The sequence below is a fragment of the Curtobacterium sp. AC272 genome (assembly GCF_979258155.1).
This window is the reverse complement of the sequence record NZ_OZ409838.1, coordinates 2,721,554-2,831,854: the sequence shown is the minus strand read 5'-3', so window position 1 is coordinate 2,831,854 and position 110,301 is coordinate 2,721,554. Positions and strand designations below refer to the sequence as shown.

Annotated in this window: 107 protein-coding genes and 22 pseudogenes (2 of these 129 only partly in view); 53 read left to right on the top strand and 76 right to left on the bottom strand. The window is 71.6% G+C overall.

All coding sequences use genetic code 11. The features are described from left to right. The 3 genes from purB to ACZZ0J_RS14600 all read left to right on the top strand — a co-directional run. Positions 1-277, top strand: partial view of an adenylosuccinate lyase gene (gene purB / locus ACZZ0J_RS14610; RefSeq protein WP_463438193.1) — the 3' portion only. It extends 1,085 nt beyond the left edge of the window; 277 of the gene's 1,362 nt are visible here — the last part of the coding sequence; its start codon lies beyond the left edge, outside the window; its stop codon occupies positions 275-277. 147 nt (positions 278-424) lie between these two features. Next, positions 425-1,543 (top strand): hypothetical protein, encoded by a 1,119-nt coding sequence (locus tag ACZZ0J_RS14605; RefSeq protein WP_463437507.1) that lies wholly within the window; start codon positions 425-427, stop codon positions 1,541-1,543. A gap of 101 nt (positions 1,544-1,644) precedes the next feature. Next, entirely contained in the window at positions 1,645-2,472 is an 828-nt protein-coding gene (locus ACZZ0J_RS14600; protein WP_463437506.1) for a L,D-transpeptidase family protein, read from the top strand. A gap of 140 nt (positions 2,473-2,612) precedes the next feature. On the opposite strand, the gene ACZZ0J_RS14595 is transcribed toward ACZZ0J_RS14600, so the two are convergent. Together ACZZ0J_RS14595 and ACZZ0J_RS14590 are read right to left on the bottom strand one after the other, a co-directional pair. Then, positions 2,613-3,068: a LysR family transcriptional regulator substrate-binding protein gene (locus tag ACZZ0J_RS14595; RefSeq protein ID WP_463437505.1), complete on the bottom strand. Its 456-nt coding sequence runs from the start codon at positions 3,066-3,068 to the stop codon at positions 2,613-2,615. Positions 3,069-3,390: 322 nt separating this feature from the next. After that, a pseudogene (locus ACZZ0J_RS14590) lies at positions 3,391-3,525 on the bottom strand (LysR family transcriptional regulator); the annotation flags it as partial. A 70-nt stretch (positions 3,526-3,595) separates the two neighbouring features. On the opposite strand from ACZZ0J_RS14590, the gene ACZZ0J_RS14585 reads away from it, so the two are divergent. Beyond that, positions 3,596-4,567 carry an EamA family transporter gene (locus ACZZ0J_RS14585; protein WP_463437504.1) on the top strand — a complete coding sequence of 324 codons (972 nt, stop codon included), beginning with the start codon at positions 3,596-3,598 and terminating at the stop codon, positions 4,565-4,567. On the opposite strand, the gene ACZZ0J_RS14580 is transcribed toward ACZZ0J_RS14585, so the two are convergent. Genes ACZZ0J_RS14580 through ACZZ0J_RS14570 form a run of 3 tightly spaced genes read right to left on the bottom strand, consistent with a single transcriptional unit; the run spans position 4,536 to position 6,071 of the window. Next, positions 4,536-5,513, bottom strand: coding sequence for an epimerase (locus tag ACZZ0J_RS14580; RefSeq protein ID WP_463437503.1), 978 nt, complete (start codon positions 5,511-5,513; stop codon positions 4,536-4,538). The genes ACZZ0J_RS14585 and ACZZ0J_RS14580 overlap by 32 nt on opposite strands. Before the next feature lies 1 nt (position 5,514). Next, complete coding sequence (locus ACZZ0J_RS14575) at positions 5,515-5,652, bottom strand: hypothetical protein (RefSeq protein WP_463437502.1); 138 nt, start codon at positions 5,650-5,652, stop codon at positions 5,515-5,517. Positions 5,653-5,687: 35 nt separating this feature from the next. Then, complete coding sequence (locus tag ACZZ0J_RS14570) at positions 5,688-6,071, bottom strand: DUF4166 domain-containing protein (protein ID WP_463437501.1); 384 nt, start codon at positions 6,069-6,071, stop codon at positions 5,688-5,690. 47 nt (positions 6,072-6,118) lie between these two features. Here ACZZ0J_RS14570 and ACZZ0J_RS14565 point away from each other — a divergent pair, with 47 nt between their 5' ends. Then, entirely contained in the window at positions 6,119-7,039 is a 921-nt protein-coding gene (locus tag ACZZ0J_RS14565) for a cation diffusion facilitator family transporter (RefSeq protein ID WP_123339948.1), read from the top strand. 206 nt (positions 7,040-7,245) lie between these two features. Here ACZZ0J_RS14565 and ACZZ0J_RS14560 read toward each other — a convergent pair whose 3' ends face one another. Next, a complete protein-coding gene (locus ACZZ0J_RS14560; protein ID WP_463437500.1) occupies positions 7,246-7,851 on the bottom strand; it encodes a hypothetical protein in 606 nt (201 codons plus the stop codon). Positions 7,852-7,933: 82 nt separating this feature from the next. Next, a complete protein-coding gene (locus tag ACZZ0J_RS14555) occupies positions 7,934-9,061 on the bottom strand; it encodes an MFS transporter (RefSeq protein ID WP_463437499.1) in 1,128 nt (375 codons plus the stop codon). Between the two features lie 203 nt (positions 9,062-9,264). On the opposite strand from ACZZ0J_RS14555, the gene ACZZ0J_RS14550 reads away from it, so the two are divergent. Further along, positions 9,265-10,176: a LysR family transcriptional regulator gene (locus tag ACZZ0J_RS14550; protein WP_463437498.1), complete on the top strand. Its 912-nt coding sequence runs from the start codon at positions 9,265-9,267 to the stop codon at positions 10,174-10,176. Positions 10,177-10,248: 72 nt separating this feature from the next. On the opposite strand, the gene ACZZ0J_RS14545 is transcribed toward ACZZ0J_RS14550, so the two are convergent. The 6 genes and pseudogenes from ACZZ0J_RS14545 to ACZZ0J_RS14520 form a co-directional block, all read right to left on the bottom strand. Further along, on the bottom strand, positions 10,249-10,992 hold the full coding sequence (locus ACZZ0J_RS14545) for a hypothetical protein (RefSeq protein WP_463437497.1): 744 nt from the start codon (positions 10,990-10,992) through the stop codon (positions 10,249-10,251). Next, positions 10,982-11,515: an RNA polymerase sigma factor gene (locus ACZZ0J_RS14540; protein ID WP_463437496.1), complete on the bottom strand. Its 534-nt coding sequence runs from the start codon at positions 11,513-11,515 to the stop codon at positions 10,982-10,984. Before ACZZ0J_RS14540 ends, ACZZ0J_RS14545 begins: the two co-directional genes overlap by 11 nt. A gap of 122 nt (positions 11,516-11,637) precedes the next feature. After that, on the bottom strand, positions 11,638-11,901 hold the full coding sequence (locus ACZZ0J_RS14535) for a hypothetical protein (RefSeq protein ID WP_111086912.1): 264 nt from the start codon (positions 11,899-11,901) through the stop codon (positions 11,638-11,640). Beyond that, the gene (locus ACZZ0J_RS14530) at positions 11,898-12,557 is read right to left on the bottom strand and encodes a DUF308 domain-containing protein (protein WP_463437495.1); all 660 of its coding nucleotides are present in this window, start codon (positions 12,555-12,557) and stop codon (positions 11,898-11,900) included. Before ACZZ0J_RS14530 ends, ACZZ0J_RS14535 begins: the two co-directional genes overlap by 4 nt. A 144-nt stretch (positions 12,558-12,701) precedes the next feature. Next, positions 12,702-13,931, bottom strand: coding sequence for a hypothetical protein (locus tag ACZZ0J_RS14525; RefSeq protein WP_463437494.1), 1,230 nt, complete (start codon positions 13,929-13,931; stop codon positions 12,702-12,704). Between the two features lie 854 nt (positions 13,932-14,785). Continuing rightward, positions 14,786-16,428, bottom strand: a pseudogene (locus tag ACZZ0J_RS14520) (glycoside hydrolase family 13 protein). A 106-nt stretch (positions 16,429-16,534) separates the two neighbouring features. Between ACZZ0J_RS14520 and ACZZ0J_RS14515 the strand changes: the two are divergent. From ACZZ0J_RS14515 to ACZZ0J_RS14495, 5 genes are all read left to right on the top strand, one after another. Continuing rightward, complete coding sequence (locus tag ACZZ0J_RS14515; protein ID WP_463437493.1) at positions 16,535-17,092, top strand: NADPH-dependent FMN reductase; 558 nt, start codon at positions 16,535-16,537, stop codon at positions 17,090-17,092. A gap of 152 nt (positions 17,093-17,244) precedes the next feature. Then, positions 17,245-17,757, top strand: a complete 513-nt coding sequence (locus tag ACZZ0J_RS14510) for a MarR family winged helix-turn-helix transcriptional regulator (RefSeq protein ID WP_123339939.1) — start codon at positions 17,245-17,247, stop codon at positions 17,755-17,757. Between the two features lie 119 nt (positions 17,758-17,876). Then, complete coding sequence (locus tag ACZZ0J_RS14505) at positions 17,877-18,383, top strand: Dps family protein (RefSeq protein WP_123339938.1); 507 nt, start codon at positions 17,877-17,879, stop codon at positions 18,381-18,383. 8 nt (positions 18,384-18,391) lie between these two features. Continuing rightward, positions 18,392-19,192, top strand: coding sequence for an SDR family NAD(P)-dependent oxidoreductase (locus tag ACZZ0J_RS14500; RefSeq protein ID WP_463437492.1), 801 nt, complete (start codon positions 18,392-18,394; stop codon positions 19,190-19,192). A 14-nt stretch (positions 19,193-19,206) separates the two neighbouring features. Continuing rightward, positions 19,207-20,400: an NAD(P)/FAD-dependent oxidoreductase gene (locus tag ACZZ0J_RS14495; RefSeq protein ID WP_463437491.1), complete on the top strand. Its 1,194-nt coding sequence runs from the start codon at positions 19,207-19,209 to the stop codon at positions 20,398-20,400. Between the two features lie 99 nt (positions 20,401-20,499). Here ACZZ0J_RS14495 and ACZZ0J_RS14490 read toward each other — a convergent pair whose 3' ends face one another. From ACZZ0J_RS14490 to ACZZ0J_RS14470, 5 genes are all read right to left on the bottom strand, one after another. Further along, the gene (locus ACZZ0J_RS14490) at positions 20,500-21,579 is read right to left on the bottom strand and encodes an alpha/beta fold hydrolase (RefSeq protein ID WP_173169969.1); all 1,080 of its coding nucleotides are present in this window, start codon (positions 21,577-21,579) and stop codon (positions 20,500-20,502) included. A 71-nt stretch (positions 21,580-21,650) separates the two neighbouring features. After that, on the bottom strand, positions 21,651-22,526 hold the full coding sequence (locus tag ACZZ0J_RS14485) for an SMP-30/gluconolactonase/LRE family protein (RefSeq protein ID WP_463437490.1): 876 nt from the start codon (positions 22,524-22,526) through the stop codon (positions 21,651-21,653). Between the two features lie 60 nt (positions 22,527-22,586). Continuing rightward, on the bottom strand, positions 22,587-23,420 hold the full coding sequence (locus tag ACZZ0J_RS14480; RefSeq protein WP_463437489.1) for a DUF1206 domain-containing protein: 834 nt from the start codon (positions 23,418-23,420) through the stop codon (positions 22,587-22,589). Continuing rightward, entirely contained in the window at positions 23,417-24,157 is a 741-nt protein-coding gene (locus ACZZ0J_RS14475; protein ID WP_463437488.1) for a DUF6226 family protein, read from the bottom strand. The genes ACZZ0J_RS14480 and ACZZ0J_RS14475 overlap by 4 nt, the downstream gene beginning before the upstream one ends. Position 24,158: 1 nt before the next feature. After that, positions 24,159-25,325: an RtcB family protein gene (locus ACZZ0J_RS14470; RefSeq protein WP_463437487.1), complete on the bottom strand. Its 1,167-nt coding sequence runs from the start codon at positions 25,323-25,325 to the stop codon at positions 24,159-24,161. Positions 25,326-25,845: 520 nt separating this feature from the next. On the opposite strand from ACZZ0J_RS14470, the gene ACZZ0J_RS14465 reads away from it, so the two are divergent. Both ACZZ0J_RS14465 and ACZZ0J_RS14460 read left to right on the top strand, forming a co-directional pair. Next, positions 25,846-27,675, top strand: coding sequence for a glycoside hydrolase family 15 protein (locus tag ACZZ0J_RS14465; RefSeq protein ID WP_463437486.1), 1,830 nt, complete (start codon positions 25,846-25,848; stop codon positions 27,673-27,675). A 13-nt stretch (positions 27,676-27,688) separates the two neighbouring features. Beyond that, positions 27,689-28,291 (top strand): DnaJ family domain-containing protein, encoded by a 603-nt coding sequence (locus tag ACZZ0J_RS14460; RefSeq protein ID WP_463437485.1) that lies wholly within the window; start codon positions 27,689-27,691, stop codon positions 28,289-28,291. A 75-nt stretch (positions 28,292-28,366) separates the two neighbouring features. Here ACZZ0J_RS14460 and ACZZ0J_RS14455 read toward each other — a convergent pair whose 3' ends face one another. Further along, positions 28,367-29,047 carry a hypothetical protein gene (locus ACZZ0J_RS14455; RefSeq protein ID WP_123353869.1) on the bottom strand — a complete coding sequence of 227 codons (681 nt, stop codon included), beginning with the start codon at positions 29,045-29,047 and terminating at the stop codon, positions 28,367-28,369. A 197-nt stretch (positions 29,048-29,244) separates the two neighbouring features. On the opposite strand from ACZZ0J_RS14455, the gene ACZZ0J_RS14450 reads away from it, so the two are divergent. The 5 genes from ACZZ0J_RS14450 to ACZZ0J_RS14430 all read left to right on the top strand — a co-directional run bounded on the left by ACZZ0J_RS14450 (position 29,245) and on the right by ACZZ0J_RS14430 (position 34,334). Continuing rightward, positions 29,245-31,641 carry a phosphoketolase family protein gene (locus ACZZ0J_RS14450; RefSeq protein WP_463437484.1) on the top strand — a complete coding sequence of 799 codons (2,397 nt, stop codon included), beginning with the start codon at positions 29,245-29,247 and terminating at the stop codon, positions 31,639-31,641. Between the two features lie 93 nt (positions 31,642-31,734). After that, a complete protein-coding gene (locus ACZZ0J_RS14445; RefSeq protein ID WP_194648903.1) occupies positions 31,735-32,085 on the top strand; it encodes a hypothetical protein in 351 nt (116 codons plus the stop codon). Further along, the gene (locus tag ACZZ0J_RS14440; RefSeq protein WP_123339076.1) at positions 32,066-32,281 is read left to right on the top strand and encodes a hypothetical protein; all 216 of its coding nucleotides are present in this window, start codon (positions 32,066-32,068) and stop codon (positions 32,279-32,281) included. Before ACZZ0J_RS14445 ends, ACZZ0J_RS14440 begins: the two co-directional genes overlap by 20 nt. Before the next feature lie 33 nt (positions 32,282-32,314). Then, on the top strand, positions 32,315-32,998 hold the full coding sequence (locus tag ACZZ0J_RS14435; protein WP_194648904.1) for a fumarylacetoacetate hydrolase family protein: 684 nt from the start codon (positions 32,315-32,317) through the stop codon (positions 32,996-32,998). A gap of 157 nt (positions 32,999-33,155) precedes the next feature. After that, the gene (locus tag ACZZ0J_RS14430; protein ID WP_463438192.1) at positions 33,156-34,334 is read left to right on the top strand and encodes a sugar phosphate isomerase/epimerase family protein; all 1,179 of its coding nucleotides are present in this window, start codon (positions 33,156-33,158) and stop codon (positions 34,332-34,334) included. A gap of 125 nt (positions 34,335-34,459) precedes the next feature. On the opposite strand, the gene ACZZ0J_RS14425 is transcribed toward ACZZ0J_RS14430, so the two are convergent. The 5 genes and pseudogenes from ACZZ0J_RS14425 to ACZZ0J_RS14405 all read right to left on the bottom strand — a co-directional run bounded on the left by ACZZ0J_RS14425 (position 34,460) and on the right by ACZZ0J_RS14405 (position 39,773). After that, complete coding sequence (locus ACZZ0J_RS14425; protein WP_463437483.1) at positions 34,460-35,275, bottom strand: hypothetical protein; 816 nt, start codon at positions 35,273-35,275, stop codon at positions 34,460-34,462. Then, entirely contained in the window at positions 35,272-35,802 is a 531-nt protein-coding gene (locus tag ACZZ0J_RS14420; RefSeq protein WP_228510641.1) for an RNA polymerase sigma factor, read from the bottom strand. The genes ACZZ0J_RS14425 and ACZZ0J_RS14420 overlap by 4 nt, the downstream gene beginning before the upstream one ends. Positions 35,803-36,038: 236 nt before the next feature. After that, positions 36,039-36,194 carry a hypothetical protein gene (locus ACZZ0J_RS14415; RefSeq protein ID WP_194648908.1) on the bottom strand — a complete coding sequence of 52 codons (156 nt, stop codon included), beginning with the start codon at positions 36,192-36,194 and terminating at the stop codon, positions 36,039-36,041. Positions 36,195-36,371: 177 nt separating this feature from the next. Further along, a pseudogene (locus ACZZ0J_RS14410) lies at positions 36,372-38,886 on the bottom strand (ATP-dependent DNA ligase). Further along, positions 38,883-39,773 (bottom strand): SDR family oxidoreductase, encoded by an 891-nt coding sequence (locus ACZZ0J_RS14405; protein WP_463437482.1) that lies wholly within the window; start codon positions 39,771-39,773, stop codon positions 38,883-38,885. The pseudogene ACZZ0J_RS14410 and the gene ACZZ0J_RS14405 overlap by 4 nt, the downstream one beginning before the upstream one ends. A gap of 106 nt (positions 39,774-39,879) precedes the next feature. Here ACZZ0J_RS14405 and ku point away from each other — a divergent pair, with 106 nt between their 5' ends. After that, positions 39,880-40,887 carry a non-homologous end joining protein Ku gene (ku, locus tag ACZZ0J_RS14400; protein WP_463437481.1) on the top strand — a complete coding sequence of 336 codons (1,008 nt, stop codon included), beginning with the start codon at positions 39,880-39,882 and terminating at the stop codon, positions 40,885-40,887. A 46-nt stretch (positions 40,888-40,933) separates the two neighbouring features. Beyond that, positions 40,934-41,542 (top strand): antibiotic biosynthesis monooxygenase, encoded by a 609-nt coding sequence (locus ACZZ0J_RS14395; RefSeq protein ID WP_463437480.1) that lies wholly within the window; start codon positions 40,934-40,936, stop codon positions 41,540-41,542. A gap of 3 nt (positions 41,543-41,545) precedes the next feature. Here the strand turns inward: ACZZ0J_RS14395 and ACZZ0J_RS14390 are convergent, their stop codons facing one another. The 4 genes and pseudogenes from ACZZ0J_RS14390 to uriH form a co-directional block, all read right to left on the bottom strand. Beyond that, positions 41,546-42,487: a Ppx/GppA family phosphatase gene (locus ACZZ0J_RS14390; protein WP_194648912.1), complete on the bottom strand. Its 942-nt coding sequence runs from the start codon at positions 42,485-42,487 to the stop codon at positions 41,546-41,548. A gap of 40 nt (positions 42,488-42,527) precedes the next feature. After that, positions 42,528-43,342 (bottom strand): annotated as a pseudogene (locus tag ACZZ0J_RS14385) (ribokinase). A gap of 41 nt (positions 43,343-43,383) precedes the next feature. Continuing rightward, positions 43,384-44,784, bottom strand: a pseudogene (gene uriT / locus ACZZ0J_RS14380) (uridine transporter UriT); the annotation flags it as partial. Between the two features lie 84 nt (positions 44,785-44,868). Then, positions 44,869-45,819, bottom strand: a pseudogene (gene uriH / locus ACZZ0J_RS14375) (uridine-preferring nucleoside hydrolase UriH); the annotation flags it as partial. A gap of 163 nt (positions 45,820-45,982) precedes the next feature. Here uriH and ACZZ0J_RS14370 point away from each other — a divergent pair. After that, on the top strand, positions 45,983-46,981 hold the full coding sequence (locus ACZZ0J_RS14370; protein ID WP_243692351.1) for a LacI family DNA-binding transcriptional regulator: 999 nt from the start codon (positions 45,983-45,985) through the stop codon (positions 46,979-46,981). Between the two features lie 261 nt (positions 46,982-47,242). Here ACZZ0J_RS14370 and ACZZ0J_RS14365 read toward each other — a convergent pair whose 3' ends face one another. The 6 genes and pseudogenes from ACZZ0J_RS14365 to ACZZ0J_RS14340 all read right to left on the bottom strand — a co-directional run. Beyond that, positions 47,243-48,946, bottom strand: a complete 1,704-nt coding sequence (locus ACZZ0J_RS14365; RefSeq protein WP_463437479.1) for an MDR family MFS transporter — start codon at positions 48,944-48,946, stop codon at positions 47,243-47,245. Then, entirely contained in the window at positions 48,943-49,563 is a 621-nt protein-coding gene (locus tag ACZZ0J_RS14360) for a TetR/AcrR family transcriptional regulator (RefSeq protein ID WP_463437478.1), read from the bottom strand. The genes ACZZ0J_RS14365 and ACZZ0J_RS14360 overlap by 4 nt, the downstream gene beginning before the upstream one ends. A gap of 50 nt (positions 49,564-49,613) precedes the next feature. Then, a complete protein-coding gene (locus ACZZ0J_RS14355) occupies positions 49,614-50,096 on the bottom strand; it encodes a GNAT family N-acetyltransferase (protein ID WP_307860909.1) in 483 nt (160 codons plus the stop codon). 40 nt (positions 50,097-50,136) lie between these two features. After that, positions 50,137-50,826 carry an HAD family hydrolase gene (locus ACZZ0J_RS14350; protein ID WP_463437477.1) on the bottom strand — a complete coding sequence of 230 codons (690 nt, stop codon included), beginning with the start codon at positions 50,824-50,826 and terminating at the stop codon, positions 50,137-50,139. 227 nt (positions 50,827-51,053) lie between these two features. After that, positions 51,054-51,221: pseudogene (locus tag ACZZ0J_RS14345) on the bottom strand (MBL fold metallo-hydrolase); the annotation flags it as partial. A gap of 179 nt (positions 51,222-51,400) precedes the next feature. Next, positions 51,401-51,520, bottom strand: a pseudogene (locus ACZZ0J_RS14340) (MBL fold metallo-hydrolase); the annotation flags it as partial. A 533-nt stretch (positions 51,521-52,053) separates the two neighbouring features. On the opposite strand from ACZZ0J_RS14340, the gene ACZZ0J_RS14335 reads away from it, so the two are divergent. After that, entirely contained in the window at positions 52,054-52,809 is a 756-nt protein-coding gene (locus ACZZ0J_RS14335) for a glycosyltransferase family 2 protein (protein WP_463437476.1), read from the top strand. A 47-nt stretch (positions 52,810-52,856) separates the two neighbouring features. Here ACZZ0J_RS14335 and ACZZ0J_RS14330 read toward each other — a convergent pair whose 3' ends face one another. After that, positions 52,857-53,081, bottom strand: coding sequence for a hypothetical protein (locus tag ACZZ0J_RS14330; RefSeq protein ID WP_463437475.1), 225 nt, complete (start codon positions 53,079-53,081; stop codon positions 52,857-52,859). Between the two features lie 10 nt (positions 53,082-53,091). Between ACZZ0J_RS14330 and ACZZ0J_RS14325 the strand changes: the two genes are divergently transcribed. Then, positions 53,092-53,559 carry a hypothetical protein gene (locus ACZZ0J_RS14325; RefSeq protein ID WP_463437474.1) on the top strand — a complete coding sequence of 156 codons (468 nt, stop codon included), beginning with the start codon at positions 53,092-53,094 and terminating at the stop codon, positions 53,557-53,559. A 10-nt stretch (positions 53,560-53,569) separates the two neighbouring features. On the opposite strand, the pseudogene ACZZ0J_RS14320 reads toward ACZZ0J_RS14325, so the two are convergent. Next, positions 53,570-54,185: pseudogene (locus ACZZ0J_RS14320) on the bottom strand (helix-turn-helix domain-containing protein). 58 nt (positions 54,186-54,243) lie between these two features. On the opposite strand from ACZZ0J_RS14320, the gene ACZZ0J_RS14315 reads away from it, so the two are divergent. Next, a complete protein-coding gene (locus ACZZ0J_RS14315; protein WP_463437473.1) occupies positions 54,244-55,233 on the top strand; it encodes an NAD(P)/FAD-dependent oxidoreductase in 990 nt (329 codons plus the stop codon). A gap of 588 nt (positions 55,234-55,821) precedes the next feature. Here the strand turns inward: ACZZ0J_RS14315 and ACZZ0J_RS14310 are convergent. The 17 genes and pseudogenes from ACZZ0J_RS14310 to ACZZ0J_RS14230 form a co-directional block, all read right to left on the bottom strand. After that, the gene (locus ACZZ0J_RS14310) at positions 55,822-55,959 is read right to left on the bottom strand and encodes a hypothetical protein (RefSeq protein WP_463437472.1); all 138 of its coding nucleotides are present in this window, start codon (positions 55,957-55,959) and stop codon (positions 55,822-55,824) included. 4 nt (positions 55,960-55,963) lie between these two features. After that, positions 55,964-56,383: a DUF6314 family protein gene (locus ACZZ0J_RS14305; RefSeq protein WP_463437471.1), complete on the bottom strand. Its 420-nt coding sequence runs from the start codon at positions 56,381-56,383 to the stop codon at positions 55,964-55,966. A 151-nt stretch (positions 56,384-56,534) separates the two neighbouring features. Beyond that, positions 56,535-57,589, bottom strand: a pseudogene (locus ACZZ0J_RS14300) (NAD-dependent epimerase/dehydratase family protein). Then, positions 57,589-58,782 carry a zinc-dependent alcohol dehydrogenase gene (locus ACZZ0J_RS14295; protein ID WP_463437470.1) on the bottom strand — a complete coding sequence of 398 codons (1,194 nt, stop codon included), beginning with the start codon at positions 58,780-58,782 and terminating at the stop codon, positions 57,589-57,591. Before ACZZ0J_RS14295 ends, ACZZ0J_RS14300 begins: the two are co-directional and overlap by 1 nt. A 123-nt stretch (positions 58,783-58,905) precedes the next feature. Further along, positions 58,906-59,334, bottom strand: a complete 429-nt coding sequence (locus ACZZ0J_RS14290) for a phosphotransferase (RefSeq protein WP_463438191.1) — start codon at positions 59,332-59,334, stop codon at positions 58,906-58,908. Between the two features lie 88 nt (positions 59,335-59,422). Beyond that, positions 59,423-59,929, bottom strand: a pseudogene (locus tag ACZZ0J_RS14285) (phosphotransferase); the annotation flags it as partial. Next, positions 59,895-60,452, bottom strand: a complete 558-nt coding sequence (locus ACZZ0J_RS14280) for a TetR/AcrR family transcriptional regulator (protein WP_333924667.1) — start codon at positions 60,450-60,452, stop codon at positions 59,895-59,897. The pseudogene ACZZ0J_RS14285 and the gene ACZZ0J_RS14280, both read right to left, overlap by 35 nt. An 8-nt stretch (positions 60,453-60,460) precedes the next feature. Further along, positions 60,461-61,531: an MFS transporter gene (locus ACZZ0J_RS14275; protein ID WP_463437469.1), complete on the bottom strand. Its 1,071-nt coding sequence runs from the start codon at positions 61,529-61,531 to the stop codon at positions 60,461-60,463. A gap of 7 nt (positions 61,532-61,538) precedes the next feature. Then, positions 61,539-61,877 (bottom strand): annotated as a pseudogene (locus tag ACZZ0J_RS14270) (MFS transporter); the annotation flags it as partial. 254 nt (positions 61,878-62,131) lie between these two features. After that, positions 62,132-62,713: a DNA alkylation repair protein gene (locus ACZZ0J_RS14265; RefSeq protein WP_463437468.1), complete on the bottom strand. Its 582-nt coding sequence runs from the start codon at positions 62,711-62,713 to the stop codon at positions 62,132-62,134. Positions 62,714-62,796: 83 nt separating this feature from the next. Then, on the bottom strand, positions 62,797-62,994 hold the full coding sequence (locus ACZZ0J_RS14260) for a hypothetical protein (RefSeq protein WP_463437467.1): 198 nt from the start codon (positions 62,992-62,994) through the stop codon (positions 62,797-62,799). Then, on the bottom strand, positions 62,991-63,506 hold the full coding sequence (locus ACZZ0J_RS14255; protein WP_463437466.1) for an NYN domain-containing protein: 516 nt from the start codon (positions 63,504-63,506) through the stop codon (positions 62,991-62,993). Before ACZZ0J_RS14255 ends, ACZZ0J_RS14260 begins: the two co-directional genes overlap by 4 nt. 459 nt (positions 63,507-63,965) lie before the next feature. Beyond that, positions 63,966-64,196, bottom strand: coding sequence for a M23 family metallopeptidase (locus tag ACZZ0J_RS14250; protein WP_463437465.1), 231 nt, complete (start codon positions 64,194-64,196; stop codon positions 63,966-63,968). Further along, positions 64,157-65,158, bottom strand: a complete 1,002-nt coding sequence (locus tag ACZZ0J_RS14245; protein ID WP_463437464.1) for a hypothetical protein — start codon at positions 65,156-65,158, stop codon at positions 64,157-64,159. Before ACZZ0J_RS14245 ends, ACZZ0J_RS14250 begins: the two co-directional genes overlap by 40 nt. Positions 65,159-65,280: 122 nt before the next feature. Then, the gene (locus ACZZ0J_RS14240; RefSeq protein ID WP_131844827.1) at positions 65,281-65,757 is read right to left on the bottom strand and encodes an SRPBCC family protein; all 477 of its coding nucleotides are present in this window, start codon (positions 65,755-65,757) and stop codon (positions 65,281-65,283) included. Continuing rightward, a complete protein-coding gene (locus ACZZ0J_RS14235) occupies positions 65,754-66,161 on the bottom strand; it encodes an ArsR/SmtB family transcription factor (protein WP_463437463.1) in 408 nt (135 codons plus the stop codon). The genes ACZZ0J_RS14240 and ACZZ0J_RS14235 overlap by 4 nt, the downstream gene beginning before the upstream one ends. 78 nt (positions 66,162-66,239) lie before the next feature. Next, entirely contained in the window at positions 66,240-66,995 is a 756-nt protein-coding gene (locus tag ACZZ0J_RS14230) for an AraC family transcriptional regulator (protein ID WP_463437462.1), read from the bottom strand. Between the two features lie 77 nt (positions 66,996-67,072). Here ACZZ0J_RS14230 and ACZZ0J_RS14225 point away from each other — a divergent pair, with 77 nt between their 5' ends. From ACZZ0J_RS14225 to ACZZ0J_RS14210, 4 genes and pseudogenes are all read left to right on the top strand, one after another. After that, complete coding sequence (locus ACZZ0J_RS14225) at positions 67,073-67,615, top strand: hypothetical protein (RefSeq protein WP_463437461.1); 543 nt, start codon at positions 67,073-67,075, stop codon at positions 67,613-67,615. A gap of 97 nt (positions 67,616-67,712) precedes the next feature. Further along, on the top strand, positions 67,713-67,919 hold the full coding sequence (locus ACZZ0J_RS14220) for a hypothetical protein (RefSeq protein ID WP_463437460.1): 207 nt from the start codon (positions 67,713-67,715) through the stop codon (positions 67,917-67,919). A gap of 28 nt (positions 67,920-67,947) precedes the next feature. After that, a pseudogene (locus ACZZ0J_RS14215) lies at positions 67,948-68,118 on the top strand (hypothetical protein); the annotation flags it as partial. 55 nt (positions 68,119-68,173) lie between these two features. Then, positions 68,174-69,835, top strand: coding sequence for a gamma-glutamyltransferase family protein (locus ACZZ0J_RS14210; protein ID WP_463437459.1), 1,662 nt, complete (start codon positions 68,174-68,176; stop codon positions 69,833-69,835). A gap of 107 nt (positions 69,836-69,942) precedes the next feature. Here ACZZ0J_RS14210 and ACZZ0J_RS14205 read toward each other — a convergent pair. Then, positions 69,943-70,984, bottom strand: a pseudogene (locus ACZZ0J_RS14205) (NAD(P)-dependent alcohol dehydrogenase). Between the two features lie 22 nt (positions 70,985-71,006). Further along, positions 71,007-71,621, bottom strand: coding sequence for a DUF805 domain-containing protein (locus ACZZ0J_RS14200; RefSeq protein ID WP_463437458.1), 615 nt, complete (start codon positions 71,619-71,621; stop codon positions 71,007-71,009). A 123-nt stretch (positions 71,622-71,744) separates the two neighbouring features. Here ACZZ0J_RS14200 and ACZZ0J_RS14195 point away from each other — a divergent pair, with 123 nt between their 5' ends. Together ACZZ0J_RS14195 and ACZZ0J_RS14190 are read left to right on the top strand one after the other, a co-directional pair. Beyond that, positions 71,745-72,185, top strand: a complete 441-nt coding sequence (locus ACZZ0J_RS14195) for an OsmC family protein (RefSeq protein WP_263091134.1) — start codon at positions 71,745-71,747, stop codon at positions 72,183-72,185. Positions 72,186-72,298: 113 nt separating this feature from the next. Next, positions 72,299-73,150: pseudogene (locus ACZZ0J_RS14190) on the top strand (threonine/serine exporter family protein); the annotation flags it as partial. A gap of 5 nt (positions 73,151-73,155) precedes the next feature. Here the strand turns inward: ACZZ0J_RS14190 and ACZZ0J_RS14185 are convergent. Continuing rightward, positions 73,156-73,467: a hypothetical protein gene (locus ACZZ0J_RS14185; RefSeq protein ID WP_463437457.1), complete on the bottom strand. Its 312-nt coding sequence runs from the start codon at positions 73,465-73,467 to the stop codon at positions 73,156-73,158. Positions 73,468-73,864: 397 nt separating this feature from the next. Next, positions 73,865-74,548: a TetR/AcrR family transcriptional regulator gene (locus ACZZ0J_RS14180; RefSeq protein WP_463437456.1), complete on the bottom strand. Its 684-nt coding sequence runs from the start codon at positions 74,546-74,548 to the stop codon at positions 73,865-73,867. Between the two features lie 178 nt (positions 74,549-74,726). Between ACZZ0J_RS14180 and ACZZ0J_RS14175 the strand changes: the two genes are divergently transcribed. Continuing rightward, on the top strand, positions 74,727-75,044 hold the full coding sequence (locus tag ACZZ0J_RS14175) for a hypothetical protein (RefSeq protein WP_194648941.1): 318 nt from the start codon (positions 74,727-74,729) through the stop codon (positions 75,042-75,044). A gap of 90 nt (positions 75,045-75,134) precedes the next feature. On the opposite strand, the pseudogene ACZZ0J_RS14170 reads toward ACZZ0J_RS14175, so the two are convergent. Then, positions 75,135-76,060, bottom strand: a pseudogene (locus ACZZ0J_RS14170) (SDR family oxidoreductase). A 197-nt stretch (positions 76,061-76,257) separates the two neighbouring features. On the opposite strand from ACZZ0J_RS14170, the gene ACZZ0J_RS14165 reads away from it, so the two are divergent. Continuing rightward, positions 76,258-76,989, top strand: coding sequence for a hypothetical protein (locus ACZZ0J_RS14165; RefSeq protein WP_463437455.1), 732 nt, complete (start codon positions 76,258-76,260; stop codon positions 76,987-76,989). A gap of 1 nt (position 76,990) precedes the next feature. Here the strand turns inward: ACZZ0J_RS14165 and ACZZ0J_RS14160 are convergent. The 5 genes and pseudogenes from ACZZ0J_RS14160 to ACZZ0J_RS14140 form a co-directional block, all read right to left on the bottom strand. After that, positions 76,991-77,742, bottom strand: a pseudogene (locus tag ACZZ0J_RS14160) (endonuclease/exonuclease/phosphatase family protein). A 64-nt stretch (positions 77,743-77,806) separates the two neighbouring features. Further along, a complete protein-coding gene (locus ACZZ0J_RS14155) occupies positions 77,807-78,145 on the bottom strand; it encodes a LytR C-terminal domain-containing protein (RefSeq protein ID WP_463438190.1) in 339 nt (112 codons plus the stop codon). Next, positions 78,142-79,299: an LCP family protein gene (locus ACZZ0J_RS14150; protein ID WP_463437454.1), complete on the bottom strand. Its 1,158-nt coding sequence runs from the start codon at positions 79,297-79,299 to the stop codon at positions 78,142-78,144. Before ACZZ0J_RS14150 ends, ACZZ0J_RS14155 begins: the two co-directional genes overlap by 4 nt. 89 nt (positions 79,300-79,388) lie before the next feature. After that, complete coding sequence (locus tag ACZZ0J_RS14145) at positions 79,389-79,916, bottom strand: MFS transporter (RefSeq protein ID WP_463438189.1); 528 nt, start codon at positions 79,914-79,916, stop codon at positions 79,389-79,391. After that, positions 79,819-80,739, bottom strand: coding sequence for an MFS transporter (locus ACZZ0J_RS14140; protein WP_463437453.1), 921 nt, complete (start codon positions 80,737-80,739; stop codon positions 79,819-79,821). The genes ACZZ0J_RS14145 and ACZZ0J_RS14140 overlap by 98 nt, the downstream gene beginning before the upstream one ends. A 108-nt stretch (positions 80,740-80,847) precedes the next feature. Between ACZZ0J_RS14140 and ACZZ0J_RS14135 the strand changes: the two genes are divergently transcribed. Together ACZZ0J_RS14135 and ACZZ0J_RS14130 are read left to right on the top strand one after the other, a co-directional pair. Then, complete coding sequence (locus tag ACZZ0J_RS14135) at positions 80,848-83,094, top strand: FAD-dependent oxidoreductase (RefSeq protein ID WP_463437452.1); 2,247 nt, start codon at positions 80,848-80,850, stop codon at positions 83,092-83,094. A 28-nt stretch (positions 83,095-83,122) separates the two neighbouring features. Beyond that, positions 83,123-83,899, top strand: coding sequence for an IclR family transcriptional regulator (locus ACZZ0J_RS14130; RefSeq protein WP_159570672.1), 777 nt, complete (start codon positions 83,123-83,125; stop codon positions 83,897-83,899). 105 nt (positions 83,900-84,004) lie between these two features. Here ACZZ0J_RS14130 and ACZZ0J_RS14125 read toward each other — a convergent pair whose 3' ends face one another. Together ACZZ0J_RS14125 and ACZZ0J_RS14120 are read right to left on the bottom strand one after the other, a co-directional pair. Next, a complete protein-coding gene (locus tag ACZZ0J_RS14125; protein ID WP_123339124.1) occupies positions 84,005-84,655 on the bottom strand; it encodes a GntR family transcriptional regulator in 651 nt (216 codons plus the stop codon). 12 nt (positions 84,656-84,667) lie between these two features. Then, positions 84,668-86,790 (bottom strand): annotated as a pseudogene (locus ACZZ0J_RS14120) (MMPL family transporter). An 88-nt stretch (positions 86,791-86,878) separates the two neighbouring features. Here ACZZ0J_RS14120 and ACZZ0J_RS14115 point away from each other — a divergent pair. Both ACZZ0J_RS14115 and ACZZ0J_RS14110 read left to right on the top strand, forming a co-directional pair. Further along, a complete protein-coding gene (locus ACZZ0J_RS14115; RefSeq protein ID WP_194648946.1) occupies positions 86,879-87,292 on the top strand; it encodes a MarR family winged helix-turn-helix transcriptional regulator in 414 nt (137 codons plus the stop codon). 78 nt (positions 87,293-87,370) lie between these two features. After that, positions 87,371-88,420, top strand: a complete 1,050-nt coding sequence (locus ACZZ0J_RS14110) for an LCP family protein (RefSeq protein ID WP_463437451.1) — start codon at positions 87,371-87,373, stop codon at positions 88,418-88,420. Between the two features lie 86 nt (positions 88,421-88,506). Here the strand turns inward: ACZZ0J_RS14110 and ACZZ0J_RS14105 are convergent, their stop codons facing one another. From ACZZ0J_RS14105 to ACZZ0J_RS14075, 7 genes and pseudogenes are all read right to left on the bottom strand, one after another. Further along, positions 88,507-89,199, bottom strand: a complete 693-nt coding sequence (locus ACZZ0J_RS14105) for a LysM peptidoglycan-binding domain-containing protein (protein WP_131844842.1) — start codon at positions 89,197-89,199, stop codon at positions 88,507-88,509. A gap of 302 nt (positions 89,200-89,501) precedes the next feature. Then, positions 89,502-90,653: a 23S rRNA (uracil(747)-C(5))-methyltransferase RlmC gene (gene rlmC / locus ACZZ0J_RS14100; RefSeq protein ID WP_463437450.1), complete on the bottom strand. Its 1,152-nt coding sequence runs from the start codon at positions 90,651-90,653 to the stop codon at positions 89,502-89,504. Positions 90,654-90,660: 7 nt separating this feature from the next. Continuing rightward, a complete protein-coding gene (locus tag ACZZ0J_RS14095) occupies positions 90,661-90,915 on the bottom strand; it encodes an SMP-30/gluconolactonase/LRE family protein (RefSeq protein WP_463437449.1) in 255 nt (84 codons plus the stop codon). A 128-nt stretch (positions 90,916-91,043) separates the two neighbouring features. After that, positions 91,044-91,520: pseudogene (locus ACZZ0J_RS14090) on the bottom strand (SMP-30/gluconolactonase/LRE family protein); the annotation flags it as partial. Positions 91,521-91,575: 55 nt separating this feature from the next. Then, positions 91,576-92,196 carry a DedA family protein gene (locus ACZZ0J_RS14085; RefSeq protein ID WP_463437448.1) on the bottom strand — a complete coding sequence of 207 codons (621 nt, stop codon included), beginning with the start codon at positions 92,194-92,196 and terminating at the stop codon, positions 91,576-91,578. Positions 92,197-92,262: 66 nt separating this feature from the next. Next, positions 92,263-92,922, bottom strand: a complete 660-nt coding sequence (locus tag ACZZ0J_RS14080) for a FadR/GntR family transcriptional regulator (protein WP_214547397.1) — start codon at positions 92,920-92,922, stop codon at positions 92,263-92,265. After that, on the bottom strand, positions 92,919-93,641 hold the full coding sequence (locus tag ACZZ0J_RS14075; RefSeq protein ID WP_463437447.1) for an SDR family oxidoreductase: 723 nt from the start codon (positions 93,639-93,641) through the stop codon (positions 92,919-92,921). The genes ACZZ0J_RS14080 and ACZZ0J_RS14075 overlap by 4 nt, the downstream gene beginning before the upstream one ends. 30 nt (positions 93,642-93,671) lie before the next feature. Here ACZZ0J_RS14075 and ACZZ0J_RS14070 point away from each other — a divergent pair, with 30 nt between their 5' ends. Beyond that, the gene (locus tag ACZZ0J_RS14070; protein ID WP_463437446.1) at positions 93,672-94,448 is read left to right on the top strand and encodes an SDR family NAD(P)-dependent oxidoreductase; all 777 of its coding nucleotides are present in this window, start codon (positions 93,672-93,674) and stop codon (positions 94,446-94,448) included. Positions 94,449-94,452: 4 nt separating this feature from the next. Here ACZZ0J_RS14070 and ACZZ0J_RS14065 read toward each other — a convergent pair whose 3' ends face one another. Then, positions 94,453-94,860 carry a MarR family winged helix-turn-helix transcriptional regulator gene (locus ACZZ0J_RS14065; RefSeq protein ID WP_194648990.1) on the bottom strand — a complete coding sequence of 136 codons (408 nt, stop codon included), beginning with the start codon at positions 94,858-94,860 and terminating at the stop codon, positions 94,453-94,455. Positions 94,861-94,941: 81 nt separating this feature from the next. Here ACZZ0J_RS14065 and ACZZ0J_RS14060 point away from each other — a divergent pair, with 81 nt between their 5' ends. The 9 genes and pseudogenes from ACZZ0J_RS14060 (at position 94,942) to ACZZ0J_RS14020 (ending at position 103,619) form a co-directional block, all read left to right on the top strand. Continuing rightward, entirely contained in the window at positions 94,942-95,886 is a 945-nt protein-coding gene (locus tag ACZZ0J_RS14060) for a zinc-binding dehydrogenase (RefSeq protein ID WP_463437445.1), read from the top strand. Positions 95,887-95,995: 109 nt separating this feature from the next. Continuing rightward, the gene (locus ACZZ0J_RS14055) at positions 95,996-98,164 is read left to right on the top strand and encodes a proton-conducting transporter transmembrane domain-containing protein (RefSeq protein WP_463437444.1); all 2,169 of its coding nucleotides are present in this window, start codon (positions 95,996-95,998) and stop codon (positions 98,162-98,164) included. Then, positions 98,053-98,712 (top strand): annotated as a pseudogene (mbhE, locus tag ACZZ0J_RS14050) (hydrogen gas-evolving membrane-bound hydrogenase subunit E); the annotation flags it as partial. The gene ACZZ0J_RS14055 and the pseudogene mbhE, both read left to right, overlap by 112 nt. Positions 98,713-98,902: 190 nt before the next feature. Further along, on the top strand, positions 98,903-99,355 hold the full coding sequence (locus ACZZ0J_RS14045; RefSeq protein WP_111085885.1) for a Na(+)/H(+) antiporter subunit C: 453 nt from the start codon (positions 98,903-98,905) through the stop codon (positions 99,353-99,355). Beyond that, on the top strand, positions 99,352-101,043 hold the full coding sequence (locus tag ACZZ0J_RS14040; protein WP_111085886.1) for a Na+/H+ antiporter subunit D: 1,692 nt from the start codon (positions 99,352-99,354) through the stop codon (positions 101,041-101,043). The genes ACZZ0J_RS14045 and ACZZ0J_RS14040 overlap by 4 nt, the downstream gene beginning before the upstream one ends. Beyond that, complete coding sequence (locus ACZZ0J_RS14035) at positions 101,040-101,624, top strand: Na+/H+ antiporter subunit E (protein WP_123294606.1); 585 nt, start codon at positions 101,040-101,042, stop codon at positions 101,622-101,624. Before ACZZ0J_RS14040 ends, ACZZ0J_RS14035 begins: the two co-directional genes overlap by 4 nt. Next, positions 101,621-101,965 (top strand): monovalent cation/H+ antiporter complex subunit F, encoded by a 345-nt coding sequence (locus ACZZ0J_RS14030; protein WP_463437443.1) that lies wholly within the window; start codon positions 101,621-101,623, stop codon positions 101,963-101,965. The genes ACZZ0J_RS14035 and ACZZ0J_RS14030 overlap by 4 nt, the downstream gene beginning before the upstream one ends. 5 nt (positions 101,966-101,970) lie before the next feature. Next, positions 101,971-102,318, top strand: a complete 348-nt coding sequence (gene mnhG, locus ACZZ0J_RS14025) for a monovalent cation/H(+) antiporter subunit G (protein ID WP_463438188.1) — start codon at positions 101,971-101,973, stop codon at positions 102,316-102,318. Positions 102,319-102,386: 68 nt separating this feature from the next. Then, the gene (locus ACZZ0J_RS14020) at positions 102,387-103,619 is read left to right on the top strand and encodes an ATP-binding protein (RefSeq protein WP_463437442.1); all 1,233 of its coding nucleotides are present in this window, start codon (positions 102,387-102,389) and stop codon (positions 103,617-103,619) included. Between the two features lie 55 nt (positions 103,620-103,674). On the opposite strand, the gene ACZZ0J_RS14015 is transcribed toward ACZZ0J_RS14020, so the two are convergent. Further along, the gene (locus tag ACZZ0J_RS14015; RefSeq protein ID WP_250900153.1) at positions 103,675-104,940 is read right to left on the bottom strand and encodes an MFS transporter; all 1,266 of its coding nucleotides are present in this window, start codon (positions 104,938-104,940) and stop codon (positions 103,675-103,677) included. A gap of 251 nt (positions 104,941-105,191) precedes the next feature. Here ACZZ0J_RS14015 and ACZZ0J_RS14010 point away from each other — a divergent pair. Further along, positions 105,192-105,584 (top strand): annotated as a pseudogene (locus ACZZ0J_RS14010) (aldo/keto reductase); the annotation flags it as partial. Positions 105,585-105,616: 32 nt separating this feature from the next. Continuing rightward, positions 105,617-106,192 (top strand): annotated as a pseudogene (locus ACZZ0J_RS14005) (aldo/keto reductase); the annotation flags it as partial. Between the two features lie 8 nt (positions 106,193-106,200). Here the strand turns inward: ACZZ0J_RS14005 and mgrA are convergent. Beyond that, complete coding sequence (gene mgrA / locus ACZZ0J_RS14000) at positions 106,201-107,244, bottom strand: L-glyceraldehyde 3-phosphate reductase (RefSeq protein ID WP_463437441.1); 1,044 nt, start codon at positions 107,242-107,244, stop codon at positions 106,201-106,203. A gap of 129 nt (positions 107,245-107,373) precedes the next feature. On the opposite strand from mgrA, the gene ACZZ0J_RS13995 reads away from it, so the two are divergent. The 4 genes from ACZZ0J_RS13995 (at position 107,374) to ACZZ0J_RS13980 (ending at position 109,487) form a co-directional block, all read left to right on the top strand. Then, positions 107,374-107,829 carry an iron chaperone gene (locus ACZZ0J_RS13995; RefSeq protein WP_463437440.1) on the top strand — a complete coding sequence of 152 codons (456 nt, stop codon included), beginning with the start codon at positions 107,374-107,376 and terminating at the stop codon, positions 107,827-107,829. A 50-nt stretch (positions 107,830-107,879) separates the two neighbouring features. After that, positions 107,880-108,926 carry a YdcF family protein gene (locus tag ACZZ0J_RS13990; RefSeq protein ID WP_463437439.1) on the top strand — a complete coding sequence of 349 codons (1,047 nt, stop codon included), beginning with the start codon at positions 107,880-107,882 and terminating at the stop codon, positions 108,924-108,926. 79 nt (positions 108,927-109,005) lie between these two features. Further along, the gene (locus tag ACZZ0J_RS13985) at positions 109,006-109,356 is read left to right on the top strand and encodes a MerR family DNA-binding transcriptional regulator (protein WP_463437438.1); all 351 of its coding nucleotides are present in this window, start codon (positions 109,006-109,008) and stop codon (positions 109,354-109,356) included. Beyond that, entirely contained in the window at positions 109,353-109,487 is a 135-nt protein-coding gene (locus tag ACZZ0J_RS13980; RefSeq protein WP_463437437.1) for a hypothetical protein, read from the top strand. The genes ACZZ0J_RS13985 and ACZZ0J_RS13980 overlap by 4 nt, the downstream gene beginning before the upstream one ends. Here ACZZ0J_RS13980 and ACZZ0J_RS13975 read toward each other — a convergent pair. After that, on the bottom strand, positions 109,484-109,924 hold the full coding sequence (locus ACZZ0J_RS13975; RefSeq protein WP_463437436.1) for a MarR family winged helix-turn-helix transcriptional regulator: 441 nt from the start codon (positions 109,922-109,924) through the stop codon (positions 109,484-109,486). The two genes, ACZZ0J_RS13980 and ACZZ0J_RS13975, sit on opposite strands and share 4 nt — an antisense overlap. A gap of 46 nt (positions 109,925-109,970) precedes the next feature. Between ACZZ0J_RS13975 and ACZZ0J_RS13970 the strand changes: the two genes are divergently transcribed. Further along, positions 109,971-110,301, top strand: the start of a protein-coding gene (locus tag ACZZ0J_RS13970; RefSeq protein WP_463437435.1) for an MFS transporter. 401 nt of this gene lie beyond the right edge of the window; the window shows 331 of its 732 coding nt (coding positions 1-331); the start codon lies at positions 109,971-109,973; its stop codon lies beyond the right edge, outside the window.

Genomic DNA, 110,301 nt, shown 5'->3' with positions numbered 1-110,301 from the left:
CAAGCTCGCCGACGACCTCGACCACAACTGGGAGGTCCTCGCCGAGGCGATCCAGACGGTCATCCGCGCCGAGGTCACCGCCGGGCAGTCGAACATCGAGGACCCCTACGCGATGCTCAAGGACCTCACCCGCGGCAAGCGGGTGACCCAGCAGGACCTCATCGTGTTCGTGAACGGCCTGGACATCTCGGACGGCGCGAAGGCCCGGCTGACGAACCTGACGCCGGCGACGTACACGGGCCTGGCGGACGAGCTGGTCGACCACCTCGACGTCTGACGTCCGACGTTCCCGGACATCCGCGTGACGCGCGACGGTTCCTCACGTAAGCTCGCGACGGACGCTGGGGGGACCGCGACGTCGCGGAGCACGGAACCGGGTCCGCGCTGCACCCCGCTCGGGTGTTCGAACCGGAAGAACCCATCCATGCGCCGTACCACCATCGCCACCGCCGCCGCGGTGACCGCGCTCGCAGCCGCGCTCGTCGCCCTCCCGGGCGTCGCCACGGCCGAGAACGCGCCGAGCCCGACCCCCACAGCGTCCCAGCAGTCCATCACGGGCACCGCGGGCGAGGGCACCGCTGCGAAGACCTCGCCCGAGAGCCGTGCCGCGACGCCGGCCGGCACCGAGTGGGTCGCCGCGGACGACCTCACGACCTGGACGAGCGGCGCCTTCCCGGCGACCTGGTTCACCACGGGCGGCACGCCGACGTTCGGCGCGAGCGGCGCGACGCTGCCGACCGGCACGCTCCTCGCGCACGCCACGACCGGCAGCGCCGCGACCGACCTCACCGATGTCCGTAGCACGGTGAAGGCATCGCGGGAGGGCCTCGGCCTCGGCACCGCCGACCTCATCGCGTCGGGTGACGCCCGCTACGCACTGGTGGTCGACACCGCTGGTTCGACCGACAACGCCCCGGGCGACGGCGTCGTCCTGACCACCTCGGCCACCGGACCCACCGCCGTCGACGGCACCTGGACGGCCACGCTGCCGGTCGGCACCATCGCCGCGGGCACCGCGGCGACCCTCGCGGCCTTCCAGGCCCAGTTCGCGGCGACCACCCCGGACGCCACCATCAACGCGTACGGCGCGGTGACGCTCACCGGGACCGGCACGGTCACGGGGATCTCCCGGAACCAGGACAACACCTACTTCACCCCCGAGCCGACCGGCACGATCCGGGTGCAGACGCCGACCACGCAGTCGTCGCTCCGCGACCCGGGTGTGCAGGTCACCGCGACCGGCTTCCTGCCGGGTGAGAAGGTGCTGCCCGCGATCCTGCTGCCGGACCTCGAGTACGTCGGTGCGGACCAGGTCTTCACCGCCGACGCGGACGGCAACGTCTCCGGGACCGCCACGTTCAGCGCCGACATCCCGGCCGGCGACGTCGCCCTCATCCTGAGCGGGGACGACAGCGGCATCCTGGTCAGCTTCGCAGTGACGATCGTGGCCGACCCGACGACGCCGGGCACCGACCCCACCCCGGTCGACGACCCGGCTCCCGTCGCGGTCCCGGTCCCGGGCAACGCGGCCTTCACCGGCTGATCCGCAGCACCGACCGAACCGACGTCCTCAGCGGCGTCCGACGGCGTCCGGCGAGTTCCACGCCGGGCGCCGTCGCCACGTCCGAACCGAGGAGCCGTACCGTGCCCCGACCGTCGTCGTCCCGCTTCCGCCCCGGGGTGCTCGCCGCTGCCGTGGCGATCGCCGTCGCTGCGGTGATCGTCGTCCTGGCGATGCGCCCGTGGTCCGCTCCGGCCGCCGCGCCCACCTCGGCGCCATCGCCGGTCGCATCGAGCACGCCGACAGCGAGCGCGACCCGGGGACCGACTCAGACGCCGACGCCGACCGCGAGCCGCGGCCCGGTGGACGCGGTGCACGCCCCGGCGACGTCGACGGTCGCTGCGGTCCGCGGCGCGTCGATCGCGGTGCACACCGCCCCGGGCGGCGCGGTCACGACCACCCTGCCGAACCCCCAGACCTCCGGCGCCCCGCTCGTGTTCCTCGTGGTGGCGCAGCAGGACAGGTGGGTGCAGGTGCAGCTCGCGCAGCGTCCGAACGGCAGCACCGGCTGGGTGGAGAAGACGTCCGTCGACCTGTCCGCCGACCCGTACGCGATCGTGGTGACGACGTCGACCAACACCCTCGAGCTCTACAAGGCCGGCAAGGTCGTCGACAGCTACCCCGTCGCGACGGGTACCGGTGGGACGCCGACGCCGACGGGCCGCTTCGCGCTGACCGAGCTGCTGGCGCCGACGAACGCCGGGTACGGCCCGTTCGCCTACGGCACGACGGCGTTCTCGGACGTGCTGAACTCGTTCGGTGGCGGCCCGGGGCAGATCGGGCTGCACGGCACCGACGACACCTCGAGCATCGGCACCGCCGCCTCGCACGGCTGCATCCGCATGCACAACGCCGACATCACCGCACTCGCGGGGCTCCTGCCGCTCGGCACCCCGATCCAGGTGCGCTGACGCCCCTGGCGCTCACCGAGTGAGCAGAAGAGGTCGAGTCGCGGCGCAGGACCCGACCGCTTCTGCTCACGAAGCGGGTCTGCCGCAGCGCCCACGCGGCCGGGAGGCACGGCGTGCGCCCGGCAGTGGGCGCGACCGTCTCAGGTGGTGACGTCCAGGGCCTCGGCGACCAGCGCCTCCAGGACGGTGCGCACCACGGGGCGGACCGCACGGTCGGGGCGGACCAGCGCCTCGATCCGGCGCCCTGCGCGCACGTCGGCCAGCTCGGCCAGGTGGAACCGGCCGGACGCCCGGGTGCCCGACGTGTAGCGCGGCACCAGTGCGACGCCGTGCCCCGCGGCGACCAGGTTCTCGATGACGGGCAGGTGGATCGTCCGGAAGGCGACGCTCGGCGGTGCGTCCGACGCCGCCGCCATCGCCTGCAGGACCCGGTCGATCGGGTAGCCCTCCGGCACGCCGATCCAGGTCTCGCCGACGACCTCGTCGATCCCGACCCGTTCGCGCCCGGCGAGCCGGTGCCCCGGCGGCAGGGCGACGTCGAGCGGTTCGCGCAGGAGCGGCACGGTCTCGACCGCCCCCTGGTCCGCCGGTCGCACCCCGTCCGACCGGTGCCCGATGGCGATGTCGTGGTCGGCGGCGAGCGGCGCGAACTCCCTCGCTGACGTCCACGTCGACGAGGGTCAGCTCGATGCCGGGGTGCGCGCGCATCCGGGTGAGGACTCCGGGCAGCAGCAGTTCGGCCGCCGACGGGAAGATCGCGAGGTCGACGCGGCCCGTCGCGCCGCCCAGGTGCTCCTGCCACGCGGCGTCGACCCGGGCGATCGCCGTGGCGACGCCGGCGGACAGGCCGGCCAGCACCTCGCCGTGGGCGGTGAGCCGGACGCCGCGTCCGACGCGCTCGACGAGCGGGACGCCCACCTGCCGCTGCAGCGTCTGCAGTTGCTGCGACACCGCGCTGGGCGTGCGGTGCGTGGCCTCGGCGACGGCGGTGACACTGCCGCGCTCGGCGAGCTCGCGGAGGACGGCGAGCAGGTGCACGTCGAAGTTGACCATGCAGGAGGCTACAACGTCGGTTGCGAACAATTCGCTGGTCCTACACCTTCGCAGCCACCACGATCGGAGCATGACCACCCGTGACCGCCTCCTCGCCCTGGTCGTCGCCGTCGTCTGGGGCCTGAACTTCCCCGCGACCGCGCTCGCCCTCGAGCACTTCCCGCCGTTCCTGCTCGCGGCCCTGCGGTTCACGATCCTGGCGATCCCGACGCTGCTGTTCGTGCCGCGGCCGAAGATCCCGTTCGGGCGGCTGCTGCTCGTCGGGTTCGGGCTCGGGGTGCTGCAGTTCTCGTTCCTGTACCTGAGCATGGCGTCGGGGATGCCGTCCGGGCTCGCCTCGCTCGTGCTGCAGGCCTCGGCACCGTTCACGGTGGTGCTCGCCGGCGTGTTCCTGCGCGAACGGCTCACCGGACGACAGGTCATCGGCGTGACGATCGCGGTCGCTGCCCTCGGCCTGATCGCCCTGCACCGGTCGCAGACGGCGGCCCTGCTGCCGGTGGTGCTGGCGCTGTGCGGTGCCCTCGGGTGGGCGATCGGCAACGTCGCGACACGACGAGCCGGAGCCGCGAACCCGCTGCACCTGACGCTCTGGTGGTCGGTCGTGCCGCCGATCCCGATGGCCGTGCTGTCGTTCGTGGTCGAGGGGCCGAACCGCATCGGTGCCGCACTCGGCACGGCCTTCACCGCGGGCGCCCTGCCGGCGGACCTCGGCCTGCTCTACATCGTGCTGGTCGCAACCCTGGTCGGCTACGGGATCTGGTCGCGGCTGATGGCGACCTACCCGTCGAGCACGGTCGCCCCGTTCTCGATGCTCGTGCCGGTCGTCGGTGTGCTCGCGTCGTGGGCGGCCTTCGGCGAGGTGCCCGACCTGGTCGAGGTGCTCGCCGGCGCCGTCGTGGTCGGGGCGGTGCTGTGGTCGTCGCGACCGGCACGCGCGTCGGGTCCGTCGCACTCGTCGCCTTCCGGGGTCCCGGTGCCGACGCCGGTCGACGGGATCCCGGTGCCGGTGCTCAGCCCCGGTGCTGGCGACGCTCCGCGATGATCCCGGCGAGCGCACCGCGCAGGTGCGGGTACCGGAACTCGTAACCCGCCTGGGTCAACCGCGTCGGCACCACCCACCGGCTCTTGAGCACCAGTTCGGTCTCGGTGCGGATGGCGAAGGAACCGACCTCGAGCATCCACCGCGGCGTCGGCAGTCCGAACCGCCGACCCACGGCGTCACGGATCGTCGCCATCACGGTCCGGTTGTCGGACGGGTTCGGGCTCGACACGTTCACCGGCCCCTCGAGCTCCGGGTGGTCGCGGACGAACCGGATCGTGCCGAGCACGTCGGCGATGTGCACCCAGCTGAACCGCTGGCGACCCCGGGTCGGCCGATGGTGGTGGTACGTCCCCGCCCGCAGCCGGGAACGCGTCGGCACCCAGGCCCCGTCGTACTGCGGCCCGCCGAGGCCCGCCTGCGCCAGTCGGATGAGCGGCACGAGGGCGCTGCCGTCGCCGAACACGATCGCCATCCGGAGCGCCACCCGACGGGTCGACGGCAGGTCGGCGCCGAAGAAGGCGTCCTCCCACGCGCGCGCCACGGAGACCGAGAAGCCCTCGCCGAGCTCGCCGGTCAGTTCGTCCTGGGGTCGGTCGTCGGCGTGCCGGTAGATCGTCGCGGTCGAGGCGTTCAGCCACAGCGGCGGCGGGTGCTCGGCGGTGCGGATGGCCTCGGCGAGCTCGAGCGTGGTGTCCACTCGTGAGCGCATGATCTCGGCGCGGTTGCGTCGGCCGTACCGGCAGTTCACGCTCTTGCCCGCCATGTTCACGACGAGGGCTGCACCGTCGACGAGCTCGCGGATGCGCAGGGTGTTGCCCCACACCGCGTCGCCCGTCCGGCCGACCGTGACGACCTGGTAGCCCTCTTCGGCGAAGGCGTCCCGCAGGTACTGCCCCACGAAGCCGCTCGCTCCCGCGATCACGACGCGGCCCTTCTGCTCGCTCATCTCATCCCCGTTCTGTGTCCGGCGCGATCTCGTACCGGAACGCCCCCTCGTACCGGTACAGCGTGCCGAGCACCGGCGCCGTGAGCACCAGGGACACGCGCTGCAGGTCCGCTTCGTCATCGAATCGTTCTGTGAGCATGACCCGCGGTGCGATGCGGGCCGGGCGCGGCCCGCTCAACGGCAACGCGCCAGCGTTGCGCGGGCCGCGCCGGGCGAGCCTGCGAGCCCGGACCACTCGCGTCCCAGCGCACGGAACGTCACGCGGGCGCGGACCGCGACCCGGGCCTCCCGGACCGCCTGCCCGCGACGGACGCGAGCCGGGCGGTTCTCGACCGTGAAGGGGACGTCCCGCTCCCAGACCGGGAACATGACGGAATCGCGGGCGAACACCGCGAGCAGCGGCCAGAACCACCGGCGGGGCGTGCCGACGACGTCGAAGACACCCTCACCGCGCCCGACGTGGCCGGGCGGGATCGCGCCGAAGTACGTCGACAGTCGTGGGTGCAAGCGGGCCAGCACGTCGGGCGGTGTGGACAGCTCGTAGGGCGACCGGGTCACGTCCCGATCCTGGCATGTCGTCGGTGCGGATCCCTACGATGTGGCACATGGGTCACGACCACGGCGCAGGGCACTCGCACGGGCACGCATCCGAGCGCGCGCTGCTCATCGCGTTCTGCATCTCGGCGACGATCCTGTTGGCCGAGGTCGTCGGCGCGGTCGTCACCGGCTCCCTCGCGCTGCTGGTCGACGCGGGGCACATGGTCGTCGACACCGGTGGGCTCGGCATCGGACTCGTCGCGACCCGGCTCGCCCGCCGCAGCCCGACGACGCAGCGCACGTGGGGCTTCCAACGTGCCGAGGTGCTCGGGGCCACGGCGCAGGCGGCGATCCTGCTCGCGGTCGGCGTCTTCGTGATCATCTCGGCGATCCAGCGGCTGTTCGTGCCCGCCGAGATCCACTCCGGGCCGCTGCTCGTGTTCGGGATCATCGGCCTCGTCGGCAACCTGGTGGCCTACGGCGTGCTGCTGCGGGCCTCGGGCGAGGGGTTCACCTCGCGCGCCGCACGGCTCGAGGTCCTCAACGACACCCTCGGTTCGGTCGCCGTCATCGCCGCCGCGATCGTGCTCATGCTGACCGGGTGGGAGCGCGCGGACTCGGTCGCCGCGATCCTGATCGGCCTGCTCATCCTGCCGCGGGCGATCCGGCTGCTGCGCGAGACCGCGAACGTCCTGCTCGAGTCGACGCCTCCGGGGCTCGACCTCGACGACGTGCGGGGACACATCCTCGAGCTCGAGCACGTCATCGCGGTGCACGACCTGCACGCGACCCTGGTGGCGACCGGGGTCCCGAACCTGACCGCGCACGTGGTGGTCGACGACGAGTGCTTCTCGACGGCGCACGCTCCGCGGATCCTCGACGAGCTGCAGCAGTGCGTGGCGGAGCACTTCGACGTGCCCGTGGAGCACTCGACCTTCCAGCTGGAGCCCGCGTCGCACCGGCGGCACGAGCACGAGGTGCACGCGTAGGGGTGCCGTGTGGGTGGCTGGCTCGTCGCACCCGCCGCATCTGTCGACGCGGAACGACTTCGTCGACGTCGTACGACATCGGCTTCGTCGTTCGTTGCACGCGCGCACTGTTGCCGGTGCCCCGAGACGACATCCTCGACGTCGTACGACATCGAGAGTGTCGTTCGGGGTCGGCGGACGCACTCACCCGCGCACGCCCGCCCGCGTCAGCAGTCGTCGGTGCGCGTCGGGTACGCCGTGATGACGCGGTCGGTGGTGGCGGAGACGATGACCTTCACGAACGGGTCCGCATCCGGACGCGACCCGTCGTCGAACCGCACCGGTGCCGCGTAGCAGACCTTGCCGTCGCCGGCGTCGACGGGGAACCCTGCGCGCGGTGACACCAGCGCCGTCTGCACGGCCGTGAGCATCGCGTCGTCCCAGTCGCGGGAACCGTGGCCCGCGACGACCTCCTGCCAGTCGGCAGTGTGCCGCTGCCGGATGTGCTCGTAGCCCTGTGCCGACGTGCCGCACTGCAGGGTGACCCGCCCGAGCGCCGCGGTGTCGTACTGGGCGACGGCCGCCTGGGTCGTGGAGTCGCACCGCGCCAGGGTGGTGTCGCCGGGCAGGTCCGGCCCGGTGCGGGTGATCGTGACGGTGCCGTCGCTGGAGGCGGTCGGCGCGTCGCTCGGCGTCCCGGAAGTCGATCCGGCACCGATGGTCGGGTCGTCCGCGCCCTGCCGCGCCGTCAGGAACAACCCGCCGGCGAGGAGACCGGCGGCCACCACGGCCGCGATCCCCGTGATCACGGGACGGTTGCGGTTCTGGGGCACGCGCCCAGTATGCCGGGCGTGCGCCCCGGACGACGGAACCAGGTTCCGGGATGCGACGGGCGGGCGGGAGGCCCGCCCCGCGTCAGGCGCGCGCGGCCAGTCGGGTGCCGGCGATGACGGCCAGGACGGCGACGAGCACCACGTACCCGATCAGGACGGGCAGGGTCGGGATCACCAGGAGCGCCGCCCCGACGGCCACGACCGGCACCGTCAACCCGGCGTAGGCGATGAGGAACGTGGCCGCGAGCACCCCGCCCCGACGCTCGGGACCGACCAGGGCTCCGGCGCTCGCGATGCTGGCCCGGAAGAGCAGCCCGACCCCGGCGCCCGCCACGACGCCACCGCCGATGAAGCCGGCGACCTGCAGCAGGACCGCGGCGACGGCGAGCACCGCCAGGCCGCCGACCAGGAGCACCATGCCGAGCCGGATCTGCGTGCGCTGCGTGAGTCGGGCGAACACGATCTGCGAGACGGCGCTCGCGGCGAACACCCCGAAGGTCGTCCCACCGGCCGCCAGCCGGTCGGTGACGTGGAACGTGGTGCCGAGGAACGTCGGGGCGACAGAGGTGAAGAGCCCCTGGACCGCGAGGGCCGCGAACGCCGCGGCACCGGCTGCCCAGAACGCGGCGGCCTTGCCCTCCGGTGCCTGCATGCGCTGCGGGCGGTAGGCCACGCGGGTCTCGGGCCGTGCGACGGTCTCCGGCACGACGAGGACGAGCACGAAGGCCACGGCCAGTGCGACGACGAACACGACGTACGGCACCATGAGCGGCGCTCCGACGAACTCGGCGAGCGCACCCCCGACGAGGGCGCCGAGCGACAGCCCGCCGAGGTTCACGGCACCGGCGGCGACGCTCGCACCCTTCGCCGAGTCGGACGAACCGGTCGCACGGACCCGCAGCTCACCGAGGTGGGCGGTCGCCGTGGCGGTGAGCGTCCCGACGCCGAGGCCGGTCACGAGTCGCGCGACGATGAGGCCGGTGACGTCGTTCCAGACCAGGAACAGCACGGCGGCGACGAGCTCGAGCGCGATCGACACGAGGATGAGCGGCTTCCGCCCGTGCACGTCGCTGAGGTGTCCGGCCAGGTACAGGGACCCGACGACCCCGACGCCGTACGCGGCGAAGATGATCGTGGTGGTGAACGTGGGGAAGCCGTCCCGTGCCTGGTAGATGACGTACAGCGGTGCGGGGACCGTCGCGAACGCCATCACCGACAGGAACGCGAAGGCGACGGCCCAGAAGCCGAAGCCGTGACGCCGACGGGTGTGCGCACGACGGCCACGGGGGCCGGGACACGCTCGCTCGCGGGAGCGGATGCTGTGGCGGGGAGAGCGCCCGTCGGGGTGTCGGTCACGGTTGACATGCTCTGATGATCGCGCGCCCCGAGCATCGAGTCCAACGGATGCTCTTGATGCCGTCCATCGATCGGATCGATGATGGGGCGATGGAGACCCGCCTGCTCGAACAGTTCGTGACCGTCGCCGCCGAGGGCAGCGTGACCCGCGCGGCCGAACGGCTCTGGGCGGCGCAGTCGACAGTGTCGGCCGGGATCGCCTCGCTCGAGCGGACCTTCGGCGTGCGGCTGTTCGACCGCACCGGACGGCACCTCGTGCTCACGACCGCCGGGGAGGACCTGCTCCCGCACGCCCGCGCGGTGCTGGAGTCGCTCGACCGGATGCGCGACCTGGCGACCGTGGACGACGCCGACCTGCGCGGACGGGTGCGGCTCGGCATCTTCACGAGCATGGACATCGTCGACCTGACCGGCGTGCTGCAGCGGTTCCGGCGGCGGCACCCACTCGTCACCGTGGAGCTCATGACCTCACCGTCGGGCACGACCGGGCTCGTGCAGGACCTCGTCGCCGGGCGGCTCGACCTCGCGTGCACGGGGCTGCCGACGGTGCCGGCCGGAGTCGTGGTCGAACCGCTGCGCGAGATGCCGTTCCGCGTCTTCACGGCGTCGGACCACCCGTTGGCCGGGCGCCGCTCGGTGTCGCTCGCCGACCTCGCGGACGAACCCTTCGTCGACACCGCGCACGGGTTCGGCAACCGGATCATCCTGGACGGCGCACTCGAACGGCTCGGGATCCGACGGCGGATCGTCGCCGAGATGAACGACATGCCCGCGGTCATCCGGTTCGCTTCGGCGGGGCTGGGGGTCGGGGTCGTGCCGGACTCCGGAGTGCGGCACGACGGCGCGGTCCTCGAGCTCGAGGACGCGGTCGAACCACTCCGCATCGGCCTGGCGATCCGCACGAGTCCGGAGCCGAACCGTGCGGTCCGGACGCTGGCGCGCGACATCGTGGCCGCGCGCGTCGTCTGACGCGGCGCCGGTGGGTGGACCCCACCGACGGACAGGAGGCACGGGGCGGGTCCGCCACGAGCCTCCTGGCCGTCAGTCCCCACACCTCCCCGACGACCGCACCCAGCAGGTTGTCGGTCGGGAAGCCGATCTGGTCGACGACGACGGAGCTGTCGCCGCGGACGTACAGGGTGTACGCCTTGGCGACGCCGCCGTCGAGGGTCGCTCGGAGCTGGCACAGTGTGCCGTCCGGACGCTCGGTGCAGGTGCCACCGGCCTCGTCACCGAACGTGTCGACCTGGTTCCGGGCCTGCTCTGCGGTCGTGGTGGAGACCGTGACGTACAGCACCCACCGTCCGCACCCGGCGCCCGCCATTCACAGCTGAGTCCGGTGGCGGCGGTGCCGTCGCCACCGTCACTCGAGCCGTCGACGTCCTGCTCGGTCGCGGTGATGTCCCCGAAGAACCGGGAGTACTCCGACGCCGGCACGACCGCGCGGCAGTCCGTCGGGATCGTGGCGGTGGTGTTCAGGGGCGTCGACGTCGCGGTGGGGCGTGGCGTGCCGGTGATCGGTGCGGAACTCGGGGTGGTGGCCGTCGGCGAGGGCTCGGGCGCCTGCGTCTGGGTGGGCGCGGCGACCGGGGTGTCCTGCTGCGAGAGCGTCAGCGCGACGGCTCCGGTAGCGGTACCGACGGCGAGCAGCGCGACGACGCCGATGACCACACCGGACCGACCACGACGGCGCTTCGGGCGCGGGGTGGCACGTTCGAGGACGTGCTGCTTCATCGAGACGAGCATGCGCTGCAGGTCGTCTCCCTCGGGAGGCTCAGTGTTCATCGTGCATCACCACCTTCTTGAGTCGGCGTCGATTGCGCGAGACGCGCTGGGTGACCGCCCCGACGCTGAGGCCCAGCAGCTCGGCGGCCTCGGCGTAGGAGTGCCCCTCGAGCAGGCAGAGCTCGCAGATGCGGCGGTCGACGTCGGGGAGCGCGGCGATCTCGGCCCGGACCCAGCGCAGGGTCTCGCGGGCCTCGTCGTGCTCGGCCGGCGACGAGAGGTGCTCGGGGAGGTCGTCCGCGCGGCGGCGGGCCTGCTTGCGCCCGGTGTTGAAGGCGTGGTTCCGGCAGACGACGAGCAGCCACGGCAGCACGGTGTCCGCCGGGAGCTCCAGCGCCACCGCTCGCTGCCACAGGGTCAGGAACGTGTCCTGCACGATCTCCTCGACGTCCGACCGGTCGTCGACGAGTGCCCAGGCGTACCGGGTGAGCGTGGCGGCGTAGCGGTCGAACACCCGTGCGAGCGCACCGGTGTCCCCCTGCGCGATCGCGCGGACGAGCGCCTCGTCCGTGTCGGTCGTCACGTCCACATCCCACCTCCTTCACCCAGAGGTGTCGGCAGGACCCGCGATCCTGACAGGACCGTGGCGGAAACGTGATCTCGGGCGTGTCCGACCGCGGTGCGATCAGCGGCGACCGCCGTGGATCAGTGGAAGTCGTCGCCCTCGCCGTCGCCGGGCGTCTTGTGCCCGCCGAGCATGTCGTTGTCGTCCTGGTCGCTCGTCGACGCGAGCTGGAGCATCGCCAACACCACGACGACGACGATGAACGCGACGCCGAGGAAGATCACGGCCAGCTGCAGTTCCCGCGTCGAGAACAGCACGACGAGTCCGGTGAACACCGCGATGATCGCGGAGATCCCGAGGAGCTCGACCGGGCGCAGACGGTCACGACGGCTGGGGGTGGTCATGCGTGTGGTGCTCCGTCCGGGGCGACGGCCGGCGTGGCCGTGCCCCACTTGTGCGAGAGGCCGGCGATCACGTGGAAGACCGCCGTGATGGCGAGGTAGGCGCCGAGCAGGCCGACCAGGACGATCGAGGCGTCGAGCGTGCCGGTGACCTGCTCCACACCACCGAGCTGCTGCGAGTAGTCCGGCGGGGTGATGAGGAACGCGATCGCGAGCAGCAGGGTGAGCGCGCCGATCGTGGTCCAGTCCCGCGCGAAGGGGGAACGACGACGAGCCCGCAGACCCTGTGCCAGCTCGAGCGCACCGGTGAGCACCGCGAAGGCGACGATGACCGAGATGAACGCCGGCAGCCCGAGGCCGTTGCCGGCGAACCCGGCGACGGCGGCGAGCAGGGTGATGACGGCCTGCAGCAGCGTGGTGCGGCGGGACCGACCGTCGAGCGGGAGCCGCGCGACACCGGCCCACAGGAGCACGAGCCCCTCGACCAGCGCGAAGCCCGCGAACAACAGCAGGCCGTAGCCGGCGGCGTGGTTCGTCGAGAAGGTGATGACGAGCGCGACGACCGCGGCGGGCACAGCCCGGAGGATCAGGATCGGCCAGTACCGCGCGCGTTGGGTCGCCTCGTTCACGGTGGTGGCGTCGTCCACGGTGTCGGACACGGGACCTCTTTCAGGCATGCGGATCGTGAGATCGATCCTACCGCCGCGGTGGCAGCCGACCGACCGCCGGGGGTCCGCAGCACTGAGGATGCTCGAATGCCGGCCGGGGTGGCGTCGCCCGGACGACGCCACCCCACCGCTGGATCAGGACCGTGGCTGGTCGTCCGTCACCACCGAACGCCGTCCACGCCGACGCGCGAGCCACCAGCAGGTCGAACCGGCCGCGACGACCACCGCGGCGAGCGCGGCGACCAGCCCGAGGTCCTCGACGCCGGTGTAGGCGAGGGCGCCCCGTGCGGCCTGCGGCGCCGCGTCGGTGACGGGGCCACGGGGACCCCGGTCGCCGTCGCCGTCGTCACCGCGGGGAGCATCCGGCACCGATGCCGCGTCGTCGGGGTCGGGCGCCGGGGTCGGGGACGGGCTCGGCGCGGGACCCTCGTCGTCCTGGTCGACGACGATCGCGACCTCGGTCGACGGGTCGCCGCCGTCCGGGTCCGTCGGGGAGGTCGCCGTGGCCACGTTCACCACGTCGGAGCCGTCCCCCTGGTACTCCGGATCGAGCACGGCCCGGAGCCGGAAGTCGTGGGTCTCCCCCACGGCGAGCGCGACGTCGGAACGGCAGGTCACCCGCTGCCCCTCGGCCGTGCAGCCGTCGTCGGACCCGACGAACCGCATCGCGTCGGGCAGGTCGTCCGTCGCGCCGACCTGCTGGGCGACCGATGGCCCACGGTTCCGTGCGGTCACGGTGTACACGACCTCGTCGCCGGGCTCGACGGTCGTGGGTGAGACGGACTTGTCCGTCTCGACGTGCGCCGCGGCCACGGCCGTGACGACCGTGGTGCTCGCCCGCGAGGCGTTGTCGGCTTCGTTCGTGTCGGACATCGACGACGGCGGGGCGATGGTCGCGACGCTCTCGAGCGGCCCCTCGGCGCCGTCGGCGATGCGCCCCTCGACGGTGACGACGGCCGATCCGCCGCGGGGCAGGGCGAGGTCCGTCTCGACGTCGCCCGCTCCTGACGCGACGGCGCAGCCCGAACCCGCTGCCGGCGCGCAGGTCCAGGTGGCGTCCTCGATGCCCTCGGGGACGTCCACCCGCAGTGGGCTCGGCTCGGCGTCGTTCGGACCGGGGTTCCGTGCGGTCACGGTGTACCGGACGGTGCTGCCGGCGACCGAGGTCGCGGGCAGGTCGTGCTCCACGGACAGGTCCGCCGGCTTCCGGACCCGGAGGGCGTCGATCTCGTGGGTGTTCACGTGGCTGCCGGTGGCGCCGGCGAACCCGAGCCGCAGCGTGCTCGGCATCGGCACCTGTCCGTCGCCGTGCAGCGGGACCCCGTCGAGCACGGTGCGCATCACCTGACCGACCTGCAGCCGCACCAGTCAGCGTGAGCTCGCCGTCCTCGCCCGGCAGCAGCGTGACGCGGACCGTGCGCGGCGTCGAGCCGGTCGTCACGGTGCCCCCGGGTGCCGGAGCCCCCGCGACGTAGCGGTAGCCGTCGTTCCCGTTGCCGGACCCGCGGACGACGACGTGGTCGGCCTGCGCCCTCGGCCCCGAGCCGTTGATCCGCGACGAGAAGTTGCCGTAGTGGTCGATCGCGATCGCGGCGAACCCACCAGGGACCCCGGGCAGGTCACACGCCTGTCCGCCGCCCTCGGTCTGCGTGCTCCGGCAGGCGTACCCGAGGCCGGCGCCGAACGCCCCGACCCCCTGCACGGCGGCGCCGTCGGCGAGGAAGAGCAGCAGGCCGTCAGCGCCGGGGTCGTCCTTGTCGGTGTGCATCGCGTAGTCGAACGCGATCTCGAGCCCGGTGCCCGACGGGAACGTGTCGTTCGTCGACCACGCCCCGGCCTGGTTCCGGACGTCGTCGGTCAGGCGGAGACGGCCGTCGACGATCGCGGCGTCACCGCTCAGGGTGCCACCGGCCGCGCTGGTGAACGAGTTGTCGTAGGGGAAGTCGAGTGTCGCCGCACTCGAGCCGGTGGGCAGGATCGCAGGAGCCGCGAGGACGGCGAGGGCGGTCAGCGCGGTGCACACCGTCGCGAAGCGACGGGCAGCCCGCGACCGGAGCGGGTCCGGGACGGATGTCGGAGCAGTGGGTTCTGTCATGTCCCGATCGTCGCGATCGAGCGGTCACCGCAGGTCGGGCCGAAGCCGATCTGTGGATCGCAGCCACGGGCCTCCTGGCTGTGGAGGAAGAGCTGTGGAGGAAGAACGGCCAGAGCTGGTCCGCTCAGGCCAACCAGACCGTCGTCTCGCCCGGCAGCACGCCGGCCGCGTCACCGAGCGGGCCGGACGCGACCACGACGTCACCCGACGGCAGCGGCACGGGCGTCGTGCCGAGGTTCGTGACCGACCGCCACCCGTCGTGCCGGGCGAAGGCGACCACGTCGTCGGGGGCGTCCAGCCAGGTGAGCTCCTCCCCCTGCTGCAACCGGCGACGAGCGTCGAGCGCTGCCCGGTACAGGGACAGCGTCGATGCCGGATCCCCGTCCTCCGCCTGCACCGACGACGCCCCGAAGTCCGCGGGCTGCGGCAGCAGCGGCGCGACGTCCCCGAAGCCGAACGACGGTCCGGAGGTCGTCCACGGGATCGGCACACGGCACCCGTCCCGGCCCTTGACGGTGTGTCCTGAGCGCAGCCACTTCAGGTCCTGCAGCTCGTCACGCGGGATCGCGGCGGCTTCGTGCAGGCCGAGTTCCTCGCCCTGGTAGACGTACGACGACCCGGGCAGCGCGAGCATCAGCAGGGTCGCGGCGCGGGCACGGCGGAGGCCCCGCTCGCGGTCGAGCTCGGGGGTGGTGCCGTCGGTCAGCAGCCACGCGTCGGTGTCGGTGTCGTCCGGCAGACCGTAGCGGCTGGCGTGCCGCACGACGTCGTGGTTCGACAGCACCCAGGTGCTCGACGCACCGGACTGCTCGGACGCCGCCAGGTTCCGCTCGATGATGCTCCGGAAGGCGGCAGCCTCGAACGGCGCCTCGAGCAGGTCGAAGTTGAACGCCTGCCCGAGTTCGGTGGGCCGGGCGTACAGGACGCGTCGCGGTGCCGGTGCCCAGGCCTCGGCGACGGCGGCCCGGGGCGGGTCGTACTCGTCGAGCACGGTGCGCCAGGACGCGAAGACCTCGTGCACCTCGTCGCGGTCGTACAGCGGGTCGGAGCCGTCGAGCGGCAGCGCGTGCTCGTTCGATGCGCGGTACGGCGTCGACAGGTCCTTCGCCAGGCCGTGTGCGACGTCGACCCGGAAGCCGTCGACCCCGCGGTCCGACCAGAAGCGCAGGGTGTCCTCGAAATCCGCGCGGACGGACGGGTTCGACCAGTCCAGGTCGGGCTGCTCGGGTGCGAAGAGGTGCAGGTACCACTGACCGTCCGCGACCCTCGTCCAGGCGCTCCCGCCGAAGTTCGACACCCAGTCGCTCGGCGGCAGTTCCCCGGCGGGACCGCTTCCGTCGCGGAACACGTACCGCGCCCGTTCCGGCGAGCCCGGTGCGGATGCGAGCGCCGCGCGGAACCACTCGTGCTCGTCCGAGGTGTGGTTCGGCACGATGTCCACGATCACCCGCAGGTCGTGCTCGTGCGCGGCCCGGAGCAGGGCGTCCAGGTCCTCGAGCGAACCGAGTCGCGGATCGACCGCCCGGTAGTCGGCCACGTCGTACCCGCCGTCAGCGAGGGCGACGGGAAGAACGGTGAGAGCCACAACGCGTCGACGCCGAGCGCCGCCAGGTACGGCACGCGGCTGGTGATGCCCGCGACGTCGCCCAGGCCGTCGGCGTTCGAGTCCGCGAAGCTGCGTGGGTAGACCTGGTAGACGACGGCATCGCGCCACCAGTCCGGGTTCGTCGTGCGGGGTGTGCTGGCCGGCGTCCGAAGCGTGCTCACGTCGCCACCGTACCCAGCGGTCTGGGAATAGCACGCCGTACGCTCGGATTGGTTGTCGCAGACACTTTTCCGTCCCAGAACAACGTCTCGAACCAGAAGGATCACCATGACGAACGTCCTCGCACTCGTCGGCAGCCTCCGTGCCGACTCCATCAACCGCAAGCTCGCCGAGGCCGCGGCGCACCACGCGCCGGAGGGCATCGAGGTCACCACGTTCGACGGCATCGTCGACCTGCCGTTCTACAACGAGGACATCGACGGCGACACCCCGCCGGCCGCCGCCGTCGCCTTCCGCGACGCGATCGCCGCCGCGGACGCCGTCCTGCTCGTCACCCCCGAGTACAACGGCACGATCCCGGCCGTGCTGAAGAACGCCCTCGACTGGGCATCGCGTCCGTTCGGCGCCTCGCCGCTGTCCGGCAAGCCGCTCGCCGCCATCGGTTCCGCGTTCGGGCAGTACGGCGGAGTGTGGGCTCACGACGACGCCCGCAAGGTCGCCGGCATCGCCGGTGCGAAGGTCCTGGAGGACGTCAAGGTCGCGATCCCGCAGTCGGTCGTCCGCTTCGCGGAGACCCACCCGCGCGAGGACGCCGAGGTCACCTCGCTCGTCCAGGGCGCGCTGCACGCACTCGCCGACGCCTCGACGGAGCAGGCCGCCGCGTAGAGCGACCGGGTGCGGTCGACCGCACCACAGGACGGACGGGAGGCCCGTGGCGACCCCGCCACGGGCCTCCCGTCCTGCATGCGGGAACGAAGCAGGCACACCCACAGGAAGTCGCTAGACGGCCTCCATACGAGACGGACTAGCCTGTGCCAATGGCAACGCAGGAGATCACCGAGGCGTCCGGGTACTGGTTCCCCGACGACGACGCGACCCAGCGCGGGGTGGCCGTGCTCAACGCCCTGCGACGCTACCGGGCCGCCGAGACCGCGATGCGCCGTCGCACCCGCGACTCGATGGGCATGGGCGAGACCGACCTGCTCGCCGTGCGCTTCCTGCTGCAGTCGCAGCGCTCGGGCCGCAGCATCAGCCCGAAGGACCTCGCCGCCTACCTCAAGATCTCGTCGGCCTCGACCACGATCCTGATCGACCGCCTGGTGAAGTCGAACCACGTGCGTCGCGACCCGCACCCCACCGACCGTCGAGCGCTCGTGATCACCCCGACGACCGAGACCGACGACGAGGTCCGCGCGACCCTCGGCATCATGCACCGCCGGATGATGTCGATCGCCGAGGGACTGCCAGCGGACGAGGCCCGCATCGTGGCGTCGTTCCTCGAGCAGATGCGCGGCGCCGTCGACCAGGTCGACCCGGCACCGGCCCACTGACCGGCGCGAACACACCCGGTCGAACGCTCGGGGGACAGTGCGGTTCCGTGCGCACTGAGAGTGGTCTCGGCCGCACCGCGTAGACCGGACGGGTCACCGACGCGAAAGGAGCCACCACCATGCACGCTTCGGACAAGATGGCCAAGAACCTCCAGGCGGTCCTCGTGGACCTCATCGACCTGCACCTCCAGGGCAAGCAGGCCCACTGGAACATCCTCGGCACGAACTTCCGCGACCTGCACCTGCAGCTCGACGAGATCGTCGATGCCGCACGCGAGTTCGCCGACGACACGGCGGAGCGCATGCGCGCCCTGTACGCCGTGCCGGACGGACGCTCGAGCACGGTCGCCGCGTCGAGCCACCTCGACCAGTTCCCAGAGGGCGAGATCACGACGCACGACGCCATCGACCAGGTGACGCTCCGCCTCTACCAGGCGACCGGCACCATGCGCGACGTGCACGACGAGGTCGACGAAGAGGACCCGACGACCGCGGACCTGCTCCACGGCTTCATCGAGCGCCTCGAGCAGCTCGCGTGGATGGTCTCGGCCGAGAACCGCGCACCGAGCACGCCGCTGGCCTCCGCCACGACGCCCGCCGTCGCCGACGCCTCGGCGCACGCCTAGCGGGCCCCGTGGACCTCGGCATCCAGGGCAAGACCGCTCTCGTCTTCGGTGCCGACTCCGGCATCGGTTGGAACACGGCTCGCATCCTCCTGGCGGAGGGTGCGACCGTCGTCGTGAGCGACCTCGACCAGGCGCAGCTCGACAACAGCGCCGACCAACTCGAGGCGCCGCTCGGCAAGCTGCACGCGTTCGCCGCCGACGTCACGAGCGCGGCGAGCCTGGCGGACCTGCACGGCAAGGTGCGGGACGCCGTCGGCGCGATCGACATCCTGGTGCAGTCCTCGGGCGTCACCGGCGCCCAGGGACTGTTCCACGAGATCGACGAGCAGGGCTGGGCCGACACCATCGACGTCGACCTGATGGGTCCTGTCCGCATCACGCGCGAGTTCATCGGCGACCTGCGGCAGGGCGGTTGGGGCCGGATCGTGTACCTCGTGTCCGAGGACGCCTCGCAGCCCTACGACGACGAACTGCCCTACTGCGCCGCGAAGGCGGAGGTCCTGTCGTTCGCGAAGGGCCTGTCGCGCACCTACGCGCAGGAGGGCGTGCTCGTGAACACCGTCAGCCCCGCGTTCATCCACACGCCCATGACGGACGCGATGATGAACAAGCGGGCGAAGGAGACGAACCAGAGCTTCGAGGACGCGATCACGAGCTTCCTCGACGAGGAACGTCCCTACATGGAGCTGAAGCGCCGCGGTGAGCCGGAGGAGGTCGCGAACGTCATCGCGTTCCTCTGCTCCGATCTCGCGAGCTTCGTCAACGGCTCCAACTACCGGGTCGACTCCGGCTCGGTCGCCACGATCTGACGCCGGGAGGCACCGTGACCGACTACCGATACCTCATCATCGGCGGCGGGATGGTCGCCGACGCCGCAGCCCGCGGTGTCCGCGAGCTCGACGCCGACGGCACGATCGGCATCCTCAGTGAGGACGTCGACCGGCCCTACGCCCGCCCCGCCCTGTCGAAGAAGCTGTGGACCGACCCGGACTTCAGCTGGGACGAGAAGGTCGACCTGCACACCGAGGAGACCGGGGCGTCGTTCGTCCTCGGCACCGCGGTGACGGGGATCGACCGGGCCGCGAAGACCGTGACCACGGCCGACGGCCAGACCCACGGCTACGAGCGGCTGCTCATCGCGACCGGCGGCAAGCCCCGCGGGTTGCCGGGCCTGGAGCCCTCGGACCGCGTGCTCGACTACCGCAGCGCCGACGACTACCGGAAGCTCCGCGAGCTCGCCGACGCCGGGGCGCACGTGGTCGTCGTCGGTGGCGGCTACATCGGTCAGGAGATCACCGCGGGGGTCGTGCAGAACGGCGCCCGCGTCACCCTGGTCGACCCCGACGACATCGTGGGCGGCCGGATGTTCCCGGACGACCTCGCGCGGGCGTTCCAGCAGCGCTTCGCCGACGCCGGCGTGGACCTCCGACTCGGACGCCGGGTCGAGTCCGGCACGCAGACGGCCGACGGGGTCACGCTCACGCTCGACGACGGCTCCGTGCTCGAAGCGGACGCCGTGGTCGCCGGACTCGGCATCGAGCCCGCCACCCAGCTCGCCGCCGACGCCGGTCTGACCGTGCGCGACGGCATCGTGGTCTCGTCGACGCTGCTCACCGACGACGACTCGGTCTTCGCGGCCGGCGACGTCGCCGAGTACCCGGACCGGATCCTCGGGACCCGCCGGGTCGAGCACGTCGACAACGCGCAGCAGCAGGGTCGGCAGGCGGGCCGGAACCTCGCCGACGCCGACGAGACCTACGACCACACGCCGATGTTCTACTCCGACGTCTTCGACATGGGGTACGAAGCGGTGGGGCAGGTCTCCACGAAGCTCCGCACGGTCGAGGACTGGCAGGACCCCACCGTCACCGGTGTCGTCTACTACCTGGACGACGACGACCTGGTTCGCGGCGTGCTGCTCTGGAACGTGTGGGACAAGACCGACGAGGCCCGCAAGGTCCTCGCCGAGGCGCACGCGCTGACGCCCGACATGCTGCCGGGCCGCATCACGGCCTGACCGGCGCACGGGTCGCCCTGGACGCGACCGACGGGAGGCCCGGTGCCGGTTCTCGGCACCGGCCCCGGGCCTCCTGTCCGCTGTGTGCAGTGCCCGGTGTCAGCGGTTCGGGTCAGCCTCGGGTGCGACGGCGTCGACGACCGCCTTGCGGTCGGCGGGGTCGACCGGCAGGTCGTCCCCGTCGGCCATCGCGACCGCGTGGGCGGACTTCGCCGCCTCGAGCGTCTCGTCGTCGTTCTTGGCCATGCCGACCAGTTCGACGAAGCGCGACTTCACGAGCATCCACGCCTCGCTCGGGCTCAGGCGCGACAGGTCGGACGCCGTCGAGTCGTCGCGCACCCGCTGCAGCGAACCGACCCCGCGGTCCGGCAGCCGGTGGTCGACGTGTGCGACCGCCAGCTGCGCGACCGCGTCCGCCTGGGCGTGCATGACGGAGTGGGCACCGTCGACGACCTCGCGCAGCACCGCGTAGGGGAACACCCGTGCGAGCCGCCGGATCCAGTCCCGCGGGACCATCGCGTCGTGCTCGCCGCGGACGATGAGGGTACGCGCCTGCACGTGGGCGGCGCGCTCCTCGATCGGGAACGCGATCATCCGGGGCAGCACCTTCGAGAACCAGTGCCATCCGCACAGCGCGTACGCCGTGATGCCGTGCCACCGGACCGCCGAGGGCTCGTGCAGGGTCGACCGCAGGAACCGGAACGCGGACTGGCGGACCGTGCGCGCGTGCGAGTCGACGACCGGGCTGATGAGCACGAGGTCCGAGATCTCCGGGTGCCGCGCCGCGACCTCGGTCACGACCTGGGTGCCCATCGAGTGGCCGACCAGGACCGGGTCGACCAGGCCGAGGTCGTCGATGACCTTCTCGACGGCGTCGGCGTACCGCTCGATCGAGACCTTCCCGCGGAACCGGGGAACGCCCGCGAAGCCGGGCAGGTCGAGGGCGTGCACCGGGCCGTTCTCGTTGAGGTGCGGGGCGAGCCGCTCGTAGTAGGTGGCCGCGATGCCGAGGCCGGCGACGAGCAGGAACGCGCGCTCCCCCGGCTCGCCGATCGAACTCACGCGGACGTACGTGCCGTCGACCGCGACCCGGTCCACCTCGACGGTGACGTCGGCGTTCTCGGCCTCCGCGAGTTCGCTGGCCGGGTCCGGGGTGGCTGCCGTGCGCTCGTCGTTCACGTGGGTCTCCTCGGGTCGGGCGAGCGCCCACGATACCCGCGGACACCGCCGCAGCGTGCGCTCCCGCCCGGTCAGCCGCTGAAGGTGTTCGCGGGGAACCCGTGCACCCGCGTCGGCACCGCCAGGATCGCCCCCGAGGACGGGTGCTCCTCCAGCTGCTCCTCGGTGAGGTTCTCCCGGGCCGAGGCGACGAACAGCGTCGACATGTCGGGGCCGCCGAAGGCCACCGACGTCACGTTCGGGGTGGGCAGCTCCACGGTCTCGAGGTGCGACCCGTCGGGGCCGTACCGCTCCACCCGGCCGCCGCCGTAGACCGCACTCCACGAGCAGCCCTCGTCGTCGCGGACCAGACCGTCGTGGGCGTGGCCGACCACGAACGGTTCGAGCTCGCCGAGTTCGCCGTCCGGACCGTACGACCCACGGTAGATCGTCGATGCGCTCGTGTCGGTGACGTACATCACGGTGCCGTCGTCCGACCACTCGAAGCCGTTCGTCACGCCGAAGCCGCCGCGGAGCACGCGCGTCGCACCGTCCGCCTCGACCGAGTACAGCGCGCCGTCCGGCTCGCCCGTCGTCAGGTTCATGCTGCCGACCAGGAACCGGCCGAACGGGTCGCACTTGCCCTCGTTGAACCGGAGCCCGGCCGTGGCGTGCTCGACGCGGGTGAGTTCGCGCTCGACCACGCCGTGCTCGTCCGTCACGACGACGGTGTCCCCGAGCGCCGCGACGAACCCGCCGGAGGCCCGCGGCTGGAAGCTCGCCAGCGGCGGCGGGAGCGGGACGGTCGACACGACGGTGCCGTCGGACTGCGCGGTGACGAGGGTGCCGAGGGTGATGTCGGTCCAGCGGAGGAGCTGCTCCGACGGATCCCACACGATGCTCTCGGCGAGGACCGCCCGGGCGTCGGAGAAGACGGTCACGGGTCCGGTCGTCGCGCTGGTGCTCATCGGACCGGTCTACCGGCGCCGGCTCCGTGCTCCTCAGCCGGACCGAGCTCGCCCGGCACGTCAGAGGCGGGCGTACCGCGCGCGGAAGAAGCTGTAGACGCCGAAGGCGAGGAACCCGATGCCGATCGCGACCAGGACGAACACGCCGCCGGGCATCGAGCGCACCGCGTCGAACGCCGCGTCGAGGCCCGTCGCCTGGTCCGGGTCGCTCCGCAGTCCGGCCACACCGATGAGGACACCGACGATGACCACGGCGATGCCCTTGCCGACGTACCCGACGACCCCGAGCACCGTGACCACCCGGTCGAGCGTCCCGGACGGCCGGGTGATCTGCTTCCGGAACGTCCGCCGACACCCGATCACCACGAGACCGATGCCGACGGCGACCGCGATCGCGCCGGCGAGGAGCAGCACGAACACCCCGCCGGGCGTCGCGAGGGTCTTCGCCGCGGCGCTCTGCGACGAGCTGCTGGAACTCGACCCGGCACCGAGGGCGTACGACGCCGACGAGTACGCGATGATGCCGTAGACAACGGCCTTCGCGACGTCCTTCGCCCGGGCGAGCCACCCGCGCGTGCTGTCCGACCGGCCGCCGACGATGGCCTCGACGATCAGCCGCACGGTGAGTGCGGCCGTGCCGATCGCGATCAGCCAGAGCAGGAAGACCCCGCCCGGAACGGCCGCGATCTGCTGCAGTGCTCCGGACTGGTCGGTCTCACCGCCGGAGGACGCGTTGCCGATGCCGAGCAGGATCGCGAGGTACCCGATCAGCAGGTGGACGATGCCGCTGCCGACGAAGCCGGCGCGAGCGGTCAGCTCGAACCAGCGGCTGTCCGCCGCTCGTCGGACCTGTCGTCCGGTCTCCCGTGCTGCGTGCTCTGCTGTGTCGCTCATCCGGTCAAGCGTGCCCGACGCGGGCCGGTCTGTCCGGGCCGCGCCGGGCTGTGGACGCTGCCCGGCACCAGACGGGAGGCGCGGGGCGGGTCCGATCCGCGCCTCCCGTCTGCACCGTCGTCAGCGCACCCACCAGGCCGCGCCGACCAGGGTGCGCCGCCCCGACGGCGCTCGCCGCGCCGCGCTGCGGCGACCGCCGCAGCGACGTCCCCGGTGTTGCCCGTGGCACTCCAGCCGTCCGCCGTCGCGACGATCGACGAGTGCTTCGAGTCGATGAGGACGAAGCCGCCGCCGAGGATCCCGACGAACATCTCGTCGACCGCCTCGAGCAGGGTCTCGGAGCCGTCGTCGCACGCATCGCACCCGCAGTTCGGCAGTGATCCGACCACGGCAGCCGGGTCGCCGACGGAGAGGTCGACGGCGGTGCCCGGGAGACCGTCCATCGACCTGACGTCGACGTCGAGGGGCAGCGCGCCGTCGACGGCAGGGACGAGCCGGAGGACGCCGTCGGGCCGCGTGGTCCGCTCGGCCAGGCCGAGGTCGACGAGCACCTCGACCCAGACGTCCACGCGCGCACCGATCACGAGGTACCGCTCGGGGTCGGTGACGCGGGAGTACTCCTCGTCCAGCGGATCGCGGTCCGGATGAGGGGCCGGCCACGAGACGTCACGCTCGGGCCGCGCCACCCACGCGGACTCGACGGCGCGCAGGACGTCGGGCAGGGTCGCGACCGTCACGTCAGTCCCCCTTCACGTTGACGACCTGCCGCAGCGTGTGCCGGATCGACACGAGGTCCGACGCATCCGCCATGACCTGGTCGATCGGCTTGTACGCGCCCGGGATCTCGTCGAGGAACGCGTCGGTGTCGCGGTACTCGATGCCGACCATCGCCTCGCGCAGCTGGTCGTGCGTGAAGGTCCGGCGTGCAGCGCTCCGCGAGAACAGCCGGCCGGCACCGTGCGGCGACGACTCGAGCGACGGCTTGTTGCCGAGGCCCTCGACGACGTACGACGCCGTGCCCATCGACCCGGGGATCAGCCCGGCCTGTCCGGCCGTCGCCTGGATCGCTCCCTTGCGGGACACCCACACGGACTTCCCCCAGTGCGTCTCTCGCTGCGTGAAGTTGTGGTGGCAGTTGATCCGCTCCTGCTCGTCGACGGGGGTACCGACGACCTCGGACAGCTGCCGCACGACGCGGTCCATCATCTCCTCGCGGTTGAGCAGGGCGAAGTGCTGTGCCCACCGCAGCTCGGCGATGTACCGGTCGAACTCGGGCGTTCCCTCGACCAGGTAGGCCAGGTCGGGGTCCGCCAGCTGGATCCACCAGCGCTCCATCAGCCGCTTGGCGACCGTGATGTGCCGCTGTGCGATCTTGTTGCCGACACCCCGCGATCCAGAGTGCAGGAACAGCCAGACGCGGTCCTGCTCGTCGAGGGAGACCTCGATGAAGTGGTTCCCGGAGCCGAGCGTGCCGAGCTGGTTGCGCCAGCCGCCGTGCGCCTGCGCGGGGTCGAACCCGGCGGCGTCGGCCATCGCCTCGAGCTCGGCGATCCGCGGCTCGGCGGTCGCGACGATCTTGCGGTTCGACGCGCCCGCCGACAGCGGGATCGCGCGCTCGATCTGCTCGCGCAGCTCCTGCAGGTCCGCGGGCAGGTCGGCCTCGGTGAACTGGGTCCGGACCGCGATCATGCCGCAGCCGATGTCGACGCCGACGGCAGCCGGCATGACCGCGCCGAGGGTCGGGATGACGGAACCGACGGTGGCGCCGAGGCCGAGGTGGGCGTCCGGCATCAGGGCCAGGTGCGGGAACACGAACGGCATGCGTGCGGTCGTGCGGGCCTGCTGCTCGGTGTTGTCCTCGAGCATCGAGGCCCAACTCAGCAGCCGGTCGTTGATCTTCTTCATTGCTTCGTCTCGCTTTCAGGACGGTCGTCTGGACGGTCGTCTGGACGGTCGTCTGGACGGTCTTCGATGACGGTCCGGGACGGTGTCCGGCCTGCGCTCCGGGCGACGTCGAGCACGACGTGGCGAGGATGAGCAGGACGACGAACGCCCCGGGCCGGGTGGGCACGGGGCGTCGTGGGACGTACCGTGCCTACGCGGGATAGCGGAGGGACCGCTGCTGCTGCGGTTCGGGCAGCACGGCGGTCGCGTCGAGCTGGAGCTCGACGCGTTCCTCGTTGTGCTGCACGGCGCGCATGCGCGGTCCTTCCGGTGTGCCCGGGGCGGGCGTTTCTGCCGGCGGCGTTGCTGCCGCTGGCGTCCTGCCGATGGGCAGGAGAGCGACAGTAGTGCGACACGCCCGGGATGCGCAACTCACTCGGGCGTGTCGCGGGTCGTGCACAGCTGTGGGCCCGTTCCGTGCCTTCCACAGCGGGGTACGTCCGCCTGATGGTCGTGCCCCGGGCGCGGGCAGTCTGGGTGCATGACGGAGCGCACCGAAGACACCCTCGACGCGGTCGACACCCACGCACGCACCGACGGGTACGCCCCGCTCCGCACCTACGGAGCGATCGGCGACGGCCGGACCGTGGCGCTCATCGCCCGCGACGGGCAGATCGACTGGCTGCCGATCCCCTCGATGGACTCGCCGCCCGTGTTCGCGGAGATCCTCGACGCCGAACACGGCGGCCACGTGGCGCTCCGCCCGGTGGACCGGTCGGCCGAGGTGACCCGCGAGTACCTGCCCGGCACCAACGTGCTCGTCACGACGTGGACGACACCGTCCGGGCGGGCGACCGTGACGGACGCGATGGTCACCGGTGTCGCCGGCCGCCTGCCGTGGGCCGAGGTCGCGCGCTGCGTCCAGGGGGTCAGCGGCTCCGTGGAGTTCGAGTGGGCCGTCGTGCCCGGAACCCTGCTGGGCACTGCTGAACCGAAGCGCCTCGACACCGCGAACGGTGCCGTCATCGGCATCGACGGCATCACGATCGCGATCGTCGAGCAGGGGTTCGACCCGGTGGACGACGACCGCCCGCGCTTCTCCGGCCGGTTCACCACCGACGACGGATCGAAGCACATCCTGACCATCGTGGGCACGCACGACGAGCCGATCTTCATGCCGCGGCCGGAGAGTGCACTCGCCGCGATGGACCGGACGATCGACAACTGGGCGACCTGGTCGGAGGAGTTCTCCTACGACGGCCCCTGGGCCGAGGCGGTGCAGCGCAGCGCCCTCGCCCTGAAGCTGCTCATCTTCTCGCCGACCGGTGCGATCGCGGCGGCGCCGACCACGAGCCTGCCCGAGGACCGGACCGGCGGCAAGAACTGGGACTACCGGTTCGCCTGGGTGCGCGACCTGTCGTACACCGTGCACGCCCTGACCCGGTTCGGCCTGCGCGAGGAGACGCACGCGGCGGTGTCGTGGGTGATGCGCACCATCGCCGAGCACGACGAGGACATGCCGATCTTCTACGAGCTCGACGGCACGAAGAGCGACGACGTCGAGGAGCGCGACGTCCCCGGGTGGAACGGCATCGGCCCGGTGACGGTGGGCAACCGCGCCGGCGACCAGCTGCAGCTCGGGGTCTGGGGTGACGTCTTCGAGATCCTGCGTCAGTACGTGAACGCCGGCAACGTCCTGGACCGGAAGACCGCGGCCGTCCTGCAGCAACTCGCCGACGACGCCTGCCACCGGTGGGAGGAGGCGGACTCGGGCATGTGGGAGCTCGAGGACACCCAGCACTACGTCACGAGCAAGATCGGCTGCTGGCAGGCCCTCGACGCCGCGGTGGACCTCCACGACGCCGGGATGATCGACGGGCCGCGCGAGAAGTGGGTCGAGAACCGCGAGCTCATCGAGCAGTGGGTCGCCGAGCACGGCTGGGACGAGGAACGCGGGCACTACGTGATGTACCCGGGTTCGGATGCGCTCGACACGTCGATCCTGCTGCACGCGATGAGCTCCTTCGACCGCGGCCCACGCATGGCGTCGACCATCCGGGCGATCGAGGAGCAGCTGCAGCGCGGACCGCTGGTGTACCGCTACTCGGGCATCGAGGACGAGGAGTCGCCCTTCGTCGCGTGCTCGTTCTGGCTCGCTGCCGCGATGGCCTGCACGGGCCGGATCGACGACGCTCGGACCCTGATGGACGAGATGGTCGGCCAGGCGAACGACGTCGGGCTGTTCAGCGAGATGATCAGCGAGGACGGCTCCTTCATGGGCAACCTCCCGCAGGGGTTGTCGCACCTGGCGCTCATCCAGGCAGCGCTGACCATCGAGGAACTGACTGGCGAGGACGACCGCTCGGAGTGATCATGGAGGGGCCATGAACGACGTCGATGCACGGATGGACCGGCTCCGCAGGGCCGCTCGCTACCGCTACCAGCAGCTGGTCGACAGTGAGATCGAGCGGGGGTCGCTCGATCCGGACGAGGTGCGTGAGGAACGTCGGCTGCTCAAGGCGGCCGACGTCGCCGCGCATGCTCGGGCGCAGATCGAGGAGGCCGAGCGCCGCGGCGTCTTCGAGGGCAATCCGTACCACGGCAAGCCCCTGCCCGGGAACGACGGGCAGCACGACCCGGACTGGTGGATCCGCTCCAAGATCGAACGTGAGGACATCCGCGGCATCGCCCCGCCCGCCCTCGCACTCCGCACCGAGGACGCGGAACTCGACGACGCCCTCGACGCGCTGTCGACAGCGGCCGACGTGCGCGATGTCCTGGTGGACTTCAACGCACGGGTGAAGGAGGCCCGACGCCAGCTGCTCGGTGGGCCGCCGGTCGTGACGCCGCTGCGGGACGTCGACGACGAGGTGACCGCGTGGCGAGAGCGCCGAGATGCCCGTCTCGCCGAGGCCGCAGCGGCTGCGGCCGCACTGGCGGCCGGGTCTGACGAGCGACCTCGTCGGTGGTGGCACCGGCGTCGCTGAACGTGGTGAAGGGCCGTCCCGGTTGCCCGGGGCGGCCCTTCACGTGTGGTGCGGTGGTGCGTGTGGTGCGGGGTGTTACTTGATCTGTGCGGTGATGGTGGCGGTGCCGACGAGGAGGCCGCGCTTGACGGCGTCGGTGCCGAAGGTCTTGTTCAGCAGGCCGGCGGCGTCCTCGGAGACGTGGACGGTGGTGCCGGTCAGGATGGCGTTGTCGCCCTCGAGCTGGAGGGGCTTGAGGGAACCGCCCCAGAGCTCGAACAGGTACGCGTTGGACGCGGCGACCTTGCCGTTGACCAGGACGTCACCGTAGAGCTTGGAGGAGCCCGGGTTCACGACGAAGTTCTCGAGCGTGACGGTGGTGTCGCCGGCCTTGAGGGTCAGGCCGGAGTCGTCGTGGTTGAGCAGGCCCTGCACGTAGGGCTTGTAGTTGCCGTCCGGCGACCAGTAGGTGACCGACCCGGCGGTGATCGGGAACGACACCGACCCGTCGGCCAGGGTCGCGTCCCCGGAGACGCCGGGGGTGAGCTTGAGGGCGGTGAGGGCGTCGGTGAAGCCGGAGTCGAGCTTCACGGCGGTGGAACCACCGAGGACCTCGGGGACCGAGGCGACCGGTGCGGGGATCTTCGACGACGACGACGAGACCGTGTGGATCGCGGGGGTGGAGGCCTGTGCGGAGGAGATGCCGAACGCGGCACCGCCGAGCACGAGGGCGCCGGTCGTGGCGAGGGTGATGGAGGTCTTCAGGCTCTTGCGCATGGTGATGTGTCCTTTGCTGTGTGGGCACCCCGGCCGACGGCCGACGTATGCTCCTGTGCGTACGCTGAACAACGGCCATGTCTGACCGGAGAGCGCCCTGGGCTTTTGCCCTGTGCAACTCATTCGGCGCACCCCCGCGATCGGTTTGGAACGGGTTTCCTGAGGTTCACGGGGCCGACGTTTCGTAGCGTGGGGACATGGCTCCTGCACAGCTCTCCACCACCGACCGACTCCGGGCGGTCGACGCCTGGTGGCGTGCCGCCAACTACCTGACGGTCGGGCAGATCTACCTGCTTGACAACCCGCTGTTGGGACGGCCGATCGAGCCTGACGACATCAAGCCACGGCTGCTCGGACACTGGGGCACCTCGCCCGCCCTCAACCTCGTGTACGCGCACTGCAACGCGCTGATCGCCGAGACCGGACGCGAGTTCCTCTACGTCTGCGGCCCGGGCCACGGCGGCCCCGCGATGAACGCGAACGCCTGGCTCGACGGCACGTGGGGCGAGCTGTACGCGGACGACGACCTGCAGCGCTTCTTCCGGCAGTTCTCGTTCCCCGGCGGGATCCCGTCGCACGCGGCTCCGGAGACGCCCGGGTCCATCAACGAGGGCGGCGAACTCGGCTACTCCCTCGCCCACGCGTACGGAGCGGCCCTGGACAACCCCGACCTGGTGGTGGCGTGCGTCGTCGGCGACGGCGAGGCGGAGACCGGCCCGCTCGCGGGTTCGTGGCAGGCGCACACCTTCCTCGACCCGGTGTCCGACGGCGCCGTGCTGCCGATCCTCAACCTCAACGGGTGGAAGATCGCGAACCCCACCGTCCTCGCCCGCATCCCCGGTGAGGACCTGACCGCCTACTTCCGTGGCCTCGGCTACGAGCCGATCGTGGTGGACTCGAAGCGGGTCGACGACGACCCGTACGCCGTGCACGCCCTGTTCGACGGCGCCCTGCGTCGAGCGCTCGCATCGATCGACGACATCCAGGCGGCAGCGCGGGCGCAGGCCGAACGTGCGGCTGCCGGGCAACCTGCCGGCGCCGCCGACCTGCGCCCGCGCTGGCCGATGATCATCCTCCGCAGTCCGAAGGGGTGGACCGGGCCGAAGGAGGTCGACGGCCAGCAGATCGAGGGGACGTTCCGTGCCCACCAGGTGCCGCTGTCCGAGGTCCGCGAGAACTCCGCGCACCGCGCCCAGCTCGAGGAGTGGATGCGGTCCTACCGACCCGAGGACCTCTTCGACGCGGACGGGAACCCCGTCGGGATCATGACGACGATCCGTCCCACCGGCGACGACCGGATGAGCGCCACTCCCCACGCGAACGGCGGGCGCATCCGGACCGCCCTCGACCGACCAGCGCTCGACGCGTACGGGGTCCCGGCCGGCTCGACGGCCTCGGCCACCGGCACGCTCGGCCCGTGGCTCGCAGCGCTGATCACGAAGAACCCGTCGACCTTCCGGCTCTTCGGCCCGGACGAGACGATCTCGAACAAGCTCGACGCCGTCTTCGACGTCACCTCGCGCGTGTGGCGTGCACAACGGGCGGTCGGCGACGAGCACCTCGCTGCCCGTGGGCGCGTGACCGAGGTGCTGTCCGAGCACCTGCTGGAGGGCATGCTCGAGGGCTACGTCCTCTCCGGCCGGCACGGGCTCCTGAACACCTACGAGGCGTTCGCCCACATCATCGACTCGATGGTCGGGCAGTACGCCAAGTGGCTCGAGTCCTCGACCGACATCGACTGGCGTGCCCCCGTGTCGAACCTGTCGATCCTGCTGTCGTCGCACGTCTGGCGGCAGGACCACAACGGGTTCTCCCACCAGGACCCCGGGTTCCTCGACGTCGTCGCGTCCAAGCAGCAGGACCTGGTCCGGATCAAGCTCCCCGCCGACGCCAACACGCTGCTCGCCGTCGCGGCACACGCCTTCGAGACCACCGACCGCATCGAGGTGATCGTCGCCGGGAAGCACCCCGAGCCCGTCTTCCTGTCCCTCGAGGACGCCGTCGCCCACGCGGACGCCGGTCTCGGGGTCTGGGACTGGGCCGGCACCGAGCAGACCGTCGGTCGCGTCGACGTCGTCCTCGCCTGCGCCGGGGACGTCCCCACGGTCGAGGCGGTCGCCGCCGCGGACATCATCCGGCAGCACGCTCCCGGGGTCGGCGTCCGGGTCGTCAACGTCGTCGACCTGCTCGCCCTCGGCGACCCCCGGAAGCACGAGCACCCGATCCCCGACGAGCGGTACGACGAGCTCTTCCTGCCCGGGACCCCGACGGTGTTCGCGTTCCACGGGTACCCGTCGCTCGTGCACCAGCTGACCTACCGCCGCAACGGCCACGACGACCTGCACGTGCACGGGTTCCTGGAGCGGGGCACGACGACGTCGCCGTTCGACATGCTCATGCGGAACGAGATGGACCGCTTCGCGCTGGCGCACGACGCCCTGACGCGGGTCGACGCAGGCGCGCACGCCGAGTTGCTCGACCGGCTGTCCGCCGCACGGGACGCGGCCCGCGAGTACGCCTACTCGCGGGGCGAGGACCACCCGTCCGTCGACGGGTGGGAGTTCTCGGGGTGGCCGCAGGATCCGTCTGCCTGATCCCTCCTGCACAGGCCGGGAGGCCCGGATCACCGTCCACAGGACCGGTCACGCCCGCCGCGTGGCCGGTCCTGTTGCGTCAGGGTGGTCCACATGGATGTCGCGTCGACGAGTGCGGTCGTGTCGGTGGTCGGAGCCCTCGTGGCCGTCGGCGCGTTGGTCGTGTCGGTCGTCGACGGGCGGGCCGGACGGCGAAATACCGAGTTCTTGGGGCACCGGGATCTCTGGTGGCAGCGTTGGTCATGGGTCGCCGACCGCGCGACCTCGGATGACGAGGACAGGCGCGCGGCAGCTGCCGTGATGTCCGCGGCACTGGTGACCCGGAGCTGGACGACTGATGACGACACATGGACGTCCACGGCGCTCGCTGACTTCGAGGCAGCACGAGCGGAAGCCCGGAGACAACAGGAAGGAGTGCTCGCAGATGATCTCGACGCTGACTGATGAAGAGTTCAAACGATGGCTCGACAACCGCGAGATGACGACACCACGGCTCCTCGCGAGCCCTCACTACGGTCCGCTCATGCGCGCCAAGGGCGCCGAAGAAGAGCTCGCGCAGATGCGGATCGAGTGGCGCGAACGGCAGGAGCGCGCCCGCGCGCGGAAGCTCAAGTACGAGGCGTCCTTCGGTGAGAGCTGAACCGACGCCCTGCGAGCCTGCCACGCTGAGACCGTGACCGACCTCGTCATCCCGGCCCCGAGCCTCCCGACCGTCCCCACGACCACGGGCGCACGCTTCCCCGTCCGACGCGTCTTCTGCGTCGGTCGGAACTACGCGGCGCACGCACGCGAGATGGGTCACGACCCGGATCGCGAGCCGCCGTTCTTCTTCACCAAGCCGGCAGACGCCGTCGTCGTCGACGACGCGGACACCCCGTACCCGCCGCAGACGGCGCAGCTCGAGCACGAGGTCGAACTGGTCGTCGCGATCGGCACCGGCGGCGCGGACATCGTCGTCGACGACGCGCTCACCCACGTCTGGGGCTACGCGGTGGGCATCGACCTCACCCGACGCGATCTCCAGACCGAGGCCAAGCGCCTCGGTCGGCCCTGGGACACGGCGAAGGGGTTCGACGCCTCGGCACCCATCGGCGCGATCGTCCCGGCGCAGGGCATCGACCCGACGGCTGGTGTGATCGAGTTGGTCGTCGACGGCGAACGACGGCAGGTCGGTGACCTGGCGGCGCAGATCTGGTCGGTGGCAGAGACGATCGCGGCGCTGTCGCGGTCGGTGACGCTCGCCCCCGGGGACCTGCTCATGACGGGGACGCCCGAGGGGGTCGGTGCCCTGGAGCGCGGACAACTCGTCGTCGGGACGATCGCCGGCATCGGCACGGTCCGCACCCGCATCGTCTGACCGGGGTTTCCGCAGTGTGACGCGCCGCTGGGAGCGCTCGCAGACACGCCGGGTATCCCTGGTGCGACGCCAGGTGGGGATCGCGGCGTCGCACACGGGGCAGGACCATCGCGACGGGCGTCTGCAGCTGCTCCGGGATGACGGAGGTACGGCCGTGATGGAACACGATCTGCTGGCGACGTCGTGGACGTGGGCGGGCGACGAACCCATCCGCGAACGCGTCCACGCGGTCGGTGCCGCCGGGTTCGCCGGACTCTCGTTGTCACTCGACGACCTGCACGAGGTGCGTGCGACGACGGGCTTCGCCGAACTCCGCCGCATGCTCGACGGTGCGGGGATCGTCTGGGTGCAGCTGGGGCCGCTCGACCGCTGGTGGACGTGCACGAGCCGGACCGACGACGACGCCGCCGACCGCGGGGTGGTCCTCGAGGCCGCCGCGGCGCTCCGCGCCTGGCAGGTGATCGCTCGTGCCGACACGACGTTGCCCGGCGCTTCACCGCTCACGATGGCCGACGACTGGACCGTGCTGGCCGACCAGGCCGCGGCCGTCGGCGCGCAGCTCGTCCTCGAACCCGAGCCGTGGTCGAACCTGCCGACGATCGAACGGGCCTCGCGGTTCGTCGCGGCGGCGGGTCACCCGAACGGCGGGCTGCTGCTCGACGCGATGCACACCCTGCGGGGCGGGTCCACGTTGGCGTCGATCCGCCAAGCGGTCGCGCCCGCGACGCTCGCGGCGGTCGAACTGAGCGACGGGCTCCTGCACACCCCGGCCGGCATGACCCTGTCCGAAGAGGCGCGCGAGGCACGGTACCTGCCCGGAGCGGGCGCGTGGGACCTGCCGGGGCTCGTGCGCACCGTCCGTGAGCTCGGCTTCGACGAGCCGTGGGGCGTCGAGGTCCGGACCCCCGGCCACCGGGCGATGCCGATCGGCGACGCCCTGCGGACGGCCGCTGCGGCGACGCGCGCCGTGCTCGATGCGGCAGACGCGTACGGCGCACCGGCCGCGCCGGCGATGCCCTCGTCGCCAGCTCCGACCTCAGCGGTCGACTTCGAACCGCCCCACCCCGGACCGATCGGCGGGGCGGGCTGCCCTCGGGATCGCACCGCCCGGCCGGACGCCGGGACGCCGACACAGGCACGCCCGCGTAGCCTCCTGGAGCATGAGCGACCAGACAGCCACGACGACGACCTCCTCCGCCGCTCGCAGGAGTCCATCGACGAGGCCAAGGCCGCTGCGGCCGAGGTGTCCGAGCCCGGCGAGGACGAGCTCGTCGACGAGGACCTCCCCGTCGCGGACGACGCCGAGCCGTCGGACGGACCGGCACCGGCCGCCTGACGCTCAACGCGCCGGCCGAGCTGTCGGCATCCGGTCGGTCGCGGCGTCAGTCGATCTCGACGACGCGGACCGTGACGTCGGAGGGTGCTGCCCCGAGGGAGTGGCGCGCTGCGGTCACGACGGCGTCACGCACGGCCCGGATGACCGTGATCGTCGGCACGGCCCGGTCGGTCGTGACGACCACGCGGATCCGCGCTCCGTCCGGACGGTCCTGCACGAGCACGGCCCCACCGTCGCGCGGGATCTCGAGCACGGAGCGGACGTCGCGGACGAGCGTGGCGAGTCCGGGTCCGGGCGGCAGGACCGACCGGACGCCCGGCACCGCGAGGACGACCGCGGTGAGTTCGCGGGAGAGCACCCGGACGTCCGCGGTCACGGTGTGCCCCGACCACGACGTCGGCGACGCGGACGACGACGCTGCGGATCCGGAACGGTGCGTGCGCGCCGAGCACCGACGTGATGTGTGCCCGGAGCGCCTCGGCACGGTCCGACATCGATGCCTCGAGCGTGGCCACGATGGTGACGTCGACGTCCACGGCACCGCCGGGGACCCCGACGTCGCCGCTGAACCGGGTCCTTCGGACGACGACACCGGGTACGTCGTCACCGAGGGTGCGGACGAGTCCGCGCAGGGCCCCCTCGGTGACGACCAGGTGCGAGGCCGGATCGTCGTCGGGGACGGGGATGTCCCGTCCGGCGTGGGCGGTCGTCCGGATCGACGCGAGCACCGAGCTGATCCAGCGCTCGTCGCCGTCCACCGATGCCGCGGTGTCGAGCAGGTCCCGTGATGCCACCCGCAGGGCCTGCAGCCGCTCCAGTGCGGCGACGGCTTCGGGATCGCCCTCGATGTCCGCCCGGACCGGCGTCCGGTCGGCGTCGAGGTAGTCGGAGAGCTCGTCCAGCGTGAAGGCACCGTGACGGTCGTCGACGTCGTCGGTCATCGCCACCCCTCCATCTGTTCGAGCACGCGTCGCCGCGCACGTGCGAGCAGCCCGCGGACGGTCGGCGCGGGCAGCCCGGTCGCCTCGGCGATCTCGGCGTAGGGAGCCCCACCCACCTCGCGCATCACCCAGACGGCGCGCTGTGCATCCGGGAGTGCCTGCACGATACGCGCGAGTTCCCGCACCTGCATCCGGGTGGCGACCACCTCGTCGACGGGTCGTTCGTCCGGGGCGTCGACCATCGCTTCGAGGTCGGCGTGCGGGTGCCGCCTGCGGAGCCGGTCGAGGGCCTTGTTGGCCGCGATCCGGAAGAGCCAGTTGCGCACCCGCTCCGGGTCCTCGACCCGGTCGATGCGCTGCCAGGCCTGCAGTGCGGCTTCCTGGACGGCGTCGTCGGCCTCGCCGTCGCCGTACCCGAGGATCCGTGCTGCGTAGGCCCGCATGTGCGGTCCGTACCGACGGATCAGCACCCCGAATGCGGCCGTGTCGCCGTCGGCGCTGCGCTCGACGAGCGACGCGTCGGACAACGCCGCGAGGGCTTCGTCGCTGGACAGGGGCAGCTCCTCTTCGCGGATCTCGGATTCTCGTGTGACGAATCGGGCGTTCGTCGCGTCTTGAGTACGTGCCTACCAGGTACGCCTCCGTGCGCCTGGTTCGAGCGCGCCGTGGCCGGCCATCCCTGAAGGGTCGGTCACGGTGCTTCGACGGCGGCCCGTGCGCTCCCTGATCCGGTGCACGGGCCGTCTTCTCCCCGATTCGGTCGCTACTCGTCAGTCTCGTCGGCGAGGAAGTCCGCGTAGGTCGCTTCGGTGTCGATCACCACAGCCCCCGGATCGACCGGGATCCGCGCGGCACGATCCCCGTTGATCGCGACGCGTTCCTCGGCCGTGTACGGCGGCAGGTACTTGCTCGAGCTCATCCCCAGGCCCTTTCGTCCCGGCGAACGTAACAGTCGGCGGCGGACCGGCGGCCGGACGGGTGGAAACGTCCCCGCCCGGGCGCCGGACGGGGGACGGAATTTCGCCACGGGCGGACCCCATGCGCACGCATCAGCGCGTTCGCGAGCTGGCACCGGGCGGCCGGTCCGGCGAGCAGGTCAGTGCTCGCGCACCACGTCCTCGGGGTCCTTGTCCGGACGCCAGCCCCGCCAGGACGGCTGCCGCAGGCGCCCGTCACCGGTCCACTCGGCGAACTCGACCTCTCCCACCCGCTTCGGCGTCACCCAGTGCGCGTCCCGCGCGTCGATCCGCGGCACGTCGACGAACGGCGAGGTCTTCCGGTCGAGCGGTCGCAGCGCTGCGGCGATCTCGTCGAGGTCGCGGTCACGGAAACCGGTGCCGACCTTGCCGACGTAGTCGAGACCGTCCGGACCGGGCACGCCGAGCAACAACGAGCCGATCCCGCCCGCTCGACGACCACTGCCCGGTTTCCACCCACCGACCACGACTTCCTGCGTGGCGTGGTGCTTCAGCTTCAGCCAGGCCTCGGACCGCCGGCCCTCGGCGTACTTCGAACTGCGCTTCTTCGCGACGACCCCTTCGAGGCCCTGCTCCTGCGACGACGCCATCACGCCGCCGAGGTCACCCTGCGAAGCCGGCGGCACGTCGATCGCCCCGCCGGGCTCGACGACCGTCTCGAGCGCTTGCCGCCGGGCGTCGTACGCCAGGCGGGTGAGTTCGTGCCCGTCGGCCTCGAGCACGTCGAAGACCAGGAACCGCACGGGGGTCGTCTGCTGCGCCGCCCGCACCTCACGCGCCTTCGTCAGGCCCATCCGGTTCTGCAGGAGCTGGAAGCTCGGGCGCCCCGGTCGTCGAACGCGACGATCTCGCCGTCGAAGACGCCGTCGACCCCGGCACGGTCGCTGAGTTCCTGGAGTTCCGGGTACTGCTCCGTCAGGTCGTTGTCGTTCCGGCTCCGCAGCGTGACCGAGCCGTCCCGGACGGTGGCGAGCGCACGGACGCCGTCCCACTTCATCTCGAACGCCCAGTCGGCCGGGTCCAGCCGGGGTGCGTCCTTCGCCAGGGTGGCCTGCATGGTCCGTCGGTCCCCCGGAGCGGTGTCCGCGGGGCTGGCGCCGCTGATGCGCCGCTGTCCGTCTCGGTGCGCAGCAGAAGGACGGGAAGCCCGCCCCGCGTCCGTCGCGCCGCCGGCGTCCGCCAGCCGGTCGGGTTGCTCCTTCGTGCGGTGGATGAGCCAGTTCTTCTCGTCGCCCGCTCCGCCCCGGCCGCGGGTGTGCAGGAGCGCCAGTCGGCGAGCGCCGCCGGTCCGACCGTGCAGGGTGACGATGACCTCTTCGCCCTCGCGCCACTTCTCGAGCTCGTAGGTGCCGTCGTCCCAGAGCGTGACCGTGCCGCCGCCGTACTCGTCCTTCGGGATCGTGCCCTCGAACGCGCCGTACTCGAGCGGGTGGTCCTCGGTCTGCACGGCCAGGTGGTTCTTGCCCGGGTCGTTCGGTTCGCCCTTCGGCAGGGCCCAGCTCACGAGCACGCCGTCGTGCTCGAGCCGGAAGTCGTAGTGGTCGCGGGTGGCGTGGTGCTCCTGGATCACGAACGTCGGGGTGCCGTCCTTCCGGACCGTGGGGCTCCTTCGGGCACCGGTTCCGGCGTCTTCGAGGCATCGCGCTTCGCGCGGTAGGCGGTGAGCCGGTCGCGAGCCGGCTGCTCGGCCTCGTTCGCACGCTCGGTCCGGTCGCTGTCCCAGTGACCGTGGTCGTCGCGTCCGACGGCCAGCGAGGCGGAGGCGACCGGGTGCAGGTGGTCCCCGTGCGCCTGCAGGCGTTCGAGGACCTCGTCCAACGTGAGCTGCGCGAGCCCGCGTTCCTCGAGCTCCTTCCAGGTGCGGGGTGCTGCAACCGTCGGCCGCTCGCGGCCGCGCAGCGAGTACGGGGCGATGGTCGTCTTGTTGCCGTTGTTCTGCGACCAGTCGACGAACACCTTGCCCGTCCGCTCGGCCCGGCTCATCGACGACAGCACCAGGTCGGGCAGGTCGTGCTCGAGCGCCTTCGCGAGTTCGTGCGCGACGTCGGAGACGTTGGCCGTGGTCGAGCGGCCGTCGAGGGCAGCGTAGAGGTGGATCCCCTTCGAGCCGGAGGTCACCGGGTACGGGTCGAGCCCCATGCCGTGCAGGATCTCGCGTGCCGCGACCGCCACCTCGACGCACTCGGGCAGGCCGACGCCCTCGCCGGGGTCCAGGTCGAGCACGAGCCGGTCCAGGTTCTGCTGCCCACCGCGCGGGCCGAACCGCCACTGCGGCACGTGCAGCTCCAGTGCGGCCTGCTGCGCCATCCACACGAGGGTCGGCAGGTCGTCGACGATCGGGTACTCGTTGTCGTGCTCGGAGTGGTGGATGGTGTGGTGGCGGACCCAGTCCGGGGCGGAGTCCGGCAGGTTCTTCTCGAAGAAGACCTTGCCGTCGACGCCGTTCGCCCAACGCTTCCGGGTCACCGGGCGGTCCTTGACGTGCGGGATCATCCACGGCGCCACGCGCTCGTAGTACTCGATCACCCGCCCCTTGGTCGTGCCGGTCTCGGGGTAGAGCACCTTGTCCGTGTTCGTCAGCGCCAGTCGCCGATCGCCGACCAGGACGACGGTCTTGCGGGCCGCCGGACTCACAGCGCCACCCCGGTCGCTCCCGCCACCGTCAGGGTCGTGCCCGAGGTGTACGACGACTCCGGCCCCGCCAGGTACACGTAGGCGCTGCCGAGCTCGACGGGCTGCGCCGGCCGGCCGAAGGGGGTGTCCTGGCCGTACCGTGCGATCTCGTCGCCCGGGTAGCTGATCGGCTGCAGTGGCGTCCACACCGGCCCGGGCACCACGGTGTTCGCCCGGATGCCCTTCGCCGCGAGCTGCCGGGCGAGGCCGTTGGTGTACGTGATGATCGCAGCCTTCGTCGCCGCGTAGTCGATCATGCGGTCCTGCGGCTGGTACGCGGACACCGAGCTCGTCGTCACGATCGCGCTGCCCGGCGCCATGTGCGGCACGGCTGCCCGGACCAGCCAGAACAGCGAGTAGAGGTTGACCTTCATCGTGCGGTCGAAGTCCTCGGTCGACTGCTCGGTCACGTCCTCGTGCACCAGCTGGTGTCCGGCGACCAGGACGAGGGCGTCCAGCCCGCCGAGGTCGCGCACCGCCGTCCGGACGAGTTCGTCGCAGAAGCCCTCGTCCGTCAGGTCACCGGGCAGCATCACGGCGTTGCGACCGAGGTCGGCGATGACGTCACGGACCTCGGTCAGGTCGTCGATCTCCTCGGGCAGGGAGTTCAGTGCGACGTCGGCCCCTTCCTTCGCCATCGCGATCGCCGCGGCCCGGCCGATGCCGGAGTCCGCGCCCGTGACCAGCACGCGGTACCCCCGCATGCGCCCCGTGCCGAGGTAGGAGACCTCACCGTGGTCGGGCGGCGGGTCCATCGCACTCGCCAGCCCGGACCCCTGTTGCGTCTGCGCGGGGAACGGCGGCCTGGGGAACTGCGAGCGCGGGTCCTGCTTGTCGAGCTGGCTCATGCGCCCATCGTGCTCGCGTCGACCGGTCGACGGTCCAGCGAACCCGGATCTGTGGAGAACCCGTCGGCTGCGGGCACTCCCGTGCGGACACGGGCATCATGTGCGCATGAGGTCGATCTGGAAGGGCTCCATCGCGTTCGGGCTCGTCAACGTGCCCATCAAGGTGTACGCGGCCACCGAGACCCACGACGTGTCCCTGCACCAGGTCCACGACGAGGACAAGGGCCGCATCCGCTACAAGCGCGTCTGCGAGTTCGGCCACGAGGTCGAGTACGCCGACATCCAACGTGCCTACGACGACGGCGACAAGACCGTGGTGCTGACCGCGGACGACTTCAAGCAGCTCCCCGAGGAGCAGTCGCACGAGGTCGAGGTGCTCGAGTTCGTGCCCGTCGAGCAGGTCGACCCGATGATGTTCGAGAAGACGTACTACCTCGAGCCGGACTCGCGCTCGCCGAAGGCCTACGTGTTGCTGCGCGAGACCCTGGCGAAGACCGACCGGCTCGCGATCGTGCAGTTCACGCTGCGCCAGAAGACCCGGCTCGGGGTGCTCCGCGTCCACGACGACGTCATCCTGCTGCAGGGGCTGCTCTGGGGCGACGAGGTCCGAGCCGCCGACTTCACGGCGCTGGACTCGTCGGTGAAGGTCAGCGCGAACGAGCTGAAGATGTCGTCGTCGCTCGTCGAGAGCATGTCGACGGACTTCGATCCCGACCGCTACACCGACTCCTATCAAGAGGAACTGCAGCAGCTCATCGACGCCAAGCTCGACGCCGGTGACGACATCGACACCGAGAAGACGTTCGGCGCGAAGGACGACGAGGACGACGAGGGCGAGGGCGGTGACGTCCTCGACCTGATGGCCGCCCTGCGTGCGTCCGTGGACAAGAAGCGGACAGGAGGCTCGGGGTCGCGTTCGTCGTCCAGCTCGCGTTCGTCGTCGGGTGCCGACTCGAGCACGCCCGGCTCGACGAAGAAGGCGCCGGCCCGGAAGGCCCCGGCGAAGCAGGCGACCACCGAGAAGGCACCCGCGAAGAAGGCTCCGGCGAAGAAGGCGCCCGCGAAGAAGCCAACGGCCAAGAAGGCACCCGCCGAGAAGAAGCAGGCGAGCTAGGACCGTCCGACACGAGCCGGTAACACGCGTCCGCGAGACTGGACCCATGACTCCACAAGAGCCTGGGAGCCTGCAGTCGTCACCCGCGACCGATGGCCCGCCCGTCACCGTGTCCATCACCCGCCTGGTCGAACCCGACCGCATCCCCGAGGTCACCCACTGGGTGCAGTCCGGCGTGAACCTCGCCAACCGGTACCCGGGGTTCCTCGGCTCAGGTTGGGTGCGCTCCCGGGCGCAGTCCCGCGAGTGGCACATGCTCTACCGCTTCGCCGACCACGACTCGCTCGCCACGTGGGAGAACTCCGACGACCGCCTGCGCTGGCTCGACCTCGGCCGCGACCTGGTCGTGGAGTCCCGCGTCGAGAAGCGCACCGGGATCGAGGGCTGGTTCGACGTCCCGCAGGACGCCCCGGCCTCGAGCGCTCCCCCGCGGTGGAAGCAGGCGGTGAGCATCTGGCTCGGCTTCTTCCCGGTGAACCTGGCGTTCACGATCGTCGTCGGGCTGCTCGTGCCGTCGTTCGCGGGACTCGCAGCGCTGCCGCGGGTGCTCATCACGACGCTCGTGCTCACACCGATCATGACGTTCTGGGTACTGCCCTTCGTGACGAAGCTGATCCGTCCGTGGCTGCTCGCTCCGCCGAGGCAGCACCCGTAGACGCTACGGCGTCCCCAGCACCGACAGCTGGTCGAGCCGCTCGAGGATCACGCCCTCGCGAAGCGCCCACGGGCAGATCTCCAGCGCGGGCAGGTCGAAGATGTCGAGGCAGGCCTCGGCGACGAGCGCACCCGGAACCACCTGGTGCGCGCGGCTCGCCGACACCCCGGGCAGCGTCGCGAGTTCGTCGACCGACATCGTCAGCAGCGCGGGCAGCTTCGACCGGAGCACGTCGCCGTCGAGCGCCCGCGGCACGAGCGGACCTGCACCCGAGGGCGCCGCCCCGCAGATCCGCGCGATCGACCGGAAGGTCTTCGAGGTCGCCACGGCACGGTCCGGACGCCCGGCGCGGAGCAGCTTGCCGGCGTCGCGGGCGATCTCGACCCGGATCTCGTGCCGGATGCGGCGGACGTCGTCCTCCGTCGGGGTGCCGGCGGCGAAGTACGAGCGGGCGAGCCGTGCGGCACCGATCGGCATCGACCACGCGACGTCCGGCGCCTCGTCGGCTCCCCCGGCGATCTCGAGTGACCCACCGCCGATGTCGAACACCGCGAGGCGTCCGGCGGACCACCCGAACCACCGCCGGACGGCCAGGAACGTCAGTCGCGCTTCGTCGCCGCCGGACAGGACGGCCAGCTCGACGCCGGTCGAGGCCTCGACGTGGGCGAGCACCTCGTCGGAGTTCACCGCGTCGCGCACGGCCGAGGTCGCGAAGGCGAGCATGTCCTCGCAGCCGCGTTCCTCGGCGACGCGGACGGCGTCCGCGACGAACCGCGTCAGCGCGTCGACGCCATCGGGCGTCACCGCGCCGGCGTCGTCGAGGTGCTCGGCCAGTCGGAGCGGCTGCTTGAACGAGGACGCCGGCAGCGGCGCGGCGCCGCCGTGGGCGTCCACGACGAGCAGGTGGCCGGTGTTGGACCCGATGTCGAGGACTCCCACGCGCATGCCACAACGCTAGCGGCCGGGGAGCGTCTGGAGGCCCGACTCACGCCCGCAGGAACGCCTCGAGTTCCGCCGTGGTCGGGTACGAGGCCTGCGCGCCCGCCTTGGTCGCGGCGTACGCCCCGACCCCCACCGCGAAGCGTGCGGCGTCGACGAGGGAGTCCCCCGCCGCCAGCCGCAGTGCCACCGAACCCATGAAGGCGTCGCCGCAGCCCGTGGTGTCCACCGGCTCGACCCGGACGGCGTCGATCGACACCGGGTCCGCGTCGCCGTCGTGCACGACGCAACCCGAGCCGCCGCGGGTGACGATCGAGCGCGTGACACCGTGCTCGCCGAGCGATGCGGCCTCGTGCTCGTTGACGAGCAACACGTCGGTCAGCTCGAGCAGCTCGGCGGGGACGGCCCCGAAGGGCGACAGGTTCGTCAGCACCGTGACGCCGGCGGCGTGCGCTGCCCGGGCTGCGGCGAGGACGACGTCGATCGAGACCTCGAGGCAGAGGCCGAGCACGCCGGCGTCGTCGAAGGCGTCGGCGGGCACGTCGTCCGGCGTCAGCGTGCCGTTGGCGCCTGCGGAGATCACGATGGTGTTCTCCCCGCGGCGTCCACGGTGATGACGGCGGTGCCGGTGGCCACGCCCTCCCGGACGGCGACGTGCGTGGTGTCCGCACCCGCAGCCGCGACGGAGTCGCGGAGCAACGCACCGTTCCCGTCGTCGCCGACCGCACCGATCATGCGGACCGTGCCCCCGAGCCTCCCGGCAGCCACCGCCTGGTTGGCGGACTTGCCACCCGGCAGGATCGCCAGGTCGGACCCGTGCAGGGTCTCACCGGGCTTCGGGAACCGCTCGGTCCGGACCACCAGGTCCGCGTTGAGCGATCCGACGATCACGATGGTCTGGGTCAACGGACGGTCTCCTTCTGCGGCGCGACGGACGTGGTCTCGGCGCTCTCCGGGCGGGGGATGAGGAACGAGATCGCGAGCGCGGCGGTCGTGATCACGGCACCGAGCAGCATGCCACCCGAGTACCCGGCGGTGCCCGCGGACCCGCCGACCCCGAGCGCGATCTGCAGCGCCGGCAGGACGGCGAAGCTGACCCCGGCGCCGAGGTTGAACGCACCGGCGTTCAGGCCCGGCAAGAAGCCGGGGTTCGACTCCGGCGAGAGCACGATGCCCAGGCCGTTCAGGATGATGTTCGCGATGCCCGCGTACGTGATGCCGATCAGGACGGTCGCGGTGACCAGGACCGGCAGCGAGTGCACGCCCACCAGTGCCATCAAGACCGTCGAGACGATGCTGCCGATCAGGCCGAAGCGGAGCACGGCGCGGTAGCCGATGGTCGGCGCGAGGCGTCCGGCGAATGGACCGACGATCCAGCCGACCAGCGCGTACGGGGTGAGGAACACCAGCGAGGCGAGGTCGGGTTCCATGCCGAAGCCGGCGTCACCGTTCTGGGCGAGCGACGTGACCAGGCCGTTGACGACCGCGAAGACGCCCGTCATGGTCAGGAACGTCGTCGCGAGGAGCGCCCACGTGGCACGGCGCTTCAGGAACCGGGTCTCGACGAGCGGCTCCTTCACGCGGGACTCGACCGCCCAGAAGACCGCGAAGGCGGCGAGCGCGACGACGACGCCGCCGATCACCAGTGCCGGGTTGGCAGCACCGAGCTTGCCGGCCTCGTTGAACGCGGTGAGCAGCGCCCCGACCGAGACGACGAGCGGCACGACGCCGATCCAGTCCATCCGCGTGCCGGCCGAGGGCTTCGACTCGACGCCCCACACGGCGACGAGCGCCAGCGCGATGACGGTGACGACGGCGATGACCCAGAAGATCCCGCGGAACCCGAAGTTCGTGGCGATCCAGCCACCGGCCAGCGCGTCCACGCCGGCGATGCCGCCGTTCACGGCGGTGAGCAGACCGAGTGCGGCGCCGTAGCGCTTCGGGTCGGCGATCTCGTTGCGCAGGACGAGCAGGCAGATCGGGACGACCGGGCCGGTGACGCCCTGGATGATCCGGCCGGCGAACAGCATCGGCACGTTCACCGCGAGCGCGGCGACGATGCTGCCGACGAGCATCACGGCGAGCATGCCGATCAGGACGCGCTTGCGGCCGACGATGTCGGACAAGCGCGGCAGGAACAGCGAGAACAGCGCCGCGAGCGTGAAGTACAGGGTCTGCGAGAGCCCGATCGTGGCGTCGTCGGTCTTGAGCTCGCGCGCCATGGTGACCAGCGCAGGGCTGAGCATGCTCGCGTTGAGCTGGAACGCGATGCACGCTGCGAGGAGCGCCGCGGTGAGGGCGCCGATCGACTTCTTCGTCGATGTGGTGGTCATGGTTCTCCAGATCTCCGTCGAGGTGGCGTTGGTGGTGGCGGGGCGCGGGGTCCAGCCGGTGTCAGGGGTCTCGCCGATGCGCTCGAGGGCGTCGACGACCAGGTCCCAGAACCGTTCGTGGTCGAGCTCCAGGGCGGCGCTCGTCCGGCAGTCCTCCGGCGCGGGCGCACGGAAGTCGGCGACGGTCATGCCCAGCGTCAGGGTGCCCTGGGTCTCGACGTGGATCGGGACCTTCACGGCGCGGACGATGGTCGGGTCGATGACGTAGGCGACGGCGCAGGGGTCGTGCACCGGCGGGGCGTCGAAGCCCTGCGCGTCCTTGTACGTCTGGCCGAAGAAGTCGAGCAGCTCCCCGACGAACGCGGCGGGGGCGGTGCCGACGGCGGCGATGCGTGCGGCGACCTCCGGGGTGGCGAGGGCCTGGTGCGTCAGGTCGAGTCCGACCATGACGACGTCCCAGCCGGCGTCGAAGACGATCGACGCGGCCTCGGGGTCGATGACGATGTTGAACTCGGCGACGGGGCTCCAGTTGCCGACGTGCACGCCGCCGCCCATGAGCACGACCTGCTTGACGCGCTCGACGATGCGGGGTTCCTTGCGGGCCGCGAGGGCGATGTTCGTCAGGCCGCCGGTCGGCACGAGCGTGACGGTGCCGGGCTCGTGCGCCATGACCGTCTCGATGATCAGGTCGACGGCGTGCCGCTGGTCGAGCTCGAACGAGGGCTCGGGCAGCATCGGCCCGTCGAGGCCGCTCTCGCCGTGGATGTCCGGGGCGACCTCGATCTGGCGCAGCAGCGGCCGGTCGGCACCCGCGGCGAACGGCACCCCGGTGATGCCGGCGATGCGCGCGACGGCGAGGGCGTTGCGGGTGACCTTCGGCAGCGTCTGGTTGCCGACGACGGTGGTGACGGCCAGGAGCTCGATGTCCGGGTTGCCGTGGGCCAGCAGGATGGCGACGGCGTCGTCGTGGCCGGGGTCGCAGTCGAGGATGATCTTCGAGGGCACGCTGGGCGCTCCACTTCTTCGGGGATTCGAGGGGTCTGTGCTCGACGCGGTGGGGATCCGCGGTCCGACAGAGCGTCGTTGCGCAGCGCGTCAAGCGTTTGACATCGAAACACGTCAAGCGTTTGACGTCAAGTCGTCGAGGCGTCCTCGGTAGCATCGACCCGTGCCTTCATCCGTTGCCCCGGGCCGCCGTGTGACCGCTGCCATGGTGGCCGAACGCGCCGGCACGAGCATCGCCACGGTCTCCCTGGTCGTCAACGGCAAGGACCGCGGCCGGGTCTCCGTCCCCATCGCCACGCGGGTGCGCGACGCCGTCGACGAGCTCGGTTACGTCGTCGACCACGCCGCGAGCTCGCTGGCACGCGGGAGCGGCGACCTGGTCGTCCTCATCGCCCCCGACCTGTCGAACCCCTTCTTCGCCGAGGTCATCCGCGGCGTGCGCGACACCATCGGCGACCGGTTCCAGCTCGTGTTGTCGGTCACCGAGCGCGGCGCGCAGCCCCTGGCAGCCGACGTCCGCCGCTTCGAACGCCTCCGCCCGGCCGGCATCCTCGTCGACGCCCCGGCCGCCGGCGAGTCGATGTCGGCGAGCGTGCCCGTGGTCCTCCTCGACGCCCCGGGTGGCACCGAGGCCGTCAACTACGACCTCTCCCCCGGCGTCCACGACCTCGTCGCGCACCTGCACGAACAGGGGCACCGCCGCGTCGGGTACCTCGACGGGACCTCGCGAGCGACGACGTTCGGGGTGCGGCGCGAGCTCTTCGAGCAGGAGTGCGCCGCCGCCGGCATCACCGTGTCCGAGGTCACCGCCCGCGCCGACCTCACCGTGGACGCCGCAGCCTCGGCCACCGAGCACGTCATCGAGGCCTGGCAGGACGACGACGTCACCGCGGTCGTCGCCGCAGCGGACACCCTGGCTTACGGCGTCCTGCGCGTCGCCGGGTCGCTGGGCATCGCGGTCCCCGGTGAGCTCGCGGTCGCCGGCTTCGACGACCTGCCGTCGTCGTCGGTGACGGCCCCCGCGCTGACGAGCGTCGCCCTGCCCGGTGCCGACCTCGGGCGCGCGGCCGCGGAACGGCTGCTCGCGACGCTCGACGGCACCGCGGCCGAGCCTGCAGCGCTCCCCACCCGCCTGGTGCGCCGCGCGAGCACCGGCGCGTAGCGCCCGCCCGCCCGCCCGCCCGCCCGCCGCGAGACTCGGCGGCGGCGCGGCGAGACTCGGCTTGGACGACAGTTCTCGCGCCGACGAGCACGAATAATGTCGCTGAGCCCGAGACTCGGGGCCGGCCGCGGCAGTGAGCGCGACCAGACGACGGACGGGAGGCGCGGCACCAGCTGGCACCGCGCCTCCCGTCAGCCCGCCGTCGTCTCCCCAGCGCGCCCCGCGATCCGCAGGACGCCGCCGGATCCGGCGGCGTCTCGCTCAGTCGGAGGTGTCCCGGCGGGACGCCGGCGTCTCACCACCCGACGACACGGACTCCGACGACACGGACTCCGCCCGGCCCTCGCGCTGCGCACGCTCGAGCTCGTCGGCCTCGTCGCCACCGACGGCCTCGCCACGGGCGACCATGCCGGCCGTGTCGGAGAGCGTGATCTGCGGCAGGAACAGTGCGAGCAGGAACGCCACCGCGATGAAGGGCAGCAGGTACCAGAACACGGGCGCCAGCGAGTCGGCGTACGCGTTCACGATGCCGTCCTGCACCGCCTCGGGCAGCTTCGCCACGGTCGCGGGGTCGATGCTGCCCGCCGATGACGCCGCATCGGTCGCCGACCCGCCGGCACCGGTGAACACGTCGGTGAGCGACGTCGTGAGCCGGGCCGTGAACAGCGCACCGAACACGGCGGTCCCGAGGGAGGCGCCGACCTCGCGGAAGTAGTTGTTCGTCGAGGTCGCGGTGCCCACCTGCTCGGCCGGCACGGCGTTCTGCGCGACCAGGACGACCACCTGCATGATCAGTCCGAGCCCTGCGCCGAAGACGAACAGGTAGGCGCAGATCAGCCAGATCGGGGTGGCCGCGGCGAGCTGGGTCATCGCGAGCATCGCGATGGCGACCAGGACCGTGCCGATGATCGGGAACATCCGGTAGCGACCGGTCTTCGTGATCAGGTTGCCGGACGCGATCGAGGTCCCGATCAGGCCGACCATCATCGGCAGCATCAGCAGACCCGACACCGCGGCAGAGGTGCCTGATGCCATCTGCAGGAACGTCGGGACGAAGCCGATCGCGGCGAACATGCCGATGCCGAGCACCAGGCCGATGCCGGTCGCGAGCAGGAAGGTGCGGTTCTTGAAGAACGACAGCGGCAGGACCGGGTCCTGCGCACGCGACTCGACGAGCACGAGGAGCGCGGCGGAGACGACGAGCCCGGCGAACCAGGCCCAGGTCTCGGGGGCGTCCCAGCCGTGGTCCTTGCTGCCGCCGAACTCCGAGAAGAACACCAGGCAGGTGGTCGCGGCGGACATGAAGAGCACGCCGAGCACGTCGATGCGCTTCGTCGCCTTCTTGTTCGGCAGGGTCAGCGCGAACCACGCCACGAAGAACGCCGCGATGCCGACCGGGATGTTGATGTAGAACGCCCAGTTCCACGTGAGGTGGTCGACGAAGAAGCCACCGAGGAGCGGGCCGCCGATCGCGGACAGGCCGAAGATCGCACCGAGCGGGCCGAGGTACTTGCCACGCTGCGAGGCGGGCACGATGTCGGCGATGATCGCCTGCGACAGGATCATCAGACCGCCACCGCCGAGTCCCTGCATCGCGCGGAACACGACGAGCTGCGTGAAGTCCCCGGCGAAGGCGCACCCGGCCGACGCGATGGTGAACAGGGCGATCGCGATGAGGAACAGGTTGCGGCGGCCGAGGACGTCACCGAACTTGCCGTAGACGGGCATCACGATGGTCGAGGCGAGCAGGTACCCGGTCGTCAGCCACGCCTGGTGCGCGACGCCGCCGAGTTCGCCGACGATGGTGGGCATCGCCGTCGAGACGATGGTCTGGTCGAGGCTGGAGAGCAGCATCCCCGCGATGAGCGCGGAGAAGATGATCCAGATCCGGCGCTGTGTCAGCAGCAGCGGTCCGTCGGTGCCGGGGCGGGCGCGCTTGGTGGTGCCCGGCGCGGTTGCGCTCATGGTGTGGAGTCCTGTCCGGTGGTGATGGCCGCCCTCATCAGGCGGAGGTTCTGGGTGAGCAGCTCGTCGAACGGCGGGCCGGTGGCCTCGTCGAAGGCGTCGTCGAAGTAGGTCTCGGCGGTGACCTTCGCCAGTGCCGCCGCTGCCTCGGTGACGAGGCGCGCACGGCGGTCGGACGGGTCCGTCCAGCCGAACCGCTGTCGCAGCGCTGCGGTGATCCGCGCGAGCTGCACGTCGGTGGCCGACAGGAACCGCGCGACGAGCGCCGGTTCCCGCTCGAAGACCCGGCGCACCAGGGCCTCGTCCGACCGGTCGATGCCGTAGCGGCGGAGCTGGTCGATCGCCAACGCGATGATCGAGTCGAGCGGATCGAGGTCGGTCGGGACGACGCCGCCCGCGGCGTACTCGTCGATCGCCTCGACGTCGGCGTGCAGCTCGATGCCGAGCACGGCGTCGTCCTTCGACGCGAAGTGGTTGAAGAACGTGCGCCGTGACACCCCGACGATCTCGCAGAGCTGCTCGATCGTGAAGCCGCTCAACCCGTGCTCGATCGTCGCCCGACGCGCTTCGACGATCATGCGTCGGCGCAGCGCGCGGGTGCGTTCGGTGGTGTTCACCGAGCAAGAATTGCACTATCTGGCTGAGAGTGCAATACGGGTCGGAACGCTCAGAGCGCTTTCTCGAAGCAGAACGACCACGGCATCGTCGCCGCGTACGGCGCGTAGACCGGGATCGGGCTCCACCCGGTCTTCTCGTACAGGGCGACCGCGTCGGGCTGCTTGTCACCGGTCTGCAGGATCAGCCGTGGCGCGCCGAGCTCGCGGCCGATGCGCTCGCACTCGTCGAGCAGTGCGGTGGCGGCACCCTTGCCACGGGCGGACGTCAGCACGATCAGCCGCTTCAGCTCGACCTCGTCGCCGAGCCGCCGGATCGCGATGTGCCCGACGGCGTCGCCGGACTCGTCGAGGGCGAGGACCGAGGCGACGACGGTCGACGGGTCGACGGACAGCGCGCGGCTCCGTTCGGCCGTGATCGCCGGGTCCTCGTCGCCGTTCGACGAGCCGTAGCGTTCGTGCATCTCGTCGTCCATGCGGGCACGGAGCAGCACGGATCGGGGGTCGTCCCAGGACACGCGTTCGATCGTGATCACGGTCGACGATCCTGTCACGGATGCCGGCGGCGGTGCACGCTCACGCGCGCCCGTCCAGCGCCGCGATCGCGCCGTCCCCGGACCGCAGCGCGGCGAGCAGGGCAGCGGCGTCGTCGTGGACCTCGGCAGCGCCGGCGCCGCGGAGTTCGTCGCCGCCGATGCCGCCGGTCATCACCGCGACACACGTCACCCCGACGCGTCCGGCCGATTCGACGTCCCACATCGCATCACCGACCATGACGGCAGCGTCCGCGCGCACACCGGCCCGGTCGAGCGCCACCTGGATGATCCCGGGGTCCGGCTTCGCCTGTTCGACGTCCTCGGAGCTCGTCACCGCGGTGAGCCACTCCTCGGCGTCGAGCAGTTCGCGCAGCCGCGTCAGTTCGTGCTCCGGCGCACTCGTCGCCAGGACGACGGCGTGCCCGGCCTCGGCGACCGTACGGAGCAGGTCACGGGCGCCCGGCAGCAGCCGCAGCTGCGGCATGTGCTCGGCGAAGTAGGCGGTGTGGAACTGCTTGACGGTGTCGCGCGTCTCGTCGGACGCGTCCGGCAGCAGCGTCTCGAGCAGCTTCGCGGAGTCCATGCCGATCGCGCGGTGGATCCGCCAGGCGTCGACGGACTCACCCGCTGCGCGGGCAGCGCGCCACCAGGCGTCGATGTGGGCGTAGTTCGAGTCGACGAGCGTGCCGTCGATGTCGAAGAGGACTGCGGTCGAGGGAGCGTCGGACATCCCTCCATGCTGCCCGGGAGGCGCGGATCGCCTCCCAGGAGCACGGTCGCGCCCGTCAGACGGTGATCGATTCCCGCGGGCAGGATCAGGACCGGCACCGGTCCGAGACCGTCCGAGCCGAGGAACCGCGCGGTGGACTGCTGGCCGAGGTCGCTCAGCATCGCCTCGTGGATCTGCACGGCACGCTCCGGCGCCACCGACCGGACGTAGTCGACCGCGGCAGCGGTGCTCGTCCACGGACCGCTTGTCGGCAGGAGCAGCGTCTGCACGGGGACACCCGGCTCGAGGTACGCGTCGCCCGGGTGGAAGACGGCACCGTTGACCAGGTAGCCGACGTTCGCGATCGTCGGGATGTCGCGGTGGATGACCGCGTGCTCCTCGCCGAAGGCCTGCACCGAGAACGGCCCGACCTCGAACGCGTCACCGGCACGGACCGCAGCGACGCGGCCGTCGTGGTCACCAGCTGCTCGACGATCGCCGCCGGCCCGCGGACCACGAGCGACGGGTTCGCGTCGAGCCCGGCACGGACAGCGTCGACGTCGAAGTGGTCGGCGTGCTCGTGGGTGATGAGGACCGCGGCGGCAGCGCCGGCAAGATCAGCAGCCTCGGGCGTGAAGGCACCCGGGTCGATGACGAGGGTGGTGCCGTCCTGCTCGAGGACGACGGTGGCGTGGGTGTACTTCGTCAGCTCCATGCCGACAACACTACAACTGTGTTGTACTTCTGGTGGCCGATCCGGGTGAGGGAGCACTCAGTCGGCGCGCCGGGCCAACCGTTCGAAGATGCCGGGCAGGCGCTCGAGGGCCGCGCGTTCCTCGTCGTCGAGCTCCTCGCGGATCGCCGTCGCCAACCAGTCGGCCGCGCGAGCATGTCCCGGCGGAGGACCTCACTGCCGGTGTCGGAGATGCGGATGACCGACACGCGACGGTCGGTGTCCGACGCCGTCCGCTCGACGTACCCGAGGTCGGCGAGCTCCCCACCGTGCGCGACTGCCCCTGGTGCTTCACCGCCCGGCGACGTGCCAGCTCGGCGATCGGCATCGGCCCCTCGCGCTCGAGGAACCCGAGGGTCGTCGCGTGGGCGGTCGGCAGCGAGTCCGCCTCCCGCTTCGCAGCACGCACGACGCGACCGATCGCGTGCCGGAGCTCCACGGCGAGTTCGTCGGTCCGGTCCATGCCCGGAACGCTACCGCGTGGCCGCACAGCGGACCTCCGGTTGGATCGGAGGATGGTCCGCGTCTCCGTCGTCATCCCCGTGCGCGACGACGCTGCGCACCTGCGACGCTGTCTCGACGCCCTCGCGGTGCAGACGCTGCTCGCCGACGAGGTCGTCGTGGTCGACAACGGCAGCCGGGACGACAGTGCCGAGGTCGCCCAGGCAGCGGGGGCGATCGTGCTGACCGAACGCATCCGTGGCATCGCCCGGGCCTCGGCGCGCGGCTACGACCGGGCCTCCGGGGACGTCCTCGTCCGGCTCGACGCCGACTCCGTCCCGCCGCCGGCGTGGATCGCCGACGCGGTGCGCCTGTTGGCCGATCCGTCGGTCGTCGCGGTGACCGGACCCGGGTGTCCGCACGACGGCGGACCGCTCATCGGCCGACTGTGGGACGCCGTCTACATGCGGCCGTACTTCGCGCTCATGTGGGCCGCGCTCGGCCGCCCGCCGCTGTTCGGTTCCGCGATGGCGATGCGGCGGTGGACCTGGGACGCAGTCCGTGGCCGAGCGCACCGCGAGGACCCCGAGGTGCACGACGACGTCGACCTGAGCATGCAGCTCGACCCGGCCTGGCGGGTGGTGGCCGACCCCGTGCTCACGGTGCAGGTGTCCGCGCGGCCGTTGTCGGGCCTCCCGTCCGCCCTGCTGCGGACGCGACGCGCCTTCCACACGTTCCGCGTGAACGGGCGGCGGGCCAACCCCGTGCGTCGGTGGGCGCGCCGGGTGCGCGCGGGGCTGCGGGTGCGGCGCGGGTGGCGCACGCGCTGACGGGGTCACGGAACGGTGACGCTTGCGGACGCCGTCAGCACGTCCGCCTACGTTCGATCGCGCGGGCACGTCCGCACGACGAACGAGGGAGCGATGCGGCGGTCAGCGCGCACGACGACATCCGGGATCACGGCGACGCTGACGGCGGCACTGGCGATCGGACTCGCCCTGTCGGGCTGCGCCCAGAGCGCACCAGCGGGGCCGAGCACGCCGTCCGCGACGACGGCGGAGAGCACCGGCACACCGAGCGCCAGCCCGAGTGGCACCGGCACCACTGCCCCCGTGACCGACGACGCCGGCACGGTGCCGGCCGCTTGCACGGACCTCATCACCCCTGGCGAGTGGGACGAGGCCTTCGCCTCGGCCCCGCTGAACGACCCGTCGGTCGTCGGCGACCCGATCGCGATCCCGAAGAGCGCCTTCACCCCCGTCCTGCAGGCCGACGGCAAGCCTCTGTACTGCGTGTGGCGGGAACCGCAGGCCGACATCTCGTACCTGTCGATCGCGGTCGACACGGTCGACGCCGCGACGGCGAGCACGGAGCTGGAGAAACTCTCGGCGGACGGCTACGACTGCGCTGACCAGGCCGACGGCTACCAGTGCCAGAAGGTGTCGAAGAACGAGCAGTACCCCGTGACCGACGGGGACACCTACTTCACGCGTGGTGACATCGGCATCCACATCCAGCAGTCGAACATCGAGACCTCTGGGCTCCTCGACGACGTCGTGGACCACGTCTTCACGGCGTAGACCGAGGCGGTCAGCGCGTCGGTCTCGACCGCACGTGCGCCCGCTCCCCTGGGGCCCGTACAGGCACAGCACCTCGGTCACCGAGTCGGTGACGTTGCCCATCCAGTGCGGGGTGTGGGTGTCGAACTCGGCGACCTCACCCGGCCCGAGGTCGAGGTCGTGTTCGCCGAGCACCAGGCGCAGGCGGCCGGACAGCACGTAGAGCCACTCGTAGCCCTCGTGCGTCTTGAGCGACGGTTCGCCGCCCGGTGTGTTCGGTGGGAACAGCTGCTTGAACGACCGCACGCCGCCGCTGCGCTTCGTCAACGGCACGACGACCCGGCCGCCGTGCACCTCGGGCTTCATGTGCACCCGGGGTCTCCGGTCTGGGGCGCTCCGACCAGGTCGTCGAGCGGCACCTGGTACGCCCGCGCCAGTGGGAGCAGCAGTTCGAGGGTCGGCTTGCGCTGCCCCGACTCGAGCCGCGAGAGCGTGCTCACCGACACCCCGGTCTGCTCGGACAGTGCGGCGAGCGTGACGTCCCGGTGGGCACGGAGCGCGCGCAACCGCGGCCCCACTCCGTCGACGACCTGCGCGGTGGTGCGCGGCGTGACCGGTTCCTGCGGGCCGTGGGGCATACTGCCCATTTTGCCACATCAGCAAGGTTCTTTGCCGTTCGTACCGCAGGGGCCGCATGCTCCTTGCATGCGTGATCACTACGACGTCATCGTCATCGGCGGAGCAGCCGCCGGCCTCTCCGCCGCCCTCGTCCTCGGGCGTTCCCGCCGTTCCGTCCTCGTCGTCGACGCGGGCGAGCCCCGCAACGCGCCGTCGGCCGGCGCCCACAACTACCTCGGGCGCGAGGGCATCGCCCCCGTCGAGCTGTCCGCGATCGGGCGCGACGAGGTCGCCGCCTACGGCGTCGAGGTGGCGGCCGGGAGGATCGTGGCCGCGTCCGCCACGACGGGTGACGGCACCGACCCGGTCGGCTTCTCGGTCACGCTGGACTCCGGCACGGTCGTCACCGCCCGCAGGCTCGTCGTCGCCTCCGGCGCCGTGGACGTCCTGCCGCAGGTGCCGGGCCTGGCCGAGCAGTGGGGGCGCGGGGTCGTGCACTGCCCGTTCTGCCACGGGTGGGAGATCCGCGACCAGCGCATCGGCGTGCTCGTGACGACACCGAACGGCGTGCACCACGCCCTGATGTTCCGGGCGTTGAGCGAGGACGTGACGGCGTTCGTCACCGATCCGGCACTCGTCGACGACACCGCCCGGGCCGGTCTGCAGGCCCGCGGGATCGAGGTCGTCGACGACACGGTCACGCAGATCCGCTCGTCGGAGGGCACGCTGACCGGGGTCACGCTCGGCTCCGGCGAGGTCGTCGAACTCGACGCCCTCGCCGCGGCGAGCACTGCTGAGGCGCGCGTGGACTTCCTGTCCGGCCTCGGTCTGGTCGCGACCGACCAGTTCATGGGCGACTTCCGGTACGCGAGCGCGCTGACCGTCGACCCGGCCGGGCAGACCTCGGTGCGCGGCGTGTACGCGGCCGGCAACGTGGCGGCTCCGATGGCGACGGTGATCGCGTCCGCGGCCGCCGGGGTCCAGGCGGGAGCGGCCGCGCACGGCGACCTCGTGCAGGCCGACCTGGCGGCGGCGTTGGCCGCGGCGGCGGTGGGCTCTGGGCGAGTCTCGGCCTGAGCGACAGTCCTCGCGCTCGGAGCCGCGAGGGGTGTCGTCCACCCCGAGACTCGGGGCAGCCGTCAGGCGACGCGGTAACCCGCCTGCGCCGCCAGCAGCGGGGCGAGCGTGTACAGCTGGTCGGCGCCGATCGTCGCACCGCGGAACCCTCGAGACGCTCGACCCGGTCGAGGTCCGCACCCCGCAGGTCCACGTGGTCGATCCGGGTGTTGGACCCCTCGGCGTCGCGGATGCTGCTGCCCTCGAACGACACCCGGAGCAGCTTCGCGTCCGCGATGTCGAGCTCGTCGATGACGCAGTCGCGGAACACCACGTCGGTGAGCGTCGACCCGCGCAGGTTCACGAACCCGAACTTCATCCCGACGAACTCGACGCCGTTCAACCCGGAGTCGTACAGCTCACCCGAGCCGATGCGACCGCCGGACACCCGCACCTCGCGCCACGAACTGCTCGACGCCCGCAGCACGGGGGCGTCGAGCGTGTCGATGATCGAGTCGTGCACCCGCAGGCCACGGAAGTCGGCGCCGTCGCCCCGCAGCGTGTCGATGACGCACTCCTCGATCTCGAGGTCGGGCAGGCGCTCGCCGGTCAGGTCGAGCACGCCGATGCGCTTCCCTCGATGCGGTCGCCGGTCAGGACGTCGCCGGGTCCGGGGACCCAGTCCTGCAGATCGACGGGCTCGGTCAGGGTGATGCGCGGGGCGTCGGTGCCGGAGGAACGTGCCATGGACTCAGTCTGCCGCGTGCCGGTGACGCTCCAGCACGCTGTCGAGCCGGTAGTCCTTCGCCGGGCCCCGGGCTTCCCAGCGCACGGTCCACCGCTGCTCGTCGCCGTCCAGTGCTCCGGTGTAGTCGTCCGGAGCACAGGCGTGGGCGACGCTCGCGCCCCACACCCAGTCGTGGAACACCCGGCCGTCGGCGAAGTGCACGGTCCACGCGTGGTCATCGCCGCGCCGGACGGTCAGCGTCCGGGACACCGGGGTGGTCCGGCCGTCGAAGGTCATCACGCCCGCTTCGTCCCAGCGCACCTCGTCCGCGCCGACCGCTGTCAGTGTCGAGGTGCCGGTGACGTCGCCCTGCACGCCGGCACGCCGGTCCTCCAGGGTCCGACGGAGCACCCACTCCCCCAGCAGGTCCGTCGGCAGCAGCACCGCCCCAGGCTAACCGCGCAGGGCCTCGGCTCGCGCCGCCCGTTCCTTCCCATCACACGCGCGATGGAACGCGGAATCGGGCGTACCTGGTCGAAACTTCCGACCCGGTACGCCCGAAAGCACCCGGTACGCCCCGGCAGCGCCAGCCCAGCTACCCCCGCAGCGGATCCGACGCGGCCACGTGCGCCCCGTCCGCGAACCCGGCCACGAGCGCACGCAAAGCGTCTTCGGAGGTGTGCCGAGCCTCCCATCCGAGTACCGACCGGGCACGGTCGGTCCGCATGATCGGCACCCCGGCCGCGATGTCGATCCAGCCGGCGTCCGTCGGCTGCAACCGCAGCCGCCACGTCAGCGTCACGATCCCGCGCAGCAGCCCGAGCGGGATCCGGACGGCACCGAGCATGCCGAAGGCCCTGGCCAACCGCGGCGGGTTGAGCACGGGCGACGCGGCGATGTTGAACGCTCCGCCGGCCCGCTGGTCGACGGTCCGCCAGTAGGCGTCGGCGACGTCGTCGGCGTGCACCGCCTGGAACACGAACGGGTACGGCAGGGGCAGCACGAGCCACCGGATCCAGCGCACGATCGACATCGGCACGAGGTGCCCGAGGAACAGCCCGCGGATCTCGGCGGCGGCGTCCCGCTGGAAGATCAGGCCGGGGCGCAGCCGCGTGACGACCACGGACGGATGGTCTGCCTCGAACGCGTCCATCGCCGCTTCGTTCGCGGCCTTGTGGATCGAGTACGTCGCGGTGGGGATGCCGTCGGTCGGCCAGCTCTCGTCGACCGGGGTGCGCTTGCCCGCGGCGTCGACGCCCCGGTAGGTCCCGACCGACGAGGCGACGACGACCTGCGGGACCCCGCTCGAGCGACGGCCGACAGCACGTTCGCGGTGCCGGTGACGTTCGTCCGGTACTGCAGCGGGATGTCGTGCGTCGGCTGCAGCGCCCAGGCCAGGTGGATCACCGCGTCGGCACCGGTGAAGACCGCGGTGAGCTGGCCGACCGCATCGGACGCGCCGATGTCGACGGCGTGCCAGACCGCGGAACCGTACGGCTCCGCGTGCACGTCCGGCAGCCGCCGCGCCACACCGACGATCTCGACGCTGTCGTCGCCCCCGTCTGCCCGCGCGGCGACCCGCGCCTGCGCGAGCCGACGGAGCACCGCCGTCCCGACGTTGCCGGTCCCGCCGACGACGACGATCCGCATCAGGCGGCGGCCAGGGCCGGGTCGAGCACGACCTTCACGCAGCCGTCCTGCTTCTTCTGGAACACCTCGTACATGTGCGGGGCGTCCTCGAGCGACACCCGGTGCGTGGTCAGGTCGAGCGTGCCGAGCGGGTCCGACGGGTCCTGCACGAGCGGCATGATGTCGTCGATCCAGTGCTTCACGTTGCACTGTCCCTCGCGGATGGTGATCTGCTTGTCGAAGAGCGTCATCATCGGCATCGGGTCGGCCATGCCGCCGTAGACGCCGCTCAGGGAGACGGTGCCGCCGCGACGGACCAGGTCGATCGCGGCGTGCACGGCTGCGAGCCGGTCGATGCCGGCGACCTCGATCGCCTTCTGCGCCAGGGCGTCGGGCAGCAACCCGGCCGCACGCTGGGCGAAGCCGGCGACGGGGTTGCCGTGCGCCTCCATGCCGACGGCGTCGACGACCCCGTCCGGGCCGCGGCCGTCGGTCAGGTCGACGAGCTCCGGCACGGTGTCCTTGGTCAGGTCGAAGACCTCGGCGCCGTGCTTCGCCCCCAGGTCGCGTCGGACCTGTTCGGGGTCGACGGCGAGTACGCGGTAGCCCAGGTGCTTGCCGATGCGGGCGGCGAACTGGCCGACGGGGCCGAGTCCGAGCACGGCGAGCGTGCCGCCCTCGGGCACGTTCGCGTACTGCACGGCTTGCCACGCGGTGGGCAGGATGTCGCTGAGGAACAGCCACCGGTCGTCGGGCGAGCCGTCGTCCGGGATCACGATGGGCCCGTAGTCCGCGTGCGGGACCCGGAGGTACTCGGCCTGGCCGCCGGGGACCTGGCCGTACATCTTCGTGTAGCCGAAGAGCGCCGCTCCCGAGCCGTACTCGGTGACCTGGTTGGTCTCGCACTGCGACTGCAGACCGTTCTTGCACATCCAGCAGTGGCCGCACGAGATGTTGAAGGGGACGACGACCCGGTCACCGACCTTGAGGTTCGTGACGGCGCTGCCGACCTCCTCCACGATGCCCATGGGCTCGTGGCCGAGGACGTCGCCCTTGTCGATGTACGGGCCGAGGACCCGGTACAGGTGCAGGTCGGAGCCGCAGATCGCCGTGGACGTGATCCGCACGATCGCGTCGGTCGGTTCCTGGATGGTCGGGTCGGGGACGGTCTCGACGGACACCTTCTCGGTGCCCTGCCAGGTCAGTGCGCGCACGTCGCGTTCCTCTCGTGGTCGCTTCGGGCCGGCCGGGAGGCACGGCTCGCTTCTCCTCCTCGGTACGCGCCCGCCCCGTGGTGCGTTCACAGCCCCGCCTGGGTTCGGGGCTCCGCCGCCCGGTCAGACGACGGGATCCGCGAGCACCGTGGCGAGCACGCGCTCGTGCTCTGCGCGGTCGCCCGGACCGGCGCTGCCCGCCAGCATGATGAGCGCCTTCCACAGCGCCCAGCCACGCGCCCGCGCCCACGCATCGGCGTCGAGCCCCACGGCCTCGCGGAACACCGGGCGCGCCGCCGGGTCGAGGAACGTCCACGCGAGCACGAGGTCACAGGCCGGGTCACCGACCCCGCACGTGCCGAAGTCGATCAGGGCGGCGAGGCGTCCCGCGTCGTCCACGAGCAGGTTGCCCGGCGCCACGTCCCCGTGGAACCAGACCCCCGGACGGTCCCACGCGGTGGCGACCGCGTCGTCCCAGATGCGTTCGCACGCCGCACGGTCGACCGGCGCGCCCAGGGTGTCGAGTGCCGCGACGACCTCGGTGCCGTACACCGAAGGGTGCTCGCCACGGTGGAACGAGTGCACGCCGGCGGTCGGGCCCCGGTGGCGGGGAGGCTCGGAGCTGCCGGAGCACCGCGCCGACGTCGGCGGCGAAGCGCTCGTGGTCGAGGTCGACCGCACGTGCGGCCACCGTCCCGTCGAGCCACCGCCGGACCGACCACGGGAACGGGTACCCCTCGCCCGGTTCCCCCAGGCCGACCGGCTCGGGGACCGCGACGTCCAACCGGCGTGCCAGGTACGGCAGGACGTCCTGCTCCTTCGACCCCGGGCACGTAGCCGGCGGCGCTCGGCAGCCGGACGGACAGCGCGTCGCCGAGTCGGTACGTGCGGTTGTCCCAGCCCTGGTGGTCGACCTCGCGCACGGGCAGCCCGCTCCACTCGGGGAACTGCGTCGCGACGAGTCGTTCCACGAGTGCGGCGTCGATCCGGGGCACTTCGGTGTGCATGGCCCCAGGTTAGGCCGACGACACCGACTGATCCACGGGGTCGGGCCGGCCGCCTGCCCAGGTGACCGGCGGGACGGCCGCGCACCGGGCCTCCCGGCCGGGTCGTCAGGCGGGTTCTGCCAGGGCGAGCAGCGCGTCACGGGTGACCGCCAGCTCGCGTGCGTCCAGGTACGGCGGCATGGCGGCAGCTGCTGCGAGCCCCTCCGCCGCGTGCCGGACGACCAACGTGCGGTCCTCGGGCAGGCCGTCGCGCGCGAACACCGTGCGCCAGTCCTCGGCGTCCGCGGCGACGACCGCCTCGACCCCTGGCACCGCCATCAGACCGGTCCAGTGCGCCGTCGGCGAGAAGACCTCCATGGCGCGTTGACTGCCGCCGCACAGGGTCCGCACGTAGGCGCGGAGGACCTTGCCAGGGCGGTTCTCGGCCAGGTCGACGTGCCGCAGCACCTCGTCCTTGAACGTCGCGAGACCGTGCGCGGCGACGGCGAGGAGCAGCTCGTCCTTCGACGGGAAGTGGTGGAGCAGGCCGCTCTTGGAGACGCCGGCGTCCGCCGCGATCTCGGCGACGCTCACCCGGGTGCCGCGCTCGGCGAGCAGCCGCTCGGCGGCCTCGAGGACCGCCTGGCGGGTGCGCTCACGATCGCGGGTGCCGTCAGTGCTCATGACGACCTTCAGTGCTCATGCGGTCCATCCTGCCGGTTCGGGATCACCCGGAGTGCGACCGCGGCGGCGACGGCGAGCGCCACGGCCGCGCAGATCGAGGCGAGCTGCATACCGCCGGTGAAGGCGTGCCGAGCGTGTTCGAGGATCGGGTCGCCGTCCTGCAGGACCTGGGACGCCGACGCCAGGGACTCACGGATCCGGTCGCCGACACCGCCGCTGACCGCACCGCTCGTCACGTCGAGGTTCGACCGGTAGAACGCGGTCTGCAGCGAGCCGAGCACCGCGATGCCGAGCGCGACGCCCAGTTCGTACCCGGTCTCCGAGATGGCCGAGGCCGCACCAGCACGCTCCCGAGGTGCCGCGGCGACGACGGCGTCGGTGGCCAGGGTCATCGACACCCCGACGCCCAGGCCGACCACGGCGAGCGCGATCGCGATGCCCCAGTACGTCGGCAGCCCCTCGGCGAACGCGAGGCCGGCCATGCCCACGGCGGCGACCGCCAGGCCGAGGCCGATCGACCGGCCGGGTCCGACCCGCCGGGACAGCAGTCCGATGATCGCGATCACCGCGATCGAGGCCAGGGTCGCCGGCAGCTCGGCCGCTCCGGCGAGCAGCGGCGTGAACCCACGGACCAGCTGCAGGTACTGCGAGAAGAAGAACAGCAGTCCGCTCAGTGCGAAGACCGACAGCGAGTTCGCGACGACGGCGCCCGAGAACGCCGGGATCCGGAACAGCTGCAGGTCGATGAGCGGCGTCGCGAGGCGCTTCTGGCGGCGGACGAACCACCAGCCGGCGCCGATGCCGAGGAGCGCCGTCAGGGGCACCGTCCAGTCGAACCCGTGCCCGGCGACGTGCTTCACGGCGTACACGAGCGGCACGATCGCCAGCACCGAGAGGACGGCGGACAGCAGGTCGATCGGGGTGCGCGCGCCGCCCTTCGACTCGGGCAGCAGGATCGCGCCGGCGATGACGATCACGACGATGACGGGGATGTTGATGAGGAAGACCGAGCCCCACCAGGAAGTGCTCGAGCAGCGCACCGCCGACGAGCGGTCCGGCGGCGGCACCACCTGTCGCACCCGCCGACCACACGGCGATCGCGGTGGTGCGCTGCCGGGCGTCGCGGAAGATCGTGCGCACCAGCGACAGGGTCGACGGCATCAGGGTCGCTCCGGCGATGCCGAGCAGTGCCCGCGCGGCGATGAGGAGTTCGGGCGTCTGTGCGAACGCCGCGGCGGCCGAGGCCAAGCCGAACGCGACCGCGCCGATGAGCAGCAGGCGCTTCCGGCCGATCCGGTCGGCGACGTTGCCCATCGTGACGAGCAGCCCCGCGAGCGCGAACGAGTAGACGTCGCCGATCCAGAGCACCTGCGTCGCCGTCGGGTCGAGGTCCGCGGTCAACGACGGGACGGCGAGGGCCAGCACGGTGCCGTCGATCGCGAGCAGCACGACGGCCAAGGTGAGGACGCCGAGGGACGCCCATTCACGGACGGAGGCGCGGTGGAGCGGGGCGGTGCTGGTGCTCGGGGTGGTTTCGGTCACCCAGTGACTCTAACCGACCACATGGTCGGTAGAACCGACTGCACAGTTGGTTGCCAGTGTCGTTCGTGCTCAGCCCCGCAGGCGGTCGCGGTCCGCCGGCGGCAGGTGCTCGGTCGCCGTGTGGCGTGCCGCAGGCGTCAGGAACCGTCCGCTCTTCTCGAGGAACGCCACGAGGGCCGGCTCCGACGCGCTTTGCCCGTCTCGCGCAGGACCCACCCCAGCGCCGACTGCACGGTGTCGCTCCGCTCCCGCACCAGGCGCCCGGCGATCCCGAGCGGCACCTCAGCGTCGCCCTGCTTGGCGAACGCCAGGGTCGCCACGACCGCGATCCGGCGCACCATCGCCACGTCGGACTTCACGAGCGCGAACAGCGGCCCCGTCGAGCCACCCACGAGCGGCGCACCGACGAGCTCCTCGGCTGCCAGGTCGACCAGCGCCGGGTCGTCGAACCGCTCGGCCTTCGCTGCCGACAGGTACTCGTCGGTCAGCTCCGGATCGGGGCGCTCGCGCATCGCCTGCACCAGCAGCAGCACGGCGATGAGCTTCGCGCCGTCGTCCTCGCTCCAGAGCAGAGCCGAGCGCTCGCCGTCGTCGAGGCCTTCGAACCGCCGTGCGACCCGGCGCGCTGCCGCCACGTCCCCGCTGGAGCGCGCGAAGGCGACGAGCACGGCCTCTGCGTCGGCCCCGTCCCCGCCCCCGGTCGTACCGCGCGATGTCATCCCGTCAGCGTATCCGCGCTGCCCCGCCCGCACTTCGTGAGCAGAAATGGTCGGGTGCCCGAAGGCGACCCGACCATTCCTGCTCACGAAGGTCGCTCCATCCGGATCACCACCGCGACATCGTCGACGACGGTCTCGGCGACGAATGCGATCGCTTCCCGCTGGGCTCCGGCGGCAAGCTCGATTCGACTGACCTGCGAGATCGCTCCTGGCGCCTGATCGTTCTGGACGACCCACCACCTCCCCTCTCGATGCGCGTGCGATGTGAACGTCGTGGTCATGGGTCCTCGTTTCGTGGCAGCGAGCAGGTCCCGCTCGGTCTGGTTGCACCCCGTGGTGATACGCAGTACATTGGCCGTACACCCCGGATGTCTCGACTACCGGGCGCGAAGCCCCGCCTCTGGCGGGGCTTCTGTACTTCTGGCACGCCAGCGTTTCGGTCGCGTGATGACACCGTGCACGTCCGCGATCCTGTCGGGCAGCTGCGAGCCGCGCATGGCGGCCGCCCGAACGTGACGTACGTGGTCGGGCTCCAGTGCGAGGAGACTCCGCGCAGGGAAGGGCTCGGACACATGAGCCCGATCTCGACGCCACCCCTTTCGCGGACAATTCGCAGTGCATCGACGAAGTCGGAATCGTTCGACAGGACGAAGGCGGCGTCGACCAACCCGTCCATCGCATCGCAGACCAGGTGCGCAGCCAGACTCACGTCCGACCCCTTCTCCTCGATCTTCCGGACCCGCACGGTGCGCGGGGAACCGTCGTCGTCCAGTTCGAGCGGACTCTTCGCCATCCATCGCCGATCGGAACGGAACGTGCCGAAGTGCGTGGTGACCGCGGGGAGTGTCGCGAGGGCGCGCAGGTAAGCGCTCTGCCTGGACGGCGCCGCCGGATCTTCCCTTCGACGAAACGCACGCGCGCAGTGAAGTACCGCACGAGGACGACCTCGAAATCCGGGAGGAGCGTCTCGCTCAGCTTGCGGACGTCCAGCCACCGGCAATCCGGCCGGTGCTCCAGGGCGCGGCGGTAGAGATTGAAGCCGTCGATGTACACAGCAGCCCGCGGTTTGCGGCCGACCTCTTCCACACCCATCGGGACAGTCTGTCATGTGATGTTCCACTTGCTGGAGCGAGTGTTCGTCGGGTGCGGGGCGCCGCACTCGTGAGCAGAAATGGTCGGGTGCCCGAAGGCGACCCGACCATTTCTGCTCACGAAGTGGAGCGACGCCAGCGGCCCCGGCCCCGGCCCCGGATCAGCGGAAGTGCATGTTCTTCAGCGGGTCGACGAGCGTGCCGTTGCGCCGCATCTCGACGTGCACGTGCGGCCCGGTGGACTGCCCGGTGTTGCCGGACTTCCCGATCTCGGTGCCGAGCTTCACGATCTGGCCCTTCTTCACCCCGATCTTGCTGAGGTGGGCGGTGAGCACCGTGGTCATGCCGTAGGTCACGACGATGTAGTTGCCGTACGAGGCGTCGTTCGCCACGGTCTTCGTGACCGTTCCGGTGCCCGCGCCGTACACGGGGTGCCGACCGGGACCGGGGCATCGGTGCCCTGGTGGTAGCGCGGGACGTGTCCGGCGCCGCGGTCGTCGCCGTACCTGCCGGTGATCTTCGTGCCCTTCACCGGCCAGGCGAGCCCGGTCACGGGGCGGCTCGACCACACGCGGGTGTCCTTCGCCCCGTAGATCACGAGGTTGCCGTCGACCTGCAGGAGCAGGTTGCTCGAGCCCGCGGTGGTCGTCTTCGTGGTCCACAGTGCGACCTTGCGCGCCGGGTCCTTCGACCAGATCACGAAGTTGCCGTTCTTCTGCAGCTCGGCCCAGGCTCCGGGGTGGCCACCCGTCTTCGTGTGCCAGACCACTGCACCGTTCACCCGCTGCACCAGGTTGCCGTCCGCGCGCATCTCGAGCGTGCGGTTGGTGGTCGCGTCAGAGCGCAGGACGGTGCCGCTCAGCAGGGCACCACCGGAGGCGATCCGGTCTTGGAAGGTGTTCCACTTCACGACGACGGAGGTGCCGGCGAGCAGCGCCATGGTGCCGTCCGCACGCACGGCCAGCGCAGTCGAGTTCGCTCGGCCGGCCGAGGCCCAGCGCGCCACGCGCTTGCCGTTGCGCATGATGTCGAGTGCGCGGTCCCGCCCCACGACGGCGTAGACGTTCGAGGAACCTGCGGTGTTCGAGGCCCACAGCACGCGGTTCCCGATGCCGTACTCGACCAGGTTCCCGTCACCCTGCATGATGAGCCGGAACTGGCCGTTCTGCGAGGTCACCTGGTCACCGGGCAGGAGCTTCGTGCCGGCCGGGACCGACCCGACCCACACTGCGGACGCCGCGGCGGGTTCGGCGGTGGCGACGAGCGCCCCTGCCGCGAGGGCCAGCGCCATGACGGCGCCGGCGAAGCGTGGGAGTCGGCGCGCACGTGCGACGGTCGACGGAGTGGTGGTCATGGATCCCCTGACTCGGAACCGACCACGCCCCAGCGCGGTCGTTCGGCGCTCGCCCTGTACGAGTCACCGAACGATGGTCGCTTTTCTGCGCGGGGCGCACAACCCCTTGACAGGGGGTGCGGCTACGGCTGCTGCAAGAACTCCTTCGGTGTCGCCAGCAGCGCTTCGAGCTTGTGGAACGACTGCGTCCAGCCGGCGATGTTCATGTCGCGCATGAACTCGGGGAAGGGTCCCTGGGTCAGGGTGACGATCGTGCCGTCGCCGTCCTCGGCGAACTCGAGCGTCAGGGACAGCGCGGTGCCGTCCTCGACCCCGGGGATGCCGTGCGCGGTCGAGGTCCCGACGATGATCCGGTTCTCCTCGATCTGCTCGAGGGTCGAGGTGACGGGCGACGACCACTCGGCGTTGTCGTTGCTGACCATCGTGAGGTTCCAGGCGCCACCAACCCGCGCGTCGACCTCGACGGTGGCGACGGGGACGTGGAAGCCGAGGGGGCCGAACCAGAGCGCGAGCAGCGCTGGGTCGACGAACGCCCGGTACACGTCGGCGACGGGGTGGGCGAAGCGGTGGGTGGCGTGGGCGGTGAACTGTTCGGTCATGACTGCTCCTGCGGATCGACGGTGAAGGCGGGACTGGCGGAACCGGCGGGTGGGGCGGTGGACGGGCTGCCCACCGGGGCGGGCGTGCGCTGGGCGGCGAGCAGGGCCTCCAGGCGGTCGAACCGGCGGTCCCAGTCGGGACGCAACCGGCCCAGCCAGGTGCCGAGCTCGTCGACGGACTCGGGCCGGAGGCGGCACGTGCGCCACGTGCCGTGCCGCTCGCGGGTGATGACGCCGGCGCGTTCGAGCACGCCGAGGTGCCGCGAGATCGCCGGGGCGCTGACGTCGAAGGGCTCGGACAGCTCGGAGACGGTCGCTTCGCCCTTGCCGAGCCGCTCGACGATGCGCCGTCGGATCGGGTCGGCGAGCGCTGAGAGGACGACGTCGGTGTGGTCGGGTTCCATTGTCGCCTCCTCGGTGAACCAGACGGTTAATTAACCGTTGCGTTCAGTATGCGCGCGCTCCCGGAAGAGCGCAAGACCTCACCGGAACCGGGACGGCGGGGCCCCGAACGCCTTCGAGAAGGCGGCGGTGAACGCCGCGGGGGTCGCGTAGCCGAGCCGGCCCGCCACCTCCGTCACGGTGCCGCGTCGCAGGGCGGGGAGGCTCGACAACAGTCGTGCACGCACCCGCCAGCTCGCGGGACCCACCCCCGTGGCCGCACGGAAGTGGCGGTCGAGGGTGCGTTCCGAGACGGCCGCCGCGCGCGCCCAGTCGGCGTTCGTCACCTGGACGTCGGGCTCGGCCAGGTACGCCCGACACAGGTCGCGCAGGACACCCCGTGGCGGCAGCGAGACGCTCAGCGGGATCGGTGCGACGCGCTGCAGCTCGTGCAGGGCGAGCCGGACGAGGGTGCCGTCCCGGGCGTCGTCGTCGTACGGCACGTCGAGCGCGTTGGCGGCACGCAGCACCTCGCGCAGCAGGGGCCCGACCTCGACGACGGTGCACCGGGTCGGCCACCAGGGCACGGCGTCCGGCTCGATGTACAGGCTCCAGGTGCTGACGTCGAGCATCCGGACCTCGTGGGGTACCCCAGGCGGGATGAGCACGGCCCGGTCGGTCGGCACGGTCCAGGAGCCGTCATCGGTCTCGACGAGCATCACGCCGCTCGCGCCGTACAGCAGCTGCGCCCGTCGGTGCTCGTGCCGGGCGAGCAGGTGGTCCGGCGGGTAGTCGGTGCCGATCGGCAGGACGTCGAACGGCTGGTGGTCGAACTCGGAGACCGGGACGTTGCGCACACGACGAGGCTAGGTCTCGAAGGAACCTGCCGCACACCCGATCGTCCGCCGTGGCGAATCCCGCTGGGATGGAGGGCATGTCGTTCATCGTGCTCGTGGTCATCGGGGTCCTGGTCGGGGTCACCACCGTCCTGTTCGGGTTCGGCGGTGGGTTCGTCACCGTGCCGATCATCACCGTCGCCGACGCAGCCCTCGGTGGCGACGCCGTCCGGGTGGCGACGGCGACCTCGGCCCTCGTGATGCTCGTGAACGCCGCCGTGGCCACCGTCTCGGCCCGGCGCGGCGCACTCGCACCGCTCCGGGGCCGTTCGTCGCTGTTCGTCCTGCTCGGGGTCGGCGGCACGGTCGGGGTGCTCGCCGCACGAGAGGCACCGGACGCGCCCTGCGCTGGGGCTTCGTCGTCTACCTCGGGGTCACGGTCGCCGACCTGCTCCTGCGCCCGGGCTTCCTGCGCAGCTCGGCGACGGATCGCGCAGTCGCGACCCGCGGCGGTGGACGCGACCAGAGACCGACCCGCGGCGGTGGACGCGACCAGGGACCGACCCGCACCGGCGTGCCGACCGCCACGGGCCTCCCGATCGGTGCGGTCGCGGCGTTCCTCGGCGTCGGCGGCAGCGTGATGACGGTCCCGATGCTGCGCCGGTCCGGTGCCACCATGACCGCGGCGACCACGCTGGCGAACCCCTCACGCTGGCGATCACGCTGCCCGCAGCCGCGGTGACCATGCTGCTGCCGGCGGCCGTCCCGCACGCCGCGGGACTCGTCGGGGCCGTCGACGTCCGGGCAGCCGCGGCCCTGCTGGTCGGCGCGATGCCGGTCATCGTGCTGCTCCGACGTCGCCCGCCGCACCTGCCCGAGGTCGTGCACGCCTGGGGCTACGTCGCACTGCTCGTCGCAGCGGGCATCGTCGTGGCCCTGGGCTGAGCAGCGACCCCGGGGACAGGATGGGAGCATGCCGACCCCGAACCCCGCCTTCGTCCCGCCCGCCACGCAGACCTCGCGCCCGGACCTGCAGGGCACGTTCGGCATGGCGGCCGCGACGCACTGGATCGCGACCGCCACCGCGCAGTCGGTGCTCGAACGCGGCGGCAACGCCTTCGACGCAGCCGTCGCGGGCGCGTTCGTCCTGCACGTGGTCGAGCCGCACCTGAACGGCCCTGGCGGCGACCTGGACGGCGGTGTTCGCGACGGCGTCGGATCCGACCCCGGTCGTACTCGTCGGCCAGGGTCCGGCACCGGCCGGTGCGACGCCCGAGCACTACCGCTCCGAGGGCCTCGAGCTCGTCCCCGGTTCCGGCGCGCTCGCCGCGACCGTCCCGGGTGCCGTCGACGCGTGGCTGCTGCTGCTCCGCGACCACGGCACGTGGGAGCTCGCAGACGTCCTCGCGCCGGCGATCGGCTACGCCCGTGACGGCCACCCGGTCGCAGCCGGGGTGGTCCGGACGATCACCGCCGTGCAGGGCCTGTTCCGTGAACACTGGCCCACGTCCGCCACGCAGTGGCTGCCGGGAGGCACGGTGCCGGTCCCCGGGGACCTGGTGCGCAACGAGGCGCTGGCCGCAGTGCTCGACCGGCTCCTCGACGCCGGTGACGGCTCCGGCAGCCGGACCGCCCGCATCGACGCCGCACGGAGCGAGTGGGCCGAGGGCTTCGTCGCCGAGGCGATCGACCGCTTCGTGCGGGAGCCCCACCGACACGCGTCGGGGACCGACCACGCCGGGGTCGTCCGGGCGTCGGACCTGGCGGCGTTCCGGGCGTCGTACGAGCCCGCGGCGACGGCGGAGTTCCGCGGCTGCACGATCGCGAAGACCGGGCCGTGGGGCCAGGGTCCGGCGCTCCTGCAGACCCTGCGGTTGCTCGAACCGCTCGACGACGCACTGCTCGACCCGTCGACGTCGGTCGGCGCGCACACCATCGTCGAGGCGCAGAAGCTCGCCATGGCCGACCGCGAGGCGTTCTACGGCGACGGCGCCGTCCCCCTCGACGTGCTGCTGTCCGATGCGTACACCGACGAGCGGCGCGCGCTGATCGGCGAGCGGGCCTCGGCCGAGCTGCGACCGGGCACGATCGCGGGCGTCCAGCGGGCGATGCCGCCAGCCCGGACGTCGTACTCCGCCGGCGAGGGCGCTGGTCTCGGCGAGCCGACCGTGCAGGTCGCGCGGGACACCGAGCGCGCACCGGTCGCTCCCGTCGCGCCGGTCGCCCCGGTCGAGGACCGCGGCGAGCCGTTCGTGGCCCCGGACGGCGAGACCCAGGGCGACACCTGCCACATCGACGTCGTGGACCGCTGGGGCAACATCGTGAGCGCGACACCGTCCGGCGGCTGGCTGCAGTCGTCGCCGACGATCCCGGAGCTCGGGTTCTGCCTGGGTACCCGGCTGCAGATGACCTGGCTCGAACCGGGCACGGCGTCGACCCTGCGTCCCGGCGAGCGCCCCCGCACGACCCTGACGCCGACACTGGTGCTGCGTGACGGCGTCCCCGTGGCCGCGGTCGGTTCGCCCGGCGGTGACCAGCAGGACCAGTGGCAGCTGCTGTTCCTGCTGCGGTGGATCGTCGGTGGGTACACTCCGCAGCAGGCGATCGATGCCCCGGCGCTGCACACGACGTCGTTCCCGGGGTCGTTCTGGCCGCGCACGTGGGAGCCGGCGGGCCTCGTGGTCGAGGACCGGCTCGGCGACGACGTCATCGCGGAACTCGGGGCCCGTGGTCACGTCGTCACCCGCGCCGGCGACTGGTCGCTCGGACGGCTGTCCTGCGTGACGCGGGACCCGGCCACCGGGGTGCTCGGCGCCGCGGCGAACCCCCGCGGTGCCCAGGGCTACGCCGCGGGCCGCTGACCCGGGGTCGTTCTTTCCCAGGACACTCGCGCTGGAAAGCGGAATCGGGCGTACCCGGTCAGAACTTCCGACCAGGTACGCCCGATTCGACCAGGGACACCGCGAGGTCAGAGCGTCGGGACGACCACCGCGCGACCCGACAGCTCGCCGGCCTCGAGCTTCCGGTAGGCCTCGAGCGCGTCCGACAGCGCGTAGCGCTCGACGTCGGGGACGATCTGCCCGGCGCGGTACATGGCGACGACCTCGTGCAGGTCCTCGATGGTGCCCCAGTAGGTGTTCGTGATGGTCGACTCGTACGGCGTCCGGAAGAAGTTCCACTCGGTGGTGCCACCGGCGATCCCGACGACGGTGAACCGGCCGCCGACGGCCATGGACGCCTGGGCGACCTTGATGGTGGGCGTCGCTCCGACGAAGTCGAACGCGGCGTCGACCCCGCGGCCGCCGGTGACCTCGCGGATCGCGGCGGCCTGGTCCGGCCCGCCGGGCACCGTGATCGCGCCACGGGCGGCAGCGCGGTCCATGGCGTCCTGCTTCACGTCGGTCGCGATGACCGTGGCGCCGGTGAGCGCGGTGAGGATCTGCACGGCGATCTGCCCGAGGCCGCCCAGGCCGACGACCAGCGCGTACTTGCCGCCGCCTGCCAGGTTCGGCAGCGCGTTCTTGATCGCGTGGTACGGCGTGAGCGCGGCGTCGCTGAGCGGTGCGGCGGCGATCGGGTCGGCGTCACCGAGCGGCACGAGGTTGCGAGCGGGGACGCTGACGTACTCGGCCATGCCGCCGTCGCGCCCGAGACCGATGCCCATGTACGGGTTGGTCGCGGCGTTCTCGCAGTAGGTGTCCTGCCCCTTCGAGCAGTACGAGCAGTGCCCGCAGCCGACCGGCCCGTAGACCAGGTAGGCGTCGCCCTCGGTGAACCCGGTCACGCCGTCACCGACGGACTCGACCCAGCCGGAGTTCTCGTGCCCGAGGACGAACAGGGGCTGCTGCGACCCGGAGCCCCGGCGGCGAACTCGCGGTACACCGCGACGTCCGAGTGGCACGCGCCGGCACCTGCGACCTTGAGGAGCACCTCCCCGGACCCGGCGTGGGCTTGGGGACCTCCGTCAGGGACGGGAAGGTCTGGTACTGCTCGAACACGACGGCGCGCATGGTGGGTCTCCTCAGAACACCCTCACGCTACACCTGTTGTCGTGGGCAACACTTGTTGTCCGTCTCCGTCGAGCACCCGCCGCCCGGCGAACAGTCCCCGGTCGAACCGAGCGCCCCGGGCCCGGGCCCGGAAGGTGACCATGCCCATCACCACGAGCCACCCGATCGGCCCGGTGAACACGAGGAGCAAGATCCACAGCCCGGTGTGGTCCCGGTCGTGCAGTCGGCGGACGAGCAGCGACCACCGCGGCACGATCGTGACGATCGTCGGGACGAGCAGCGCCAGGTCCCATGCGTCCGGCCAGACATCCCGTGGACCGGACCCCCAGCCGAACCACGCCCCCTGCCCACGGTCGAGCAGGTGGAAGGACACCAGCGGCGAGGGGACAGCCCCGAGCGGATCGACGTACAGCTCCCACCGCCCGCCGGTCCCGTGCACGCCGACGATCCAGAGCGCGGCTCCGACGACCGCGAGCTCGAGCGCGACGACCCACCAGAACTCCGACCGGCTCGCCCGCCCGTGGAACCGCCACCCCTGCGTCCAGAAGCGCACCCAGGCGATCACCGGGTTCGTGACGTCGACCGGCCCCTGCTCGAGCACACGGTCACGGAACGTCGTGGCTGTGTTGTCCCCCATGCGCCCGATCGTAGGGCAGACCTGCGTCTTCGCCGTGAGCCGGTTGCGAGAACGCGCGTTCTCCGCTTGACTCGGCTGCGACGGTCCCGCTCGGGTCCGATCCCCCACACGAAAGGAGCGGCCATGCCCACGCGCACCGCACGCACCGCCTGGAACGGCGGCCTCAACGACGGTTCCGGCCAGGTCGAACTCTCCAGCTCGAAGGTCGGCACCTACGACGTCTCGTTCCCGAAGCGCGCCGCTGACGAGGCCGGTGGCAGCACCAGCCCCGAGGAGCTCATCGCCGCCGCACACTCGGCCTGCTACGCCATGCAGTTCTCCGCCGTCCTCGGCGAGGCCGGCGGCACGGTCGAGGCCCTCGACGTCAAGGCCGACGTCTCGCTCGGCCCCGACTCCGCCGGCGGCTTCAAGCTCACCGGCATCGCCCTGACCGTGCACGGCGAGGTCAGCGGCATCGACGAGGCGACCTTCCTGAAGGCCGCCGAGGACGCCAAGGCGACCTGCCCGGTCAGCAAGGCGCTCACCGGCGTCGACATCACGCTCGACGCGACGTTCGAGCAGTAGTCGGGTCGCGTCCGAGACGCGACCGACCACCTGACGGGAGGCCCGGTGCCAGCTGGCACCGGGCCTCCCGTCCGCTCTGGTCGCGTCCAGATCGCGACTGGCACCATGGTCGGATGGCCGAGCAGCACTTCCCCGGCGAACCGAAACCGGGGCGCCCACACCGGCCGCCCCGCCCCCGACGCCGCAGCCTGGCGCAGCACGACCTGCGCGACGCACGTGCCCGACTGCGCGGCACGATCTACGAGCACGTCGAACCCGACGCCAAGGGGCGCGACCAGTACACCGCCGCCCAGATCGTCGACTTCTGCCTCGACCTGGCCGAGGTGATGCTCGCCTCCGGTGCCGACACCCGCAGCGTCGAGACCGCCGTCGTCGCGGTGTCGACGAAGTGGAACCTGGCCCCGCTCGACCTCGACTTCTCCGGCAGCTCGGTGACGATCCAGTACGCGCCGGCCGACATCCCGCCGCTCGTGAAGGTCCGGACAGTGAGTTCCGACGGCTCCGACCTCGACCGGCTCGCGCGCGCGAACCAGATCGTGGACGACCTGATCCACGACCAACGGGACATGACCTCGGGCGTCAGCGCCCTCGTGGCGGTGCTGCGGATGCCGCCGCGCTGGCCCACGTGGCTCGCCGACGTCGGGCTCTCGATCCTGGGCACCTCGATCGCGATGCAGGCCGGTGGTGGGTGGCGAGCGGGCATCGGCGCCTTCGTGCTGATGTTCGGGATCATCCTGTCCGGGCGCTGGCTGACGGGTCGTGGCTACCCGCAGTTCTTCGTGTCCGGGGCTCAGGGAGCGGTCGCGTCGGTGATCGGCACCCTGGCCATCGGTGCGGGCGTCCTGCACCCGGCGGGCGCCGCCACGATGGTCGCTGCCCTGGTGGTGCTGCTCCTGCCGCACGTCTCGCTCGTGACCTGGGCCCAGGACGCGATCTCCGGCTTCCGTGCGATGGCGGTCGCTCGGGCGTTCTACATCGGCCTGGTCATCGCCGCGATCGTCGTGGGGGTGCCCGCGGGGATCGCGATGACGAAGTGGCTGCACCTCGAGGTCGACCCGTCGGGCATCGTCACCCAGGCGCTGCCGTTGTGGGCGTCACTCTCGCTCACGGTGGTGTCGGCCGGGGCGAACTGCTTCGTGCAGCAGGCCAGCGCACGGGTGATCCCCGTCGCCGTGGTGTTCTCGGTGGCCGCGGGTGCCTCGCTGTGGGGACTGCGGCAGCTCGGCCTGCCGCTGCTCGGCGCGACGTTCCTGGCCGCGGTGCTGCTCGGCGTGCTGTCCACCTACGCAGCCGCGCGGATGCGGACCGCGGTCGCGGCGATCGCGGTGCCGGCGTTCTGTGGAGCGCTGCTGCCCGGTGTCGCCGTGTCGAACGCACTGCTGAACTTCATGTCGGGCTCGTCGAGCGCGGCCCTCGACTTCGTGGCTGCGGTCTCCGTGGCGCTCGGGATCGGTGCCGGGCTCGTGCTCGGCGGCCTGTTCGCGACACCGGGCGCGCGCCGGCACTCCGGCGGACCCGTCGGGTCGTCGTGCACTCGGTCCACAACGACACCACCGCGCTCCGGGTCATCCGCGACACCGGGTACGACCCCGGCGACGGCTCAGTGCCGCGAGGATCACGGTCTGCGCCGGGCGGTCGCTGACGGTCCGGCGCTCCGGACAGGCGCTGCCGGTCCGGGCTCAGATGTCCCAGCTGCCGTCGTCGCCGTCGCTCCACGTCGCGTGCCGGCGGGCGGCCTGCGGCTCGTAGCGCTCCATCCAGCCGCGCTCGAGTCGGGCCACCGCACGGTCGAACGCCGGAACCAGGTCGAGGTCCGAGCGGAGCAGGGCCTGGAGCTGCAGGCCCTCGTACAGCGCGATGAGCTGTTCGGCGCCGCGACGGGGCTCCATGGTGTGCGGGGCGCGGCCGACGGCGATGTCGTGCTCGAGGCCACGCTTCACCTGTGCGTAGAAGAGCTGGTAGCGCGACCGCAGGTACGTCGCCATCGGGTGCTCGGGGTTGCCCGCGACGGACAGCAGGGCGACGAGCAGACGCATGAGCGCGGGGTCCTCGGCGTTCGACGCGACGATCGCGCGCAGGAGCTCGACGGTCGAACCATCGCCGACCTCGCGGGTGACCTCGTCCATCCGACCGCCGTTCCAGCGGTCGACGGCTGCGAGCACCAGGCCGTCCCAGGACGGGAAGTGCTGCCGGAGCTCCTCGACGGGGATGCCCATCCGCTCGGCGACGTGCACGGCGCGTGCTTCGTGGAAGGGAACGTCACGGAGCAGGTCGACGGTGGCTCCCACGATCGTGATCCGGAGGTGCAGGGTCGCCGCCGCGGCCGCTGCGGCCTGCGTGTCGGCGCTGGTGTTCTCGAGCATCGTGCCCTCCGTCGTTCCACGGACGTCCTGTCCGAGGTCGCCCCGACCCGGGGCACGTCCATCCAAACGCAGAACGGGGGACAACAGAATCCCCGGTACGGGTGTCAGCACATGGGGGGACACGGACACCGACACCACGCCCAGCGCGTTCGCACGGATCCGTGTGACGATGCCGGGCATGACCCCGAACGACCCCACCGCACAGGGACTCGCGACGATGGCCTCGGCCGGCTTCGAGTTCGGCGGCGACCCGGATCAGGTCGCGCACGACGTCCGCGCGATGTGGGAGCAACTCGGCCGACCCGCGGGGGCGTTCGACGCCGCCGCCCGGGCCATCGCGGTGCTGCCGCAGCGCCCCGAGGTGCCGATCGTCGACCAGGCACGTCGCCGCGCGTTCGAGCACGCGATCGGCATCAACCCGGTCGAGGTCGAACTCGCGGCAGCACTGTCGGCGCGGGAACTCCTCGAGCGGATGGCGCGCGCCGTCACCTGCTGACGTCACCACGGCCACAGACGGGACCACCCGGACGACGGGAGGCGCGGTACCCACCGGCACCGCGCCTCCCGTCAGCCCGTCGGCGACGCGCTACGGCGTCGGCATCCCACCGTCGACGTGGAGCGTCTCGCCGACCACGTAGGACGACTCACCGCTCGCCAGGAACACGTACGCCGGCGCCAGTTCGGCCGGCTGCCCCAGCGGCCCAGGTAGGTCTGCTCGCCCGCGGACGGCAGCGCCTCGGGCGGCTGCCCGCCGGCCGGCTGCAGCGGCGTCCAGATCGGCCCCGGTGCGACGGCGTTGACGCGGATGCCCTTCGGTGCGAGCTGCGCGGCCAGGCCCTTCGCCAGGTTGTTCACGGTGGCCTTCGTGGCTGCGTAGTGCACCAGGTGCGGCGACGGCGCGTAGGCCTGGATCGACGTCGTGTTGATGATCGTGGAGCCCGGCTGCAGGTGCGGCACGGCGGCCTTCGTGATCCGGAACGTCGCGTAGGCGTTCGTCTTGAACGTCTCGTCGAACTCCTCGTCCGAGATGTCCTCGATCGAGGAGACGTTCTGCTGCTTGCCCGCGTTGTTCACCAGGATGTCGATCCCGCCGAGCTGTGCGACGGTGTCGGCGACGATCTGCTCGCAGACCGCGAGTGAGGTGATGTCGCCGGGCAGCGCGACGGCCTTGCGTCCGGCTGCCTCGATGAGCGCGACGATGCGGTCGGCGTCCTCCTGCTCCTCGGGCAGGTACGAGATCGCGACGTCGGCGCCCTCGCGTGCGTAGGCGATGGCGACCGCTGCGCCGATGCCGGAGTCGCCACCGGTGACGAGGGCCTTGCGGCCCGTCAGACGGCCGGAGCCGCGGTAGGTGTCCTCGCCGTGGTCGGCGGGGACGTTCTCCGCCATCTCGGCGTCGGTGCCGGCGCCCTCGAGGTACTGCTCGTCGGGCTTCTTGTCGGCGTACATCTTCGTCGGGTCCTGCATGGCGTACTGGTCGAGCCCTGCCTGGTCGTTCTGCTGGTCCGTCATGCCGCCGACGGTACGCAGGGCGCACCACGGGCCGTCCAGGAGGCTGTCCCCCGGCGCGCGGAGCGGCCAGCGTCCGCCGGCCGCACCGGTCCAGGGCCGCAGTTGCGTCTTCCTCGTTTGTCACGGTCCGGTGACGGCCAGGACCCGATTCGGTAACACCTGTCGTTCTGGACGGGTCGGGGTCGTACCGTCGAACGGTGACCCCTCGGACCCTGCTGGCGCTCGGCGCTGCCGTGCTCGCCTTCTCGGCCGGTGCGCTGGCGCTCGACGGCACCACCGGGCTCGGAGCGGACACCGCCGTGGCGGCGGAGACGTCGCACGACGCCGCTCCGGTGCACGTGTCGAACGCGAAGCTCCGGCGGGTCGACTCGATCGAGCTCGACGCCGAGTCCCTGGTGCTCCGCAACGGCGGGAAGACCGTCATCGAGTCCTCGATGCGCGACTCCCGGTTGACCGTGAGCCTGCTCGACCGCCTGCTCGGCACCCCGTCGCGCACCCAGACGGCCGAGGGCGACGGCGGCGCGTGCTTCCCGGCCGGCACCACCTACACGTGGGGTGGCGCCATCCGCGTCGCGGCCCTGGCCACCGATGCGCGGGCGGGCAACGCCGTCGAGATCCGGGTGCTGCGCGATCAGGTCCGCAGCCGGCTCGGTGCACGGATCGAGCTGACCGGCCCCGGCGGCGTGCAGGTCGGTGACGACATCGCCGACGAGATCGCGGACGCCCCGCGCTCCGAACGGGTGTCCTACGGTTCGGACGACTCCCGCGCGTGGCAGTTGCTGCTGCGCGAGGGCTGGGTCGACCCCACCTCGGACGACGAGCGCACGGACGACCCCGCCGGCACCAACGGCGTCTCGGCCCTGACGAACGAGACCACGGTCACGGTGCTCGGCTCCCCGATGCCCGTGCACGCGCAGCGGAGCTGCTGACTCACACGCGGATCGTCGCGACCACCGGGAAGTGATCACTCGCGAACCACGTCTCCGGCCCGTCGTGGTCGATGACGACCCGGTCGGTGCGGGTGACCCCGCGGGTCAGCACCCAGTCGATGCGCTCCCCGGTGTCCACCGGCGGCAGCCAGTCGTTGAACGTCGCGGTCCGGTCACCCGGGTCACCCGCGAGCACCCAGGTGTCGTCGAACCCGGCGTCGGCGAAGACCCGTGACGCGGTTCCGGCACCGGCCGGCTCGTTGCAGTCCCCGGCGACGATGACCGGACCGGTCTCCCGCGCGAGCCGTTCGACGATGAGCGCCGCACTCTTGCCGCGCACCTCGTCGCCGTGCTCGCCGGGTTCGTGGTCCAGGTGTGTGGTGAGCACCGTGACCGCAGGTCCGTCGGTGTCCAGGAACACGGCGTGGTTCGCGATGCGCGGGAACAGGCTGCCCCACGTGTTCGAGACCGGCTCGTCCGGGGTGTCCGACAGCCAGAACGAGCCCTCGTCCGTCGGTCGGAACCGGTCGCGACGGTAGAACACCGCCGGGTGCTCCCCGCGGCGCCGCCCTCACGGCCCTGTCCGACGTCCGCGTGGCCCGGCAGCCCGGCGCGCAGGTCGTCGAGCTGGTGCGCGAAGGCCTCCTGCACGCACACCAGGTCCGGGTCGTGCCGACGGATGACGTCGAGGAGCACGGGGAGTCGGGCCGGCCAGTCGTGCTCCGGATCCGGGTTCTTGATGTTGTAGGTCATCAGGACGATCGGACGCGCTGCGCTGCTCACCCCTCGAACCTAGCGATCCGGTGCGGCCGCGGCCTCAGTTGATGCAGGTGCCCTCGGTGCCGTAGTTGTGCACGTCGGTCGACTTCGGCGCCGGCTCCTTCGTCGCCTGCTTGCTCGGCTTCGACCCCGAGCCGGTGTCGGCAGGCGTCGAGGCGGGCGCGCTCGGCACGCTGGCGGCCTTCGGGGCCTTGCCGTCGGTACCGAGCACGAGCGTGACGCCCGTCACGGCACCGGTCCGGACCGCGACGGCACCGGGCACGGCCGCCGCGACCGCCTTCGCCTGGGCCTCCTGGCCGGCGGGGTACTGCACCTGCGTGGCCGTGGTGGGGTCCGAGGAACCGGGCGGTGCGACCTGGAACCCTCGGCTCGTCAGGACCTGACCCGCTGCGGCGGCGGCCCCGTGACACCGCTGCCGTTCAGCACGGTGACCGAGGTGTTCGCGGGCTGCGCGGCCGCGGCCTTCGTGTAGGTGTCCGGTTCGCCGACCAGTCCCTGCACGAAGGCGGGCAGCTCGACGGTGTCGATCTCGACGATCGACAGTGCGGAACCGTTCACGTAGATGGTCGGCGTGCCGAGGGTGGGGATCGTGGCGGACTGGATGTTGGCCGGCCGCAGGTTGCTCATCTGCGAGGCGAGGTCGAGCAGGTTCGTGTCCGTCTGGATCGAACCCCCGACCGCCTTCAGGATGTTGCCCATCTTGACCGGGTTGAGCAGCGTGCCCGCGGACGTGACCTTCCGGGCTTCCTGCGACAGGAAGTACTGCTGTCGGACGTTGCGGTCCAGGTCGCCGTTCGGCAGACCGTGGCGCTGGCGGACGAACGACAGGGCCTGCTTGGCGTCGAGCGTGGACTTGCCGGCAGGCAGGTCGACGCCGGAGTACGGGTCGTTGGTCGCCTGGTTCAGGCAGACCTCGACCGGGCCGAGCTCCTTGACCACCTGGTAGAAACCGAGCAGCGAGACCCGGACGTAGTGGTCGATCTGCAGGCCACTCAGGTTCTCGATGGTCTTGATGAGCATCTTCGCGCCACCGGTGTCGCCGCCACCGTTGAGCGTGCCGTAGTAGAAGGCACTGTTGAGCTTGCCCTTGCCGACGTCCGGGATGTCGACGTACGAGTCGCGGGGGAACGAGATCATCGTCGCCTGTGAGCCGTCGGCGTTGATGTGCAGGACGATCATCGTGTCGGTGTTCGTCGCCCCGCCGTCCGACTCGGTGCTCAGTTCGGCGAGCTGCTCGGGGGTGGCGTTGTCCGGCCGGTGGTCGTCGCCGACCAGCAGGATGTTCTGCGCCTTGCCGTCGACGTCGTTCTTCGTGTCCTTCTTGCCGGTGATCGCGTTGACGATCGTGACGCCGCCGGACAGCTGGTTGTAGGCGTAGGCCGCGTACCCGCCACTCAGCAGGACCGCCATCGTGAGCACGCCCGCGATCGCCGGGAACACCACGCCCGCTCGTCGCTTCTGGCGCCCGTGGCGCGGCGTCACGGCACCGCGGCGCGCGGGTTCCGTCGTCTGCTCGGGTTCGTTGCTCACCGGGAAACCATAACCGGAGCGCGCGCAGGGGACATGGAATCCGGCTGGTAGGTCACCCCACAGCCCCTGCGACACCCCTCACGTGCAGCTCACTCGGCAGCGAGTCCCTGCTTGTGCGTCTCGCGTGCGCGGAGGACCGTCACGCCGGTGATCGCGGCGGCCGCCATCACGTAGAAGGCCGGCGCGAAGGTGTTGCCCGTCGCGCTGATCAGCCACGTGGCGAAGTACGGCGTGATGCCGCCGAAGACCGCGACGCTGATGTTGTAGGCGATGCCCATCGACCCGTAGCGGATGGCGGTCGGGAACAGTTCGGCCATCGCCGCGCTCACCGCCCCGTCGAACGCCGCCATGAACAGGCCGAGCAACACCATCGCGGCTGCGGCAGCCCAGAAGTTGCCGGCGTCCATGAGCATGAGCGTCGGGTACGTCAGCACGAGGAACCCCGCGCACCCGGCGAGCATGACGGGCTTCCGACCGATCTTGTCCGAGGCAGCCCGAAGAACGGCACGAGCCCGGCGATCACCAGGAACCCGATGACGACGACGCCGTAGGACACGAGTGGCGAGTACCCGAGGTCGACCTGCAGGTACGAGGGCATGAAGGTCTGCAGGATCCAGTGGCCGACCGCCTTGAGGACGACGAACCCGACGCAGAAGAGCAGGGCCTTCCACCCCGTGCGGATCGAGCGTCGCAGGGGTTCGCGGCCACCTCGCCCTTCGCCTTGAGCGCGCGGAACTCCGGGGTGTCCTCGAGCTTCGTGCGCAGGTACAGCCCGACCAGGCCGAGCGGCACGGCGATCAGGAACAGGACACGCCAGCCCCACGACTCGAGTGCCCCGTCGCCGGCGAGCGCCGTGAACAGGAAGACCAGGCCGCCACCGACGATGAACGCCGCGAAGCCGAAGACGTCGATGAAGCTCGTCACGAAGCCGCGCCGGTTCGACGGGGCGTACTCGGCCAGGAGCGTCGTCGCCCCGGCGCCCTCGCCACCGGCGGCGAAGCCCTGCACCAGCCGCACCACGACGAGCAGGATCGGCGCGAGCATCCCGACACTCTGGTACGTCGGCAGGATGCCCATCACGGCGGTCGCGCCGCTCGTGATCAGGATGACCGTCGCCAGCGTGGTCTTCCGGCCGACCCGGTCACCGAGCGACCCCCAGAACAACCCGCCGAGCGGACGCATCACGAAGCCGGCACCGAACACGGCGAAGGCCGACAGCAGTGCGACCTGCGGGTCGCCCTGCTTGAAGAAGTACAGCGAGATGACGGTCGCCAACGTGCCGTAGAGGCCGAAGTCGAACCACTCGACGAAGTGGCCGACGCCCGCGGCGACGATCACCTTCCGCATGCCCTGGCGGCGTGCGTCGTCGCCCAGGGCCACCTGGACGTCGGGGGCGGTGGCGGCATCGACGCTGGGTTGCGTCCGGGTTCCGTCGCTCATGGGTGGGCCTCACACTTCGTTGTCGAGAATTCGTTGACGATAGCACTCGTCGGGCACACATTGCCACACAGTGGGAAAGACGCGCCACCGAGTGATACCGTTCCGAGCATGCAATCCCGTGAACAGCACCACGACGTCGTGGTCGTCGGCGGCGGTCTCGCCGGTGTCAGCGCGGCCGTCGCCGCCGCCCGCCTCGGCTCGAGCGTCGCCCTCGTCACCAACCGCCCGGTCCTCGGCGGCAACGCCTCGAGCGAGATCCGGGTGTGGGTGGTCGGCGCGACGGCGCACGGCACGCAGCGGTTCGCCCGCGAGACCGGGATCATGGGCGAACTCTTCCTCGAGAACCAGTACCGGAACCCGCAGGGCAACGCGGTCTACTGGGACCAGGTGGTGCTCGACCTGGTCCGGGCCGAGCCGAACGTGCACCTCCACCTCAACACCGACGTCCGGACCGTGCAGACGACGGACGACGCCGGCGGCCCACCGCGCATCACCGCCGTCACGGGCTGGACCATGGGGTCGGAGATCGAGACGACGTTCACGGCACCGGTGTTCCTCGACTGCACGGGCGACGGCCTCGTCGGAGCCCTCGCCGGCGCCGAGTACCGCATCGGGCGCGAGGGCCGCGACGAACACGGCGAAGCCTGGGCACCCGAGCAGGCGGACGACGAACTGCTGGGCAGCTCGGTCTTCTTCTCGACGCACGACACCGGCCGGTACGACCGGTTCGTCCCGCCGTCGATCGCCGTCGACCTGTCCACGACGCCGATCCTGGCGAACCGGGCGATCCGGACCGGCGACAACGGCTGCAACTACTGGTGGATCGAGTGGGGCGGCGAACTCGACACCGTCGCCGAGAACGAACGCATCCGCGACGAGCTCTGGGGTGTCGTCTACGGCATCTGGGACCACATCAAGAACTCGGGGGCGTTCGACGCGGACACCCTGACGCTCGACTGGGTGGGCGCGATCCCCGGCAAGCGCGAGTACCGCCGGTTCGTCGGCGACCACACCCTGACGCAGCAGGACCTGCTCGAGCAGCGCTCGTTCCCCGACACGGTGGCGTTCGGCGGTTGGTCGATCGACCTGCACCCCGTCGAGGGCGTCTACGCCGAGACCGCCGGCGCCCAGCAGCGGTACACCGACGGCACCTACGACATCCCGTTCCGGTCGCTGTACTCGGCGAACGTGTCGAACCTGCTGTTCGCCGGCCGCGACATCTCCGCGTCGCACGTCGCCTTCGGGTCCACCCGGGTGATGGCCACCTGCGCAGCCCAGGGGCAGGCAGCGGGCACCGCCGCGCACCTGGTCGCCCGGCACGGCACGACACCACGCTCCCTCGGCACCGAGCAGATCGCCCTGCTGCAGCAGACCCTCCTGCGCGAGGACGCACCGGTCATCGGGGTCCGCGCCGACGACCCCGCCGATCTGGCCCGCACAGCCCGGATCACCGCGAGCAGCGAGCTGACCACGATCGACACGACGCCGTTCGCGACCGCCGACCGCTTCGACCTCGATCGCGACGTCGCGGTCCTCCTGCCCGCCGACCCCGCGCTCGGCGAGTTCCGGCTCCGCACCGAGGCGGACGACGACACCGATCTCACCATCGAGCTCTGGACCACCGGCAAGCCCCAGAACTACGCCCCGATCGACCACGTCAGCACGCGCTCCGCACACGTCGCCGCCGGACCGGGTGAAGCGGTCGTCGATCTGGACTTCCACCCGGACGCACCGTGCAACGCGGTCGTCGTGGTCCGTCGGCAGCCCGGCGTCCGCCTGGTCCTGACCGACGGACACCCCTACGGCGTGATGGCCCTGCGCGCCCGCGCCGCCGACGACGAGCAGTTCGACGACCACATCCCCGAGGAGTCCGGACAGCCCGTGACGGACTGGGAGGCGCGCGCCCTGCGCGGACACGCGTTCGCGTTCACCGCAGCCGGCGAGACGGACGCGTGGCGGGCCTCCCGGGTCAGCGACGGCCACCAGCGCCCGTTCGGCGGACCGCACATGTGGTCGTCCGGTGCGGGTGCCGGCGCAGCCGTGCTCGCGCTCGACTGGGCGGAGCCCGTCGACGTCCACCAGGTGCGCATCGTCTGGAACGACGACGTCGACGCCGACCTCATCAACCTGCACCACCACCGCACCCCCTGGGACGCCGTGCCCACACTCGCCCGCGACTACCGGATCGAGGCGTGCGTCGACGGGACCTGGCGGACGCTCGCCGCGGTCGACGCGAACCGGCACCGCCACCGCATCCACGACGTCGATCCGGTGCGCACGGCGGCCCTGCGGGTCGTCGTGACCGCGACGAACGGATCCCCGTTCGTCACCGCGAGCGCCGTGAAGGTCTCCTGACGCGCGCCGGGACGGGCCAGAATGAGGGATGGCGACCACCCCTCCGAACCAGAGCATCGAGCGAGCCGCAGCGGTCCTCGGTGCGCTCGGCGCGTCCGACGGCGCGGTGCGAGCCTCCGACATCGCGCGGGCGATCGGGCTGGGGACCTCGACCACCGGGCGGCTCCTGGCGACGCTCGAGTCGCTCGAGTACGTCCGACGCGACCCGGAGACCCAGGCGTACTCGGTCGGTCGGGCCGTGCTCGAGCTCGCCAGCCAGGGGCTCAACCACAACCCGGTGCACCGCGAGAGCCGCTCAGCGGCGCAGGAACTCGCGCACCGGGTCGGGCTGACCGCCAACGTCGGCGTGCAGGACGCCGCGTCGTGCATCTACCTCTGCCACTTCGAGGGGTCGCTCGCGCCGAAGTCGCACACGATGATCGGGATGCGGCAGCCGATGCACGCGTCGGCGCTCGGCAAGGCGCTCATGCTCGACCTGTCGCCGGACGAGCGCCGCTCGCTGCTCGGGGACGACCTGGCCCGGTACACCGACCACACGATCACGACGCACGACGCCTTGACGGCCGATCTCGCCGTCTCGGCGAAGCGCGGCTGGTGCGAGGAGAACCAGGAACTCGCGCTCGGCCGGTTCTGCATCGCGGCACCGATCCGCAACGCCTCGGGGCGGATCGCGGCGGCGCTGTCGATCTCGGGGCGCCTGACGCAGTTGCGTGACCGCGACCTGGACTCCCTCGCCGAGGACCTCATCGAGGTCGCCGACCGCATCAGCGTCGGCCTCGGGATGATCAGCGCCGTCGCGCACTGACGCGGGCGTCGCGGCTCGAGACGCGCGCGACGGCGGACGGGAGGCCCGTGGCGGCGCCGCCACGGGCCTCCCGTCCGCCTCCTGGTCGCGCGGGGCGGCGGAGCGCTACGCGCGCGACGGCAGCAGGTGGATGGCCTCCATCGCGAGCTCGGCCGCGATCGGGTCCTTCGCCAGGACGGCTGCCTTGAGGTTGGCGAGCTCGGGCAGGATCACCGCGGCCGGGATCAGCTCGGCGAGTTCGGGGACCCGGAGCTTGAAGGACAGTCCGTCGGTGGTCGACCGGCAGAGCTGCACGAGCGACGGGTTGCCGCAGGCGTCCGCCCACTGCGAGTAGATGTCGGCGCCGTTGCGGGCGACCTGGTCCTGCTCGTCGGCACCGACCCGCGCGATGACGTCGTCGAGCATCTTCACGATCTTCTTGCGCTGCGGCTCGGTGAAGTTGGGCACCGCCAGGCGCACGACGCCCCCGTAGATGACGCCGAGCGTGCGGTAGGCGTCGAGGAGCTCGTCCTTCGTCGGGGCCGCCACACGGGTGTAGCGGTTCGGTGCCATCTCGATCAGGCCGGCGCGGGCGAGTTCCGCCAGTGCCTCGCGGATCGGGGTGCGGGAGACCCCGAGCCACGCGATCAGGTCGTCGTCGTTGAGCCGTTCGCCGGGCTCCAGCGTGCCGTCCATGATCGCGTCGCGGATCTTGTCCTGCACGGTGTCACGGAGGAGCTTGCGCTCGGCGGCGGGCTGCGTCGAAGGAACTGGCATGCACCCAGCGTGTCACATGTGATGGTTCGCGCGCGAGAGGCGCGACGGCCACCACGCCCGCCGACCGAGGTCGTACGCGATCGCCGGCACGAGCAGCGAACGGACGACGATGGTGTCGAGCAGGACGCCGAACGCCACGACGAACGCGATCTGCACCAGGAACAGGATCGGGATGACACCGAGGGCCGCGAACGTCGCCGCGAGCACCACGCCAGCCGAGGTGATCACCCCGCCGGTGACCCCCAGTCCGCGCAGGACCCCCTCGTGCGGCCCGTGCCGCAGCGCCTCCTCCCGCACCCGCGTCATGAGGAAGATGTTGTAGTCCACCCCGAGCGCGACGAGGAACACGAACGAGTACAGCGGCACGCTCGGGTCCGCACCGGGGAAGTGGAACAAGTGGTCGAACACGAGCGCGCCGACGCCGAGGGCCGCCGCGAACGACACGATCACGCTGCCGATGAGCACGAGCGGGGCGACGACGCTGCGGAGCAGGAGCATCAGGATGAGCAGGATCACGACCAGCACCACGGGGATGATCAGCGTGCGGTCGCGGATGCCGGTGTCGTTCGTGTCGACGGCCGTCGCGGTGACGCCGCCGACGACCGCGCCGGGATCGACCCGTTCGACGGCGGTGCGGAGGTCGCGGACCGTCTGTTCGGCGGCGTCGGAGTCGGCCGGGTCGGACAGCGTGGCCTCGAGCAGCACGTCACCCCGCGACACCGTCGGAGCGGCGGCGCCGCCGCTCGAGGTCGAGTCGCCCGTCACGGGCACCGTGCCGGACGGTGCGTCCTTCGCGGCCGCGACGACCCCGTCGACGCCGTCGACCCCCGTGACGGCGTCGACGAGTGCGTCGAGGTCGCGCTCCGACCCGATGACCTGCGCCGGGCCGCCGGAGCCGCCGGGGAAGTGGTCGGCCAGGACGTCCTGCCCGTCGCGTGCCTGCGAGGCCCCGATGACCAGGTCGCTCTGCGGGACCCCGTCGGCCTTGAGCCCGACCAGGCCCGTGCCCATCGCGAGCAGCCCGACCGTGCAGACGATCCACACCACCCGGGAACGCTTGGCGACGAGCCGACCGACGCGGGCCCAGATGCCGCGCGCGTCCGGTCCGGTGAGCACCGGGTGGGCGCTGCCGTACGCGGGACGGAGCGGCCAGAACGCAGCGCGACGGAACGCGAGCAGCAGAGCGGGCAGCAGCGACAGGGCGGCGAGCAGGCTGAACGCGATGCCGATCGCGGCGACGGGACCGAGCGCCTTGTTCGAGTTGAGGTCGGAGAGCAGCAGGCAGAGCACGCCCACGATGACGGTGCCGCCCGAGGCCAGGATCGGCTCGAGGCTCCCCGCAGGGCCGCCTTCGTCGCACCCCAGCCGGTGCGGTGGTCGCGCAGCGCCTCGCGGAAGCGCGCCGTGTAGAGCAGGGCGTAGTCCGTCGCGGCGCCGATCACCAGGATCGACAGGATCCCCTGCACCTGGCCGTTCACGGTGACGATGTCGGCCTTCGCGAGCCACCACACCACGAGGATCGAGGCGCACAGGGCGAACGTCGCGGTGCCGAGCACGAGGATCGGCAGCAGCGGTGACCGGTAGACGATGATCAGGATCACGAAGACCGCGGCCAGCGCCACCCCGAGCAGCAGGCCGTCGATGCCGGCGAACGCCTCGGTCAGGTCGGCGGTGAACCCGGCGGGCCCGGTGACGTACCCGCTGATGCCGGCTGGCAGGGCGTCGTCGACGTCGGCGCGGATCGCCTCGACCGCGTCACCGGTGTCGGCTGCCGTGGTCAGGGTCGCGACGATCTCCACCGCGTCGCCGTCCTCGCTCGGGATCACCGGGCTGACGGCTTCGACGTCGTCGCGGTCACCGAGCTGGGTCGCGAGGTCCTTCGCCGCGGTCAGGTCGGACGACGACATGCCGCCGTCGCGCTCGAGCACGATGATCGCGGGGGCGCCCGACTCCTGTCGGAACTCCGACGATCGCTCCTGCACCTTGGTGGCGTCGGCCGATGCCGGCAGGAACGAGGTCTGGTCGTTCGTCGACACCTCGGAGATCTTGCCGAAGTACGGACCACCGACGGAGGCGATCGCGAGCCAGACCACGATGACGAGCGCAGGGAGGACGATGCGGAGGAAGCGGGACACGACGGCGAGCGTACACCGATCGTCAGCATGCTGATTACTAGACGGTCGCGAAGCTGATCACGACCGGTGTCGACCGTAGACTGCGCGCATGGACGACACGACCGAGCAGTGGCCCCTCGGCCGGCTCCTGTCGGCCGCGGCACGCTCGGTCGAGCGAGACTGGGACGAACGCCTCCGCGCCATCGGGCTGCCGCACGCCGCCCTCATCGCGGTCGACATCCTGATCCGCACGGGGCCCACCGGCGCCGACACGATCGCCCGCACGGCACGGGTGCAGCCGCAGACGATGTCACGGACGCTCGAGCGCATGGAGCGGGACGGCCTGGTCGAGCGCACCCCGCACCCCGACGACCGACGCCGGCGCCTCGTGACCGTGACGGATCACGGACGCCGAGCGTGGGAGACCGCTCGGCACATCGAGCGCGAGGTCCTGCCGGACGATCCAGCACTGCGGACGGCGCTGACGGAACTGCTCGGGAAGTCGCGTCGGCCGACCAACTGACGCGCTGTACCTGAAATACCACATGCGGTACGATGGGGCGGTCGGTGGCACGCCGACGCGAACCCGTAGGAGTCCCGCATGTCCGAACGACGGGCGGCCCGCCTGGCCGCCGACACCGCCGACACCGCCACCCACAGCAGGCGGCGCCTCCGACGCCGACGCCCGTTCCTCGTGGCGCTCATCGCGACGATCGGGTCGCTGATCGGCATCGCCGCGGTGATCGCGATCGTCGCGAGTGTCTTCGTCGGCAACATCGCGCGGAGCTACGACACCCACACGGAGACGATCCCCGACGCTCTCCCGGAGGGCGATCGCCCCGCTGCGACCGACGGCGCGGAGAACATCCTGTTCGTCGGCTCGGACCGTCGCACGAAGGACGACCCGGACGTCGGCAACGCTTCGGGCGGGCGATCCGACGTCCTGATGCTCGCGCACGTCCCCGCCGACCGCAGGGCCGTGTACCTGATGTCGATCATGCGCGACTCGTGGGTCGACGTCCCCGGACACGGGCGCGCGAAGATCAACGCCGCGTACGCCTGGGGCGGGATCCCGCTCACCGTGCAGACCGTCGAACAGCTGCTCGACGTCCGGGTCGACCACGTCGCCGAGATCGGGTTCGGCGGGTTCAAGGGCATGACCGACGCACTCGGTGGCGTGACGGTCGACTCCTCTCGAGCCTTCGACGCGCGCGGCCACGACTTCGTCGCCGGCGCGAACCGGCTCGACGGTGACGCCGCACTCGCCTTCGTCCGCGAGCGGTACTCCTTCGCCGACGCCGACCACACCCGTGTCCGGAACCAGCAGGCGTTCATGCGGGGCATCGCACAGGGGCTGTTCTCGCGGGGCACGATCACGAACCCCGGACGCATCCAGGACTTCGTCACCGCCACGAGCAAGCACCTCGCGGTCGACCCGGGGCTGACGTTCCCGACCCTGGTCGACCTCGGGTGGTCCCTCCGCGATCTCCGGCCCGACGACCTCACGACGTTCACCGTGCCGACGGCCGGATCGGGGACCGCACCGGACGGGCAGTCCTACGTCACGCTCAACGGCCTGGCCGTCGACTCGCTCTCGCAGGCGCTGCGGTCCGACGACGTCGCGGGCTGGCTGGCCGACAACCAGCGGTAGCGCTCCCGTCCCTCTCGACACGCACCACGCACGACGACGCCCGCGACCGAGGTCGCGGGCGTCGTCGTGTTCGTTCCGTGGAACGATCAGGCGGGGAGCTGCAGCTCCTGGCCCGAGTAGATGAGGTTCGCGTCGTCGATGGTCGACGTGTTCGCGGCCCACAGCTTGTTCCAGCCGCCGTCGATCTTGAGCTTGGTGGCGATGGTGTCGAGCGTGTCGCCCGAGGCGATCGTGTACGTCTTGCCGCTCGTCTTCACGGCGGCGGGCTTGCTCGGCGTGGTGGCTGCCGGGGCGGCCTCCTGCGCGGGTGCCGGAGCCGGGGTGCTCGGTGCGGCCTGCTCCGGGGCAGCGGGAGCCGGCGCGGCCTGCTGCGTCGGGGCCGGAGCAGCGGGGGCTGCCGGAGCCGGAGCAGCGGCGGCCGGTGCGGCACCGCTCGTGCCGCTCAGGCCGAGCTGGGCCGAGCAGGCGGGCCAGGCGCCCCAGCCCTGCGTGGCGAGGACACGCTCGGCGACGGCGATCTGGGCCTCGCGGCTCGCGCCGGCGGGGCTGCCGACGCCACCGTTCGCCTGCCAGGTGCCGAGGTTGAACTGCAGGCCGCCGTAGTAGCCGTTGCCGGTGTTGATGGCCCAGTTGCCGCCGGACTCGCACTGCGCGAGGGCGTCCCAGGTCGAGCCGGACGCAGCGTTCGCGGGGGTTGCCGCGAGGCCGACACCGGTCGCGGCGATGCCGGCGAACGCGAGGCCGCCGACGATGGTGCGGGTACGGGAAAGCTTCTTCATGTGATTGCTCCACCGGGGTCACGAGCCGCTTCGAACGCGGAATCCACTGCCCACCCCGACCGATCGCGGTCAGTTGTGGGGTGCGCCACCGGGGGCAGTGGTCATCGGGCCGGCGGCACCTCGGTCGGCAACCATAGGAAACTCTTCACCGTTATCAAACCGAGACAAACGGTTCTACCCGTTGGTGCTATGTACCCCGCACCCGAACCTGTACGCCTCGATGCCCATGGCCATGGTCATCGACCCGTACCCGGGTACGTCACCTTGGCAATTCCCTGGCAATGACGGCCAGCAGGCCCGGATCACGCCCGCGACAGCAGCGTGACGGCCTCGAGATGGCCGGTCTGGGGGAACATGTCGAGCACACGCGCGCGGCGCAGCCGGAACGAGGGCATGCGCGCGAGGTCCTTCGCCAGGGTCACCGGGTTGCAGCTCGAGTAGACGACGTGCTGCACGTCGGATTCCTCGAGCCAGGTCGACAGCGCCTCGCCGATCCCGCGTCGTGGCGGGTTCACCAGGACGAGCTCGGGCACCGTGTCGGGTCGGGCGCGGAGTGCGTGCTCGGTGGCGTCGTCGGCGGCGAACCGGAGCCCCTCGAGCCCGGCCTCGCGCGCGGACTGCTTCGCCGAACGGATCGCCTCGGCACTCGTCTCGATGCCCGTCACCGCTCGTCCCGGTCGCGCAGCGTGCAGGGCGAACCCGCCCACGCCGCAGTACAGGTCCCACATCGACGCCGGGTCGAGCTCGTCGATCCACGCCGAGGCCTGCGCGTACAGCTCGGTGGCGACGACGGTGTTGGTCTGGAAGAAGCTCTGCGGCCGCAGGTGCATCGTGATCCCGCCGAGGCGCATCGGCAGCGTCTCCTGCTCGGTGAGCACGATCTCCCGGTCGCCCTCGGTCACGGCCTTGTGCTCGGGCAGCAGGTTCGCCGTGACGACCACCACGTTCGGCAGGGCGTCGCGCAGCACATCGAGGTACTGCCGGATCCGAGCCACCTGCCCTTCGGACCGCAGGACGAACCGCACCATGAGTTCGCCGTCGGGCGACTCGGTGACCAGGACGTACTTCAGCTCGCCGCGTCGGGCAGCGACGTCGTACGGGATCAGCCCCGCGGTCTGGACGAAGTCGGCGAGCAGGGGCAGCGCGTGTCGGATGCCGGGCGTGCAGATCCCGCAGTGCCGCAGGTCGACGCCGCGCTGCCGGTGGTCGAGGATGCCGACGGTCGGGTGCTCGGTCGAGCCGCCGACCACCATCTTCGCCTTGTTCCGGTACCCGGACTCGGGGCTCGTGATCGCCGGTGCCCATGTGACGGCTCCGGGGCCACCGGCCGCCTCGACGGCGTCGTGCAGGAGCTCGCGGGTGCGGAGCTCCTTGTCGAGGACCTGGTCGGCGTAGGGCTGCCCCATGAGCGTGCACGACCGGCACACCCCGCGGTCGAAGTAGTCGCACTGCATGGCCGAGTCAGGATACGGCAGCGTCCCGCGTCGTCGTGGCGATCCGGTAGACCGACGTCGTCGCCGTCAGGAACAGCGTCGTGCCGTCGCCGCCGCCGAAGCACAGGTTCGACGTCACCTCGGGGACGGCCACCTCGCCGATCCGCTCGCCGGAGGGGTCGAACACCACGACGCCGCGGTGCGACGAGGACCACACGTTGCCGTGCACGTCGACCCGGATGCCGTCCGGTGCGCCCTCGCCCGGCTCGAGTCGCGCGAACACCCGGCCGTTCTTGAGCAGGTCGCCGCCGTCACCGCGGCGGTCGTAGGCGCGGATGACCGGTTCGTCCCCGATGAACTCGCGATGTAGAGGACCTGCTCGGACGGGTCGAAGGCCAGGCCGTTCGGCTCGTCGACGTCGGTCGCGACGGGGCGCAGGTCCTCACCGGACGGTCCGCACCGGAACGTCCAGTGGTCGCCGTACTCGCGCACGCCAGGGTGCCCTTCGCGCGGCTGGGTGATGCCGTAGGCCGGGTCGGTGAACCACACGCTGCCGTCCCGGGCGACGACGACGTCGTTCGGCGAGTTGAACCGCCCGCCGGCCCAGGCGTCGACGATCGGCGTGACGACGCCGTCGCGGTCCCGCTCCACCCGCCGGAGCCCGTGCGAGCACTGGACGACGCTGCCGTCGCGGTCGAGGGTCCGGCCGTTGGTGAACTCGACGCCCTCGGCGTACGTGGAGGTCTCGCCGGAGTCGGCGTGCCACTGCAGGATCCGGTCGCCGGGGATGTCCGACCAGCGCAGGGTGCGGGACGACGGGATCCAGCAGGGTCCCTCGGCCCAGGTGCTGCCGGTGGCGATGCGCTCGAGCGCGTCAGGGTCCGGCACGAGGTCGTCGAGCAGCACGGGTTCTCCTTCGAACGGTGTACCCACCCTACGTTCGTCAGGCCGCGGCCGCCGCCTCGCTGCGTCGCCGCACGGCCTTCTCGATCGCCGAGACCGCGAGGCCGAGCAGGATCGACGCCACGACCGCGAGTGTCGTGACCAGGAAGGGCTGCTCGCGACTCCAGCGCCCGGTGGCCGCCGCGATGCCGACGCAGTACGCGGCCCACACGACGTCGGCGAGCACACAGCTGACGAGGAACCGCCGAACGTCGAGCCCGCTGTCCGCGCCGACCAGGTTCGTCGTCAGCCGGCCCATCGGGATGAAGCGTCCGAGGACCGCGATGCGCCCGGGAGCCGCGCGGTAGCGGCCGTCGATGGCGTCCCGGGCCTTGCGGACCTTCGGACGCGCGAACCACGACCTCGAGCCGAGGTCGACCGAGCGCGCCAGGTGGTACAGCCCGAGGTCGCCGAGGACCATGCCGATCGAGGCCGCGGCGACGAGGACGAGGACCGGCAGGAGGCCGCCGTCACCGCCCACCAGGAGTGTGCCGACCGCGACGACGAGCGCCTGGCTGGGGAGGAAGACCGCGACACTGCCGACGGCGAGCACGAGGCCGACCACGACGAACGTCCACGGGGTGCCGATGAGCTGGACGACCAGGTCCTGTGCTGCGTCCACGCTCACCCTCCACGGGCGCCGGAGGAGCGCACCGGACTCCATCTTCCCAGGTCGGCGGGGCCCCGCTCACGTGCGCTCGACGATCGCCCGCATCGCTGCGGCCGCGGCGTCCGGGTGACCGTCGAGGACGGCATCGGCGAGCGCGATGTGCAGGCCGACGTCGTGCCGGTCCGGACGGAGGCTCCCGCGTTCGCGCAGCACCTGGCCCACGACGCGGTGCAGCCGTCGGTACAGCGCGTTGTCGGACAGGTCGAGCACGAGCGCGTGGAGCCGCACGTCGGCGGCCACGAAGTCGAGGCGGTCGTCGCGGGCCGCTGCGGCGGCGAGCTCGTCCGCGGTGGTGCGGAGCGCCTCCCGTCGGTCCGCGCACTCGTCGAGCGGCGCCCGCCGGGCTGCGGCGGCGGCGGCGGCGGGTTCGACCGCCGCGCGGAGTTCGCGGAGCTCGACCGCCACGCGGTCACCGTCCGGGCCCCGGAGGCGCCACCGCACGACGCGCGGATCCAGGACGTCCCATTCGCTCACACCGAGGACGGTGACGCCGACGCGGCGCCGCGCGGTGAGCAGGCCGAGGGCGACGAGGACGCGGACGGCCTCACGGACGATGCTCCGACTGGCGCCCGTGCGGACGGCGAACCCGTCGATGCTGTCCCGGTGTCCGGCGGGCAGGCCGCTGGTGACGATCGCTCCGCCGAGTTCGTCGACGACGCGGTCGAACGTGCTGGTCACCGTTGGGACACCGGGCTGACCACGAGCTCGTCGACGCGCATGGACGACGGCGCCTCGAGCACGAACGACACCGCACGGGCGATGTCCTCCGGCTGCAGCATCACCGATCGTGCGGCGGCGTCGGGTACCGACGGCCGCTGGTCGAGGAAGTCGGTCGCGACGTCACCGGGGCACAGGTGCGTCGCCCGGACCCCGTGGTGAGCCTCCTGCTGGTTGAGGCTCCGGACGACCGAACCGAGCGCGGTCTTCGAGGCGGAGTACGCGACGCCGGCACCGGGCTGGAAGGACCACCCGGCGTAGGACGACACCACGACGACCACGCCGCCGGACTCGCGCAGCGCAGGCAGTGCGGCGTCGACGACCGTGACCACCGCGGTGAGGTTCGTGTCGACGATCGCGCGGAAGTCCGGCAACGACTGGTCGTCCCACCGGCGCCGCGGTGCGTTCAGCCCGGCGGCGAGCACGACCGCGTCGAGTCGTCCGAACCGCTCGAGCACGGCGTCCCGCGCAGACGCGACGGCAGCGGGATCGGCAGCGTCGAGGGGCAGGACCTCCGCCGTGCCGCCGGCGGCCGTGATCGTCGCAGCGACCTGCTCGAGCCGGTCCACGCGACGCCCGCTCAGGACCACCGTCCACCCGTCTCGCGCAGCAGCCTCGGCACTCGCGGCACCCATGCCGCTGCCGCCGCCGGTGACCCAGAGCACACGCTGATCCGTCATGCTCGAATAGTATGCCTATTGCGGTCATCGATGATCCGCACCGACGACAGGAGCGACGATGCACCTCGACCTGACCGACCGCGTGGTGGTCGTGACCGAGCAGCACGCGGGATCGGGCGCACGCTCGCCGACCGCTTCGTCGCCGAGGGCTGCCGCGTCGTCGCCCTCGACCTGGCCTTCGAGCCCGACTTCCCGCTCGACCACGTCGTGTGCAACGTCGCCGACCCGGAGTCGGTCCGGGCCGCCGTCGACGAGGTCGTCACCCGCCACGGCACGATCGACGTGCTCGTGAACAACGCCGGCATCAACGTCGAGGGCACCGTCGCCGAGCTGCAGTGGGACGCCTGGCGCCGGTGCATGGACGTCAACCTCGGCGGCACCTTCCTGATGAGCCAGGCCGTCGCGCCGGTGATGCAGGCCGCGGGCCGGGGGCGGATCATCAACGCCGCCTCGTTCGCCGCCATCGTGCCGAGTGTCGGCAGCGCTGCCTACGCGGCGTCCAAGGCTGCGGTCGTCTCGTTCACCCGGGTGCTGGCGTCGGAGCTCGGCCCGTGGGGCATCACCGTCAACGCGTACGCGCCGGGCATGGTCCCGACGGCGATGAACGGATTCGCGACCATGCCGACCGAGGCCCAGGACCGCCTGCTCGACACCCTGTCGCTGCGCCGGTGGGAGACCGCGGACGACGTCGCCGACCTGCTCGTCTTCGTGGCGAGCGACGCCTCGGGCTACATCACCGGCACCCTGCTCGACGTCTCCGGCGGCAAGCTCGCGACGCAGATCCCGGCACGAGCGCACGGCCGCTGAGGACTCAGCGCAGCATCTGCTCCAGGAGCACGCGCAGCTGCCGCCGGTCCCGCTCCGGCAACCGAGCGGTGAGCGGCAGCAGTGCATCGCGGATCGCACCCTCGAGCGAGCGCGCCACCTCGAGACCGGCGTCGGTGATCACGACGTCCACCGCGCGGGCGTCGTCCGTGTTCGGCTGCCGTGCGAGCAACCCCTTCTTCTCCGCGCGCGCCACCAACCCGGTCATCGTCGACTTCTCGAGCCCCAGGTACTGCGCCAGGTCACCGATCCGCAGACGACGGTCGCGCAGGATCGCGAGGACCCGCAGCTGCGTCAGTGACAGCCCCGCATCGGCCGCGAGCCCGGTCAGCGGACCCATCGTCCGGAAGGCGGCTTCGCCCAGGGCATCGACGAGCTGCTCGTCCTCGGTCATCTCCTGCACGGCTCCAGCCTAGTTGACGAACTTCGTGATGCGAACTACTTTGTTCGTGACACGAAGCAATTGGAGGACACCATGCACGCAGCAGTCGTCACCGAGTTCGGCCACGCCCCGACCTGGCAGGAGTTCGGCGAACCGACTCCCGGACCCGGCGAGGTCGTCGTCGACGTCGTCGCGGCCGGGCTCCACCCGCGGGTCCGGTCGCAGGCCGACGGTTCGCACTACACCAGCGAGGGCGCGCTCCCCCTGGTCCCCGGCGTCGACGGCGTCGCCCGGTTCCCCGACGGCACGCTGCGCTACGTCGCCGTCGCGAGCGACACCCGCGGCACCATGGCCGAGCGCGTCGCGGTCGACCCACGGGCGAGCGTCGTGCTGCCCGACGGTGCCGACCCGGTCACCGTGGCAGCCGGCGTGAACCCGGTGCTGTCGTCGTGGGTGGCCCTGCGCCGGCGGATCGACTTCGCCCCGGGCAGCCGCGTCCTCGTGCTCGGCGCGACCGGGGCCTCGGGCACCGCGGCGGTGCAGGTGGCGAAGCACCTCGGCGCCTCTCACGTGGTCGCGAGCGGTCGCGACGCCGGTCGACTCGCGACGCTGACCGGGATCGGTGCGGACGTGGTCGTGCCGCTCGGGGATGCCGAGGCGGTGGCCGTTGCAGCCGCCGACGTCGACGTGGTCATCGACTACGTCTGGGGCCAGCCCGCCGCCGACGTCATGCGCGCCGTCGTCACCGCGCGCGCCGACCGCGGACGCCGGCTCGACTGGATCGCGATCGGTTCCACCGCAGGCCACGAGGCGACGATCCCGTCCGCGGCACTGCGCGCCTCGGGCCTGACGATCGTCGGCAGCGGGCAGGGATCGGTCGGTCGCGCCGGCTTCGTCGCCGAGCTGCCGGGCATCGTCGGTGCGATCGCGGACGGCACCGTCCGGGTGGATGCGACGGCCGTGCGGTTGGCGGACGTCGAGGCGACGTGGGCCGGACAGCCCGCCGGGAGCACGGGCAGAGTGGTGTTCACAGTGTGAACCGAGCGCGAGCATGCTGTCCGGTCGCACAGGTTCTCCACATCCCACTCTTCGTAGGCTGTGAGGGCCCAGTGAGCCGGACTGCAGCCCGACCCCGAGGAGGTGCCCGATGGTCCTCGTCCTCGTCGCGTTCGCGATCGTCGCCCTGATCGTCCCCGCCCTGACCCCCGTCCTCGGCCGCCGCGTGTTCTACGTCGCTGCCCTTGCGCCCGCAGCCGCCGCCGTGCTGACGGTGCTGCAGACGGACGCAGCCCTGCACGGCAGCGTCGTCGAACGGCACCGGTGGGTCCCGCAGCTCGACCTCGAGATCACGCTGCGGATGGACGCCCTGTCGTGGGTGCTCGCGCTCGTCGTGTCGATCGTCGGGGCCCTCGTGCTCGTCTACTGCGCCTCGTACTTCGGGCGCGACGAACCCGGGATCGGCCGGTTCGCGGGCGTGCTGACCGCGTTCGCCGGGTCGATGTTCGGGCTCGTCCTCGCCGACGACGTCATCGTGCTCTTCGTCCTGTGGGAAGCCACCACGGTCTTCTCGTACCTGCTCATCGGACACGACGCCGACAAGCGTGCGAGCCGTGCAGCCGCGATGCAGGCCCTCGTCGTCACCACCGCCGGCGGTCTGGCGATGCTCGCCGGTCTGGTCATGCTGTCGGTCGCGGCGGGCACGACCTCGCTCTCCGGCATCATCGCTGCCCCGCCGACCGGACCGATCGTCACCGTCTCGGTGGTCCTCGTCCTGCTCGGCGCGCTGACGAAGTCGGCGATCGTGCCGTTCCACTTCTGGTTGCCGGCGGCGATGGCCGCTCCGACCCCGGTCAGCGCCTACCTGCACGCCGCAGCGATGGTGAAGGCCGGCATCTACCTCGTGGCCCGGCTCGCTCCGGCGTTCGCACTGCTCGACGGCTGGCGCGAGACGATCACCGTGCTCGGTGTCCTCGGCATGCTCATCGGTGGCTACCGAGCGCTCCGCCAGACCGACCTCAAGCTCCTGCTCGCCTACGGCACCGTCGCGCAGCTCGGGTTCCTCGTGCTCGCCGCCGGGTGGGGCGCGCCCGCGGTGGCGCTCGGCGGGATCGCCCTGCTCGTGGCGCACGCCGCGTTCAAGTCCACGCTCTTCCTCGTCGTCGGCGCGATCGACCACACCACCGGCACCCGCGACCTCGGGCGCCTGAGCGGCCTCGGCCGGAAGGCACCGTGGCTGGCCGTCGTCGCCGCCCTCGCGCTCGTGTCGATGGCCGGCATCCCGCCGACGATCGGCTTCGTCGCGAAGGAAGCCGTGCTGACCGGCTTCACCGAGTCACTGCACGGTCCCGACGCCGGCTGGGCCTGGTTCGCCCTCGTCGGTGTGACGCTCGGCTCGGTGCTCACCGTGGCGTACTCGCTCCGCTTCTTCTGGGGAGCGTTCGCCCGCAAGCCCGAGGTCGCCCAGACGGAACCGCACGCCCTGCACGGCCTGGGTGTGGTGCCGTCGATCCTGGCACTGACCGGTCTCGCCCTCGGCCTGCTGACCCCGGTGGTCGCGCACGGCATCGAGCCCGCCGCGACGGTGGCTGCGCTCCCCGGCGAGGAAGTCCCACACCTCGCGCTCTGGCACGGCCTCGAACCGGCGCTCGGCATCTCGGCCGTCACCCTGGTCGGCGGTCTCGCGCTGTTCGCCCTCCGACGTCCGGTCGAGGCACTGCAGCACCAGCTCGCCGGGTTCCCGAGCGCCTCGGGCACCTACCGGCACCTCATGCGCGGCCTCGACCGGTTCGCGACGGGCCTGACCGCCGGTGTCCAGCGGGGTTCGCTCCCCTACTACCTGACGGTGATCCTGTCGGTGTTCGTCGCGGGTGCGCTCGCGAACCTCGTGCTCGGCGGGCCGTGGGAGTTCCACGTCCGGTTCTCGGACTCGTGGGGACAGATCCCGGTCGTCATCGTGATGTCCGTCGGCGCCATCGCCGTCCTCACCGCGAAGACCCGGTTCGCCGCCGCCGTCCTGGTGGGCGTGACCGGCTACGGGATGTCCGTCCTGTTCGTCCTGCACGGCGCGGTCGACCTCGCCCTCACGCAGCTCGTGGTCGAGACCGTGACCCTCATCGCATTCGTCCTGGTGCTCCGGCGGCTCCCCCGCGCATCGCGACGACGAACCCGAGCCGGTTCCGCATCGTCCGTGCGCTCTTCGCGGGCCTGGCCGGCCTCACACTCGCGATCGTCGTCATCGTCGCGGCCTCGGCGCGCACCGCCGACCCGATCTGGCCGGACCTGCCGGCGCTCACGAGCTCGTTCGGGCACGGCCTGAACGTCGTGAACGTCGCCCTCGTCGACCTGCGCGGCTGGGACACCCTCGGTGAACTCACCGTCGTCGTCGCCGCGGCCACGGGCGTCGCGAGCCTCATCTTCGTGAACTCCCGCGAGGACACGCTGCCCCGGCTCCGTGACCTGCCGGAGAAGCTCACCGCCGACGGCCAGCGCACCGACGGCGAGCCGCGCGCCTGGCTGCCGACGAGCGCCGCCATCCCGACCGGCCGCTCGGCACTCCTCGACGTCGTGGTCCGACTGCTGTTCCACGGGCTCATCGTCCTGTCGGTGTACCTGCTGTTCGCCGGGCACAACGCGGCCGGCGGCGGCTTCGCCGGTGGCCTCGTCGCCGGCATCGCGCTGGCGGCCCGCTACCTGGCGGGTGGCCCGGCCGAACTCGGCGCCGCCGCCCCGGTCCGTGCCGGTCGACTGCTCGGACTCGGTGTCGCGACGGCAGCGATCACCGCGATCGTGCCGCTGTTCTTCGGTCGCGAAGCCCTGTACTCCGAGTTCTTCGAGGCGACCGTCCCGATCCTCGGCCACGTCGAGTTCGTCACCGCCACGTTCTTCGACATCGGCGTGTACCTGGTCGTCGTCGGCCTGGTGCTCGACGTCCTCCGCAGCCTCGGCGCCGAGGTGGACCGGCAGCGCCTCGAGGATGCCGGGGCGCCTACCCGCGACACCACCGAGGGGTCGGTCCGCGACACCCTCGAGGCCCCCACCCCGGAAGGAGCGCCACATGACCGTCACCCTCGTCCTCGTGATCGCGATGGCCGTGCTGTTCTCCTGCGGCGTCTACCTGCTGCTCGAACGGTCCCTGACCCGGATGCTGCTCGGCTTCCTGCTGCTCGGCAACGCCCTGAACCTGCTCCTGCTGGTGATGTCGGGCGCCGCCGGCAACCCGCCGATCGGCAAGTCCTCCGAGGGCATCACCGACCCACTCCCCCAGGCCTTCGCCCTGACCGCGATCGTCATCACCTTCGCCGTCAGCGCGTTCCTGCTCGCCCTCATCCACCGCTCGTGGCAGCTGTCCCGTGCCGACGAGGTCGAGGTCGACGAAGCCGACGTCGCCATCGGCCGCACACGCGACGACCCCGACGACGACCCGGAAGCCGACTTCGACCCGAAGTCCCCCGAGGACGCCGACGATCCGCACGAACACCAACCGCACCAGGACGGAGTGAACCGATGACCTGGCTCGTCCCGCTCCTCGTCCTCGTCCCGCTGCTCGGCGCAGCCGTCGCACTCGGCCTCCTGCGGCACCAGAAGCTCCAGCGAGCGATCACCGTCGTGGTGCTCGTCGTCGCACTCGCCGTCGCCGCGACCCTCATGGTGCTCGTCGACCACCACGGCACCATCGTCGTGCAGGTCGGCGGGTGGGACGCCCCGTACGGCATCTCGCTGGTCGTCGACCGCCTCAGCGCCCTGCTCCTCACGGTGAGCGCCAGCGTGCTGCTCATCGTCCTGCTGTTCTCGATCGGCCAGGGGCTCGCAGCCGACGACGGTGAAGCCCCGGTCACGATCTTCTACCCGACCTACCTCGTGCTGGCCGCGGGCGTGCTCGACTCGTTCATCGCCGGCGACCTGTTCAACCTGTACGTCGCGTTCGAGATGCTGCTCGTGGCGAGCTACGTGCTCATCACCCTGGGCGGCAGCGAGCAGCGGGTCCGGGCCGGCACCACGTACATCGTCACGAGCCTGATCGCGTCGGCGATCTTCCTCGCCGCGATCGGCCTGGTGTACGGCGCGACCGGCACGGTCAACATCGCCCAGATCAGCGAGCGCGTCGCCGAGCTGCCCGAGCACGTGCAGCTGCTCCTGCACACGATGCTGCTCATCGGCTTCGGCATCAAGGCGGCGGTCTTCCCGCTGGCGTTCTGGCTGCCGGACTCGTACCCGACCGCCCCGGCCCCGGTCACGGCCGTCTTCGCCGGTCTGCTGACGAAGGTCGGCATCTACGCGATCATCCGCCTCGAGACGGTGATCTTCCCCGGGCCGCAGTTGAACAACGTGCTGCTCGTGGTGGCGGTGTTGACGATGGTCGTCGGGGTGCTCGGTGCGGTGTCCCAGACCGACGTCAAGCGCCTGCTGTCCTTCACGCTCATCAGCCACATCGGCTTCATGGTGATGGGTGTCGGGCTCGGTACGGTCGCGGGGACGGCGGCTGCGGTCTTCTACACGGTGCACCACATCGTCGTGCAGACCACGTTGTTCCTGGTGTCCGGCCTGATGGAACGCGTCGGGGGGACCACGTCGACCCGGTCGCTCGGCGGGTTGTTGAAGGCCGCGCCGCTGCTGGCCGCGCTGTACCTGATCCCGGCGTTCAACCTGGGCGGCATCCCGCCGTTCTCCGGCTTCATCGGCAAGCTCGGGCTGTTCCGCGCCGCCGCCGAGGACGGCTCCCCGCTGGCGTACGTCACGATCGCCGCCGGCGTGGTCACGTCGCTCCTCACGCTGTACGCGCTGATGCGCGTGTGGGACGCCGCCTTCTGGCGGCCGAAGCCCGCGGCCGAGGCCGCGGCACCGCACGCGACGACCGCCGAACCGCACGCAGCCCTGCGGTCGCCGGAACCCGCCCCCTTGACCGTCTCCGAGGAGACGGGTGAGGCCTTCCACCCAGGAGGCTCGGTGACGGTCACCGACGCACCCCACGCGAGCAGTGCCTCCCGTCCGACCACCGGGTCGACCGAGACGGTCGGCGAAGCGCCGACCAAGGTCCGGCTGCCGCGCATGCTCGTCGGCGTGACGACGGTCGCGGTCCTCGGATCCGTCGCCCTCACGGTGGTCGCCGGCCCGCTCTACGGGTACGCGAGCCGCGCAGCGGAGTCGCTCGAGTCGCCGGACCGGTACGTGCAGGCCGTCCTCGGGGGTGACCGGTGAACACCGACACCCGACACGTCGCGAACGCCCGCCGCATCGCGGTCGCGTGGCGGTACGACGTCCCGCTCGTCGCCGGGCTCACCGTCCTGTGGGCCCTGCTCTGGGGCTCGTGGACGCCACTGACCCTGCTCTGCGGCATCGTGGTGGCGCTCCTCGTCACCCAGGCGCTGCCGCTCCCGCCGGTCCCGCTGTCGGCCCGGTTCTCGATCGTGCACGCCGTCCGGTTCCTCGTCGTGTGGTCCGGACTCGTCATCACGGCGTCGTTCCGGGTCGCCTGGGTCGCGTTCCGGCCGCGGGGTGTCCGCCGCAGCTCCATCACGCTCGTGCAGCTGCACTCCACCGCCGAGATGACCTTCACGCTGGCGACCCTCGCGATCTCGCTGGTGCCCGGCTCGTACGTCGCCGACGTCGACCTACGGCGCAGGCGCCTGCTGCTGCACGTGCTCGACACCGAGCGGGTCGAGCAGGTCGAGGCCGCTCGTCGCGAGGCCCTCGGCATCGAGGCCATGGTCATCCGTGCCCTCGGTTCGAAGCAGGACGTCTCCGAACTGTCCGAACCGCTGCCGGAGGTCACCCGATGAGCGCCGCCGTCGTCGTCATGGGGATCGGCATCGCCCTGGTCCTGGCCCTGCTCGGTGCCACCCTCGCGCTCGCGGTGTTCCGGATCGTGCGCGGCCCGACGATCCTCGACCGGATGATCGGATCGGACATGGTCCTGACGACCGTGCTCGTGGTGATCGCGGCGTCGATGGTGGTCCGGCGCGACCTGACCGGGGTCCCCGTGCTCGTGGTGATCGCGGCGACCAGCGTGTTCGCAACCGTCGCCGTGGCCCGAGCGGTCACGCCGTCGTCGGACCCGTCGGACGAGGGCCTGAGCGTCACCACCCCCGAGCACGCCGCCGAAGAAGAGGAGCAGTCGTGACCGAGATGATCCAGGCGTTCCTCGACGGCGCCGGCGTGCGGGCGTGGATCGCACTCGCCCTGCTGCTCATCGGCTCGCTGCTGTCCCTCGGCGCCGGGGTCGGCATCGTGCGGTTCCCGGACCCGCTCGTCCGCCTGCACGCCATGGCGAAGCCGCAGGTGCTCGGGCTGGCGTTCGCCCTGGCCGCCATCGTCGTCGCGGTGGCGACCTGGACGGCGTTCTGGGTCGTCCTGCCCATCATGGTGTTCCAGCTGTTCCTGGTGCCCGTCTCGACGCACATGATCGCCCGCGCCGGACTGCGGGCGGACGACTACCGGCACGAGGACCTGTTGGTCGACGACACCGAGTCCTGACCCTTTCGGGTGTTATCCCATTTTATCTGCGATGACTAAAGCGAGGTAAATCCGCTAAGGTCTGGCGCATGGACAGCGTGAGGAATCCGTACACGCCGAACGCTGGAGCGACTCCCGAGATCGTTGCGGGACGCTTCGAGCACACCCGCGCCTTCGAAGTGCTCCTCCAGCGGCTCGCCCGCGGGCGTACAGACCAGTCGCTGATCATGACCGGGCTCCGAGGCGTCGGGAAGACGGTACTGCTCAACGAGTTCGCGGAGCTGGCGCGAACGGCGAACTGGGAGGTCGTCGAGCTCGAGGCGAGCAAGCACGACGATGGACAGTTCCGGCAGACGATGGCCTCGCTCCTCCGGTCGGCACTGCTCCAGATCTCTCCACGCAAGCGATGGACGGATCGCGCGCGACGGGCGGCCGAAGTCCTGACCGCCTTCGGCATGTCCGTGGACCACACCGGTACGTGGTCGATGACCTGGGATGTCGAGCCGGCGGAGGGGTTGGCTGATCACGGCGACCTCGCCCTGGACCTGACGGACGTCCTCGTCGCGCTCGGACAGGCTGCGCAGGAACACGGTCGGGGCGTCGCGATCCTCGTGGACGAAGTACAGTTCCTGCGGTCAGCGCAGCTCGAAGCCATGATCCAGGCCCTGCACAAGACAGTCCAGCGCAAGCTCCCGATCACCTTCGTCGGCGCCGGGCTCCCCCAGATCGCCGAGCTCGCTGGCGACGCGAAGTCCTACGCGGAGCGCCTCTTCAGGTTCCCGGAGATCGACTCGCTCGGGGACGACGACGCCAGGGAGGCGCTCATCCGCCCGGCCGAGCTGGAGGAGGCCTCGTTCGCTTCCGACGCCGTCGACCTCGCACTGGAGATCACCAAGGGGTACCCCTACTTCCTCCAGGAGCTCGGATACCAGGCCTGGGAGATCGCCGCTGGTCCGGAGATCACCGCCGACGACATCGACGCCGCTCGCGAGGGGTACCTCACCAAACTGGACCGGTCGTTCTTCCGGGTACGCCTCGACCGCGCGACAGGACTGCAGACGGCCTACCTCCGTGCGATGGCAGAACTCGGGCCGGATGCGCACAAGGCCGCCGACGTGGCTCGCGTCCTCAACCGGGAGTCCACGCAACTCGGGCCGACTCGAGCGGAGCTGATCGACATGGGCCTGCTGTACACCCCCGAACACGGCTACGCAGCATTCACCGTCCCGGACTTCGACCAGTTCATGCTTCGAGCCGTGCCGGACCTCGTGATCCCGGAAGTCCGACGCCGTGCTCGTCGGAACAGCGACGGCGATCTCTGAACGGCGACAGGGATCGGACGCCGAGAAGACCGCGACCGGCCCGGTGCGATCTGCTTCAGGCGGCGGTACGGCGACGCAGCAGCAGGTTGACGACGGCAGCCAGCACGACGACCGCTGCCGAGGCGGCGGGGAGCACCATCGCCGCGGCTGTGCCGTGCTGCTCGGCCAGGTCGCCCGTGATGGCGGAGGCGATCGACTGCCCGACGATCACGGCGGAACCGAGGATCGTCATCGTCGTCGCGGACCGGCCGACCGGTGAGCGGTCCGAACCGAGGCTGTACTGGGCGACCAGGGTCGGGCCGATGCCGACGCCCATGATCGCCAGGACGATGCCGACCGCCACGACGGAGTCGGCCTGCGAGAACGCGATCGCGCCGCCGAGCAGGACGACACCGAACACGAGCCAGCGCCAGCCGAGGCCGAACGACCGCGGGAACGCTGCGGACCCGAGGGCGAGTCCCGCCGAACCGATGCCCATCAGGCCGTAGAGCAGGCCGGCCTGGGACGCCTCGCCGTGGGTCTCCATGAACGCCGTCAGCGACGTCAGGGTCGAGCCGAAGAACAGGCCGATGCCGAGGATCCCGACGACCACGACGACGAGCCGCGGACGCAGGAGTTGGCGCGCCGGGGCCTGGGTCAGTTCCTCGTGCTGCCCGAGCACGAGCTTGCCGGTGGGGTGCAGCGCGAAGGCGGTCACGAACACGAAGGTCAGGGCCGAGGCACCGGCCACGGCGACCCAGGGGGCGATCGCGCTGGCGAGGATGCCGACCAGGAACGGGCCGATGATGAAGACGGTCTCGTCGGCGGCGGACTCGTACGCCATCGTGCCGCTGAGGGTCTTCTCGCGGCGGGCCGGCCGCATGCGCTGCGCGATGATGGCGACGAGCCGGGTACGGGACATCGGCGCGACCTGGGGCGCGGACGCCCCGATGCAGAACGCCATCGCGAGCACGGCCAGGTCCGGCGCGCTGCCGCTGACGACGAAGGGGAACGCGCCGAGCAGCGCCGCGTTGACGAGGCCGACGGGGACGAGCACGGCACGCTGGCCGAACCGGTCCGCGGCGGCGCCGACCATCGGTCCGAACACCGCGGCACCGATGCCGACCGAGGCGGAGTTGACGCCGCCGAGGGCGACGGAGTCACGCGCGGCCACGACGAGGGTGAGGACCCCGACGACCATCATGGCGAACGGCAGGCGGGCGATGAACGCCACCGGGAAGTACCAGCGTCCGGCGAGGGAGACGAGCGAGGCGTCTCCGGCGGTCGCGGTGTCCGTGCGCTCCGGGGCGGGCGCGGACGGGGTGGGACTGGTGTGGAGCATGGGGGGTGTGCCTTCTCGGCCCGGCCCGGTTCGGTGGGGGCGGACCCATCGGGTGCCGCCGTTGTCCGCCGGGGAGCCGGCGGCCGGTAGATACACACTGCGTGTTTCAGAACTGCTTCCATCGTACCAACCGTTCCGGTCGGGGCCAGGGGTAATGCTTCGTCACCGGACCGTCCTGCGGCCCGCTCGGCCCATATCGTGGCGCGCATGGAACAGCGACGCATGGGGCGCACGGGGCGCCCGTCAGCTCGCTGACGCTCGGGACGCGTGCCGTCGCCGGCGTCGCGGCCCACGACCCGTCGGCCGGAGTGACCCTCGTGCTCGAGGCGCTCACCCGCGGCGTGACGTCGGTCGACGTCTCGGACGCCGACGGCGCGGGCCTGGCCGAGACGGCTGTGGGCGCGGCGATCGCCGGACGGCGCGAGGACGTGTTCCTGTCGGTGCGGTTCGGCGCCCCGGTCGACCAGGACCCGGCGCACCGGGGCAACGGGCGGCGGTGGATGTTCCGTGCCGTGGAGCGGAGCCTGCAGCGACTCGGCACCGACGTCATCGACCTGTACCAGCCGGCGCTGCCGGACCCGGCGACGTCGCTCGACGAGACGCTCGACGCCCTCGCCGACCTGGTGGCACAGGGCAAGATCGGCGCCTTCGGCCTCCCGGGTTCCCAGCCGAGGAACTCGTCGAGGCGCAGTGGCTGCGGTCCGGGTCGAAGAGCGCCACCGCCACCCACGTGCCCTACTCGATCCTCACCCGCACGGCGGAGCGCACGGTGTTCCCCGTCGCCCGGCGGTTCGGCCTCGGGGTCCTGGCCGGAGCACCCCTCGGCGGCGGCTGGCTCGCGGGCACCTACCGCAACGGCACCGTCCAACCTCGTTCACCGCACGTCGACGAACAGCCGGACGCGTACGACATCGGCGCCCCGCGGAACCGTCGGAAGCTCGAGGTCGCCGACCGGCTCGGACGCCTGGCCGACGACGCCGGCTTCACGGTGTCGGAGCTCGCGGTCGCCTTCGCCCTGACCCACCCGGACGTGTCCTCGGTGGTGATCGGGCCGCGCACCGTGTCGCACGTCGACGCCTACGTGCAGGCTTCCGAGATCGTCCTCGACGACGGGCTGCTCGACGCGATCGACGCGATCGTCGCGCCGGGCACCCACGTGCTCGAACGGGACACCGGGTTCGCCCTGCCGGCGCTCAGCCGCGAGCGACTGCGCGGTCGGACCCCGGTGGGCGCCGGACCGAACCGCTCGTAGGGCCGGGGTCAGGAGACGTCGCCGGCACGTGCTCCCGCCCACAGGTCGACGTCGGTGATGCCGACGGAGTGCTCGTCGATGGTGCGGAGCTCCTCGTCGGTGAACGAGGTGTTCGCCAGCGCCGCGACGTTGTCCTCGAGCTGCGACACCTTCGACGCCCCGATCACGAGCGAGGTCACCCGCTCGTCACGGAGCGCCCAGGCCAGGGCGAGCTGCGCCAGGGACTGTCCACGAGCCGCGGCGACGTCGTTCAGTGCCCGGAGGTGCCCGACGACCTCCGGGGTGATGCTCGAGGCGTCGAGCGACTTGCCGGCGGCGGCTCGGGAGTCCGAGGGCACCCCGTCCAGGTACTTGCCGGTGAGCAGGCCCTGCGCGAGCGCGGTGAACCCGATCACGCCGAAGCCGAGCTCGCCGGCGGCGTCGAGCAGCCCCTCGGTCTCGATCCAGCGGTTGAGCATCGAGTACGACGGCTGGTGGATGAGGAGCGGGGTCCCGAGGTCGCGCAGGATCGCGGCGGCCTGGCGGCTGCGTTCCGCGTCGTACGACGAGATGCCGACGTAGAGCGCCTTGCCCTGCTGGACCGCGGTGTGCAGCGCACCCATCGTCTCCTCGAGCGGGGTCGAGGCGTCGAGGCGGTGCGAGTAGAAGACGTCGACGTAGTCGAGACCCGTCCGCTGCAGGGACTGGTCGAGCGAGGCCAGCACGTACTTCCGCGAACCGCCACCCTGACCGTACGGCCCCGGCCACATGTCCCACCCGGCCTTGGTCGACACGACCATCTCGTCGCGGTACGGCCGGAAGTCCTCACGCATCAGGCGCCCGAAGTTCACCTCGGCGGCTCCGTACGGCGGGCCGTAGTTGTTCGCGAGGTCGTGGTGCGTGATCCCGAGGTCGAAGGCGCGACGGCTGATCGCGCGCTGCGTCTCGAACGGCACGTCGTCACCGAAGTTGTGCCAGTACCCCAGGGAGAGCAACGGCAGGTCGAGGCCCGAGCGGCCGGTGCGGCGGTACGTCATCGAGTCGTAGCGGTCGTCGCTGGCGATGTAGGTCATGGACCGAGCCTGCCACCGGCACCATCGGACGAGCGCAACGAGCGCGATCGGACGAGCGCGACGAGCGCGACGAGCGCAGCACGCGCGATCGGGTGCATGATCGTCGCACCGACACGGAAGGGCACGACCATGGCACGGACGACGACGACCGAGGGCACCTTCACCGACGAGGAACGCGCGGCGATGCAGGAGCACGCCGCCGAGGTCAAACGCACCCGCGGTACGAAAGGCACCAAGGCGGAGAAGGCGGCAGCGGACGCCGCTGCGGTCGAGGCGAAGATCGCGGAGATGCCCCAGCCCGACCGCGGGCTCGCGGAACGCATCCACCGCATCGCGCTCGAGGTGTCGCCCGACCTCGCACCGAAGCTCTGGTACGGCATGCCCGCGTACTACAAGGACGGCAAGGCGGCGTTCTTCTTCCAGGACGCCGCGAAGTTCAAGGCCCGCTACGCGACGCTCGGGTTCCAGGACTCGGCCGCGCTCGACGACGGGACGTTCTGGCCGACGTCGTGGGCGATCACGCCGGAGTTCTCCGAGGCGGATGAAGCGACCGTCGCCGATCTGATCCGCCGGGCGGTCTCCTGATCCCCGACCGGTAGCGTGGAGCGCATGACCGCGCTCCGTACGGCCGACCGATGACCGCCGTGGGTGCGCCCGCCCTGTTCGCGCTGGTGTTCCTGCTGTTGTACGTCGTGAGCAGGCGGCGTGACCCGCGGATGCTCCGCAACGGGGTGTTCCTGACCGCAGCCGCGTTCTTCGCGCTCGCCACGGCCGTGACCGCCCTGACGCTCGTGGTCCCCGGGTTCAGTCTGCTCGTCGGCACCGTGCTGCTGCTCGTCCCGCTCGCGGTGGTCGTCCTCGGTGTGGCGCTCATCGCGAACGGGTTCCGGATGCTCCGCTCCGAGGGGCGCAGCCTCGGCAACACGCTGTCGCTGGTCGCCGGGGTGCTCGTGTTCGTGCTGCCCGCGGTCGCCATCGCACTGTTCGTGTCCGCCAGCGGCGAGGGCTTCACACTCTGGGACGGCACCCGGATCGCGGTCGCCGTGCTGATGGTGTTCGTCTGCGGGTACTTCGCGGTGTCCCTCATCGCGTTCGCCGTGTACTCCGTGGTCTACGGCCGGATGCGCCACGGGACGGTGCCGGACGCGATCGTCGTCCTCGGTTCCGGGCTGATCCGCGGCGAGGTGCCGCCCCTGCTCCGAAGCCGTCTCGACCGGGCGCTCGTGGTCTACCGCGCCGAGCGGGCCGCCGGGCGCCGGCCGCTGTTGATCCCCTCCGGCGGGCAGGGCGACGACGAGCCTCGCCCCGAGGGCACCGCGATGGCCGAGTACCTGTTGGCGAACGGCGCAGATCCCGAGGACGTCCGGCCCGAGACCGAGTCACGCAACACCCGTGAGAACCTGCGGTTCTCGCGCGCCGTGCAGGCCGAGGCCGGGCGCGACGGTCAGGTCGTCGTGGTCACGAACAACTACCACGTGCTCCGCGCCGCCACCCTGGCCCGGCGGCTCGACCTGCCGGCACAGGTGGTGGGTTCGCGGACGGCGCCGTACTACGTGCCGAGCGCGTTCCTGCGCGAGTTCGTCGCGGTGGTCGTCGAGCACCGGTGGCTCAACGTGGTGGCGTGCACGCCGTTCGTCCTGTTCACCGCGTTCCTGCTCTGGGAGTCGTTCCAGCAGCGGTAGACGTGACCAACGGACGGACGGGAGGCCCGTGGCGGGCCCGCCACGGGCCTCCCGTCCGAGCCACCGCAAGATCTCGACCATGGTCGAGATCCAGCCGCCCCGCCCGACCGACCTGCTCCCGATCGGCGAGATCGTCCGACGCACCGGCGTCGCCGCGTCGGCCCTGCACTTCTACGAGCGCAAGGGCCTGATCCGCCCCGAGCGCACCGACGGCGGCACCCGCATGTACCCGCGACACGTCGAACGGCGGATCGCGATCATCCAGGTGGCGAAGCGCCTGGGCATCCCGCTCAGCGAGGTGGCCGAGCAGTTCGGCACGCTGCCGGCCGACCGGATGCCGTCCCTGCGCGACTGGAACCGGCTGAACGAGCGGTGGCGTGCGCGACCCGGGCCCGCCAGCTGGAACTCGAGCGGCTGCAGCAGGAGATGACGCAGTGCATCGGGTGCGGCTGCGTCTCGCTCGGGGCGTGCTCGGTCGTGAACCCGGGCGACGCGCTCGGCGACGAAGGCCACGGCGCTCGGCGGCTGCTGCCGATCGAGGACGACGCGCCGCAGGACTAGACCCCGCGCAGCCCCTCGTCGATCCGGTCGAGCAGCGCGAGCGCCTCGGGCACCCCGTGATCGTCGTCGCCGAGCGCGGCGCGGAGCTTGCCGGCCCAGTGCGCGCGGAGGCGTCCGATGCTCTCCCGCGCCACGTCGGTCGAGTGCAGCTGCACGGTCCGCGCATCGTCCGGGTCCTGCCGACGTTCGACCATCCCCTTCTCCACCAGGGACCGCAGCGCGACGCTGAGGTTGCTGCGCTTGAGTGCCGTCGCCTCGGCCGTTGCGCTCGGCGAGGTGCCGGGGTTGCGGTCGACCCAACGCATCACGAGCGCTTCGGTCCCGGTGAGCGGCACGATGTCGAGCGCCCCGGCACCGTGCGGGTCGATCTCCCGCGAGATCCGCAGCACGACGTCGGCGAGGTCGGCGAGGACGTGGTCGGACACGGCGGAGTGCATGTCCGTACTGTACCGAGGATCGGCAATGAGTTATGCTTTCATAACAATGACCACGGACACCGGAACCATCCGCGCGCACGCCGCGACACCCACGACCAGGCAGCAGGGCATCACGACACCGCTGCTGCTGGTGCTCGGCCTGCTCAGCGCCGTCGCCCCCTTCGCCACCGACCTGTACCTGCCGGCGTTCCCGCAGATGACCACCGAGCTCGGTGCGAGCGCCACCACCGTGCAGCTCACCCTGACCGCGTTCCTGGTCGGCGTCACGGCCGGCCAGCTCGTCTTCGGCCCGCTGTCCGACCGGTTCGGCCGCGTGCCGCCGCTCATCGCCGGCGCGGCACTGTGCGTCCTCGCGAGCGTCGCCGCCGTGTTCGCAC

What these genes read in the sequence shown, in the direction of transcription:
- ACZZ0J_RS14605 (WP_463437507.1), top strand. Translation starts at nt 425, where the DNA reads ATGCGCCGTACCACCATCGCCACCGCCGCCGCGGTGACCGCGCTCGCA.
- ACZZ0J_RS14585 (WP_463437504.1), top strand. Translation starts at nt 3,596, where the DNA reads ATGACCACCCGTGACCGCCTCCTCGCCCTGGTCGTCGCCGTCGTCTGG.
- ACZZ0J_RS14580 (WP_463437503.1), bottom strand. Translation starts at nt 5,513, where the DNA reads ATGAGCGAGCAGAAGGGCCGCGTCGTGATCGCGGGAGCGAGCGGCTTC.
- ACZZ0J_RS14575 (WP_463437502.1), bottom strand. Translation starts at nt 5,652, where the DNA reads ATGCTCACAGAACGATTCGATGACGAAGCGGACCTGCAGCGCGTGTCC.
- ACZZ0J_RS14565 (WP_123339948.1), top strand. Translation starts at nt 6,119, where the DNA reads ATGGGTCACGACCACGGCGCAGGGCACTCGCACGGGCACGCATCCGAG.
- ACZZ0J_RS14555 (WP_463437499.1), bottom strand. Translation starts at nt 9,061, where the DNA reads ATGGCGTTCGCGACGGTCCCCGCACCGCTGTACGTCATCTACCAGGCA.
- ACZZ0J_RS14550 (WP_463437498.1), top strand. Translation starts at nt 9,265, where the DNA reads ATGCCGTCCATCGATCGGATCGATGATGGGGCGATGGAGACCCGCCTG.
- ACZZ0J_RS14545 (WP_463437497.1), bottom strand. Translation starts at nt 10,992, where the DNA reads ATGAACACTGAGCCTCCCGAGGGAGACGACCTGCAGCGCATGCTCGTC.
- ACZZ0J_RS14535 (WP_111086912.1), bottom strand. Translation starts at nt 11,901, where the DNA reads ATGACCACCCCCAGCCGTCGTGACCGTCTGCGCCCGGTCGAGCTCCTC.
- ACZZ0J_RS14515 (WP_463437493.1), top strand. Translation starts at nt 16,535, where the DNA reads ATGACGAACGTCCTCGCACTCGTCGGCAGCCTCCGTGCCGACTCCATC.
- ACZZ0J_RS14510 (WP_123339939.1), top strand. Translation starts at nt 17,245, where the DNA reads ATGGCAACGCAGGAGATCACCGAGGCGTCCGGGTACTGGTTCCCCGAC.
- ACZZ0J_RS14505 (WP_123339938.1), top strand. Translation starts at nt 17,877, where the DNA reads ATGCACGCTTCGGACAAGATGGCCAAGAACCTCCAGGCGGTCCTCGTG.
- ACZZ0J_RS14485 (WP_463437490.1), bottom strand. Translation starts at nt 22,526, where the DNA reads ATGAGCACCAGCGCGACGACCGGACCCGTGACCGTCTTCTCCGACGCC.
- ACZZ0J_RS14480 (WP_463437489.1), bottom strand. Translation starts at nt 23,420, where the DNA reads ATGAGCGACACAGCAGAGCACGCAGCACGGGAGACCGGACGACAGGTC.
- ACZZ0J_RS14470 (WP_463437487.1), bottom strand. Translation starts at nt 25,325, where the DNA reads ATGAAGAAGATCAACGACCGGCTGCTGAGTTGGGCCTCGATGCTCGAG.
- ACZZ0J_RS14465 (WP_463437486.1), top strand. Translation starts at nt 25,846, where the DNA reads ATGACGGAGCGCACCGAAGACACCCTCGACGCGGTCGACACCCACGCA.
- ACZZ0J_RS14460 (WP_463437485.1), top strand. Translation starts at nt 27,689, where the DNA reads ATGAACGACGTCGATGCACGGATGGACCGGCTCCGCAGGGCCGCTCGC.
- ACZZ0J_RS14455 (WP_123353869.1), bottom strand. Translation starts at nt 29,047, where the DNA reads ATGCGCAAGAGCCTGAAGACCTCCATCACCCTCGCCACGACCGGCGCC.
- ACZZ0J_RS14450 (WP_463437484.1), top strand. Translation starts at nt 29,245, where the DNA reads ATGGCTCCTGCACAGCTCTCCACCACCGACCGACTCCGGGCGGTCGAC.
- ACZZ0J_RS14445 (WP_194648903.1), top strand. Translation starts at nt 31,735, where the DNA reads ATGGATGTCGCGTCGACGAGTGCGGTCGTGTCGGTGGTCGGAGCCCTC.
- ACZZ0J_RS14440 (WP_123339076.1), top strand. Translation starts at nt 32,066, where the DNA reads ATGATCTCGACGCTGACTGATGAAGAGTTCAAACGATGGCTCGACAAC.
- ACZZ0J_RS14430 (WP_463438192.1), top strand. Translation starts at nt 33,156, where the DNA reads ATGGAACACGATCTGCTGGCGACGTCGTGGACGTGGGCGGGCGACGAA.
- ACZZ0J_RS14425 (WP_463437483.1), bottom strand. Translation starts at nt 35,275, where the DNA reads ATGACCGACGACGTCGACGACCGTCACGGTGCCTTCACGCTGGACGAG.
- ACZZ0J_RS14415 (WP_194648908.1), bottom strand. Translation starts at nt 36,194, where the DNA reads ATGAGCTCGAGCAAGTACCTGCCGCCGTACACGGCCGAGGAACGCGTC.
- ACZZ0J_RS14405 (WP_463437482.1), bottom strand. Translation starts at nt 39,773, where the DNA reads ATGAGCCAGCTCGACAAGCAGGACCCGCGCTCGCAGTTCCCCAGGCCG.
- ku (WP_463437481.1), top strand. Translation starts at nt 39,880, where the DNA reads ATGAGGTCGATCTGGAAGGGCTCCATCGCGTTCGGGCTCGTCAACGTG.
- ACZZ0J_RS14395 (WP_463437480.1), top strand. Translation starts at nt 40,934, where the DNA reads ATGACTCCACAAGAGCCTGGGAGCCTGCAGTCGTCACCCGCGACCGAT.
- ACZZ0J_RS14390 (WP_194648912.1), bottom strand. Translation starts at nt 42,487, where the DNA reads ATGCGCGTGGGAGTCCTCGACATCGGGTCCAACACCGGCCACCTGCTC.
- ACZZ0J_RS14365 (WP_463437479.1), bottom strand. Translation starts at nt 48,946, where the DNA reads ATGAGCGCAACCGCGCCGGGCACCACCAAGCGCGCCCGCCCCGGCACC.
- ACZZ0J_RS14350 (WP_463437477.1), bottom strand. Translation starts at nt 50,826, where the DNA reads ATGTCCGACGCTCCCTCGACCGCAGTCCTCTTCGACATCGACGGCACG.
- ACZZ0J_RS14335 (WP_463437476.1), top strand. Translation starts at nt 52,054, where the DNA reads ATGGTCCGCGTCTCCGTCGTCATCCCCGTGCGCGACGACGCTGCGCAC.
- ACZZ0J_RS14315 (WP_463437473.1), top strand. Translation starts at nt 54,244, where the DNA reads ATGCGTGATCACTACGACGTCATCGTCATCGGCGGAGCAGCCGCCGGC.
- ACZZ0J_RS14310 (WP_463437472.1), bottom strand. Translation starts at nt 55,959, where the DNA reads ATGGCACGTTCCTCCGGCACCGACGCCCCGCGCATCACCCTGACCGAG.
- ACZZ0J_RS14280 (WP_333924667.1), bottom strand. Translation starts at nt 60,452, where the DNA reads ATGAGCACTGACGGCACCCGCGATCGTGAGCGCACCCGCCAGGCGGTC.
- ACZZ0J_RS14265 (WP_463437468.1), bottom strand. Translation starts at nt 62,713, where the DNA reads ATGACATCGCGCGGTACGACCGGGGGCGGGGACGGGGCCGACGCAGAG.
- ACZZ0J_RS14260 (WP_463437467.1), bottom strand. Translation starts at nt 62,994, where the DNA reads ATGACCACGACGTTCACATCGCACGCGCATCGAGAGGGGAGGTGGTGG.
- ACZZ0J_RS14255 (WP_463437466.1), bottom strand. Translation starts at nt 63,506, where the DNA reads ATGGCGAAGAGTCCGCTCGAACTGGACGACGACGGTTCCCCGCGCACC.
- ACZZ0J_RS14245 (WP_463437464.1), bottom strand. Translation starts at nt 65,158, where the DNA reads ATGACCACCACTCCGTCGACCGTCGCACGTGCGCGCCGACTCCCACGC.
- ACZZ0J_RS14240 (WP_131844827.1), bottom strand. Translation starts at nt 65,757, where the DNA reads ATGACCGAACAGTTCACCGCCCACGCCACCCACCGCTTCGCCCACCCC.
- ACZZ0J_RS14235 (WP_463437463.1), bottom strand. Translation starts at nt 66,161, where the DNA reads ATGGAACCCGACCACACCGACGTCGTCCTCTCAGCGCTCGCCGACCCG.
- ACZZ0J_RS14225 (WP_463437461.1), top strand. Translation starts at nt 67,073, where the DNA reads ATGTCGTTCATCGTGCTCGTGGTCATCGGGGTCCTGGTCGGGGTCACC.
- ACZZ0J_RS14200 (WP_463437458.1), bottom strand. Translation starts at nt 71,621, where the DNA reads ATGGGGGACAACACAGCCACGACGTTCCGTGACCGTGTGCTCGAGCAG.
- ACZZ0J_RS14195 (WP_263091134.1), top strand. Translation starts at nt 71,745, where the DNA reads ATGCCCACGCGCACCGCACGCACCGCCTGGAACGGCGGCCTCAACGAC.
- ACZZ0J_RS14180 (WP_463437456.1), bottom strand. Translation starts at nt 74,548, where the DNA reads ATGCTCGAGAACACCAGCGCCGACACGCAGGCCGCAGCGGCCGCGGCG.
- ACZZ0J_RS14175 (WP_194648941.1), top strand. Translation starts at nt 74,727, where the DNA reads ATGACCCCGAACGACCCCACCGCACAGGGACTCGCGACGATGGCCTCG.
- ACZZ0J_RS14140 (WP_463437453.1), bottom strand. Translation starts at nt 80,739, where the DNA reads ATGAGCGACGGAACCCGGACGCAACCCAGCGTCGATGCCGCCACCGCC.
- ACZZ0J_RS14135 (WP_463437452.1), top strand. Translation starts at nt 80,848, where the DNA reads ATGCAATCCCGTGAACAGCACCACGACGTCGTGGTCGTCGGCGGCGGT.
- ACZZ0J_RS14130 (WP_159570672.1), top strand. Translation starts at nt 83,123, where the DNA reads ATGGCGACCACCCCTCCGAACCAGAGCATCGAGCGAGCCGCAGCGGTC.
- ACZZ0J_RS14125 (WP_123339124.1), bottom strand. Translation starts at nt 84,655, where the DNA reads ATGCCAGTTCCTTCGACGCAGCCCGCCGCCGAGCGCAAGCTCCTCCGT.
- ACZZ0J_RS14115 (WP_194648946.1), top strand. Translation starts at nt 86,879, where the DNA reads ATGGACGACACGACCGAGCAGTGGCCCCTCGGCCGGCTCCTGTCGGCC.
- ACZZ0J_RS14110 (WP_463437451.1), top strand. Translation starts at nt 87,371, where the DNA reads ATGTCCGAACGACGGGCGGCCCGCCTGGCCGCCGACACCGCCGACACC.
- ACZZ0J_RS14105 (WP_131844842.1), bottom strand. Translation starts at nt 89,199, where the DNA reads ATGAAGAAGCTTTCCCGTACCCGCACCATCGTCGGCGGCCTCGCGTTC.
- rlmC (WP_463437450.1), bottom strand. Translation starts at nt 90,653, where the DNA reads ATGCAGTGCGACTACTTCGACCGCGGGGTGTGCCGGTCGTGCACGCTC.
- ACZZ0J_RS14075 (WP_463437447.1), bottom strand. Translation starts at nt 93,641, where the DNA reads ATGACGGATCAGCGTGTGCTCTGGGTCACCGGCGGCGGCAGCGGCATG.
- ACZZ0J_RS14070 (WP_463437446.1), top strand. Translation starts at nt 93,672, where the DNA reads ATGATCCGCACCGACGACAGGAGCGACGATGCACCTCGACCTGACCGA.
- ACZZ0J_RS14065 (WP_194648990.1), bottom strand. Translation starts at nt 94,860, where the DNA reads ATGACCGAGGACGAGCAGCTCGTCGATGCCCTGGGCGAAGCCGCCTTC.
- ACZZ0J_RS14060 (WP_463437445.1), top strand. Translation starts at nt 94,942, where the DNA reads ATGCACGCAGCAGTCGTCACCGAGTTCGGCCACGCCCCGACCTGGCAG.
- ACZZ0J_RS14055 (WP_463437444.1), top strand. Translation starts at nt 95,996, where the DNA reads ATGGTCCTCGTCCTCGTCGCGTTCGCGATCGTCGCCCTGATCGTCCCC.
- ACZZ0J_RS14045 (WP_111085885.1), top strand. Translation starts at nt 98,903, where the DNA reads ATGACCGTCACCCTCGTCCTCGTGATCGCGATGGCCGTGCTGTTCTCC.
- ACZZ0J_RS14040 (WP_111085886.1), top strand. Translation starts at nt 99,352, where the DNA reads ATGACCTGGCTCGTCCCGCTCCTCGTCCTCGTCCCGCTGCTCGGCGCA.
- ACZZ0J_RS14030 (WP_463437443.1), top strand. Translation starts at nt 101,621, where the DNA reads ATGAGCGCCGCCGTCGTCGTCATGGGGATCGGCATCGCCCTGGTCCTG.
- mnhG (WP_463438188.1), top strand. Translation starts at nt 101,971, where the DNA reads ATGATCCAGGCGTTCCTCGACGGCGCCGGCGTGCGGGCGTGGATCGCA.
- ACZZ0J_RS14020 (WP_463437442.1), top strand. Translation starts at nt 102,387, where the DNA reads ATGGACAGCGTGAGGAATCCGTACACGCCGAACGCTGGAGCGACTCCC.
- ACZZ0J_RS14015 (WP_250900153.1), bottom strand. Translation starts at nt 104,940, where the DNA reads ATGCTCCACACCAGTCCCACCCCGTCCGCGCCCGCCCCGGAGCGCACG.
- mgrA (WP_463437441.1), bottom strand. Translation starts at nt 107,244, where the DNA reads ATGACCTACATCGCCAGCGACGACCGCTACGACTCGATGACGTACCGC.
- ACZZ0J_RS13995 (WP_463437440.1), top strand. Translation starts at nt 107,374, where the DNA reads ATGGCACGGACGACGACGACCGAGGGCACCTTCACCGACGAGGAACGC.
- ACZZ0J_RS13990 (WP_463437439.1), top strand. Translation starts at nt 107,880, where the DNA reads ATGACCGCCGTGGGTGCGCCCGCCCTGTTCGCGCTGGTGTTCCTGCTG.
- ACZZ0J_RS13985 (WP_463437438.1), top strand. Translation starts at nt 109,006, where the DNA reads ATGGTCGAGATCCAGCCGCCCCGCCCGACCGACCTGCTCCCGATCGGC.
- ACZZ0J_RS13980 (WP_463437437.1), top strand. Translation starts at nt 109,353, where the DNA reads ATGACGCAGTGCATCGGGTGCGGCTGCGTCTCGCTCGGGGCGTGCTCG.
- ACZZ0J_RS13975 (WP_463437436.1), bottom strand. Translation starts at nt 109,924, where the DNA reads ATGCACTCCGCCGTGTCCGACCACGTCCTCGCCGACCTCGCCGACGTC.